The sequence below is a fragment of the Burkholderia sp. Se-20373 genome, from assembly GCF_017104705.1.
In the GTDB taxonomy this organism is placed as follows: Bacteria; Pseudomonadota; Gammaproteobacteria; order Burkholderiales; family Burkholderiaceae; genus Burkholderia.
The window spans coordinates 1-94,680 of record NZ_JAAGPH010000010.1 but is presented as its reverse complement, the minus strand read 5'-3'; the positions used below and the strand labels follow the sequence as shown (position 1 = coordinate 94,680).

The following is a 94,680-nucleotide window of genomic DNA, read 5'->3' as shown; positions in this document are numbered from 1 at the left end:
CGCGGCCATCATCCCGCAGCCGATGTCGACGCCGACCGCGGCCGGAATGATCGCGCCCTTCGTCGGGATCACGCTGCCGATCGTCGAGCCCTTGCCGAGGTGGACGTCCGGCATCACCGCGACGTGGCTGAAGATGAACGGCATCTGCGCGGTGTTGCGCAGTTGCGCGCGCGCTTCGTCTTCGACGGCCACGCCTTGCGTCCACATCTTCACCGGCTTGCCGTTCGCCAGTTCCATGACCTGGTAATCCAATTCACTCATGTTCATCACCTTGCTGCTTCGTTCAGGAGCCACGGCGCGCGTGCGCCGTGCCCGGTCATTCATGACGCGCCCTTGATGCTGACGAGTCCGTTCAGCACCTGGTCGAGACCGCCGAACACCGAGATGCGGTCGATCCGTTCCGCGACGCGCTCGAGCGTTTCCAGCTCCTTGAGCCGCAGCGCGGTGGGGTTTTCTTCCATCACCTTCGCGGTGTTCAACAGCGAACGCGTGGCCGCCGTTTCCTCGCGGCGGCGAATCACGTTTGCCTGCGCGGATTTCTCCGCCTCGACCACCTGCGCGAGGATCGTCTTCATGTCGCCCGGCAGCACGATATCCTTCACGCCGACGCTGCGCACGTCCACCCCCGAATGCTCGAGACGGGCACGCACCTGTGCGATCACGACGTCGTCGATCGACTGCTTGTCTTCCAGCAGTTCGTCGAGCGAGCGCGTGCCGACGGCCGATCGCAGCGCGAACTGCAGCTCGCGATACAGGTGCTCGACCGGCTTCTGCAGCTGGCCGAACGCATGCAGCACGTCCGCATAGCACCACGTCGCCGACAGGTTCAGCCGCAGCGCGACCTTGTCGCGCGTCAGGATTTCCTGTCCGCCGACTTCGATCGCCTGCAAACGCAGGTCGACGAGTTCGACCGCGACGTCGCGGTTGAAGCGCCAGAACGCCGCGACGCCCGCGTCCAGCAACCGCTCGATCTTGCCGTCGATCTTCAGCACCCCGACGTGGTACGCCGGCACCTGCGCCAGCAGCACGCCCGTCAGGCCCGCCACGCCGCGTGCACGCAGCGCCGGTTGCGCGATGCGCTTCACGAGCGCGGCCGGCAGCCGGCTGTCCTGCGCGAGATCGACGCGCTCGAGGCGGTGCGCGGTCAGGCCGCGCCAGTACAGCCGGCGCGTGCCCGGCGCCAGGATCTCGACGAGCACGTCGTCTTCGTAGCGCAGGCCCGCTTCATCGTCGGCGAGATCCATCGCGACGAAGTGCTGCGCGAGCACGTCCGGCGCGTCGTGACGCAGGTAATCGGCCAGTGCCGCGTCGGCGAGCGGCGCGTCGAGACGCGCGGTCTGCACCGACAGGCGCTTGAACGGATCGAAGGCCTTGAACACGCCCGGTTCAAGCACCTTCACGAAATCGCCCTCGTTCATCAGCAGCGCGCGTTCGTTCTTTTTCACAACATGTCGCATCCACATATTCTTGTCCTTTTCTTCATTGACCGCCGGGTGACACGCATCGTGCGGATCGCGGGGCGACGCAACCGGGCGGGCGGCGCGCCGGCCCGGCATCGAAGTGCACGGCGACGCATCCTGCATGGCGTCGTCGTGCGCGTTCGCGCGGGCCGTGCGGCCGTCCGGCCGATCGCGCGGAACCGCAACCGGTCCGACGCGCGGCGGGCCTTGCGGCCCGCACCGGCGGGTACTGCTTCCATCAAGAGACTGTCCTTGCGGACAGTGTTCGAGCGGGATTCGAACCCGCTACACACCGGCTTGCGCCGGCTGCTCTACCTATGAGCTTCCGAACGGAGGGCGCCCCGGGACTCGAACCCGGGCGAAGCGCCTTGCGCGCCCGTTTGCCTTCGTCTGTCCATGGCGACATGCGCTGCCGCGACGAACCAGGTTCGGCGGCGGCGCACCAGCAGGGCTTGGTGAACCCTGGCTCGTGGGCCAGCGGGACATCCGGCGCTTTCTATTTAGCGAGGAGCGTGCCAGCGGGTGGCTCGATGCTCGGGAAAAAACTCAAGCCGTTGAAGTAAAAGGGGAAATTGTTTTTTTTGGCAGGTCGGGCTTGAATATCCGCTGGTGGCTCGATCCGGAAGATTCGATACAATCGGATCGCTTCTTATCCGATGAGATAAACATGCGAAAGACTGTTGCGATCGGTTTTCTCGGTACCGTGCTCGACCAGGGCGGCGGCTCGCAGCGCCGCTGGCGCCGCTGGCGGCCGACGATTTCGCTGTGCGAGCAGCGCGACACGCCGATCGACCGGCTCGAACTGTTGCACGCGCCAAACCACGCGCGTCTCGCGGGCCGCGTGAAGCAGGATCTCGAACGCGTGTCGCCGCACACCGACGTGCGGCTCATCCCGATGGAGATTCGCGATCCGTGGGATTTCGAGGAGGTCTACGCCACGCTGCACGATTTCGCGCGCGCGTACCCGTTCGATCTCGACCGCGAGGACTACCTGATCCACATCACGACGGGCACGCACGTCGCGCAGATCTGCTGGTTCCTGCTGGCGGAGGCGCGCTACCTGCCCGCGCGTCTCGCGCAGACGGCGCCGCCGCAAAAGACCGACGAAGGACCGAGCGGGCCCGGCACGATGTCGGTGATCGATCTCGACCTGTCGCGCTACAACCGCATCGCCCAACGTTTCACGCGCGAACGCGACGAAACGCTGTCGTTCCTGAAGGCCGGCATTGCGACGCGCAACGCGCGCTTCAATGCGCTGATCGAGCAACTGGAGCGCGTGGCCGTGCGTTCGCGCGCGCCGATGCTGCTGGTCGGGCCGACGGGTGCCGGCAAGTCGTTTCTCGCGAAGCGCGTGTACGAACTGAAGCGCGGCCGTCATCGGCTCGCGGGGCCGTTCATCGAGATCAATTGCGCGACGCTGCGCGGCGACGCGGCGATGTCGACGCTGTTCGGTCATGTGAAGGGCGCGTTCACGGGCGCGCAGTCGGCGCGGGCCGGGCTGCTGCGCGCGGCGGACGGCGGCTTGCTGTTTCTCGACGAGATCGGCGAACTCGGGCTCGACGAGCAGGCGATGCTGCTGAAGGCGATCGAGGAGAAGCGTTTCCTGCCGGTCGGTGCGGACGTCGAGGCGACCAGCGATTTCGAGCTGATCGCGGGCACGCACCGCGACCTGCGGCAGATGGTGGCGGCCGGCACGTTCCGCGAAGATCTCTACGCGCGGATCAACCTGTGGACCTACGAACTGCCGGGGCTGGCCGAGCGGCGCGAGGACATCGAGCCGAACCTCGAATTCGAACTCGACCGTTTCGGCCGCGAGCAGGGCGAGCAGGTGCGGTTCAACGTCGAGGCGAAGCGGCGTTATCTCGCGTTCGCCGCGTCGCCACGCGCGGCGTGGGCCGGCAACTTCCGCGAGCTGTCCGCGTCGGTCACGCGGATGGCGACGCTGGCCGATGCGGGGCGGATTACCGAAGCGCTCGCCGAGCAGGAAGTCGAACGGCTGACGCGTACGTGGTCGTCACCGGGCGACGCGGGTGCGTCCGATGCATGTGTCGACGCGGTGTTCGGTGCGCGTGCGGCGGAACTCGATCTGTTCGACCGTGCGCAGCTCGAACGCGTGCTCGATGTTTGCCGAGTGTCGGCAAGCTTGTCGGAGGCGGGGCGCACGCTGTTCGCAGTGTCGCGGCAGAGCAAGAAGCAGCCGAACGATGCAGACCGGCTGCGCAAGTATCTCGCGCGGTTCGGGCTGGATTGGGACGGGGTGCGGCTGGTGCTCGACGGGGCATGACGAGTACGGTGTCGCGGGCGCCGCGTGCAGCCGGAGTGCGCGGTACGCGACCATTGATCGGGAAGGGTTACGCCGCCGCAGCCTCGTGAAACGGCGCCAGGAATGCCCATTCCGGCTGCGCAGCTGCCACATCCGCCAGCCCGCGCGCGAATGCGTGCGCCGGTAGCCACGGATAGCCGAACGCCGCATGCAGTGCATCGAGCTTCACCGACTCCGGATCGTCGATCGTATCCATCCGTTCGATATGAATATGCAGCGCGGCAATCCGCGCGGCGCCTTCGCTTTCGCCGTTGCCCGCGAACTGCCAGCGGTACGTGCCATGCCCGATCCGCAACGCGCCGTTGTCCTTCTGGCGCATCACGACGAGCCACGACATCCTGCTGGCACCCTGTGAGTCGACTTCGGGTGCCGCGCAGACGTAATAGGTCCGGCACCGTTCGAACCGCTCGCCGAATTCCTCGACCAGCGTGCGCGCAATCGCAGCCGCGCCCGTCACGCGCGGCGGAAAATCGATATCGTCGTTCGCGAGCGAAAAGCTCAGCTCGGCATCGGCCGCGAAGCAGTCGGCGATCAGTGCGGGCCGGTTCAGGTCCTTCGCACGCAGATAGCATTCGAGCAGCGCGCGAACCGATGCGGGATGAAGCGGAAAGGGCATGGGTGAAGCCTCCTGTGTCGGGAAATCGGGCGTTGCCGCGCGGCACCGATCACGGATGCGTAGAACGCGAAGTCCTGGTCGCCCGCGTTGAACAGGTCGTAGAGCGCGACGAGGCGCGGGTCGGTGTAGAGGGTTTCGCCGGCGGGCGCGGCGGCAGACGTCATGCGGCCGCGCGTGTCAGCGCTGCTGCACCGCCACGCGCAGCCCCAGCGCAATGAAGATCGAGCCGATGATCTTGCCCTGCCAGCGGGTGAGCCACGTGAGCCGCTTCACGATGCGGCCGAGCGGGCGGATCGAGCATGCGATCAGCGTCGTGTAGAGCGAGCTGAGCACGACGAAGATCAGCCCCAGCACCGCGAACTGCACGAACGTCGAGCCGCGTTCCGGATGCACGAACTGCGGCATGAACGCGAGGAAGAACAGCGCGGTCTTCGGATTCAGCACTTCGGCGGGAATCGCCTGCAGGTACGCCTTGAGCGGCGTGACCGGCGACACGCTCGGCAGCGACGGATCGGACGGCTTCTCGATCAGCGCGCGCACGCCGAGATAGATCAGGTACGCGGCGCCGACCACCTTCACGACGTTGAACGCGAGCGCCGACGTCATCAGCAGCGCCGACAGGCCGACGGCCGCGAACAGCGTGTGCACGAAGTCGCCGCTGGCGACGCCGAGGCCGGTCAGGATGCCGGTCCTGCGGCCGCCCTGTACGGTGCGGCTCAGCACGAGCAGCACGGCGGGGCCGGGAATCAGGAACAGGCCCAGGACGACGGCCGTGAAGGTGGTCAGCGTGGTCAGGTCGAACATGACGGCTCCGGCAGGTGGGCCCAGCGGCGGGGGATCGGGGCATTGTATTCGTTTCGCCGCCCGACTGCAGACGCGGCCCGGGCAACCGCACGGCCGCACCGGCGCCTTTCTGGTATAAGCACGAAAGGACGCGCGGGCAGCGCGTCCGGCTTCCTCCATCGTCCATCGTTTCATGCGCGAGCTTCCACCGACCACCGATCCCGCAGCGGATGACGAATTCTTCCACGTACCGCGTCCGCTCGTCGTGTTCGGCGGTTCGGTCGTCGAGCCCGAATGGCGACTGGAGCGGCACAGCCATCCGCAGGCGCAACTGCTCTATACGCTGAGCGGCGTCATCTACTGCGAGGTCGACGGCGGCGTGTGGAGCGCGCCGCCGCAATGCATGGTGTGGATTCCCGGCGACGTCCCGCATTCGGCGCGCGGCTCGGCCGGCGCGACGTTCTACGCGGTGCTGGTCGAACCCGACGCCGCGCTCGACCTGCCGGTGCGCTGCTGCACGCTGTCGGTGTCGCCGCTGCTGCGCGAGCTGCTGCTGAAGGCAGCGAGTTTCCCGAACCTGTACGACGTCGACGGGCCGCAGGGGCGATTGATCGCGACGCTGCTCGACGAACTCGTCGCGGCGCCGGTCGAGGATCTGTACCTGCCGATGCCGGCCGACCGGCGGCTGCGCAAGCTGATCGACCATCTGCTCGACGATCCGGCCGACAAGTCGCCGCTGCCCGAACTCGCGCGACGCGTGGGCATCAGCGAGCGCAGCCTGACGCGGCTCGCGGCGAAGGAGCTCGGGATGAGCCTCGGCGACTGGCGCCGGCGGCTGCACGTCGCGCTGTCGCTGCGGATGCTGACGACCGGCCGCCGCGTGCACCAGATCGCGATCGATCTCGGCTACGAGAGCGCGAGCAGTTTCGTGACGATGTTCCGCAAGGCGACCGGCAAGTCGCCGACGCAATTCCTGACCGACCGGCAACGCTGAACGATGAAGGCCGCACCGCACCGCACCGCCACGCGTGCGCGGTTGGCCGGATTGAACAAGCGGTTGGCCGGCACGATAAATGACGCCGCAGGCCTCGATCCATAAAATGAGAATCGTTCTCATCTGGAGGCCGACATGCAAATCGTCACGACTGAATTCCCGTTTGTCTGGTTGCGTTACACCGGTTCGACGTACACCGATCCCGCCCGCCTGATTGCCGAACTCGACGCGTTGCTGGCGCGTCGCGAACCGTTCGTTCTTCTGACCGACGACGCGCCGTCCGGCGACGATCGCGGCGCAGACGATCACGAACTGCGCAAGCAGCTCGCGAAGTGGAGCAAGGCCAACCGCGCGCTGTCGCGCGAATGGATCCCCGCGATGATCGCGATCGAACCCGACGCAGCGCGGCGTGTGGCGCTCAACGCATTCTCGGGTGCGTTCGAGAAGGTATGGGGCTATCCGCTGAACGCGGCAGCCACTCGCGACGACGCGCTCGCGCTGGCGCAGCAACTGCTCGACGAACCGGCGCGCGGCGCCGTGGCGGCGAACGGCTGAAGCCACGCTGCCGCGCCGGCGGCGCGGCGTTCTTCGATACGCGTGCACGGCACGCAAGCGCGCCGCGGCATGCGGCAAACATGCAGGGGTGTCCGGTGGACAATCCGATCCGCGCGATGCGCATCTTCACGCGCATCGTCGAAATGAACAGCTTTACGCGTGCGGCGCAGGCGCTCGGCATTTCGCGCGCCACCGCGACGCGGACCGTGCAGGAGCTCGAAACGGCGCTCGGCATACCGTTGCTGGTGCGTACGACGCGCGCGCTGCGGGCGACGCCGGAAGGCGACGCGTATTACCGGCGCTGCGCGCGCATCACGGCCGATGTCGACGAACTCGAAGCCAGCATCCGCGGCGCCGCGCTGCGTCCGAGCGGGCCGCTGCGCGTCGAGCTGCCGGCGGCGGTCGCGGACGCGATCGTGCTGCCGGCGCTCGGCGCGTTTCATGCGCGGCATCCCGATCTGGTGCTGACGTTGGGTGTCTCCGGCCGCGCGGCCGATCGCGTCGGCGATGCGATCGACTGCAGTGTCCGGCTCGGCGACCTGCCCGATTCGTCGCTCGTCGCGCGGCGGCTCGGGATGCTCGAGCGCGTGACGTGCGCGAGCCCTGCGTATCTCGACCGCCACGGCGTGCCGCGCACACTCGACGATCTGGGCTCGCATCGCGCGGTTGGCATGTCGTCCGTGCCGGGGCAGCGCACGGCCGAACTCGATTTCCTCGTCGATAGGGCGGTGCGCAAGGTGCGGATGGACGGGATCGTCAGCGTGGACGACGAGCCGGCGTATCTGGCGTGCGGCATGCACGGCCTCGGGCTGATCCAGCCGCCGCGCGTCGCCGCGCAGCCGCTGATCGACGCGGGGCGGTTGCGGGAAGTGCTGCCGCGCTGGCGGCCCGACGCAATCGCGGTGTCGGCCGTGTATGTGAAGCGGCCGCATGTGTCGCCCGGCGTGCGCGCGTTCGTCGACTGGATCGGCGAGCGTTTCGAGGCGGCGGTGAGCGGCCATGCGGGCATGATCACCGCACGGGTGTGGCGGCCGACGGCGGGCGCCGCGGACAGGGTTGATCAGGTGGACGCCCGGATGGCCGCGGCTTGATCGGCAAGTGTCGAGTCAGGCGCGCTCAACGGTTCGCAATTGTCGTGGGTGCGCGTGCTTGACCGACGAGATTGCGCAAGCGGATCGATGATCCCGCCGGGTTGCCGTGGCGAAGCGGCCGGCGGCGGCCGGGCGCGGCCGGCTCATATGACAGTGTCGATATCCTGGCGATTTTTTGACGAAGTAGCTGAAATAGTGGCGCTTTTGACCGAGCCGCACGTTGGTCTCTGCCGAATCGACGGACGTCGTTTCGTGCGTCCCGATCACTGCCCCAGCTCGTCCGCCAGAAAATCGACGAACGCCCGAATCCGCGTGGACATCTGGTGACGCTGCGCATACACCGCATAGATGTCGGCGCTCGGCGTCTCGTAGTCGGGCAGTACGACCACCAGGCGGCCGTCGGCGAGATAGTCGCGCAGATCCCATTCCGCACGCATCAGGATCCCGTGGCCGTCGAGCGCCCATTTCACGGCGATCTCGCCGTCGTTCGTCGTCAGGTTGCCGTTGATCCGCACGGCTTCCGTTTGGCGCGCCGTGCCGCGCCCGCTCGTCAAGCGCCAGATTCCGTAACCTTCGTCCCCCTGCCGGATGCCGATGCAGTTGTGCCGCGTCAGGTCGTGCGGCGTCGCCGGTGTGCCGTGCCGCGCGAGATACGCCGGCGCCGCACACAGCAGCCGGCGGTTCGGCGCGAGCCGCCGCGCGACGACCCGCGTATCGGGCGGCTCGCCGAAGCGGATACACACGTCGAATGCGTCGTCGGTGAGCGGCGGCGGCATGACCGACAACTGCAGTTGCACCGACACCTCCGGATAGCGCGCGACGAAGCGCGAGATCGCGGGGCCGACCTGGTTGCGTCCGAAGCCGAGCGTCGCGTTCACGCGCAGCAGCGCCCTTCGGGCGCTGTTTCGCGCTGCCGAGCAGTTCGCCGAGTTCGTCCATCTGGTCGAGGATCCGGCGCGCGTAATCGAGATACACGTCGCCCTCGGGCGTCAGCATCATCCGCCGCGTCGTGCGGTTCACGAGCGTCACGCCCGCGCGCCGCTCCATCTGCGTGAGCCGCTTGCTGACGGCCGCCGCGGTCAGCCCGAGTTCGCGCGCGGCCGCGCTCAGGCTGCCCGACGCGGCCAGCGTCGAGAAGAAGCCGAGATCGGCCGGCTGAACGGTATCCGCCATGACGGGATTCGTGAATTAAAGTTAAAGACGCTTTGAGTCTAGCACCGGTTCCCGCACTTCTGGTTCGGTAAAGTGCCTTCACGCTGACGATCAATCGAGGATGTGCGCATGAAGACCTACCGTATCGCAACGATTCCCGGCGACGGGATCGGCAAGGAAGTGGTGCCTGCGGGCAAGCAGGTGCTGGAAGCGCTGGCCCGCGGCAGCGACCGCTTTGCGTTCGAGTTCGAGGATTTCGACTGGGGCGCCGATTACTACCGCCGGCACGGCGCGATGATGCCGGCCGACGGCCTCGATGCACTGCGCGGCAAGGACGCGATCCTGTTCGGCTCGGCGGGGGACCCGGACGTGCCCGATCACGTGACGCTGTGGGGGTTGCGCCTGAAGATCTGCCAGGGCTTCGACCAGTACGCGAACGTGCGCCCGACGCGCATCCTGCCCGGCATCGACGCGCCGCTGAAGCGCTGCGGGCCCGACGACCTAAACTGGGTGATCGTCCGCGAGAACTCGGAAGGCGAATATGCGGGCGTCGGCGGCCGCGTGCACCAGGGCCATCCGATCGAGGCCGCGACTGACGTGTCGATCCTCACGCGTGCCGGCGTCGAACGCATCATGCGCTTCGCGTTCCGGCTCGCGCAGTCGCGCCCGCGCAAGCTGCTGACCGTGATCACGAAGAGCAACGCGCAGCGGCACGCGATGGTGATGTGGGACGAGATCGCGAAGCAGATCGCGCAGGAATTCCCCGACGTCACGTGGGACAAGGAGCTCGTCGATGCGGCGACCGCGCGCATGGTCAACCGGCCGGCGTCGCTCGACACGATCGTCGCGACCAACCTGCATGCGGACATCCTCAGCGATCTCGCCGCCGCGCTCGCGGGCAGCCTCGGCATCGCGCCGACCGGCAACATCGATCCCGAGCGCCGCTATCCGTCGATGTTCGAGCCGATCCACGGCTCCGCGTTCGACATCATGGGCAAGGGGCTCGCGAATCCGGTCGGCACGTTCTGGTCGGTCGTGATGCTGCTCGAGCACCTCGGCGAAACGGCCGCCGCCGCGCGGGTGATGCAGGCGATCGAGGCCGTGACGGCCGACCCGTCGCTGCATACGCGCGACCTCGGCGGCAACGCGACGACCGCGCAGGTGACGGCGGCTGTGTGCGAGCGCGTTGCGAACGCGGCGGTCGCCGCCTGACGACAAGCGCGGCGATGGGTGGGCGGGCCGCGACATAGCGGCCAGCGGCGGCGCGCGAGCGCAACCGGTTACCGGGCGTCGCCCGTTCATCGTCCCCGGATTTTCCTGCCCCGCGACTCGCGCGCCCGACGCGAGCCGGGCGCGCCGGCCCGCGCGCTTCGTCGCAGCGCCGGCGAGCATTCAATCACCGAGCACGACTCGGCGGCTCGACCTCGAAGGAGGAGACACATGCAAGCGGATCTGGAAACCCGCGTCGCGCGGAAACTGATGTGGCGCATCATTCCGTTCGTGATGCTGCTTTACTTCGTCAGCTTTCTCGATCGCGTCAACGTCGGCTTCGCCGCGATGACGATGAACAAGGCGATCGGCCTGTCGCCGACCGCGTTCGGGTTCGGCGGCGGCCTGTTCTTCATCGGCTACTTCCTGTTCGAGGTGCCGTCCAACCTGATTCTTCATCGCGTCGGCGCGCGCATCTGGATCGCGCGCGTGATGATCACGTGGGGGATCGTGTCGGCCGTGTCCGCGTTCGCGGCCGGGCCGACGAGCTTCTACGTGCTGCGCTTCCTGCTCGGCATGGCCGAAGCCGGGTTCTTCCCCGGCATCATCCTGTACCTGAGCCTGTGGTTTCCCGCGAAGCAGCGCGCGGTGGCCGCCGCGTGGTTCATGGCGGCCGCGCCGATCTCGACCGCGATCGGATCGCCGCTGTCGGGCGCGATCATGCAGATGCCGCCGATGTTCGGGCTCGCCGACTGGCAGATGCTGTACATCGTCGAAGCGCTGCCGGCGGTCGCGCTCGGCTTCGTCGTGCTCAGGTGCCTGACCGACTCGCCGTCGAAGGCCGCGTGGCTGCGCGCGGACGAGCGCGACTGGCTGGTCGCGAAGCTGAAGGTCGAAGCCGATGCGCGCCACACGCATGCCGGGCATACGGCCGGCGCGTGGCAGGCGCTGCGCGACCCACGCGTGCTGGCGCTCGCGCTGATCTACTTCGGCACGTCGGCGGGGCTGTACACGCTCGGCCTGTGGGCGCCGCTGATGGTCAAGCAGTTCGGCTTCACCGCGCTGCAGACGGGCCTGCTCACCGGGATCCCGAGCATCGCCGCCGTCGTCGCGATGATCGTGTGGGCGCGGCACTCGGATCGTACCGGCGAGCGCACGTGGCACGTCGTGATTCCGTGCGTGCTCGCATGCATCGGCTTCGTGTTCGCGGGGCAGGCGAGCACGGCGCTGCTGACCGTGCTCGCGCTGGTGGTCGTCAACATCGGGATCAGCGCCGCGAAGGCGCCGTTGTGGGCGATGCCGAGCGCGTTCCTGTCCGGCGCCGGCGCGGCGGCGGGCATCGCGATGATCAACTCGATCGGCAATCTCGGCGGGTTCGTCGGGCCGTTCGCGATCGGCTGGCTGAAGCACGCGACGGGCGGGTATGCGGCGGGGCTCTACGTGGTGGCGGGCACGCTCGCGGTGTCGGCGGTCGTCACGCTGATGTTGAGCCGCAAGGGTGCGAAGGAAGCCGTCGTGCCGGGGGTGCGGCATCACTCGTAGGCTCGACGCTTGCATCGAAACGCCGGACGGTTGCATATGACGTGCGCCCGTCCGGCTTCATGCATCGAGACGCGCGATCAGCTGTGCGTGAGCGTCAGCGCATAGAATTTCACGACGGTGCCGGGCGTCGTCAGCGGCGTGCCGGACACGGCTGTCTGGTCGTAGTCGCCCGCCTTGAAGTAGAAGCTCTCGCCGTCGAAGCTCGAATCCATCGTGAAGGTCTTGGTCGTGCCGTTCGCGGTGACGGTGATCGTCGTGCCGCTCAGGCTCAGCGCGTAGCTGAACTGCTTGCCGACGCCGACCGTGGTGATCGGCGTGGTGGTCGACTTGCCGCCCTGGTTGGTGCTTTCGAGCAGCAGCTGCACGACGCCGCCCGACGTGAACTGCAGCTCGCACAGCGGCTTGCTCGGGCCGGTGCCCTGGAAGATCTGGCCGATCGTCGTGTGGTCGGGCACCTGCGTGACGGCCACCGTCGCATTCAGCCGGTTGGTGCCGGACGTCGGCCAGATCGCGTTCTCGCGCAGTTCGGTGCGCGGATGCAGCGAGCCGGACGTCGTCCAGCCCTGCGTCGGGTCCATCATCACCATCGATCCGTCGCTGCCGTCCGTGTAGAAATACGTCGGGTTCACGTAGCCGCCCGCGAGCGACGAGCCGCTCACCGTGTCGACCTTGCCGGACGAGCCGGTCGGCAACTGCAGCGTGAACGGCGCGAGGTTGAAGTTCGAGCCGGGCGGGTTCGACGGGCTGAGCGCCATCGCGGTGGCCTGCTGGCGTGCGGCGGCGGCCGGCCCGGCAGGATCGTCGCCGCCGCATGCGGACAGGCACGCAATGGACAGAACGGCGACGACGCACGGGATGATCCTGTTCTTCATGGTGTCTCTCTCTGATGGTCCGTGGCTGGGCACCACGTTGTGGATAACGTTTTCCTTTTAAGGCGCGCGATCGTCGAAGCGAGATCGGTTGGCCGTAGAAAGCACTCCAAAATACAGAAAGCAGGTAAGGCTCGAAGACTGGAACGGTGATGCCGGGAATTGCGGGATTCTCAACGCTTGCAATCGGCTTTCCGTGAGTGCGCTCCAGCCGATCGAGGACGATGCTAGCAAGAAGCGCCGGAAGAGTAAACGTTTTCCTGTTCAGGCCGGAGAAGTTGCATTTCGCTGGCTGCCGCGAGGTCTCCGCGCGCCGGCGTGAAGGGTGCGGGCAGGTGTGCCGGTTACGACTCCGTCGCCGCGACGTGTTGCGCGATACGCGCCGCACAAGCATCGGGCGTCGCATCGGACGTATCGAGCACCATCTGGCTGAACGGCCGCGACGCATACCCTTCGCGATACATCTCGGCAATCCGGTTGCGCTCCCAGTCCGTCAGCGCACGCGAGCCGCGATTCGACGACGCGATCGCTTCGGGCGGCGCGAGCGTCACGATGAACAGCCGCGCATCGCGTGCGTCGCAGGCGGCGCGCAGCCGCTCGAATTCGGTTTCGCCGATCGGATAGGCGATGACCAGATGACGCTCACGCGCGTGCGTGATCTGCGTGACGAGACGTTCGAGCGCGATCGCCCACTGCACGTCGAACGGCGCGTCTTCGGGGGCATCGTGATCGTCGCCGTCGATGAAACGCGCGTCGGGCAGCGCGCGAGCGAGCGCAAGACCGATCGTCGTCTTGCCGCTGTTGATCGGGCCGTTCAGGTGGATGACGGTAAGGGCGGTCATGAGTCGGCGCTGGAATCGGAAGACTTGCAGCTTGCCATGACTGGCGCGGCGATGCGGTGCCGTTGGTACGTCACGCGGGGCGATGCGATTGCGGAGGGGAAAGCAGACAGGCAGGGGGAGGCGGAGGGAGTGGCAGGCCGAGTGCGCGAAGAGGATGCGCCCACCCAGCCTGCCCAACCGTACCGCATCCAGCGATGCGGCACGGCGTCGAGCGAAGCGACTTACTTGTCGTCGCCCTTGATCTGCGGCAGCGCCGACGCCTCACCCGGCGTCAGCAGCCCGACTTGCGAGTACACGCGCAGCTTGTCGCGCGTATCGGTGATGTCGAGGTTGCGCATCGTCAACTGGCCGATCCGGTCGCGCGGCGAGAACGTCGATGCCACCTTCTCCATCGACAGGCGTTCCGGCTGGTACGTGAGGTTCGGCGACTTCGTGCTCAGGATCGAGTAGTCGTTGCCGCGGCGCAGTTCGATCTTCACTTCGCCGGTGATCGCGCGTGCAACCCAGCGCTGCGCGGTTTCACGCAGCATGATCGCCTGCGGGTCGAACCAGCGGCCCTGGTACAGCAGGCGGCCGAGGCGGCGGCCGTTCTCGCGGTACTGCTCGATCGTGTCTTCGTTGTGGATGCCGGTGACGAGGCGCTCGTACGCGATGTACAGCAGCGCGAGGCCCGGGGCTTCATAGATGCCGCGGCTCTTCGCCTCGATGATGCGGTTCTCGATCTGGTCGCTCATGCCGAGGCCGTGGCGGCCGCCGATGCGGTTCGCTTCCAGCAGCAGCTCGACCGGGTCGGTGAACTCGACGCCGTTCAGCGCGACCGGCTGGCCGGCTTCGAAGCGCACCGTCACTTCTTCGGCGGCGATCTTCACGTCGTCGCGCCAGAACGCGACGCCCATGATCGGGTTCACGATCTTGATGCCGCTTTCGAGGCTTTCGAGATCCTTCGCTTCGTGCGTCGCGCCGAGCAGGTTCGAATCGGTCGAGTAGGCCTTCTCGGCCGACATCTTGTACGCGAAACCGGCCTGGTTCATGAATTCGGACATTTCGGCACGGCCGCCGAGCTCGTCGATGAACGTCTGGTCGAGCCACGGCTTGTAGATCTTCAGATCCGGGTTCACGAGCAGGCCGTAGCGGTAGAAGCGCTCGATGTCGTTGCCCTTGTACGTGCTGCCGTCGCCCCAGATGTTGACGCCGTCTTCCTTCATCGCGGCGACGAGCATCGTGCCCGTCACGGCGCGGCCGATCGGCGTGGTGTTGAAGTACGTGACGCCGGCCGTCGTGATGTGGAACGCGCCGCTTTGCAGCGCCGCGATGCCTTCGGCGACGAGCTGCGCGCGGCAGTCGATCAGGCGGGCGCCGGCTGCGCCGTATTCGATCGCGCGTTTCGGGATCGCGTCGTAATCGTCTTCGTCGGGCTGGCCGAGGTTCGCCGTGTATGCGTACGGGACGGCGCCCTTGAGTTTCATCCAGTGCAATGCAGCGCTGGTGTCCAGGCCGCCGGAGAAGGCGATACCGACCTTCTGGCCGGTCGGGAGGCTTTCGAGAATCGTGCTCATAGGAATTACCGTGGATTGAAGCCGGTGGGATCGTATTTCGCGGAATATGCGAGTATCGGCTGTCCGGGAAGTTGGGGCAAGGGCTGATTTTCGCGCGGAATCGTCGTCGGGCCTGTCGCGGCGGGCCTGGCGGGCGGTGAGCCGGGTGGAGAACACCCCGCCGGCCGGCACTGGATCGCAGTGAAAACAGGTGCCGATGCGCCCGGCCCCGGGCCGTGTTTCCGGGGCCGGATCGGCCGAACGGCGGGGCTGCCGCCGTCAGGATGCCGATGCGCGATGTCGAAAGGCATATGAAAGGCGAGCTGCGAAGCCCGCATTCCCGCCCGCGTCAGATATTCCACGACTGCGCGGTATCGAGCAGCTTCTCGCGCAACTGGTCGACTTCCCCGGCCAGCTTGGCCGTGATCGACACGTAGCCGGACAACTGCGGCGGCGGCGCGTCGTGCGGCGGGTCGACCGGCCGGCGGCGCGGGGCGAGCCGGCTCGGCGTGCCGAACTTGAGCGCGCGGCTCGCGCCGACCAGCGTGTCGCGGATGCGCCGGTTCACCGCCTTCATGTCGAGCCGCATGTATTCGCGGGCGGCCAGATCGTCGCGGGCCGGCAGCGCGCTCGACAGGATCTCCAGATAACCGATGCACAGGCGCAGGCTGCGCTGGATCGCCTCGAGCTGCATCATCGACGTCTCGCATTCCTTCGACACCGACGGCATCAGCGAGCGAAGCTGCACGAGCAGCGCGCTCAGCGCGGCCATTTCCTTCAGGTGCGCATCGTCGCTGACCTGGCGATCGCCCGCGAGCCGCGCATGCACGGCTGCGCACGCGCGCAGCGCATCGGCGAGCTTGTAGCGCCACGAATAGGTCGCGTAGAGCGGCAGCGCGAACGAGAACGCCAGCGCGATCGCGATGCCGACCAGCACGTTCACCGCGCGCCACAGGCCGTCGACGATCTCGTTGTCGCCGTGCCCGGCGACGATCACCATCGTGATCGCCGACAGCAGCGCGATGTAGCCGGCCTTGCCGATCGCGTGATACGCGCAGATACCGCACCCAATGGCCATCAGCAGGTAGATCGCGAACGGCGCGTGCAGGAACGAGTAGAGGAGGATCAGCCCGAGCCCCGCAAGCGCGCCGATCGACGTGCCGAGCGCGCGCTCGGCCGCCTTCTTGCGGATGTTGCCGTGGTGCTGCAGCCCGCCGACGACGATCAGCACGGTGATCGTCGACCACTCGCCGTGCGGCACGTTCAGGCCGGTGGACAGCGCGATCGACACGAGAATCGCGAGCGAGACGCGCGCCGCATGGATCAGCTTCGCGTGCCGGTAGCGGCGGTACGGCTCGAGCAGCGGGCGGAGCGCGTGGCGCAGGAACGGCGGCAGCCGGGTAGGGAGCGGGGTGGTCATGGCGGAGTTGGAGTGGCCGGAACGCGCACGGCGGCCTGCGCGGGCCGGCGCCGCGCCGCATGCGCAGCAGGTGTCACGCTAACCGAACGCGGGAGGGCTGTCCACGGCACGGTCATCCGGCCCGGCCGGCCGCCGCGCGACTTCACGCCACGTCACGGCGACGTCATGCGCCGGCGGCGCTCGGCTGCGCCTCCAGCACGCGGTTGCGGCCGCCGGACTTCGCGCGGTACAGCGCCTCGTCGGCCCGCTGCAGCAGCGTCGCGGCGTTCACGCGGCCGTCGGCGGCGGTCGCCGCGCCGATGCTCGCCGTGACGCGCCCGTACGGGCTTTTCACGTGCTCGATGTCGAGCGCCGCGATCGCGCGCCGGATGCCCTCGGCGACGGTCAACGCGCCTTGCGCATCGGTGTCGGGCAGCGTGACGACGAATTCCTCGCCGCCGTAGCGCGCGACGTGATCGCTGTCGCGGTGCAGGCAGCGCGACGCGGTTTGCGCGACGCGCCGGAGCACGTCGTCGCCGGCCGGATGGCCGTAATAGTCGTTGAATGCCTTGAAGTGATCGACGTCGACGAACAGCACCGACAGCGGGCGGCCGCTGCGCGACGCACGCTGGGCCTCCTTCGCGAGCACCGTGTCGAACGTGCCGCGGTTGTCGAGGCCCGTCAGCGCATCGGTGTGCGCGAGCCGGTACAGCTTCGATTCGGCGACCTGGCGGCGCTTCAGTTCGCGCGACAGCGCCAGCGACCCCCACGCGATGAACCCGGTGAACAGGCACATCAGCACGACGGTCCAGACCGCGCGGTGGTGCCACGACGCGTAGATGTCGACCTCGGCGGGCGCGACGTCGACGATCAGCGGCAGCGCGGCGAGATGCTTGTAAACATAGATGCGCCGGACGCCGTCGATCGTGCCGACCCCGGCCAGCGCGCCGTCGCGGGCGCGCTGCGATTCGATGAACAGCGGCGAGCTGTGCAGGTCGAGGCCGACCACGTGCGGGTCGTACGGCAGGCGCGACACGAGCGTGCCGTTGTCCTCGACGATCGCCGCGCTGCCGTGCTTGCCGACCGCCAGGCCGTCGAGCAGCGCGCGGAAGTAGTCGATGCTGAGCGTGCCGACGACGATGCCGGCGAACGCGCCGTCGGGCCGGTTGATCCGGCGGCTGAGGGCGATCGTCAAGGCGCCGCCGCGCAGCCGGGACGCATACGGCCGGCTGATGTAGAGGCCCTGGGCGAGCTGGTCGCGATGCACGGCGAAATAGTCGCGGTCGCCGAAATTGCCTTGCCGGGCGGGCGATGCGCTCGAATCGATCACGATATTGCCGTGCGCGTCCATCACGAAGATCGATCCGAGATACTCGCCGGTCGCCGCGCGGTCGAACAGCAGCCGGTGGCGCTGGTGCGGGGGCAGGGCCGCCAGTTCAGGATCGGTAACGCCGTCGACGACGTTCTGCAGCGACAAATCGTAGAGCTCGATATTGCGCGCAATATCGCGCTCGATCAGCAGCATCAGGTTGCGTGCATTTTCGACCGCATGGTCGTATGCATCGCGCCGCGCCTCGATTAAAAGCGACGTGGAAAGCCCCCAGCTGAACATCAGCAGCACGATCCCCGCCACGAGCACGCCGCGGGGCGACAGAATGCGTGCCACGATCGACGCGGTATGGCGACGCAGCGCGGCGGACAGCGTGAGTGACTTCATCCTCGATGGGTGGCGGGCGGCGGATTTTCGCGTCGTTGGCGATTCCGTACGCTGTTTATTTTGAATCGGGGCGCATTATCTCGCGAATTCCGGAGATTCGCGTGCGCATGCAAAACATGCATGCGGATCTGGCGATTCTAAATTGTTACGCATCATTACCGCTTTACACGCGCGTGATTTGATTTGAATCAATCGTCGATATCGATTGTATTGTCTGAATAATCCCGCGATTACCCGGTGATTATGCGTACTGGCGCGGTATCGGGCGGATTGCGACGGGGCAGTTGCGAAACATCGATGGGGTCGGAGAACAGGATAACCATCCATTGAGCAGGTTTTTTGAGTCGACCTGCGACGGGCGGCCCGGTTCGACACGGCCAACCCCTTGATTCTGCGAAGTCTCGGCACCGGCGGCGGGGGACGCCACGTGAGCTGTCCCCGTGACGAATCAGGTAGAATCCGCGCTTCGCCGCAGGCGCCCACCGCGCAACGCGTATCGGGGCCGCATCGAATGCATCGCAGGACGCGCACCGCGCTCCGATTCCGCATGCGCCGGCTACGGATGCCGGCCCGCTCAACGTTCGTCTCGTTTATGTCCGCAATTCCGAAATCCGATCCATCCGGTTCGTCAGCGAACCCACCCAAGCTTCATCGCGCGCTGAAGGCGCGCCACCTGACGATGATCGCCATCGGCGGCTCGATCGGCACGGGCCTGTTCGTCGCGTCCGGCGCGTCGATCTCGCAGGCCGGCCCCGGCGGCGCGATGGTCGCGTACATGGCGATCGGCCTGATGGTCTATTTCCTGATGACGAGCCTCGGCGAAATGGCCGCGTTCATGCCGGTGTCGGGTTCGTTCGCGACCTACGGCGCGAAATACGTGGACGAAGGCTTCGGCTTCGCGCTCGGCTGGAACTACTGGTACAACTGGGCCGTGACGATCGCGGTGGAGCTGGTCGCCGCGCAGCTCGTGATGCATTACTGGTTTCCCAACGTGCCGGGCGTGTGGTGGAGCGCGGCGTTCCTTGGCGTGATGTTCCTGCTCAACGCGCTGACCGTGCGCGGCTTCGGCGAAGCCGAATACTGGTTCGCGCTGATCAAGGTCGTCACCGTGGTCGCGTTCATCGGCGTCGGCCTGCTGATGATCTTCGGCATTCTGAAGGGCGCGCCGAGCAACGGCTGGGGCAACCTGACGATCGGCGACGCACCGTTCGCGGGCGGCCTGCCGGCGCTGATGGGTGTCGCGATGATCGCCGGCTTTTCGTTCCAGGGCACCGAGCTGATCGGCGTCGCGGCCGGCGAATCGGAAAACCCGCGCACGACGATCCCGCGCGCGGTGCGCCAGGTGTTCTGGCGGATCCTGCTGTTCTACGTGTTCGCGATCTTCGTGATCGGTGTGCTGATTCCCTATACCGACCCGAACCTGCTGAAGACGGACGTGACCGATATCGGCGTGAGCCCGTTCACGCTCGTGTTCCGCCACGCGGGCCTCGCGTTCGCGGCCGGCGTGATGAACGCGGTGATCCTGACGGCCGTGCTGTCGGCCGGCAACTCGGGCATGTACGCGTCGACGCGGATGCTCTACAACCTCGCGACCGAAGGCCGTGCGCCGAAGATCTTCGCGAAGCTGTCGCGTGGCGGCGTGCCGCGCAACGCGCTGTACGCGACGACGGCCGTCGGCGCGTTGTGCTTCTTCACGTCGCTGTACGGCGACAAGACCGTGTACCTGTGGCTGTTGAACACGTCGGGGATGACCGGCTTCATCGCGTGGCTCGGCATCGCGGTCAGCCACTACCGGTTCCGCAAGGGCTACGTGAAGCAGGGCTACGCGCTCGACCAGCTGCCGTACCAGTCAAAGTGGTTCCCGTTCGGCCCGCTGTTCGCGTTCGTGCTGTGCCTCGTGATCGCGCTCGGGCAGGACTATCAGGCGTTCCTCGCGAACCGGATCGACTGGGCCGGCGTGGCCGCGACCTACGTCGGCATTCCGCTGTTCCTGGTCGTGTGGCTCGGCTTCCGGTTCCTGAAGAAGAGCCGCTTCGTGCGCTACGAAGACATGGAAATTGCGCCGTGGATCGCCGCGAGCCGTGGCGCGCAGCGGCAGCCGGTGGCGAACCGCGAAACCGCGGGTTGACGCGGGCGCGGCACCTGGCCGCGTGACGTACGACGCAACGGGAAGCCTCGCGCTTCCCGTTTTTTTTGCCCGGCTTTTGCCTGCACGGGGTCAAAGCCGGTTATATTGCCCGACCCTACCGGGCCACGGCCCGGCCGGCGCGAGGCGCGCCGCGCGGATCGGCATCCGGCGCGCGCGACAGGCGGCGGCCGGCGCGATGCCCGGCGTTTTCATCGTTCCATTCGGGCCGATCCGGCCCGCGGAGCGCGCAACCCAGAGGAATCCATGAGCGCATCACCCGCCGAGCGGAAGGCCGGACCCGTTTCCATCGTGCGACTCGAAGCCGCGATCAACGCGTGGCGCGAAGTGTACCCGCCGGCGCCGGACGGCGAGGACGGCTACGCGCTCGACGCCGGCAGCAATTGCCTCGCGGAGCTGTACGGCACGATGATCTGCTACCAATTGCCGGACGTGCCGCTCGACTCGCTGAGCGACGCGCAGCGCGACGCGCTCTACGCGACCGAGGTGTGATGCTCGGCCTACACGGTGCCGCGGCGCGGTATCGGTGAACGAACGGGAAGCGTTGCGGCTTCCCGTTTTGCTTTGCGCGGCGCCCGCCGCCGCTGCGCGCGCCATGCGGCTCGCGCCGGGAGCGGTGCCGGCTGAGGTATCGTGACGGGATCGGGAAGCAGGCGACCGGCAGGGCTGGTGTGGACGGCCGGCGCCCGCGCCGTGCGCGGTGCCGAATCAACATCCGTCGCCTGCCCGGGAGGATTCGAACATGGAGTTGAGACACCTCCGTTACTTCGTCGCGGTCGCCGAAGAGCGGAATTTCACGCGGGCGGCCGAACGGCTGCATATCGCGCAGCCGCCGCTGAGCCGGCAGATCCAGCAGCTCGAGGAAGCGCTCGGCGTGCCGCTGTTCGAGCGCAACGCGCGGCCGCTGAAGCTGACCGACGCGGGCCGCTTCTTCTATTCGCACGCGGTGCAACTGCTCGCGCAGACGACCGAGCTCGAATCGATGACGAAGCGGGTCGGCAAGATCGAGCGCAGCATGTCGGTCGGCTTCGTCGGTTCGACGCTGTACGGGATGCTGCCGAAAATCATCCGGCGCTTTCGCAGCGAATACCCGGCCGTCGAGCTGAGCCTGCACGAGATGTCGACGATGGACCAGATCAAGGCGCTGAAGGAAGGGCGCATCGACGTCGGGTTCGGGCGCATCCGCCACGAGGATCCGAGCGTGCGGCGCGTCGTGCTGCGCGAGGAGCGGATGATCGTCGCGCTGCCGGTCGGCCATCCGCTCGACAGCGCGAAGCCGGTGCTGTCGCTGCACGATCTCGTGAACGACACGCTGATCATCTTTCCGAAGGCGCCGCGCCCGAGCTATGCGGACCAGGTGCTCGCGGCGTTTCACGATCGCGCGTTGCAGCCGCGCAAGATCTACGAGACGCGCGAACTGCAGATCGCGCTCGGCCTCGTCGCGATGGGCGAGGGCGTGTCGGTCGTGCCGCACAGCGTGTACGGGCTGAAGCGCGACGACATCAGCTACAAGCCGCTCGACGACCCGAACCTCGTGTCGCCGATCATCATGAGCATGCGGATGCTCGACGAATCGGAGGATCTCCGCGCGATGCAGGCGCTGATCTACCGGCTGTATGACGAGGCGCAGATGGAGTATCTGCCGCCGCATCCCGAATGAACGCGCGGACGGTGGGGGCTTGCTTGACGCTGTGCGCGGGCGCGGGCCACCATCGCAGGATCCGGTACGGCCGCCGAGGAGCGGCCGCTTTCATGCAGACGACACACACATGACCGATATCCCGATCGAGGAGACAAGCGTCGAGACGCCGCAAGGGCGTCTCTTTGCGAAGCGTTGGCGCGGTGGCTCGGCGCAACAGGCAGCGGGGGCGTCGAATGCAGACGCCCGTGAGCCGGCCGCGCCTACGCCGGCCGCACCTGAGCCGGCCGCACCGATCGTGCTGCTGCACGATTCGCTGGGCTGCGTCGACCTGTGGCGCGACTTCCCCGCGCAGCTCGCGCGCGCCACGCAGCGCGACGTGATCGCCTACGACCGCCTCGGCTTCGGCCGTTCCGATCGGCATCCGGGACAACTCGGCACGACGTTCGTGCGCGACGAGGCCGATCACGCGTTCGCGGCACTGCTCGAACAACTGGGCGTCGATGCGTTCGTCGCGCTCGGGCACAGCGTGGGCGGCGGGATGGCGGTCGGGTGTGCGGCCGCGTATCCGGATCGTTGCCGCGCGCTCGTGACGATCGCCGCGCAGGCGTTCGTCGAGGATCGCACGCTGGCCGGCATCCGCGACGCGGGGCAGCAGTTCGACGAACCGGGTCAGCTCGACCGGCTTGCGCGCTATCACGGCGACAAGGCCGAATGCGTGCTGCGCGCGTGGGTCGACACGTGGCTGTCGCCGGCGTTTCGCGACTGGAATCTCGACGACGACTTGCCGCGCGTGCAATGCGCGACGCTCGCGATTCACGGCGAAGACGACGAATATGGCTCCGACGTGCATCCGAAGCGGATCGCCGCACGCGTCGCGGGGCCGTCGTCGTATCTGTTGCTCGGCCGGTGCGGGCACATGCCGCATCGCGAGCGAACCAGCGACGTGCTGGCCGCCGTGACGACGTTCCTGCGCGACGCGCTCGCCTGAGCGCCGTTGCCACCGGCGGGCAGGTGCCCGCCGGCCATCAGAACGCGAGCTGGATCGCGAGGTCGACCGCGAGCACGGCGATCGAGCAGCCGATCCCCAGGATCACGTTCGGCAGCCGGTGCTCGAAGTCGCGATTGTCGCGACGCATCGCGGCGCCGAGCAGGAAGATCGCCTCGACGACGATCTGCAGCCCGACGAACAGCAGCATCAGCAGATACTCGTAACCCATCTGCTTGAACGCGGCGAATTGCATCCCGTGATCGCGGATCCATTGGCCGACGCGCAGCAGTTCGTATACGAACAGCAAGGCGGGAAACAGGTAGCTGATGAAATAGGTCGGCGCGGTGGCGTGCCGTAGTTCGAGGTGGAAATGCTGATGCGTGGTTGCCATCACGAATCCCTCCTTGCAACGCATGATTGCGGTCGCGACGGCGGCGCGACGACGTGCAAACGAAGGGATTACCCGAAGCGTCGCGCGCGGCCGTACGACATCAGCATACTGCTGCACGGGAAATTTGGCATGCGATGCGTGCGGCCGTCGTAAAAATGCCGCTGCGCCGCGCGATGCCTTCATCGCACCGTATTCGCCGGATGCGCGGCGCCGGCCGCCTCAGTGGCGCTCGCTCCTTGCGCCCGGCGAGCGCCCGACTGGCACCGGCCAACGCTGACCGGCGCCGCTCAGCCTTTCGCTTGAGCACCTTCGACGAACAGCTTCGCGACCGCCTGGAACTCCCGTTTCAGCGACAGCCCCGGCACGGTCAGCCAGCGCAGCATCGCCGCGAGATACAGGTGATGGAACCACGTCGCGAGCTGGTCGGCCCGCAGCGTGCCGTTCAGTTCGCCGGATTGCTGCCCGGCCGCGATCAGTTGCTGCCACACGAGCGCGATATCGCTGCCGTTCTCTCCACTACTTGCCGGTTCGACCGCGCCGATGCTCAGGAAGCGATGGCGCAAATACGCGAGCAGGTACGCGGGATGCTGCTCGCACCAGGCAGCCGACGCATCGAGCACGCAGCCGATGCGTGACGCGAAGGTCTTGCGCCGCGCGACGTCGCGCTGCAGATGCGCGAGATCGCGTGCGAGTTCACCCTCCAGCCAGTGCGCGAGCACGGCTTCCTTCGTTGCAAAGTGGTTGTACAGCGTGCGCTTCGCGACGTCGGCCTGCGCGGCGATCTGTTCCATCGTGACGGCTTCATAGCCGTGCGCGTCGAACAGGCGTGCACCGGTGGCGGCGAGATGCGCGAGCATCTGGATGCGCTTGCGTGCGCGGCGGCCCGGATCGTCGGTCGGAGTCGTCATGGCGGGGGATTGACTGAAAGTGCACGAGTTGCATTAGTATACGACGTGCACTTTTCTGAATCCACCCATTGCCGCCGCGCACGAGGAGTCACGCATGAAGCTCGTCATCGCCACCTACGGCACCGAAGGCGACACGCGCCCGCTCGCGGCGCTCGGCCGTGCGCTGATCGATGCCGGCCACGATGTCCGGCTGCTGGCCGATGCGGCGACGCTCGGGTCGGCCGCCGCGCTCGGCGTGCCGTCGGCGTCGTTGTCCGGCGATATCCGACGGGCGATTGCGCCGGATGGTGCGTTGGCCGATGCGGTGCGCGGGCGCGGCGGTTTCAACGACACGTCGAAGGCGCTCGCGGCGATTGCCAATGCGAACACGGCTGCGTGGATGCGCGAAATCGCGGATGCGTCGGAAGGCCGCGACGCGATCCTCGTGTCGGGGCTCGCATCGTTCGTCGGCTTGTCGGTCGCCGAGTATCGCGGCGTGCCGGCGATCGGCACCGGCATGATTCCGATCACGCCCACCGCGGCATTCGCGTCGCCGTTCCTGCCGCCGGGGAAGCTGCCGCGCTGGCTGAATCGCGCGAGCCACCGGTTCGTGAACGCGCTGTTGTGGCAGGCATTCAGGAAGGCGACGAATGCGGCGCGCTCGAGCGTGTGCGGGTTGCCGCCGCGCAAGCATGTGTGGACCGATCATCCGATGCTGTACGGCGTGTCGCCGGCGCTGCTGTCCGGGCCGGACGACTGGCCGTCGAATGTGCAGGCATGCGGCCAGTGGCGGATCGATGCGCATGCCTGGGCGCCATCGTCCGAACTCGCGGCATTTCTCGAAGCGGGCGATCGCCCCGTGTACATCGGTTTTGGCAGCATGGCCGGCTTCGATCGCACAGCGATGATCGAGGCACTGACGCGTGCGCTCGCCGGCCGGCGCGCGTTGTTCTATCCGGGGTGGAGCGGTATCGACGCGTCGATGCTGCCGAAGAACGTTCACGTGATCGGCGATACGCCGCATGACCGGCTGTTCCCGCAGGTATCGATGGCAATCCATCACGGCGGATCGGGCACCACGCATTCGGCGGCGCGGGCCGGCATTCCGTCGGTCGTCGTGCCGTTCGCGGGCGATCAGTTCTTCTGGGCGAACCGGCTGCAGCGACTCGGCGTCGCGGATGCGCCGGTCGCGGGGCGGCACATGGACGCTGCCGCACTGGCGCGGGCCATCGCATTCGCCGAACGGGACGAAACGAAAGCGCGGGCGATTGAACTCGGCGCGCGCGTCGCACAGGAGGAAGGCTTGAAGCGGGCCGTCGGTGCGATCGAGCGGTGGGGGCAGCCCGGTGCGCGGTAAGCCCGGGCATCCACCTCAGCTCAGAAATGCCCGGTGAACCGGTAACGGCTGCCCGGGTGCCACAGATTCGCGACCGACGCGACCATCCCCTGCGACCACGTGCGCCGATGCAGCAACAGGCACGGCTCGCGGTCGTCCATCGTCAGGTGGCGGCGCGTTTCGGTGTCCGGCATCGCGGCCTCGATCCGGTATTCGACGCGCTGCAGCGGCGCGACGCGTGTCAGGTACTGGTTCGGCGTCGTCGTCGTGAAGTCCTGCAGCGCATACTCGGGCGCGCAGGCCGGATTGACCCAGCGTTCCTCGAGCTGCACGGGCGTGTCGTTCTCGAAGTGCAGCACGCGCGAATGGAAGATCGGGCTGCCCGTGTCGATCTGCAGCTCGTCGGCGAGCTTCGCATCGGCGACGGCCGCGCCTACCTGCAGCACCTGCGCGCGATAGCCGTGGCCGCGCGCGGCGACTTCGTCCGAGATGCTGCGGATCGCGACGAGCGTCGATTCGTACTTCGGCGACGCGACGTACGTGCCGGAGCCGCGCGTGCGCGTGAGCACCTGTTCGGCCGTCAGCTCGCGCAGCGCGCGGTTGACGGTCATCCGCGCGACGTTGAATTCGCGCGCGAGCTCGTTCTCCGACGGCACCTGGTCGCCTTCCGCCCATTCGCCGGCATGAATGCGCGCGAGGATGAAGTCCTTGATTTCCTGATAGATCGGTGTGGTCATGGGATCACGATTCCAGAGTCGGCAGCGGGCCGCCGCCGAATGCCGATCCGGCGCGCGCCCGGCGCCGAGTGTACCGGTTTCGCAGGCGCGCGGGCCCGGATTCCCCGAATGATCCCTGTTCGGCCGGCCGGCGTCCATGCGGGATTGCACAGAGCGGCCGGCCGCTGGCGGCTGGCGTGCGGTCAGAACCGATGCCGGATGCCGACCGTCCCGACCACCTGCGTATTGTTCGACGAAGGCGCGAGCCCCGTGACGTTCGCGAACCCGAGCGTCGCGCCGGCCGGCACGCCGAACTGGTGCTGGTAGACGGTTTCCGCGTACACGTCGGTGCGCTTGCTCAGCGCGTAGTCGGCCATCAGCGCGACCTGATGCCATTTCGGCCGATGGCTGCCGGTTGCGTCGTCGTAGCGGCCGTTGGTGAACGTATAGGCGCCCGCGAACGAGACGGCCGGCGTCAGCGCATAGCGCGCGTTGACCTCGAAGTTGTCGAAGCGCAGCGCGTTCAGCGCGCCGGGCAGCGACGACGCGGCCGTTTCGTCGAACATCGAATGCGTCCACAGCGCGCCGACCGTCAGCCGGTCGAACGCGTAGCTGCCGCCCGCGCCCATCACGCGCTGGCGCACGGCCGGGAAGTTCGGCCCGTCGTTGGTCGACAGCGCACCGCCGGCCGTCAGCCCGCCGCGGTTGAGCTGCAGGTACGCGGCGCCGAGGCTGACCGGCCCGTTCGCATACGACACGCCCGCGCTGTACGCGCGGTTGTTCGCGAAGCCGCCGGCCGCGTTGCTGAACCCGTACAGGCCGCCGAACTGCCAGCCGGCGAGCGTCGGGCTCGTGTATTTCACCGCGTTGTCGATGTAGAACGAATCGTCGAGGTTGTCGTTGTCGAACGGATGCGACGCGAGGTTGTTGCCGTCGCCGTTGTTCGCCATCGCGAGCGGGCCGAGATAATCGACCACGGCATCGTATTGGCGGCCGAGCGTCAGCGCGCCGTACGGGTCGCTCTGCAGGCCGACGTACGCGCGGCGGCCGAACATCGTGTTCTTGTAGGACTGCGTGCCGTTGTTCAGGTTGAAGCCGTTTTCGAGGCGGAACAGCGCATGCAGGCCGCCGCCGAGATCCTCGTTGCCGCTCAGACCGAAGACCGTATTCGACAGCAGGCCGCTGCCTTGCTGCCACGCGCTTTTGCCTGACTGGTTGTTCGTATAGACGATACCCGCATCGAGCATCCCGTAGAGCGTGACGCTGTTTTGCGCATGCGCGGCGGCACTGAGGAATGCGAGGGAGAGGGTACCGGCGACTGCTTTTTTCATTGTGAGTGCTTCCTGGAAAGGCCCGTAGCGACGGGAACGACGATTCGGCGCGCATGCCGGCGGCGAGCGTGCGCGGCTCGTGAGGAAGACGAACCGCACGCGTTCGCGTCGGCAACGCGCGTTCGAATCGATGAAAGGGGAGCGGGCGCGTGACGCGTGTCACGCGCGGCCGCAATGGAGGCGGCTAGTGCTGCAGCAGGCGGATCGTGCCGAATTCAGCGGCCGGGAACAGGCGGAGAATCGACAGGATGGCGGGCGACGCCTGCGACCGCGCGACTTCGAGCTCGATGCACGCGCGCCCGGTGCGGTTGTCGATTGCGGCCGTGTAGACATTGAGCGCGGTGCCGACCGCCTGGTGCAGCAGACGCCGCACGACGGCGAGGTTGTCCGATTCGACGCGGATCGACAGCAGCACGAACTCGTCGGCAGAGCACCGGCGCCGCGAACGAACGGGCGGCAGGTCGCGTGAGGCGGCGGTTTCGGTTCTGGTCGGTTTCATGCTGGCATCCCCGGGTCGCATCGTGCTCCGCACCGCGGAGATCTCGTCTTGGACATGTCGCCCATTCTAGGAATCGCGGTGAAGATACGGTGTATAGACTCGTATCGGCCCTGAAAAGAACGCATAAAAACGCCATCACCGCCGGCTTTCGTCTTTACAGCTTTTTTACTCCGCGTAAAGAAATTGAACACCGCTTTGATACGCGGATTTCTACACTGTCGCATCCCATTCGCCAGATGAGCATGGGGGCGTCACACGGGCCTGCGCAGACACGGCAAGGCCCGATGCGCCGACGATCGCGTGGCGTTGCCGCGCATAGAAAAAAGGGGAAAGCCATGTTGTGGATCACCGGCGCGCTGTCGCTCGCGCTCTTTATCTATCTGTTTCATGCGTTGATCAAACCCGAGCGGTATTGATCGGCACGATTCAACAGGAATTCGAAAATATCGGTGAATGTCATGAGCGATCTGCTTTTCATCTTGTTCACGCTCGCGTTCTTTGCCTTGACGGCCGGTTTCATCACCGGCCTTGACCGGATCTGAGCGAGCGTCGACATGTTCAACAATCTCATTCAATTCGCGATCGTTCTCGCGATCATGCTGGCGCTGGTGCCCGTCGTCGGGAAATGGCTCGCGCACGCCTTTCTGAGCCCGCGCCACGCGTGGGTCGAACGCCGGACCTATGCGCTGCTCGGCGTGAATCCCGACGAAGCGATGTCGTGGCAGCGCTACGGGATGGTGCTGCTGCTCAGCAATGCCGGGATGATGCTGCTCGGCTACCTGCTGCTGCGCATCCAGGACACGCTGCCGTTCGACGCGCTGCAGCGCGCGTCGCAAAGCCCCGACCTCGCGTTCAACACCGCCGCGTCGTTCATCACGAACACGAACTGGCAGGCGTACGCAGGCGAAAGCAGCCTGTCGAACTTCTCGCAGATGGCCGTCATTACCTTCCTGATGGTGGTCAGCGCGGCGACCGGCGTCGCGGCCGCGGGCGGTTTCATCCGCGGGCTGAGCCGCAAGAGCGCGGCCGACCTCGGCAACTACTGGGTCGATTTCACGCGCGTGACCTATCGCGTGCTGCTGCCGCTCAGCTTTGTGATGGCGCTCGTGTACGTGTGGCAGGGCATGCCGCAGACGCTCGCGTCCGACGCATGGGCGACCACGCTCGAAGGCGCACGCCAGCAGATCCTGATGGGGCCCGTGGCCAGCCTCGAGTCGATCAAGCACATCGGCACGAACGGCGGCGGCTTCTTCAGCATGAACGCCGCGCATCCGTTCGAGAACCCGACGCCGCTCACCAACACACTGCACATGCTGTCGATGCTGCTGATTCCGTCCGCGCTGACCTACACGCTCGGCACGATGATCGGCCGGCGCCGCCAGGGCTGGGTGATTCTCGGTGCGTTCGTCGTGATGTTCGTCGGCTTCCTGGCCGTGATCTATTCGGCCGAGCAGCACGGCAACCCGCTCGTGACCGGCCTCGGCGTCGACCCGCAGCCGAGCGCCACGCAGCCGGGCGGCAACATGGAAGGCAAGGAGATGCGCTTCGGCATCGCGCAAACGAGCCTGTTCGCCACCGTCACGACGGCCGCGACCACCGGGTCGGTCGATGCGATGCATGACTCGCTGACGCCGCTCGGCGGGCTCGTGCCGATCGCGCAGATGATGCTGAACAACGTGTTCGGCGGCGACGGCGTCGGGCTGATCAACCTGTTCACGTTCGCGATCCTCACGGTGTTCCTGGTCGGGATGATGATCGGGCGCACGCCGGAATTCCTCGGCAAGAAGATCGAGGCGCGCGAGATGAAGCTCGTGATGCTCGCGGTGCTCGCGCATCCGTTCAGCATCCTCGGTTTCACCGCGGTGGCGGCGGTGCTGCACTCGACGCTGGACAGCCTCGCGAACCTCGGCCCGCACGGCTTCAGCGAAGTGTTGTACGCGTACACGTCGGGCACGGCCAACAACGGCTCCGCGTTCGCGGGCCTCAATGCGAACACGCCGTTCTTCAACACGACGATCGGCTTCGCGATGCTGATCGGCCGCTACCTGACGCTGCTGCCGATGCTCGCGGTCGCGGGCAGCCTCGCCGCGAAGAAGAGCGTGCCGGAAAGCGCGGGCACGCTGTCGACGTCGACGGGCCTGTTCGCCGGCCTACTGGTTTTCGTGATCCTGGTCGTCGGTGGCCTCACGTTCCTGCCGGCGCTCGCGCTCGGCCCGATCGTCGAGCACCTGATGATGTCGGGCGGCCAACTGTTCTGAGGAAAACATCATGATGCAAGGCAATCGCCAGGCAGCGGCCGCCGCCGCGCCGGCACCCGGTTCTTCGTTCGGCGCGGCGACGCGCGGCCTCGTGCGGCCCGTGATCGCGTCGTCGGCGCTGTTCATGCTCGTCACGGGCATCGCGTATCCGCTGCTCACCACGGGCGTCGCGAACGTGCTGTTCCCGTCGCAGGCACGCGGCAGTCTCGTGCGGCAGCACGGCACGACGGTCGGCTCGGCGGTGATCGGGCAGCAGTTCACGCGTGCCGGCTACTTCCACGGGCGGCCGAGTGCGACGGTCGGCACCGATCCGGCCGATCCGTCGAAGACGGTCGACCAGCCGTACAACGCGGCCGGCAGCGGTGCCAGCAACCAGGGCGCGACGAGCAAGAAGCTGCTCGCGGATATCGCACAGCGTGTGCGTGCTTACCGGCAGGAGAACGCACTCGCCGCCGGCACGCCGGTGCCGGCGGATGCGGTGACCGCATCGGCGTCGGGGCTCGATCCCGAGATCTCGGTCGCGAATGCGCGTCTGCAGGCGGCGCGGGTTGCGCAGGCGCGCGGCGTCGAAGCCGCGCAGGTCACGGCGCTGGTCGACCGGATCGCGTTGCCGCGCCAGCTCGGCGTGCTTGGCGAACCGCGCGTGCGCGTGCTCGACCTGAACCTCGCGCTGGACCGCGCATTCGGCCAGGCGGCCGGCGCGAAGCAATAGCAGGAACCACGGAGTCACTCATGTCCCATATCGAAACCCCGATCCATCCAGTGGCGATGCCGGCCGGCGGCGTGCCGCCGATGCGCTGGACGGCCGTGCTGCGCGAGGCGTTCCGCAAGCTCGCGCCGCGCGTGCAGTTGAAGAATCCCGTGATGTTCGTCGTGTATCTCGGCAGCATCGTCACGACCGTGCTGTGGCTGCAGGCGCTGGCCGGCACGGGCGACGCGCCGGCCGGCTTCATCCTCGCGGTCGCGTGCTGGCTGTGGTTCACCGTGCTGTTCGCGAACGCGGCCGAGGCGCTGGCCGAAGGGCGCGGCAAGGCGCAGGCCGATGCGCTGCGCGCGGCGCGCAAGCGCGTGTACGCGAAGGTGCTCGACGAGCCGAAGCAATTCGGCAGCACCAGCCATCGCGTGCCGAGCGACGAGCTCGCGGCCGGCAGCATCGTGCTCGTCGAAGCCGGCGACACGATTCCCGCCGACGGCGAAGTGATCGACGGCGTCGCGTCGGTCGACGAATCGGCGATCACCGGCGAATCCGCGCCGGTGATCCGCGAGTCGGGCGGCGATTTCTCGTCGGTGACGGGCGGCACGCGCGTGCTGTCCGACTGGATCATCGTGAAGATCACCGCGCAACCGGGCGAAGCGTTCCTCGACCGGATGATCGCGATGGTCGAAGGCGCGAAGCGCGGCAAGACGCCGAACGAGGTTGCACTGACGATCCTGCTCGTCGCGCTGACGATCATCTTCCTGCTCGTGTGCGTGACGCTGCTGCCATTCTCGCAGTTCAGCGTGCTGCTGAACGCGTCGGGCACGGCGGTGAGCCTGACCGTGCTGATCGCGCTGCTCGTGTGCCTGATCCCGACGACGATCGGCGCGCTGTTGTCGGCGATCGGCATCGCCGGGATGAGCCGCATGATGCGTGCGAACGTGCTCGCGACGTCGGGCCGTGCGATCGAGGCGGCTGGCGACGTCGACGTGCTGCTGCTCGACAAGACCGGCACGATCACGCTCGGCAACCGCGAGGCCGTGCAGTTCCGGCCGGCGCCGGGCGTGGACGAGCGTGCGCTGGCCGAGGCCGCGCAACTGTCGTCGCTCGCCGACGAGACGCCGGAAGGGCGCTCGATCGTCGCGCTCGCGAAGCAGCGTTTCTCGCTGGACGTGGCCGCGACCGCCGGCAGCATCACCGTGCCGTTCAGCGCACGCACGCGGATGAGCGGCCTCGACATCGGCGAGCGTCAGGTGCGCAAGGGCGCGGCGTCGGCGGTCCGCGCGCACGTCGATGCGCTCGGCGGTGTGTTTCCTCAAGCGGTCGAGACGGCCGTCAACGACATCGCGCGACGCGGCGGCACGCCGCTCGTCGTGGCCGACGGCTCGCGCGTGCTCGGTGCGATCGAGCTGAAGGACATCGTCAAGCACGGGATCGCCGCGCGCTTCGCCGAGCTGCGCAAGGTCGGTGTGAAGACCGTGATGATCACCGGCGACAACCGGCTCACCGCGGCCGCGATCGCGGCGGAGGCCGGCGTGGATGATTACCTCGCCGAGGCGACGCCCGAGGACAAGCTGCGGCTGATCCGCGAGCATCAGGCGAAGGGCCATCTCGTCGCGATGACGGGTGACGGCACCAACGACGCGCCCGCGCTCGCGCAGGCCGACGTGGCCGTCGCGATGCACAGCGGCACGCAGGCGGCGAAGGAAGCGGCCAACATGGTCGACCTCGACAGCAACCCGACCAAGCTGATGCAGGTGGTCGAGGTCGGCAAGCAGATGATCATGACGCGCGGCGCGCTGACCACGTTCAGCGTCGCCAACGATCTCGCGAAGTATTTCGCGATCATCCCGGCCGCGTTCGTCGCGACGTATCCGGCGCTCGGCGCGCTGAACGTGATGGCGCTGCACAGCCCGACGTCGGCAATCCTGTCGGCGGTGATCTTCAATGCGCTGATCATCGTCGCGTTGATCCCGCTCGCGCTGAGAGGCGTGAAGTATCGCGCGGAGCCGGCCGAGAAGTTGCTGGGGCGCAACCTGCTGATCTACGGCGTGGGCGGCATCATCGCGCCGTTCATCGGCATCAAGCTGATCGACATGTTGTTGACGCCGTTTATCTGACCGAACGCGCCGTCGCGGCCCCGCTCACGCCTTCATGGCGTGCGCGGGGCCGTTCGGCGTTTCAATTGCCGGAAGCGATCATGGATGTGAATGTGAACGTGAGCGAAGCGAATCGACGGGTAACGGGGCCGCGGGACACCGCCGCCCGCCGCAGTGGGAGCCGCGTGCGCCGCGACCGCTGGCGCGGCGTGCTGCGTGTAGGCGCGACGCTGGCCGACCGCATCGCGGGCGCCGGGCCCGACACGCAGCCGACGCTGGCCGTGCGCGAAGCGCGACCGCGCACGCACGTGTGGATGTCGCAGTACGCGGTGCCGCTGCTGCTCGCCACGCTCGTGTGCGCGCTGGTGACACTTGCAGCCAGCGCGCTGCTGCGCGTGTTCGACCTGTCGAACGTCGTGATGCTGTTCCTGATGGCCGTCGTGCTGATCGCGCTGCGGCTCGGCCGGCTCGCCGGCGCGTGGGCCGCGTTCGTGTGCGTCGGCTGCTTCGACTTCTTCTTCGTCGAGCCGAGGCTGTCGTTCGCGGTGTCCGATACGCAATACGTGTTCACGTTCGCGCTGATGCTGGCCGTCGCGCTCGCGATCGGCCAGCTCGCGGCGCGACTGCGTGCGGAGGCGCGCGCCGCACGCGCGAACGAGAAGCGCTCGGCGGCACTGGCTCGGGTCGCGCATGACCTGTCGGCGGCGATCGAGACCGAGCAGATCGCATCGATCTGCGCCGGCACGATCGCGCCGCTGCTCGGCGTGCGCGTCGCGCTCGTGCTGCCGGATGCGGATGATCACCTGATGCCGGCGCAGCACGCCCGGTTCGTCGAAGCACCGATCGCCAGTTGGGTCTACGAGCATGCGCGCGGCGCCGGGTGCGGGCTGCCGCCGTTCGAGCGCGCGGCCGCGCAGTACCTGCCGCTGAAGGCGCCGATGCGCGTGCGCGGCGTGCTCGTGCTGTTCGGCGACGCGCAGCCGGTGCCCACCGACCTCGACGATCGCCGCCTGATCGACGCATTGTGCTCGTCGATCGCGATGGCGCTCGAACGCGTGCACTACGTCGGTGTCGCGCAGCACACGCTGGTCCGCATCGAAGGCGAGCGGCTGCGCAACGCGCTGCTCGCCGCGGTATCGCACGACCTGAAGACGCCGCTGACCGCGATCCGCGGGCTCGCCGAGACGCTGGAGCGGCCCGAGCGGCTGGCCGACGGGCAGCCGGCCGCGCTCGCGCACGGCATCCGCAACCAGGCCGAGGCGCTGCACGGGCTCGTCGTGAACCTGCTCGATCTCGCGCGCATGCAGAGCGAGGGCGTGCGGCTGAATCGCGAATGGCACATGCTCGACGAGATCGTCGGCAGCGCGCTCGCGCATTCGGCCGGCGTGCTGGCCGGCCGCGACGTGAGCACCGACTTGCCGGCCGACCTGCCGCTGATCGACGTCGATGCGCTGCTGATCGAGCGCGTGCTGATGAACCTGCTCGACAACGCGGCGAAGTATGCGGGCACGGACGCGGCCGTGGCGGTGCGGGCGCGCGTGTTCGGCGAAACGCTGTACGTGTTCGTCGAGGACGACGGCCCCGGCTTCATCGCGCGCAACACCGAGCCGCTGTTCGAGCCGTTCGAGCGCGAACGCAAGGAATCGTCGATCAGCGGCGTGGGGCTCGGGCTCGCGCTGTGCCGCAGCATCGTCAACGCGCACGGCGGGTCGATCCGCGCGGTGCCGCTCGAGCCGCACGGCGCGCGATTCGAGATTCGCCTGCCACTGGGCGCGCCGCCCGATATCGAACACGAGAGCCGGACATGATCAGATCGCGCGTACTTATCGTCGAGGACGAAGCGGACATCCGCCGTTTCGTGCGGATGGCGCTGGAACAGGAAGGGCTCGACACCTGCGAGGCGTCGACGGCCCGCGAGGCGCGGATGTATGCGTCGAGCAGCAAGCCCGATCTCGTGATCGTCGACCTCGGGCTGCCGGACGACGACGGCAAGACCTTCATCCGCGAGTTGCGCGAATGGTCGACGGTGCCGGTGATCGTGCTGTCGGCGCGGCAGCAGGAAGTGGAGAAGGTCGCGGCGCTCGATGCGGGCGCGGACGATTACCTGCCGAAGCCGTTCGGCGTGCCCGAACTGCTCGCACGGGCACGCGCGCAGTTGCGGCGCGCGGCGTTCGTGTCGGCTGACGGGCAGTCGTCGTCGATCGTGCGGTTCGGCGACGTGACCGTCGATCTCGGCAAGCACGAAGTGGCGCGCGGTGGCGCGCCCGTGCACCTGACGCGCCTCGAATTCCGGCTGCTCGCCGCATTGATTCGTGCGCGCGGCGGTGTGATCGCCGCGCGGCAATTGCTGGCGGAGGTCTGGGGCATCCACGACGCGGACCGCGCGCACTACGTGCGCGTGTACATGACGAACCTGCGGCAGAAGCTCGAGCCGGTGCCGGCGCGCCCGCGGCATCTGCTGACGGAGCTGCAGTTCGGCTACCGGCTGGTCGGTCTGGAAACGGTCGGCATGGCGGACGGGCCGCGCAACGCGGCGCCGACAGGTCTAGACAACTGAAATCCCGCTCCCGGCCGTGCGCCAGCGCGCGGAGAAAGCGGTTGTTTAGCTCGATGTAATTCGCAATTAATTGAAATATAAGGAAATTTGCAACCCACGATCCTATTGAGCCGACAATTAGAGATAAACACGGATTGCTGGCGCACCTTCTGAAAAGGCAAAGTTGTATGTACAACTTGGGGTGTCGCCGAAAGGGGCGGCCTCCGGGTTGGAAGGGTTCACGGCGGCGCTGCCCGACGGAACCCGGCCCAGTTCGCCTCTGACAGGAACGCCATGAAGAAACTCGCGCTCAGTATTGCCCTTGCCTGCATCGCGGTCGGTGCCCACGCCAAGGATTGGTCGACGATCCGGTTCGGCGTCGACGCCAGCTATCCGCCGTTCGAATCGAAGGACGCAAGCGGCAAGGTCGTCGGCTTCGACGTCGATCTCGGCAACGAGATCTGCGCCCGCCTGAAGGCGAAATGCGTGTGGATCGAGAACGACTTCGACGGGATGATTCCCGCGCTGAAGGCGAAGAAGTTCGACGGCGTGCTGTCGTCGATGTCGATGACGCCGGCGCGTGCCGAGCAGATCGCGTTCTCCGACAAGCTGTTCAACACACCGACGCGCCTCGTCGCGAAGAAGGGCACGAACGTGCAGCCGACGGCCGAATCGCTGAAGGGCAAGTCGGTGGGCGTCGAGCAGGGCACCATCCAGGAAACCTACGCGAAGGCGTACTGGGCGCCGAAGGGCGTGCAGGTCGTGCCTTACCAGAACCAGGACGGCGTGTACCAGGACCTGATGTCGGGCCGCCTCGACGCGGCGCTGCAGGACGCGGTGCAGGCCGACATCGGCTTCCTGAAGACGCCGCGCGGCGCGAACTTCGCATTCGCGGGCAAGGACATCGACGATCCGAAGACGCTCGGCAACGGCGCCGGCATCGGGCTGCGCAAGGACGACGCCGACCTGAAGGCGAAGATCGACCACGCGATCGCCGACATCATCAAGGACGGCACGTACAAGAAGCTCGAGAAGAAGTACTTCGCGTTCGACGTCTACGGCGGCTGATCCGCCACGCGGCGCGCATCGGTTGCGGTGCGCGCCGCGTCTGTCGCGGGTGCAACCCGCTTCGCGCGATGCGTCCGACTTGATGAGCAGGTTGCATCAGGTAGTGCGCAGATATCGTTTGATGCCTGGGTAATGGCTATTGACAATCCAGCCACATCGTTCTGGATCCCTCCTATGATCTTCCAAGGATTTGGCCCGCTGTTGTGGGCCGGCACGGTGGAAACCGTGAAGCTCGCGGTGCTGTCGCTCGCGGCGTCGCTCGTGCTGGGCCTCATCGGCGCGAGCGCCAAACTGTCGACGAACCGCGTGCTCAAGTCGATCGGCACCTTCTACACGACGCTGATCCGCGCGGTGCCGGACCTCGTGCTGATGCTGCTGCTGTTCTACGGGATCCAGATCCTGCTGAACAACGTCACCGACATGCTCGGCTGGGACCAGATCGACATCGACCCGTTCGTGGCCGGCGTCATCACGCTCGGCTTCATCTACGGTGCGTATTTCACCGAGACGTTCCGCGGCGCGTTCCTCGCGGTGCCGCGCGGCCAGCTCGAAGCGGGCTTCGCGTACGGAATGAGCGGCTGGCGCGTGTTCCGCCGCATCCTGTTCCCGCAGATGATGCGCTTCGCGCTGCCCGGCATCGGCAACAACTGGCAGGTGCTCGTGAAGGCGACCGCGCTCGTGTCGATCATCGGCCTCGCCGATGTGGTGAAGGCCTCGCAGGACGCGGGCAAGAGCACGCTCGATTTCTTCTTCTTCACGCTGGCTGCAGGCGCGATCTACCTCGCGATCACGACGGTCTCCAACGTCGTGCTGCATCACCTCGAGAAGCGTTATTCCGTCGGTGTCCGGAGGCTCGCACTGTGATCGAACTCGTCAGCCAGTACTGGCAAAGCTATCTCTACTCCGACGGCTACCGCTTCAGCGGCCTAGCGATCACGCTGTGGCTGCTGGTGGTGTCGATCGCGCTGGGCTTCGCGCTCGCCGTGCCGCTCGCGATCGCGCGCGCGTCGTCGAACCGCTGGATCTCCGGCCCGGTGTGGCTCTATACGTACGTGTTCCGCGGCACGCCGCTCTACGTGCAGCTGCTGATGTGCTACACGGGTATCTACAGCCTGCAGGTCGTGCACAACCACGTGCTGCTCGATACGTTCTTCCGCAACGCGATGAACTGCACGCTGCTCGCGTTCGTGCTGAACGAATGCGCGTATGCCACCGAGATCTTCGCGGGCGCGATCAAGGCGACGTCGGCCGGCGAGATCGAGGCCGGCATGGCCTACGGGATGTCGCGCTTCAAGCTCTACACGCGGATCATCCTGCCTTCCGCGCTGCGCCGCTCGCTGCCGAGCTACAGCAACGAGGTGATCCTGATGCTGCACGCGACGACCCTCGCGTTCACCGCGACCGTGCCCGACATCCTGAAGGTCACGCGCGACGTCAATTCGGCGACCTACATGTCGTTCCAGGCCTACGGCATCGCGGCCGTGCTGTATGCCGCCGTCGTGTTCACGCTCATCTGGGCGTTCCGCAAGCTCGAGACGCGCTGGCTCGCGTACCTCTCGCCGCGCGGCCATTAACGCATTCGCAAGATTCGCAAGGAAGGACCCAGCATGTACAAGCTTACCGTTGACAACCTGCACAAGAAGTTCGGCGACAACGAGGTGTTGAAGGGCGTGTCGATGAAGGCGAAGGCCGGCGACGTGATCAGCATCATCGGCTCGAGCGGCTCCGGCAAGAGCACGTTCCTGCGCTGCATCAACTTCCTCGAGCAGCCGTGCTCGGGGCAGATCACGATCGGCAGCGAGCCGATCCAGACCACCCGCGACCGCAACGGCTCGCTGCGCGTGGCCGACCAGAAGCAGCTGCAGCGGATGCGCACGAAGCTGTCGATGGTGTTCCAGCACTTCAACCTGTGGGCCCACATGACGGTGCTCGAGAACATCATCGAAGCGCCGATGGCCGTGCTCGGGGTCGGCAAGGACGAAGCGATCGCGCGGGCGCGCAAGTACCTGGAGAAGGTCGGCCTCGCGCCGCGCGTCGAGGGCATGTATCCGTCGCACCTGTCGGGCGGCCAGCAGCAGCGCGTGGCGATTGCGCGCGCGCTTGCGATGGAGCCGGAAGTGATGCTGTTCGACGAGCCGACGTCGGCGCTCGACCCGGAGCTTGTCGGCGAAGTGCTGAAGGTGATGCAGAAGCTCGCGGAGGAAGGCCGCACGATGGTCGTCGTCACGCACGAGATGGGTTTCGCGCGCAACGTGTCGAATCACGTGATCTTCCTGCATCAGGGAAAGATCGAGGAGGAAGGGGATCCGCAGGAGATTCTCGTGAATCCGAAGAGCGAACGGCTCGGGCAGTTTCTGTCGGGGCGGTTGAAGTAAGTGGGCGGGCGACGTCGCGCATCATCCGCGACGTCGCATACTGGAACGCTAAATGCTTGTCACGCGGGATCCTTTCAATGAAGGAGCACCGCGATGAGCACACCGATCACCACCGCCTTTTCCCATGTGAAGCCGCAGGACACCGCGTATCGCGGCGAAGGCCTGCGCGACTTCTTCCTGTATCGCGATCTCGGCATCGCGGCTGCGACGAACGGCAAGGTCGTCGCGCAACTCGTCAGGGCGAATCATGCACCGGAGGCGGGCACCGGCTGGCACCGTCACGAGGCCGAGTTCCATATCGTGATCATGCTGAAGGGCTGGGCGCGCTTCATGTACGGCGACCAGGAAACGCTGGTGGCGGCCGGCGACTGCGTGCACCAGGCGCCGGGGATCGTTCACTACCTGTTCGACTACTCGCCGGACATGGAGTACCTGGAGATCGTCGGGCCCGCCGATTTCACGTCGATCGATGTCGAGGGGCCATGCGCGGTACCGTCGCCGACGCCGTGGGGCGAGGCGGGGGCGTAGCTGCCGCCGTGCTTTCGCGTGCGTCGTCCGTACGCCTGTTTGTGACAAACCGCCTTCGTGGCGGTTTTTTCTTGCGCGTTCCACCGAGGTTTCCGTGCGATCCGCGTTTCCCGATTCACATTCTTTCGAATTCCGAAAGGTCGCGAAGCTGAAGATCCGGAAAGAAAAGAAAGACATTCGTCAGCTTCGATGCGTTGACGGCGCCGCGATGTCAAAGATCGTCAATTGCGCGTGCACGCGGTGCACGGCGAGTCGACGTCCGGCGTTAAGGAGGTACCAGCCGGATCACCGGTTGAGTTACCCGGGAGAGTTTCATGAAGCGCATCGCGAAGATCCTGACGGCCACCGCAGTGGCATGTGCCGTTCTTGCTCCGGCACTGGCCGAAGCGCATTCGCACCGTGTGTGTCATGTCGATCATCACCACCATCGCGTGTGCCGCTGGGTGCGGTAACCGCGACTTTCCCGGGACTACCGGGAACGCAGGCTTCATTCAGGCAAATCAGGAGAGGACTATGAAAAAGACGATGTTGATCGCCGCGCTGGTCGCCGGCATGGGGTTGTCGATCGGTGCATTCGCGCAGGTTCCGGCCAGCGCGCCGGCCGGCACGACCGGTCTGTGCAAGGACGGCTCGTTCTACTCGGGCGCATCGAAGAAGGGTGCGTGCGCCGGCCACAAGGGGGTGAAGACCTGGTACGGCGCATCGTCGGCGGCAGCCGCGAGCGCACCGGCCGCGGCGCCGGCCATGGCAGCCTCCGCAGCAGCTCCTGCATCGGGCACCGCGCCGGCGAAGAGCGCGGCAGCAACGACCGCGGCGGCAGCGCCGGGCGGCGGCGCGGGCAAGGTGTGGGCGAACGACAGCACGAAGGTCTACCACTGCTCGACCGACAAGTACTACGGCAAGACGAAGCACGGCAGCTACATGTCGGAAGCCGACGCGAAGGCGAAGGGTTACCACGCGTCGCACGGCAAGGCCTGTTCGTAACGCGGGCTGACGCGCGAGCCGCTCCCTCGCGCGTCGTCGGCACGCTGCCGCACCTCACGCCCCGCCACCCCCGGCGGGGCGTTTCATTTTCAGCGCCGTCCGGCTTCAGTGGGCGAGCTGAGATTGCGTGCCGGTCGCTGCATCGTGCGCGGCCGTGCGGGCGTCGAGCAGCGCGCGCAACGTCACGTAGTGCGTGCCGTCCGGGTTACCGTCTGCATCGGCCGTGCGATCGTATGGCTCGTTGTCGTGGATCGTCGCGCGCACGATCGGATAGATCTGCGTTTCCCAGCGGCTGCCGTTGAACACGCCGTAATGGCCTGCGCCCGTCTGTACGTGGTGCGTTTTCAGGTACGGCGGCAACCCCGAGCACAGCTCCTGCGCGGCCACCGTCTGGCCGACCGCGCAGATATCGTCCTTCTCGCCTTCGATCGTCAACAGCGCGGTGCGATGAATCGCCGCCGGTTCGACGAGCCGGTCGCCGACCGTCAGCTCGCCGCGCGCGAGTGCGTATTGCTGGAACACCTTCTCGACCGTTTCCAGATAGAACTCCGCGGTGAGATCGGCGGTCGCGAAGTATTCGTCGTAGAAGTGCCGCAGCGTGTCGGCTTTTGCCGGGTCGCCCTTCGCGCGTTCGTAATACAGATCGGCGAACGACGCCGCATGGCGATCGGGATTCATCGACATGAACGCGCCGACCTGCACGAAGCCCGGATACACGCAGCGCTGCGCCCCGACGAAGCCCGCCGGCACGACGCTGATCAGGTTGCGCGCGAACCATTCGATCGGCTGGCTCGTCGCGAGCGCGTTGACCTTCGTCGGATTCACGCGGCAATCGATCGGGCCCGCCATCAGCGTCAGGCTCGCGGGCTGCGCCGGATCGCCGCCGGCAGCCATCAACGCGACTGCCGCGAGCGCGGCGACGGTCGGCTGGCAGATCGCGAGTACGTGCGCATCCGGGCCGATCTGGTGGATGAAGTCGATCACGTGCGCGACGTATTCGTCGAAGCCGAACCGTCCGGCCGTCAGCGGGATGTCGCGCGGGTTGTGCCAATCGGTGATGTACACATCGTGGTCGGCGAGCATCGTCTGCACGGTGCCGCGCAGCAGCGTCGCGAAATGCCCGGACATGGGAGCTACGATCAGCACACGCGGCTGGCGCGCCACCGGCCGCGCCTTGCGGAAATGCAGCAGCGTGCCGAACGGCGTGCCCGCGGCGGCTTCCTCGACGATCGGCACCGTTTCACCGTCGACGACGATCGACGCGATGCCGAACGGCGGACGCCGATGCGAGAACGCGCAGCATTCGAGCAGTTCGCACAGCGCGTCGAGCATGCGGCCGGTCGGCGTCGCGGTGGCGGGCGGCCACAGCGACATCGTCGCGCGTGCGGCGGCGGCCCAGGCGCGCGCTGGGCGCGTGCATTCCGCAGACCATTGATAGAACGGATAGGCAAGCAGATTCATGGCTGTCGCTCGTTGTGCCGCGTTGCATGGAACGAGGCAAGCGATGTGCCAGCCTGCGGCTGGCACGCGCGTTGCACGCGGTTCGGGAACGCGGCGACGCAGGCGGCACGCGACACACGGCAGCCGCACGCGATGCGTTGCCCGGCCGGCCTGTCGTGCGGCACGTGACGCGACAGGGTGCGGCGCTGCGCCAGTCCGGCGAATGCGCGGCACCGGCATGGTGCGGGTGACGCCACGCGGCGTCCGTTTTCGGTGCAGGGGCACGAACGGTCTTGAACAGGGGAGCGACATGGAAGTCACCGGAGGACAGACGACGCTGACCATCAGCAGCCGCAATTACTCGTCGTGGTCGATGCGCGGCTGGCTGCTCGCGAAGCTGAGCGGGCTCGTGTTCGAGACGGTCAGCGTGCCGATCGACGCGGCGTCGCGCGCGGAGCTGCTGTTGCTGTCGCCGTCGATTCTCGTGCCGTGCCTCACCCACGACGGCAACACGGTGTGGGACACGCTCGCGATCGCCGAATACCTGAACGAAATCCGGCCGCAGGCGCGGCTGCTGCCTGAAGACCGCCGAGCCCGCGCGCATTGCCGGTCGATCTGCGGCGAGATGCATTCCGGCTTCAGCGCGTTGCGCTCCGCGTTGCCGATGAACCTGCGCGCGCATTTCCCCGGCTTCCGCATCTGGTCGCGGGCGCAGCACGACATCGAGCGGATCGTGACGATCTGGCGCGAGTGCCTGGCCGCGTACGGCGGCCCCTGGCTGTTCGGCGCGGAGATCGGCATTGCCGACGCGATGTATGCGCCGGTCGTCACGCGCTTCCTGACCTACGACGTGAAGCTCGAGCCCGATATCGCCGAGTACTGCATGCAGGTGCTCGCGCATCCGTTCGTCGCGGAGTGGATCGATGCGGCGAAGGCGGAGCACGAAGACATCGACGAACTCGACATGGAGTTCTGACGCGCGGAATCGCTCGGCGCTTTCAATTGCACTACACGCGCAGGCATCGAAATGAACTTTCCGCTGTGGCTGCGCGACTCGCAAACGTTTTACCTTGATTTCGGTTCGAAACGAGGACGAATTCCCTAAAGGATGTTGAGCACGCTGACGTAAACGAGTCACGGGGATGACTCGCGATCACATGCTTTCGACGTGCGACGCGCAGTCCGAAAAAATCAGCGCAGCAGGGGAATCGACGTGAATCGTCAGCAATCGTGGACGCGTACAGCGGCGCCCGGGGAAATCATTTACTCCGAGGGCTTTGCGGGTGAGCCCGTCATCTTCTTGATCACCGACGGCAAGGTCGAGCTGTCCACGCGATGCGACGACAAGCGCGTCGTCGTCGCGACACTCGGCCGCGGCGAGTTCTTCGGTGAATCGGCGCTGCTCGCAGCCGAGCCGCGTGCGCATACCGCGAAGGCGCTTTCATTCTGTCAGCTGACGGTCGTGCCGGCCGGCATGCTCGACGACGAAATCGAGCGCGTGTCGGCGCTGCTGCGTCACATCGTGCGAACGATGATCCGCCGCGTGAAGCGCAAGGACGACCAGCTCGCCACCTACACCCATGCCGACTTCATGCCGGGCGTGCTGTCGTATGCGCATGTGCTGTCGTTGATGGCGGGCGCCGAAGCGCGCGATGGCGGCGATACCTGGGCGCGCCGGCCGATGCAGGCTCACGCGGCCGAAACCTCGGTGCCGCTCGCCGACGTGATTCGCAAATGCCGCGCGATTGCCGGCCACTCGCGGCCGCACGTGCTCGCGATGCTGCGACGCATGGAGAAGCTCAATCTCGTCACGATCGAAGCGGCGCAGGCGGACCATGCGGGCGGGGCGGTCGACTATGCGGCGTCGTCGGATGCGCGCCAGGTCGTCACGTTCGACGCCGCGCGCGTGATCGATCGCGCGCAGCAGGTCGCCGATCACGATCTCGACCTGTCGATCAACAGCGAACTCGAGCTCATCGAGCTGGCCGACCTCGAAGCGCTGATCGGTGTCGAGAAGACGATGCTGCTCAACAAGCTGTCGAACGGCGAGATTGCTGACGAGTTGTTCGCGTTCCGTAAATCCAAGGTGCTCAGTTACGTCGAACAGAAGGGCGTGACGTACTTCTCGCGACGCAACGCGCGTCGCGGAGAGGTGCGTGCGCTGGAGGATCTTGTGTCGATCGACCAGCGCACGCTGTTCGACGTCATCAGCGCGTTCGATACATACGATCTCGCGAAGCTGATCGCGAATCTCGACGATCGCGCGGTGGCGGACAAGCTGTTCTCCGTGATGACCGAGGCGCGGCGCAACGAGGTGTCGTGGGTGATGCGTCGCGAGCTCAAGCTCGATCCGGTCGAGATCGAGGATATCGAGCAACGCGTGCTGGATGCCGTGCGCGCGGCGAAGGCGCCGGCGGTGGGCACGGCGCCTGTCGCATCGGCATCGGACGCATGACGAGGAGACGCGCATGGACCTGTTGACCCTGGCCGGTGTGCTGTTGGGCGGTGCGGCGATCGTGTTCGGTTTCGCGCTGGAGGGCGGGCATTTCTCGATGCTGTTCCAGTTCGAGGCGCTCGTGATCGTGCTCGGCGGCACGCTCGGCGCGGTGATGATCCAGAACACGTGGGCGCGCTTCTTCGACGCGGTGAAGCAACTGCGGCTCGCGTTCGTGCGGGCACGCGAAGTCGATCGCAAGAACCTGTCCGATCTGCTCGAATGGGGCGACCGCGCGAAGCTCGACGGGCTGCTCGCGTTCGAATCGATGGACGTGAGCGGCATCCATCCGTTCGCGCGCCGCGGGCTCGAACTGCTGGCGAACGGTGTATCGACCGCCGTGCTCGAGGACGCGTTGCAGCGCGAACTCGATGCCTACGAACGCAGCCGCCTCGCTGCTGCGCGCGTGTGGCAGCAGGCGGGCGGCTATGCGCCGACGTTCGGCATTCTCGGCTCGGTGCTCGGCCTCGTGCAGGTGACGAGCCACATTCTCGAACCGGCACAGCTCGGGCCGGGCATCGCGGTCGCGTTCATTGCGACGCTGTACGGGCTGGCATTCGCGAACCTCGTGTTCCTGCCGCTTTACGGCAAGCTGCGCGCGCAGATCGACAGCGAGCTGCGGTTTCGCAAGCTGTATCTCGACGGCTTGCTGGCGATTTCGCGCAAGGAATCGCCGCATACGATCGAGACGCGCCTGACCGGTGACGTGCGCGGGCGCGCGGCCGAATCGCTCGCGTGATGCGCGTGTGTCATACGACGAACCCGGAATGCCAATCGCATGACTGCTCGAACTGACGGTGCCTCCGCCGCCGATCGCGACGACGACGAACTCGAAGGCGCGCAATCCGGCCGCTGGCTGATTTCGTACGCGGATCTCATCACGACGCTGATGGTGCTGTTTCTCGCGTTGTACGTGCTCCAGCTCGCGAAATACAACGCGCTCGATGCGCGGTACCAGACGCTTGCGCGGCATGCGGAAAGCGCGGTGAGTGCATCCGCTGCTGCTACCGTTACCGTGACGCCAGAGCACGCACCGCCGTGGCTTGCGTTGCTCGATTCGTTGAAGTCGAACGGCCGGATCTCGCTCGTGAAAGCGCCGCATGGTGTCGAGATCGGCATCGACGCGAAGATCCTGTTCAACGTCGGCGATGCGCGGCTGCTGCCCGATTCGTCGCCGGTGCTGAACCAGATCGCGCAGGCACTCAGCGATCACGCGACCGGCGAGATTCTCGTCGAAGGGCATACCGACAGCGTGCCGATCGCGAACGCGAAATACGAATCGAACTGGGAGCTGTCGTCGGCGCGCGCGGGGAGCGTCGTGCGCTACCTGACGGAGCGCGGCGTCGCCCCGCACCGGCTCGCGGCGATCGGGCGGGCCGACACGCAGCCGCTCGTCGCGGGGGACGATGCGGCCGCGCGAGCGCGCAACCGGCGTGTCACGATCTTCGTTGCATACTGATTGCCGCTGAATTTTCGTTGTTCGCGCATCTATAAGCGGGCGCATATGCCCGCCTGACAACGACATAACGAATCTCGCATGATGAGCATGTGAGATCAGCGATGCGGTTCTGCGCGTGCATGCCGATAACCCAATCTGGCTCAGACCGAGCGGTTATCGAGGGTTCCCCATGCATTTCTGGCGCAAGCTTTCCATACAGAACAAGCTGATTCTCAGCATGACGAGTTGCCTGCTCGTGTTCGTCGCGATTTCGAGCGGACTCAGCCTCCGTCTGATCGGCAACGCGGTGCGCGATCGCGTCGTGCGCGAAGAGCTGCCGACGGCCGTCAACGGCATCCGCGCCGACGTGCAGCGGCAGATGGCCGGGCCGATTGCCGCGTCGCGGATTCTCGCGCGCGATGCGTTCCTGCTGCAATGGGAAGCCGACGGCGAACCCGACGCCGGCACGCGCAACTGGATCCAGCTCGCGAAGAACGTGAAGGACGAGCAGAAGGCGGCGTCGGTGCAGTGGGTGTCCGTGAAGAGCGGCAACTACTACAACGAATCCGGCCTGCAGCGGAAAGTGACCGACAAGGATCAGTGGCTGACCGGCTTCCTGTCGTCCGGAAAGGCGTTCGACGTGAACATGGACCGCGAGGTGACGGTCGGCGGTTACATGATGTTCATCAACAGCCGTGTCGAGCTTGATGGTGTGCCGATTGGTGCGGCCAGCATGAGCTTGTCCGTCGATGCGCTCGCGAAGGGCATTGCAGCGTACCGGATTGGTGAGACGGGGTTCGCGTATCTCGTGCGTCCTGACGGCGCGATCATGATGCATCGCGATTCGTCGCTGATTGATGGCAAGCATTTCATGAAGGATCAGCAGGGGTTGCCGGGGGATGCGTCGGCGACGCTGTTGGCTGGGCAGCCGTATGCGTACCTGAGCTACAACGGTGATGGCGGCGCGCGTTTCATCGCGACGTCGTTTATTCCGGAGTTGAATGCGTATGTGGTTGTCGAGGTGCCGCAGGCTGAGCTGCTCGGGCCGGTGACGCGTGCGATTCGTAGCGCGGCGCTGGTTGCGGCGGTGGTGGGGCTGGGTGTCGCGCTGCTCGTGATCTGGCTGGTGGGCCGTGCGATTGCCGCGCCGATCCGCCGCGCGGCGACGCTGCTGTCGGAAATCGCCAGCGGTCAGGGTGACCTCACCCGCCGGATGACGGTCGAGAGCCAGGACGAGATCGGGCAGTTGTCGGATGCGTTCAACCGGTTCGTGTCGTCGCTGTCGACGCTGGTGCACAGCATTCGCGCGGCTTCCTCGTCGATTGCGACCGGGTCGGCGCAGATTGCTACCGGGAATGCGGACCTCAGTGAACGCACCGAAGGGCAGTCGAGCAACCTGGAGCGCACGGCTTCGTCGATGGAAGAGATCACGGCCGTGGTGCGGAACAACACCGAGACGGCGACAACGGCCGCGAAGATGATCAACGGTGCTGCCGATACGGCGGCGCGCGGCGGGCAGGTGGTGGGTGAAGTCGTGACCACGATGCAGGAGATCAGCGACGCGTCGCAGCGGATCTCCGAGATTATCGTAATGATCGACAGTATCTCGTTTCAGACGAATATTCTGGCGTTGAATGCGGCCGTGGAAGCGGCGCGGGCCGGGGAGCAGGGGCGTGGGTTTGCGGTGGTGGCTTCTGAGGTGCGGAATCTGGCGCAACGCAGCGCGCAGGCGGCGAAGGAGATCAAGACGCTGATCGAGCATAGCGCGGGGACGGTGAATACCGGGTCGCGGCTGGTGAGTGAGGCCGGGAAGGTGATGCGCGACGTTGTCTCGCAGGTTCAAGGCGTAAGCGCGATGATGAGCGAGATCGCCGAGGCGAGCCTGGAGCAGAGTGCCGGTATCGATCAGATTGGCGATGCGGTGCAGTCGCTCGATCAGATGACGCAGCAGAATGCGGCGCTGGTGGAAGAAAGCGCGGCGGCCGCGGCGAGCTTGAGGCAGCAGGCGGCGGAATTGACCCGACTGGTGTCGGCTTTCAAGGTGGATGAGTAAAGTCTGATTCGCGATTTAGAATAAGGCGTTTCTGAGGGACGGCTGCCGTGGGGTTACGGCAGCCGTTTTTGCATGTTTGCGCGGGATTCAGTGACGTCTATAAAAATGAAACGCATTTCCAAGTGGAAGATCGGGGTGGGGGCGGCGGTGCTCGTCGCGGTGGCGGCTGCGGTGGGGGCGAAGGTGATTGCGTCGCCTACTGATTCTTATCTCGCCTTTCGGAAGAAAGCCGTCGACACGATTACAGCGGCGCGGATGGAAGATCAGGCGGATCTGGACAAGAAATACACGGCCGAGGTGAATGCGCGGCTGGTTAAGCTTGTCGGGGCGGTCAGGGCGAGAGGCTTTTCCGCGAAGGCGGGGAGTACCGTGGAGACCCTCTACATCGACAACGGGATGACGCCCGGGCCGGATGGACTGCTCTTGAAGTCGAATGACGGGAAGGTGAATCTCGTTGCGACGACGGTTCCGCTTTTGAAGGCTTGGGTGGCGACGGCAGATGCGGGGATCAAGTCGGCAGATGATGTCGCCGCGATTTTCGATAACGAGACGTTTTACACCGACGTGCTCGGCGGCGACGCTGCAGAGTTTCGGTTTGCCGAAGTGCCGGTGAAGCGGAAACCGGCTGATGCGGTGGTGAAGGCGTTGCTGTTGGGTGACAGCCAGGACGGGATGCCGGACGGGCCGAATACGTTGATGGTGTCGGTCAGGCAGGGGGCGCGGGTTTATCTTCTGTGGCGGGATGCGACGTTGCCGACGGTTGTCGCTTGCAGTGCGGGGCACTTGGCGGAGGAACAGCGGCCAGCTTGTTACGCGCAGCAATTGCCCAAACAGAGGCGCTATTCACGGTTTGTGTCCGAAGCGCAAGCGATGGTCGACGCGGTTGTTCAATAGGATGCAATTGTCTTGATGGCCGTAGAGTCGGGCGATATCACGAGGTGATCGGATTTGCCCGCATTTTTGAGAGGTTCGACAGTACCGGAAGCATCGCTGACAATCGGAGGCTAAAGACCCGAGCGTCATCGATGTCGAGTGCTGCTACTTCGCCGGGTACTTCAATTTCCCTTTTTGCATAGCTTTGTCTGCCATGACTATCGCTTTCGAGCCTCCCGATCAACCCGACGTGATCGCCCTCATCGCCGATCTGGATGCGTACCAGGACACCCTGTACCCACCTGAGAGCCGGCACGCTCTGGATATCGCGTTACTGAATCAATCCAATGTGCTGTTCGCCGTTGCGCGGGACAGCGAGGGTAAGGCAATCGGGTGCGGGGCGATCGTCCTCAACCCCGAATTCGGCGAATTGAAGCGCATGTATATCAGCCCGCGAGGCCGCGGGAAGGGAGTCGCGAGGAAGCTGATGACTATGCTTGAGTCACGGGCAATCGACTCGGGTTGCAAGGTGATCAGGCTTGAGACTGGCCCCCATCAACATGACGCGCTGGCTTTGTATGCATCTGCCGGATATCAGCGGCGGGGACCGTTTGGTGACTACACGGACGATCCGTTAAGCGTTTTCATGCAGAAGCACATCGCGTCCTGAAGGACAGGTTCATGCAGGCTCGAAATGGCATCTAATGATGTTCAGGTGGTCGTCTGGTTTCGAGGCGTCAATGGGTATTGGCGGGTCGCCCGTGTCCCGCACACAGTGGCATCCTTAGATTGCGTAGGAGGTATCGACCGGGCCGTCCGTCCTGATTCATGAGAGCTACCGGAGCGCTGGCCGAATGGCGCGACTAAGCGCTACTTGCGAAAGACTGAGGCACGGTGAACGGGTCTCCGCAGCAGACGTCCATTGTCTAACGGAAGCTGCCAGGCAAATCCACCGTGCCCACAGACGAATAAAGGTGTTGGCGTAAAGCCCTTCGATGAAGACCTATTTTCGTTCTAGCCTGATAGATATTCGAGCAATTCGGCGGCAACCGCATTCTTTATTACTCGGGCACGTGCAGGACCCACTCCATAGATACTCTCAATGAGATCGGCTTCCGTTTTTCTATACAAATCCTCCACGGAATGGATTTTTGCTTGCTGCAATTTTTCTATCTGCCATCTGCTCAGCATGGACAAGACGGAAATCGGACGATGCATCATCGCTTGGACTGAGGTAACGAATTTTTCATCGTCCTCAATGGCCGACGATAGCTCTGATATCGACGAGTAAGCCGAGTGACTCTTTCCGAATTCGACATATTTCTTAACCGATAATGTCTGGTAGAAATCCTTTGACTCACTATGTGGATTGGCAAAGAGCGACAGTAGGCATCCGTATTTTACTTCATACCGCGCACCTAATTCTGAACGAGTCGCACGAATGCTTGCGTCTGTTTTTCGAATGACCCCAGTGTACGTCAATAGGCGCAAGGCCTCCTTTACCGTTTCGGGGGCATCCTTGTGAATCCAGAAATAGATGCTGGACTCTTCGCTACGCTTTTGTTTGCGCGTATCGTTGTACGATTGAAGTGTCGGAATAACCGTCCGTTCCAGAAAATCCCGTCCCCAGTCGATAAGACTTTTGTGGCCTTTATATTTTTCCCCTAACGCAGTATGTTCCGACCATATTTTCGTTCGATAGAAATCCTTTAGCATCTGATCCACGTTCGAACTATTGAATTTTGGCAAATCCTGAATTGTTTTTAATATCATTCGAGGATTTCCGCCACCGGAAAAGGCTAGTGTTGAGAAAAGATCGGAATTGTTGGTGATGGCATCGCGCACGGCTGTGTCAGCTTGCTTCAAAGCCATTTCTTTGAAATATTGAATATATCCGGGATCGCGAATGTCGCGCTCAATAACTTTGTACAAACAATCGTGTATCGGCTCAAATGAGTCGCCAAAATACGTTACCCCAGGGTATATGGCCGCATTGCATGTAATATAGGGGGATCGTAGGTCCTTGAATAAGCTGAAAAATTGCCGCTGCTGCTCCGGGCGAAAGACGTGAGCGGCTTCGTCGAAGAAAAAATAAACTCGACTAATATCATTGTCGAGACAGATTTCTTGAATTGCCTCTTTAACTTCTTCGATATCTGGTAGTGCGTCAATATTCACCGAGGCGCCGCTCTTGTAGGATGCCTCAAATTCCTTTACGAGTTTCTCAAGATTTCTCTCGATAGTCTCCCCGTCGTCCATCTCATCTCTGCTCAGGAGTCCCGCGCTAAATGTTGAAACTGCGAAGCCCTTTTTTTTCAAGGCATTCAACAAGGCCCTAAGCGATTTCGCTAGCATCCAGTGATAGAATTGATGTGCGTCGTCTGTATTTATTAATGAGCTGACATTGAATGACAGAAAAACCGGGACGCAATTTTTTTCACTTGCATCAATTTCTTGTTGTGCGATTCGCATCAAGAATGATTTTCCGGTACCTCGGGAGCCCTCTAAAATACACGGCTCTGGTGAACGAAGTGCTTTGATGATATTGAGATCTTCTTTGCTGGCCACAAATAGATCAAAAATCTCGTCCGCTTTAATGCTTTCTGTTCTGAGATAGAATTCGTTCATTTGCTATCCTTCGGGCCGCCGAAAATAGTTCGAATGGGTTCTATGTGCGCGAATGTTGGTATTAAAATCGGCTCAATTTCCTCGAGTTGAGTGGGGGGGAGCTCACCCAGAAAGCGGCAACAAATGCCAAAATTGATAATTTCGCTAACCTCATTTAGGTGCGCAAGGAACGAGTCGTGCAGTATCGAATTGTATGAAAGTGCAAGGCCTGTTGCCTTCCATGTGGCGTTATTTCCGTGCACGTATTCAGATAACCTCCGATAAACTTGTGCGGCACGTCTCCTGTAATCTCCCGTGTGCTCGCTCAATGCGGGGAAAAAGGCCGAAGCAAATCGCTGTGAAAATACCCCGGAATCTTCACTATTAATTGTTGACCATTTTATGTCGGCCTCCGTGAGTCCATTGCGCCATTCACGATATGCTAGTTTGTTGGTTGAGAAATGCAGTGCGCTCAATCCAAATTCGAGTGCTAGCCGAAGTGATGTAAACGCGGATCTGTACAACCCGTATGTTAGGGTTAAGCAACTCGTTTCAAATTGGGTACATACAACGTCGAGCATCGAAGCTTCGTCGCCGTCGATACAGGATCTCAAGCGATATAAGTCAAGCGCGGCGCTGTGTCCCTTGGCAAGTACCTCAGGCCGCTCAAGCGTCGCAGTAAAAATAGTCTGCGATTTCTTGTTAAGTCTCTGATAATATTGGTCAATTTTCATTCTTGGTTTTTTTGAGGATGTCCGTTTTACACGACTGGATCTGTTCACTTGCAGGCAATCGATTCTAATATAATACATTCAGGATTTGTTCGTACGATCCTGCCAAAACGTGTTGCTCCGTAGCTTAGCGCTGTGATGGTTAGTGTGGGTCGTCGGTATCGGACCATAGAGGGCGATAGCCTTAATTGGATCGATGGAAAGACTGATGGAACTACGAGAAGTACATGACGCTCAGCTTTGCTGAGGGCGAGCCGGCGGCGCTGATGCGGTACAAGCGGCCGTTGCGCTCGTGCCCAGTTTAGAGGTTGTAGCGGTCGGTAACGGAGTATCTCGAAAAGGATGGGCGTAGGTCCTGCATAGCTTTGTGCACTGCGCCTTGTCAGATAACGCGCAGGTATGGCTTGGCGTTGGCAGGTGCTGTGGTGGGTTGCGTGCTCACGTGACCTAAAAAGGTTGCATTGGCAGCCCAAGTTTACCGACGACCCAAACGGGACTGTTCGAAGTCCACCATCCAGTCAATTGTCGGCGGTGGCGAGCGATAGCTCCCGGCAGAGAACTGACGTTGACTAAAAGCTGTGGAATGTCTGCTTTCCGGCAGCACGTGTGAGGAAACCGATTGTATCGCTCCGTGAATCGCCCCTTGCAGAAAATTCCGTGTATGGTCTGCTGCGTTGCAAGTGGTCCGGTTGCTATGTCAACACTCATAGCCCACGTGCATCGCGCTATTATTTCCTGTCGTCGAGGCGTTGCAGCGTACTTGATTGGGGCCAAAATCAAATCGAGAAGGATATGACACGAGAGAATTTTTCTGCAAGTGTTCGGAGAAAAATCGAGCAACGGGCGGGGCATGTATGCAGCTTTCCGGGATGCAACCGGAGAACAGCTGGCCCGGGACCAAGGTCTGAAACCACATCGCAAACTGGATATGCTGCCCACATATACTCCGCCTCTGCACTGGGGCCTCGAGGGCAAGGTGGTTTGTCAACATCAGAACTCAGTAGCGAAAGCAATGGGATATGGTTATGTGGTGTTCATGCCAAAGCTGTCGACAACAATGGCGGTGCTGCGTATTCGCCAGAAACCTTACTTAGCTATAAGGCGCTACACGAGGCTCGTGTATCGCTAGAACACGAAGGATTATATCCGCCGATTGGATGGTTGCATGAACTGGAAGTTGTTCGTGGGCCGCTATTTGCCTCGCCGCAAACAGTGCAACTAGCGAAGTTGAACCTTGTGTACGGACCAAACGTGACAGGTAAGACGGCACTTGCGGAGTGGATTGCCGGCTTCTTCGACCGAAATAGCCTTGCTCGCTGGGAAGACTATTCTCACGAGCCCCTTGAGGTGCGGCTTTCGCTCCTTAATCCCAAGCTTCAAAAGCTACAATTTGTATGCGACGAGAATGGTACAAAATATTCCATTGATGGAAAATCTGCCGCTTTCGTGCCGATAGGGTTCAATGTATTCAGGCCATTGTGTCCTGATTTCTCAATCGGTGATGATTTGGAGATGCTTGCTCGGGCGTTGAAAATTAAAAAGAAAACTGTCCGATCGCTTCTCAATGAAGTAAATGGGTTTGAGCACGCGGAAATTTCAAATCTTCGCTTTGAATCGAATGAGGATGGCTCTAATACTTTCAGATGTGACCTTAACGGGACGGCGCCAGGGCTCGAACTTCGCTCGCTTAGTCGTCGAGAAGTTGAGCGAGTCATCATCGAGTTAGCTACTGCCGCAGCTAGGCTCTCAGGAAAATACTGTCCGACACTGCTTATTCTTGATGAAGTTCCCAGTTTGATATTCGATGGATTTTTTGAATTCTACTCTCGACACTTTCTTGCCCCGGAAAATCAGTTCCAAACGGTGATGTGCTTGCCGACGCAAAGCTTGAATCTCGACGCCGTCGTGTGGAACGGATGGCAGGTAATTCGAACCGAAGGAAGAGTGCCTAGCGTTAAAATTAATCAAAGAGTGCGGCGAGCAACAGATTGAGTCGTTGCCGGGGAGAGGTTTCATCAATGCGTTGCATCGACGGGTTGAATCCGCAAGCGATTGCTGACATTGATATTGGCGGTAACCGCGCACGATTGGCTTCCAGCTCAGTCCTTAAGGGTATGGCAGCAAAGCTGCCGTTCGTCATCCACGCGTCGAGCGTTAGCGATCGTGTGCGTATAGTTTAAGAAAAGTCGCGGTCGCGGTATTGCCCGCAATTGAAATGGTTCGGGATCGATCAGCCTTAGCGATCCGCCGGATACAAGTCCCCCAAATCACAGACCTAGAGCATCTGGCAGAGGCACGCACCTCCCTATACCTAACGGCCAATCCCCCTCAATCTCCCATTTCTGAGATGCCAGCCCGACTACACTGGTCTTGAAGCCTTGCTTCTCGCCATCGGGAGTAGAGCGCAGTCCCCTTCGCACCGATGGTCGAACGAAAGTCGTCTTGCCCAACAAGACGTAGCGAAGGGGGAGAAAGAAGGGGAAACCCAAGGCATCAAAGAAGCGCGGGCCGCATGGGCGGCAACCCATACGACCCGCTGACCACCACCAACTCGAACCAGGAGTCGGAAATGGCTGACGCCAATACTAAGCCACGTCGTAGAAAGAACAAACCGGTCAACATGCAAAAGACGTTTGAGCTGGTCCTGCGCAACTACCCGGACCTTCCCAAGCGAGGCTGGCCGTATCTGCCGTGGATGGAGGCGATCGACATTGATTTCAAGATCTTCGGATTCAAGCCTGGCGACCGCGTATACGTGGACGCCAACTACGCGACCCGGCAGATCACGATCACGCCGGATTACAGCCAGTTGGCGTTGCGAGAGCAGCCGTACCACGATCTTGACCGTGGACCGTCGACGCTATAACGCCTGCTAGGGCCGCTTGATGCGGCCCTGGCGAGTGGAATGCAGGCGTTTCCCGAATGCGACTGACTGCCGGGGCGACACCGCCCCGGCCATTGCCGCAAACGCCGCGACTCACACCCCCAGCCACCTTCAACAACTGTCACGACCGCAAGGCCCGTGAGGCGACACGTCGCCTGCCGAAACAGCCGAATGGCGTCAAATCATCAAATCAACGCCCACCGGCTTGCCGCTTCACAAGCGCCCCCCGCTGCAACACATACTCGACCCGCGCGCCTTCATCGGCTACGACTCCGATATCCTCAAGCGGATTCCCATCCAGCACGACGAGGTCGGCGATCGCCCCCACGGCAACCACCCCAAGCTGCCCCTGCATGTTGACGATCTCCGCCGCCACCGTCGTCGCCGACCTGAGCGCTTCCAGATTCCCCAACACCTCGGCCCGGATCCGGAACTCTCCGCACTGGAATTCGTGCATTTCCCCAAGCAGATCCGACCCGAACCCCATCTTCACGCCGGCGTTCGCATAGATTTCAAGCGATTCGCGTCCTTTCTGCTGAACGGAAGCCACCTTTGCCACCGAATCCGGCGGCATCCCGAATTCCGCACCGTGTTTGGCAAGCGCGTCATAAGTGACAAGCGTGGGCACCACAAACGCGCCATGCTCGTGCATCAGCTTCGCCGCCGCCTCATCCACAAGATTCCCATGCTCGATCGTCCTAACCCCACATCGCACCGCCCGAGCAATCGCCCGCCCCGTATACGCATGCGCCATCACATAAGTATTCGCGGCCTCTGCCTCATCCACGATTGCCCGAATCTCATCCTCCGAATACTGCGTGTTCGCAATCGGATCGGTCGGCGAAGCCACGCCACCAGACGCCATGATCTTGATCTGCGTCGCGCCTTTCTGAATTTCTTCACGCACGGCAAGCCGCACACCTTCGACCCCGTCCACCACCCGAGCAATCGCCCCCGTCCTGAAACAGCACGAGCAGGGCTCCAGCAAATCCCCACGCGGCCGAAAGTCCCCATGGCCGCCGGTCTGCGACAACGCCTTTCCCGACGGAAAAATCCGCGGCCCCGACACCAGCCCGGTTTCGACCGCCTGCATCAAGCTCCAGTCCGCGCCCCCAGCATCCCGCACGCTGGTGAACCCACGCGACAACATCGCATCGAGAATCGGCAACGACCGAATCGCGGCAAGAATATTCGGCTGCGTCGCGTTCGCGCCGAGGTTCGCATTCGAAGCCAGCACGTGCACATGGCAATCGATGAACCCCGGCATCACGGTCTTGCCGCGCACGTCGATCACATGCGCATTCGGAAAATCCACCGGCCGATCGGTGACTTCGACGATCCGGTCGCCGTCGATCACGACATGATGATGGTCGAGCAGCACGCCCCGTTCGAGATCGAGTACGTTGCCGCCTTGCAGCACGGTAATGGTCATGGAGAGAGATCCTTATCGATTGACGGAAGCGCCACGCTTGGCGTCCTTCACGAAGCGCGTGCCGACGAAGCTGACGGCCGCCGCGAGCGTCACGTAGAAGGCAGGCGCCATGTTGCTGCCGGTGCGGGCGATGAGCCACGTGATCAGGAACGGCGCGAAGCCGCCGAAGATCGTGACCGCGAAGTTGTAGGCGACGGACAGCCCGGTCGACAGCACCTTGGTCGGGAACAGTTCGGCGAACGCCGCGAGGATCGGCCCCGTGTAGGTCGCGATCAGCACGCCGAACACGGCCTGGAACACGATCAGCGACATGAACCCGGGCGCATGGTTGATCCACGCGAACATCGGCCAAGCGAGCAAGAAGATGGCCAGCGCCGATCCGGACAGGAACACGCGTCGTCCGTACACGTCAGCGAGCCGGCCGACGATCGGCGAGCAGCACATGATCATCAGCCCGCCGACCATGCCGGCCGCGAAACCGGTCGATTGCGGCAGATGCAGCGTGCGCACGGAATACGTCGGCATGTAGAACAGCAGCACGTAGGTGCAGACGGTCCACAGAATGACCATCGAAAAGCTCGCGAACGTTTCGCGCGGGTAGGTGGACAGCACTTCCTTCAGCGGCGAGCTTTCTTTCGCCTGCGCTTCGACGGCACTGAACGCGGGCGTCTCGTCGATATGGCTGCGGATGTAGTAGCCGACGGGCCCGACGATGATCCCGAGCAGGAACGGCAGCCGCCAGCCCCAGCTATGCAGCGCCTGCGTGTCGAGCGACGTCGTGACGAAGGTGCCGGTCGCCGCGCCGAGCAGCACCGCGAAGCCGATGCTCGACTGGATCCAGCTCGAGTAGTACGCGCGCTTCTCCGGCGGTGCGTATTCGGTGAGGAATGCGGTGGCGCCGCCCATCTCGCCGCCGGCCGAGAAACCTTGCAGCAGCCGCGCGACGACGATCAGCAGCGGCGCGGCGATACCGGCCTGTTCGTAGGTCGGCGCGAGCCCGATGAGCGCGGTGCCGGCGGCCATCATGAGGATGGTGAGCGACAGCGCGGCCTTGCGCCCGACCTTGTCCGCGTAGATGCCGAGCACGATGCCGCCGACGGGCCGCATGAAGAAGCCGACGCCGAACGTCGCGACGGTCAGCAGCACGGATGTCAGTTCGTTGCCGGTCGGAAAGAACAGTTTCGCGATGATGACCGCGAAGAAGCTGTAGACGGTGAAATCGAACCATTCGAGACCGTTGCCGATCACGGTCGCGACGATGGCGCGGCGGCGCTGCTGCACTGCCGCATCGACGGCAGGCGCGGCGCGCGGGGAAAGCGTTCCTTGCATGGTCTCTTCCTCTATCGGAATCAGAAGACGGGACGGCTGCCCCGCGTGAACCCATGCTAAGGACAGCGCGATTTTTTTCTGAAACGAAAGATTTGCATGCACGCATGCGCTGGGCGCATGCGTTGCGTTCCGGATGGGTCAGGGCGCCATCTGCTTCTCCGCCTGTTCGAACAGCCAGCGAGTGAACAGGCGTGCGGCGTGGTTCTGCGCGCGGTCGTTGGGCGAGATCACGTAGTAGCCGCCACCGTGGCTCGCGGACGCTTCCGTCACGCGCACGAGCAGACCGGCCTCGATGCATGCGTCGATCATGTAGCGCCAGCCGAGCGATACGCCCTGGCCGAGAATGGTCATCTGCACGATCTGAGGATACGAATTGATCGTGATGTCCTGGGGCCGTGCCTTCTGCCGGTCGATGTCGTTCTGGTCGAACCATTCGGACCACGACATCCATTGGCGCTGGCCATCCTCGAGACGCAGTAGCGTCTCGTTCGCAAGATCGGCTGCGTCGAGCGTGCGGCCGGCCAGATAGCCGGGCGCGCAGACGGGAAACACTTCCTCGTCGAACAGGCGGCGCGCGGTGTATTCGGCCGGCGCCTGCTGACGCACGTAGTAGACGCCCACGTCGAACTCCGCCGGCGACATCGACGCGAGCCCGTCGCGCACGATCAGCCGCAGCTTGATGTCCGGATAGGCGGCGCGAAACGCGGGCAGGCGCGGCGTGAGCCACAGCAGCGCGACACCTGACGAGCATGCGATCGTCAGTTCGAGATCGCCATAGGGCTTCATCACATCATGCGTGGCTTCCGCGCATTGCGTGAGGAGATGGTGCACCTGCGCGGCGTATTGCTCGCCGGCGATCGTCAGCCGCAGTGAACGATGTTCGCGCACGAACAGCGAGCGGCCGAGGAATTCCTCGAGTTGCTGGATCTGCCGGCTGATCGCGCTTTGGGTCAGATGCAGCTCGGCGGCCGCGCGCGTGAAGCTCGCATGCCGCACGGCGGCTTCGAACGCGATGAGGCACTGAAGGGGCGGCAGGGGCGTGATGCGCATGGCAGTTTGGGAGGTCGGGGAGGCTGCCGATATGATACGAGCGGATCGAAAGGAAATCACAAGGAAGCAGGGTGCCGCCAGTCGCCGTATTCGTGCGAAGATTGCCCGCACAACACACTCGCCCGAGAACGACGTGACCCTATTCAACCCTGAGAGCAAACCGGACGCGGCGCATCCGCCATGGATGCCCGTCGCGATGGCCGAACTTGGCATCCGCCGCCATCCGCCCGGCAGCATCAACCCGCGCATCGTCGAATACAACAACCACACGAACCTGGTCGGCTATGACGACAAGATTTCCTGGTGTTCGTCCTTCGTCAACTGGTGCATGACGCACGCCGGCATTCGCGGCACGGGCTCGGCGCTCGCGCGTTCGTGGCTTGAATGGGGGAGGCCGTTGGAACGCCCGGTCTATGGCTGCATTGCAATCCTGACCCGCGACGACCCGGCGAGCTGGAAAGGGCATGTCGGTTTCTACCTGCGTCACGACGACGAACAGGTGTATCTCTTCGGCGGCAACCAACTGGAAGAAGTCCGCGAACTCGCGTACCCGTTGAACGAGGTGATCGGCTACCGCTGGCCCGACGCCGCATGATCACGGCACCGCGGCACACACAAAATCACAAACATCCAGTAACCGGCCGCTGTTAACCTGTCACACAACCAGCATCGACCCACCCGGAGGCCGTCGGCGCATCAACGAGCCGCCACCGACCTCCGCACCCCCAAGGAGCCAGCAGTGCAAACCGGTCATCTCCGCCTCTACGCGGATACGCAATACACGAGCCCATACGCGATGTCGGTCTTCGTCGCCCTCGAGGAAAAGGCGCTGCCGTACGAACTGGTGACCGTCGATCTCGGCAACCGCGCACATTTCGCGCCCGACTACGCGGCGACGTCGCTGACGCAACGCGTGCCGACGCTCGTGCACGATGATTTCGCGCTGTCGGAATCGTCGGCGATTACCGAGTATCTCGACGAGACTTTCCCGGGCACGCGGCTCTATCCGGTCGAGCCGCGCCAGCGCGCACGGGCGCGGCAGGTGCAGGCGTGGCTGCGCAGTGACCTGATGCCGGTTCGGACGGAGCGGTCGACCGAAGTGCTGTTCTACGGGCCGTCGAGCGAGCCTCTGTCGAGCTTGGCGCAGGCTGCCGCGCAAAAGCTGTTCGTGGCCGCCGACAAGCTGCTCGCGCCGGGCGCGTCGAACCTGTTCGGCGAGTGGAGCATCGCCGATGTCGATTTGGCCGTGATGCTGAACCGTCTGGTGCTGAATGACGATCCGGTGCCGCAGCGCCTCGCCGACTATGCGCGTACGCAGTGGGAGCGGCCGTCGGTGCAGCGCTGGGTGAAGCTGAAGCGGCCGCCGCTGTAATTTGCAATGAACGTGCTCGGCCCGATCCTCATCGTGCTCGTGCTGGTTGCTGGAGTGTTCGCTGCGATCCGGTTCTGGCACAAACCCGTCACGCGTATCGTCACCGTTATCGCAGGGCTGGGGATTGCGTGGGCGTCGGTTTACCTGATCGCGTTGTCATCGGTCAAATGCCTGGGATCGTGCGGCTGACGAGCGGGGCGCCGGCAAGCGTGGAAGCCGGCGCCGTACCGTGATCCCGCTCAGTTCTTCGCCACCGCTTCCACCTCCGGCCCACCCGCCGCGTCATTCCTGCTCCACCCACCCCCAAGCGACCGATAAAGCGCCACCGCCGCCAACGCATGTTCGCGCTTGACCTGATTCAGCGAATCCGAATCCCGCAGATACACCTCCTGCGCGGACAGCACATCCAGAAAATCCGTCGCGCCGCCTTTATAGAGCTGATTCGCCAACCCAAGTGCCTTGTCCGACGCCGCCAGCGCACTACCCAGCCTGCGCGTCGCCTCATCGGAGCTGACGAGATTCGCCCGCGCGTCCTCGACTTCCCGCAACGCCTGCAGCATCGTCTGCCGTAACCCGAGTTCCGACTCGCGCATCCGGCTTTCGCTCTGCGAGATATCGGCGGTGATCCGCCCCGCATTGAAGATCGGGCTCGTCGCGCTCAACGCCGCGCTGAACAGGTTATCGGTCAACGTCGGCAACCCGAGGTAAGAGGCGGCGAGAATCCCGTCCGTCAGGTTCAACGAAAACTTCGGATACCGTTCAGCCTTCGCCACACCGACTTGTGCCGCACGCCGCTCGACCTGCGCATACGCCGTCAGCACATCCGGCCGCCGCAGCAATGCCTGCGACGGCAGCGTCCCCGGCGAGCCAACCGGCGGCGCGGGAATTTCCCCAGCCTGTGCCAGCAAGAGCCGATCGACCGATTCCGGCGTCCTCCCCGAATACACGGCAATCAGATTGAGCTGATGTGCAATCTGCGCCTGCGTCGGCGGAATCCGCGCTTCGAGTGCATCGAGCTGGTTCTGCGCACGCGTGACGTCAAGCTCGGTCGACAGCCCGAACGCCTGCCGCTTGCGCGTGAGTTCGAGCGCATGCTGCCGGATCTTCGCGTTGTCCTGCAGGATCTTCAGTTCCTGCTGCGCCCAGCGCAGATCGACATACGCGGAAGCCGCATCGGCCGCGAGCGCGAGCCGCATCGCATCCTCCGCATGCTTCTGCCCGACGAGTTCCGCTTGCGCGGCAAGCAGATCGAGCCGTTCACCGCCAAACACATCCGGCGACCAGCTCAGCGCGAGCCCCGCGCCGGCCTGCCGCACATAGCCGAGCGGCGGCGGCGTGTTTTGCCGTGCATCGGCCGCATGCGCGGTCGCGTCGAGTTCGGGCAGCAGCACCGCGCGCTTCTGCACGGTCAGCGCCTGCGCCTGCTTCACGCGTTCGGCGGCGGCCTGCAGATCGAGGTTCCCGTCGAGCACGGTGGCGATCAGCCGGTCGAGCGCGGGATCGTGGAACTGCGCCCACCACGCGGCGGCGTCGATGTCTGCGCGCGGCACATCGGTGTCCCATGCGTCCGGCGCGAGCGTCCGAACCGAATCCTGAAGCGCCGGATGCTGCGCGGGCTGCACCGCACATCCTGCGGCGAGTACGCTGACGGCGAGGGCGACGAGAAGTTTTTTCATGATGGTGATGACCTCAACCTCAGTGCGCGTCCGGCGGCGGCGCGTTCAGGGAAATGGGTTTGGAGAAGACGACCGCGAGCAGCGCGACGACGAAGCACAGCGACAGCGCGTAGTACGCATCCGCATAGGTGAGCGTCAGCGCCTCGCGATAGATCAGGTGATGCAGGTTTGCGAGCCCGGCTTGCGCGGTGTCCAGCGTGTTGCCGGCCACCGACGTCCAGTACGCGGCCTGCCGATCGAGCAGCGACGCGATCTGCGGCTGGCCGGCGCTCACGTGCTCGTTGAGACGCAGGTAATGAAAGTTCAGCCGGTCGTTGAGCATCGTCGCACTCACCGCGATGCCGATTGCCCCGCCGAGATTGCGCATCAGGTTGAACAGGCCGCTCGCCGATTTCAGGCGCGACTGCGGCAGCGAGCCGAGCGCCATCGTCACGATCGGCGGTACGCTGAACTGCTGGCCGATGCCGCGCAGCGCCTGCGGTAGCAGCAGCTCGCGCCAGCCCCAGTCGTGCGTGATCGGCGTGTACAGGTAGCAGCCGAGCCCGAAGCAGATCAGCCCGAACACGAGCAGCGCGCGCAGGCTGAAGTAGCGCGCGGCGAACGCATACGCACAGAGCGCAATCAGCTGGAACGCGCCGACCGACAGCAGCGCCATGCCGATCTGCAGCGAGCTGAACGCGCGCACCTGCGCCAGAAACAGCGGCGTCAGGAACACGGTCACGAAGATCCCGATGCCCGTCACGAACGACAGCAGGCTGCCGATCCCGAAGTTGCGCACGACGAGCGCGCGCAGGTCGACGATCGGATCCTTCGCGGTCAGCGCATGCACGATGAACAGGAAGCCGCAGATGCCGGAGATCCACGCGCAGATCACGATCGCGTCGTCGCCGAACCAGTTCTTGCGCGGGCCTTCCTCCAGCACGTATTCGAGGCAGCCGAGGAAACCGGACATCAGCACGATGCCGAGATAGTCGCCGCGCTTGATGAGGCTGAGGTCGGGTTCGTCGATGTGCACGTAGCGCGGCACGAGTGCGGCCACCGCGATGCCCGGCACGAGGTTCAGGTAGAACAGCCAGTGCCACGACCATTGATCGGTGATCCAGCCGCCGATCACGGGGCCGATCGCCGGGGCGAGCGACGCAAGCGCGCCGATGGTCGTCGACGCAATCAGCCGCTGCTTGCCGGGGAACAGCACGAACGCGGTGGTGAACACGGTCGGGATCATCGCGGCGCCGAGCGCACCTTGCAGCCCGCGAAACAGGATCATCGAGTTGATGTCCCACGCGACGCCGCACAGCATGCTGGTGATCGTGAAGCCGACCGCCGATGCGGCGAACAGCCAGCGCGTCGACATCACCTTCGACAGCCAGCCCGACATCGGGATCACGATGATCTCGGCGATCAGGTAGGCGGTTTGCACCCACGACAGTTCGTCCTGGCTGGCGGACAGGCCGCCGCCGATGTCGCGCAGCGACGACGCGACGATCTGGATGTCGAGCGTCGCCATGAAGAAGCCGATGCACATCAGCGCGAACGCGAACACGCGCTGCTTCGTGGGTTGCGACGCGGGGTCGCCGGAAAACGCGGTGGTCATCGTCGTCTCCCGCTCAGTTCGCGTGGTCGGTATGCACGGTCACGACCGCGGACAGGCCGGGGCGCAGCACGTGGTCGAGGCCCGGCTGCGGATCGAGATGCACGCGCACCGGCACGCGCTGGACGATCTTCGTGAAGTTGCCGGTCGCGTTCTCGGGCGGCAGCACGCTGAAGGTCGCACCGGTGGCGGGCGCGAGGCTGTCGACGCGGCCGTGCAGTGTCGTGTTCGATGCATCGAGCGATACGTCGACGCGATCGCCGGCGTGCATCTTGCGCAGCTGGTCTTCCTTGAAGTTCGCGTCGATCCACAGCCCGGATGCCGGCACGACCGTCAGCAACGGCACGCCGACGTTCGCGAGCATCCCGACGCGGCCCGTGCGGTTGCCGACGTAGCCGTCGACCGGCGAGCGGATCGTCGTGTATTCGACGTTGAGCGCGGCGACGCGCTGCGCGGCAAGCGCGGTGTTCACGCGGGCCCGCGCATCGGCGAGCTGCGCACCGAGCACGTCGAGTTGCCGCTTCGATGCGAGCAGCGCGGCGTCGCTGCGGTCGACGGCGGCGCCGGCCTTCGAATAGTCGGCGTCCGCGCGTTCGACGATCTGGTTCGATACGGCGTCGGATTTCACGAGCTCGCGATAGCGCACGCGGTCCGACGCGGCACGCGTCAGCTCGGCCGACGACGCGTTCTTCTCGGCCGCCTGCTGGCCGATCACCGCGAATTGCAGTTGCTGCTTCGCCTCGAGTTCGGTCACGGCGGAGCGGGCGCTGTCGACTTCGGCGCTGGCCTGCGCGAGCTTCGCGTCGTAGTCGCGCGCATCGAGCTGCACGAGTACGTCGCCGGCCTTCACGCGCTGGTTGTCGGTCACGAGGATCTTGTCGACGAAACCGTTGACCTTCGGCGCGAGCACCGTCACGTCGCCGCCGACATACGCATCGTCGGTGCTTTCCTGAAAGCGCAGCACGAACAGCCAGTCGAGCGCGGCGGCGGCGACGACGATGACGACGGCACCCACCGCGATGCGCATCCACGGCACGCGGCGCTGTTGCTTCGCGGGCTGGTCGAGTGTGGCTGCTTCACGGGATGAGGCAGCGGCTTGGGTCGTATCCATCGATTCACCTATGTATATGCACTTATCAAGTCGATCGACGGCATGTCGTCGATCGGGGAAGGGGCTAGCGTTCCGGCAGGTTGTGCGTGATCCGGAACAATTCGTCTCTCAGGCGGGCTGCCTGCGTCGACCCGAACCGCTGCTCGAACGCTTCCTGCGCGGCGAGCCAGTGCACCTGCGCGTCGGCGATCTTCGTTTCGCCGTGCGCGGTCAGCGCGAACGTCTGGCGGCGGCATCGCGGCTCGATCCGTCCGGCCACCAGCGCCGCGCCGACGAGCGGCTTGAGCGCGCGCAGCAGCGCGGTGCGTTCGATCACCAGCACGGTCGACAGCGTCGCCATCGTCAAGCCGGGCCGGTCGCGCAGCAGCGCGAGAATGCTGTACTGCGACGGCGTCACGCCCGCCCGCGACAGATAACGCTCGTAGAACTGCGAGATCCGGCGGGCGGCTTGCCGGACCGCGAAGCAATCGTCATCGGTGAGCGTCATCTTGTGCATGTACACATGTTAGGAGGCAATGCGGCCCGAAGCGAGCGGCGGGGCGCGATCAGATTGTTGTCACGGCTGTACCAATCGGCGTCAGGCGGCAGCCGGAACGATCCAGCCTTCGCGGTCGCAATAGGCGGTCGTGTAGTCGATGAACGCCTTGACCTTCGCGGGCAGCAGCGCGCGGTTCGCGTAAGCCAGTTTGATCTCGACGAACTTGTCGACGAGATCGGCATCCGCGAGCAGTTGCACGAGCGCGCCCGACGCGAGTTCGGCCCGGACGAGCGTTTTCGGCACGACGCCGATGCCGAAGTCGTGCATCACCATTTCGCGATTGAAGACGGGGCTGTTCGACGAGATGTCGAAGCGGAACGGCACGGTCAGCAGGTCGCCGTCGACGCGGAACGACAGCGCGGGCCGGCGCAGCGACGGCGACATCGGCACGAACGGATGGTCGGCAAGATCGGCCGGCGTGACCGGGCGCGAATGAGCGCGCAGATACGCAGGTGTCGCGACGATCACGAGCGGAATCCGCTCGATCAGCCGCACGACGGTCGATTCGTTCGTCAGCATGTACGGGACGACGATACCGATGTCGTAGCCTTCGCCGACGAGATCGATGGGGCGCTCGGTCAGCGTCACGTCGAGGCGCACTTTCGGGTGCGCGGCCTTGAAGCCGGCGATCAGCGGCACCAGCCGGTTCAGCGTGGCCGTCGTGTGCGCGACGAGCCGCAGCAGGCCTTCGGGCTCGCGCGTCGGCGCCTGCGCTTCCGCTTCGAGCGAGTCGAGTTCGTCGAGCACGGCCGCGCAGCGCTCGTAGATGCGCTCGGCCGTTTCGGTCAGCGACACCTGGCGCGTGGTCCGGTGCAGCAGCCGGCTGCCGAAACGTGCCTCCAGATCCGCGACCGCGCGCGATACGACCGGTCGTGCGAGGCCGTGCATGTCGGCGGCGCGCGTGAAGCTGCGCATCTCCACCACCGACCGGAAAATCCGCAGCTTGTCTATGTAGTCCATGTCCGTCTCCTTGACGCGAGGCCGGCCACCGGCCTGGTTACGGCGGAGTGTACATTGACTTTATGCATATGCACATATAAATTGCGAAGCATGAACGACACCTCGATTGCCCAGGCGTGCAACTGTCTCGCGCTGCGTCAGGCGGCGCGCTTCGTCACGCAACTGTACGAGCGCCATCTGGCCCCGGTTGGCGTCACGCCCGCCCAGTTCTCGATCATGGCGAACCTGACGCGCCAGCCCGGCCTGCTGATGAGCGAACTCGCCGATGCGCTCGTGATGGATCGCACGACGCTGCTGCGCGCACTGAAGCCGCTGCAGCGCGACGGCTTCGTCGCGACGGCCGCGTCCGAGCACGACACGCGCGCGCATGCGCTGAGCCTCACGAAGCTGGGTGAGCGCACGTTCGCTGAAGCGAAAGTCGCCTGGCAGGCCGCACAGGACGAATTCGAGACGCAGTTCGGCCGCGACCGCGCGAAGGCGCTGCGCGACGAACTGTTCAGTGTGACCGCGGAACGCTAGACGGCGGGCTGGCGGCAAACTGGAGCGGAACTCGAGCCATTGGTTGCTTCATTGGCGTTCGAGAGTGGAAATTGGTTTTTAAATTGTCCGGATTGATCGTGATCTGGACAGTTTTTGTTCCCAGTTGTAGAGTCCCCTGACGGATTTCACGGGCCGGCGCCGCCGGCACGCGTCAGAGGAGCAACCGATGCTGCAGTTGAGTGACCGCGACAGCGCGATGCTGCGCGGGGATTTCGGCGAGGGCGTCGCGCGCGCGATGCGGATCGTCGCGCGCACGGCGCACGTGATGTCCGCGCCGCACCTGATCGACATTACGTCTGCCCATATCGACGGCTGCCTGTACCACGGCCAGACCAGCCTCGACTTCGTCGAGTATTTCGTCGACACCGGCGCGAAGGTCGCGGTGCCGACCACGTTGAACGTCGGGTCGCTCGACCTGATCCATCCCGAGCTGTACCACGGCGATCGCACGATCCAGCGCGACGCGCAGCGCCTGATGGATGCGCATCTGCAGCTCGGCTGCGAATCGAGCTTCACGTGCGCGCCCTATCAGCTGAAGAACCGTCCCGCGAAAGGCGAGCAGATCGCCTGGGCCGAATCGAACGCGATCGTGTTCGCGAACTCGGTGCTCGGCGCGCGGACGAGCCGGTACGGCGATTTTCTCGACCTGGCCGCGGCGATCACCGGGCGTGCGCCGTATGCGGGGCTGCATGTCGAAGCGAATCGCGCCGCGCGAATCGTGTTCAACGCACCGGATTTCCGTCGCCTGGCCTCGCGCGACATCTATTTCGCCGCGCTCGGGCTGCTGATCGGCAGGATCGCGGGCGCGGTCGTGCCGGCGATCGTCGGGCTGCCGGCGGACACCACGGAAGACGAACTCAAGGCGTTGGGCGCGGCTGCCGCGTCGAGCGGGGCCGTTGCGCTGTTCCATGCGGTCGGTGTGACACCGGAAGCACCCACGCTCGACGCCGCACTGCACGGACAAGCGGCGCAACGCACGGTCGATGTCGCGATGGCCGACCTCGACGAGATTCGCCGCACGCTGAACCACGGCGCGGCTGGCGATGCGCTCGTCGCGGTGGCGCTCGGCACGCCGCATTTCTCGCTGGCCGAATTCCGCACGCTCGATGCGTTGCTCGATGCATTCGACGGCAAGCCGGCCTGCGATTTCTACGTGAACACGAGCCGGTTCATCTTGTGGGAACTGGAGGAGGCCGGCCTCGCGGAGAAATTCGCTGCGCGCGGCATCCAGATCGTCGTCGATACCTGCACGTACATCACGCCGGTGATGAAGCAACTGTCGGGGCTCGTGATGACCAATTCGGGGAAATGGGCGTCGTATGCGCCCGCGAACATCGGCGTGACGGTTGCGTACGGCAGCATGCGCGAATGCGTGCGTTCGGCGTACGAAGGAAAGGTGCGATTCGATGACTGACGCGACGGGCAAGGTGTTGACGGGCGATACGCTCGTGCCGGGCAGCGCATGCGCGTGCCGGGCAGCGCATGCGCGTGCCCGTTCGTGCTCGACAAGCCGCTCAGCTTCTGGGGCGGCTACGACTCGGGCGCGGGAAGGATCGTCGATCGCGGGCACCCTCAGGCCGGCGCGAGTCTGGCCGGCAAGGTGATGGTGATGCCGCACGCGAAGGGCTCGAGTTCGAGCAGCAGCGTGCTGGCGGAAGCCGTGCGCAACGGCACGGGGCCGGTCGCGATCGTGCTGAAGGAGCGCGACCTGATCATCTCGATCGGCGCGATCGTGGCGGCCGAGCTGTATGCGATCGCGGTGCCGGTGGTGTGCGTGACCGATGACGTGTACGACGCGATCGTCGCCGCGACGGGGGAGGTGCGGATCGAAGCGGAAGAGGGGGATGGCGGCGCGTCGATCTATCTCGACGACGCCGGTTCGTCCAATCCTCCCGCTGCCTCCCGGTAAGCACTCGGCGTCTGCCCGGCCCAGCGCCGGAACGCGCGCGTGAAATTCGCCGGGTCGGTGAATTGCAGCCGCTCGGCGATCGTCTTCAGGTCGAGATCCGACGCGGCGAGCAACTGCTTCGCGTCGCGAAACCGCGCTTCGTCGAGCAATTGCCGATAGCTCGAACCGGCTTCCTCGAGCCGGCGCCGCAGCGTGCGTGTGGATACGAGCAGTGCGTCGGCGAGCGTCTCCGGCCCCGGATATTCGCCAGCCCCGCGTGCCAGCTCCGCGCGCACGCGTTCGACCAGATCGCCTTCCTCCTGGCGCACCTGCGCATACTCGCGCTCCACCTGCACGAGCGCCTGCCGGTGCGCGACTTCGTCGGCGAGCGGCAGCGGCCAGTCGAGCACGTCGCGCGCGATCCACAGCGCGTTGGCGGCGCAGCCGAATTCGACCGGCGGCAATTGATCGCGATAACGCGCGAAATAGGGCGGCTCCGGCCACGCGAACTGCAGCTTGATCGGCGGCGACGTGCGCCCGGCCCATTGAGAGATGTTCTGCGCGAGCCCGGTCAGCACGAATTCGAACATCACGTGATGCTGCAGCACGGGGCTGGCCTGCACGCCGTGCAGTTCGAGCGCCGCGCCGCGTTCGTTTTCTGCATAGGTCAGGCGATATTGGCGATTGCGCATCCGGAAGTAGCGCTGCGTGACGGCGAGCGCTTCCCGGATGTCCCGCGCGGTCAGCGTCGCATAGCCGAGAAAGCCGTGCACGGTCGGCTTCAGCAGCAGCCCGAACGCGAGCCCGATGCCCGGATCGCCGCCGATCTCGATCGCATTGAGCACGAGCCGCCCCCACTGCGACGGCGCGACGCGCGCGTCCGGTTCGGCCAATACCGCATCGCGCAGGCCCGTGCCGGCGCGCACGGCGGCCAGATCGACCCCGCGTGCGGCCAGCGCCTGCAGCAGCAGGCGCGTATAGGCGACCGGAATCGTCGGCCGGCGCAGCCCGAGGCGGTCCTTGGCGAGAGGGGAAGTCATGTCGTCTTGGCCGGAAATGACAAGCATTATGGCTGTTTGCCCCCTCACGTTCAAGGCGGCGCGCGCCTACGATGTCACGCATCGCTTACTGGCACGAATCGGCACGCTCATCATGACCACGACCTTCCCCCACTTGCTCGCCCCGCTCGATCTCGGCTTCACGACGCTGAAGAACCGCGTGCTGATGGGCTCGATGCACACGGGCCTCGAGGACAGCCGCAAGACGTTGCCGCGGCTCGCCGAATATTTCGCCGAACGCGCCCGCGGCGGCGTCGGCCTGATCGTGACGGGCGGCTTCGCGCCGAACGTGGCCGGCTGGACCAAGCCGTTCGGCGGCACGCTGATGACGTCGGCCGCCGCGCGGCGGCATCGCGAGATCACGGAGGCCGTGCATGCGGAGGACGGCAAGATCGCGCTGCAGATCCTGCATACGGGACGCTACGGCTATCACCCGTTCGCGGTCGCGCCGTCGAAGATCAAGTCGCCGATCTCGCCGTTCGCGCCGCACGAACTGAGCGCGCGCGGCGTCGAGCGGCAGATTCGCGCGTTCGTCCGCTGCGCGAAGCTCGCGCGGGAAGCCGGGTATGACGGCGTCGAGATCATGGGCTCCGAAGGCTACCTGATCAACCAGTTCATCTCGATGCATACGAACAAGCGCACCGACCAGTGGGGCGGTTCGTACGAGAACCGCATCCGGCTGCCGATCGAGATCATCGAGCGCACGCGCGAGGCGGTCGGCCGCGATTTCATCCTGATCTACCGGCTGTCGATGCTCGACCTGATTCCGGACGGCAGCGACTGGAGCGAAACCGTGCAGCTCGCGAAGGCCGTCGAGCGCGCGGGCGCGACCATCATCAACACGGGGATCGGCTGGCACGAGGCGCGGGTGCCGACGATCGCGACATCGGTGCCGCGCGGCGCGTTCGCGTGGGTGACGAAGAAGATGAAGGGCGAGGTCGGCATTCCGCTCGTGACGACCAACCGCATCAACCGTCCCGAAGTGGCCGAGCAGATCCTCGCGGACGGCTGCGCGGACATGGTGTCGATGGCGCGCCCGCTGCTCGCGGATGCGGAGTTCGTCGTCAAGGCCGCGCAGGGCCGTGCCGACGAGATCAATACGTGCATCGGCTGCAACCAGGCATGCCTCGATCACGCGTTCAAGAACAAGATCGCGTCGTGCCTGCTGAACCCGCGCGCGTGCCACGAGACGGAGTTGAAATACACGCCCGCCGCGCAGCCGAAGCGTATCGCGGTGGTCGGCGCGGGGCCGGCCGGGCTCGCATGCTCGACCGTGCTGGCGCAGCGCGGCCATCAGGTCGACCTGTTCGACGGCGCGGCCGAGATCGGCGGCCAGTTCAACATGGCGAAGCGGATTCCCGGTAAGGAAGAGTTTCACGAAGCGCTGAGCTACTTCGGCCGCCAGGTCGAGCTGACCGGCGTGAACCTGCGCCTGAACCGTCGCGTCGACGCAAGCGACCTGATCGCGGGCGGCTACGACGAGATCGTGCTCGCGACCGGCGTCGCGCCGCGCGACCCAAAGATCCCGGGGCAGGACGGGCCGAACGTGCTCAGCTACATCGACGTGCTCGCGGGCCGGCAGCCGGTCGGCCGGCGTGTCGCGGTGGTGGGGGCGGGCGGGATCGGCTTCGATGTCGCCGAGTACCTGGTGCAGGAGGGCGAATCGCCGGCGCTCGACCTGGAAGAGTGGAAGGCGGAGTGGGGCGTGACCGACCCGGCCGCGACGCGCGGCGGCGTGACGCGAGCACAGGTGACGGCACCGGCGCGCGAAGTGACGCTGCTGCAGCGCAAGGCCGCGCCGCTCGGCAAGGGGCTCGGCAAGACGACCGGCTGGATTCACCGCGCGACGCTGAAGATGAAGCAGGTGAAAATGATCGGCGGCGTGAACTATGAACTGATCGATGCGCGTGGGCTGCACGTGTCGTACGGCGAGCAGCGCACCGATCACGAAGTGATCGAAGCCGACACGATCGTGCTCTGCACGGGGCAGGAGCCGCAGCGCGCGTTGCTCGCGCCGCTGCAGGCGGCCGGGCGCTCGGTGCACCTGATCGGCGGCGCGGAACTGGCCGCCGAACTCGACGCGAAGCGCGCGATCGATCAGGGCTCACGGCTCGCCGCGCGGCTGTAACGGGCGGTCGCTGCGACGGCCCCTTGAAGGCAAGCCGCGTGGCGGTGATCCGCCAGCGCGGCGATGCGTGGCTCGCCGTCTGCCGCCCCGATTCGCTGGCGCAGGACTGACATGAGCCGCAACGCCGGCCGCGTCGCCACGTGACGTGGCGGCGCTACCCCGACAGACCGTGATGGCGATTGGCCATCACACGGCTCAGGCCGCTTCGGCCCGTTCTTCCTCTTCCGCTTCCAGCATCGCCTTGACGATCAGGTAGATGGCGGGCAGGTCGTCATCGTCGCGGCGCCAGTCGACCGGCTCCTCGACATCCGCGGCGACCAGGCGGCTGTCGCGCAGCCGGATGAACGCGTCGACGACGGCCGGATCGTTGCGGCTCAGGAAGCCGGCATTCGAGAATGCCAGCTCTTCGACGTTCAGCAGCGCCTGCCAGCTCATCGTGCGGACGGCCGCGGGATGGGTGCGGCGCCGCAGGCCGAGCGCCCGCTGCGCGGGGCCGCCCGCGACACGCTGCAGATCGACGACCGCCCGCTGCGCGGCGCGCTCGAAGTGGACGGGGTTGAAGCCGGGTTGCTCGGGATCGAATGCGGATGCCTGGAACATGGTCGCCTCACAAAAGTCCGTTCGTCTGTGAATGACGGAATTCGGGTCAAATGGTGCAAAAGCACTGTAAATATATACAGTGTTTGGCGCGGTTTCAAGCCCCGGATGAAGGATTTCGTGCGATGGCGATCGAAGCGGGCGTCCACTCCGGGTACGCGACCGATCTACACCGCTGCCGCGATCGTCTCCCGCAACCACCGATGCGCCGGATCGCGATGCACGCGTTCGTGCCACAGCATCGACATTTCGTAGCCGGGCACGTCGACGGGCGCTGCCACGACACGCAGCGCGGGCACGTCGCGCACCAGCCGCTCGGGCACCATTGCGACGAGATCGGTGCTGGCCACGGCCGACAGCACGAACAGGAAATGCGGCACCGACAGCACGACGCGCCGCGTGGCGCCCACCTTCGCGAGCGCTTCGTCCGTCACGCCGAAGAAGCCGCCGCCGTCGGGCGACACGATCACGTGCTCGAGCGTGCCGAACTGCGCGAGCGTCGGGCGCCGCTTCAGCTTCGGGTGCCCGGCGCGGCCGATGAGTACGTAACGCTCGGCGAACAGCGGCAAGCGTCGCATGCCGGGCGGCGACGCTTCGGTCATATGAAAGACGAGGTCGATGCCGTTTCGTTCGGTATCCTGCTCGATGCGCGGCGGTACCAGCTCGACCACGGCGAGGCGCGTGGCGGGCGCGGCCGAACGCAGCGCGTTCAGCGCGGGCAGCACGATCGTCGATTCGCCGTAGTCGGTCGCGGCCACACGCCACGTGTTCGTCGCGGTCGCGGGATCGAACGGCGTGGCCGGAACCACCGCGCGCTCGACCGCTTCGAGCGCATCGCGCAACGGTTCGCGCAGCGCTTCCGCGCGCGCGGTCGGCCGCATTCCACGCGGCCCCGGCAACAGCAGCGGATCGCCGAACACGTCGCGCAGCTTCTGTAACTGCACGCTCACCGACGGCTGCGACATGTTCAGTTTTTCGGCCGCCCGCGTGACGTTGTGCTCGGCGAGCAGCACGTCCAGCGTGACCAGCAGATTGAGATCGAGTCGTCTGAGATTGTTCATGGCTATACCTGGAATATCAGGAATTCATTTCAAATATACCGTTGGTGGCGGCATCCTGCAGTCATTCAATCAACGGAGTACCGAACATGAATGTGCTGATCGTCTATGCCCATCCCGAACCGCGTTCGCTGAACGGCGCATTGCGCGACTTTGCCGTCGCGCATCTCGAAGCGGCCGGCCACACGGTACAGGTGACCGACCTGTATGCGATGAACTGGAAGGCGGCATTCGACGCGGACGACGTGACGGATCGTGCGCCCGACGCACGGTTCGATCCGTCGCTCGATTCGAAGCGCGCGTTCGCGGCCGGCACGCAAAGCGAAGACATCGCGCGTGAGCAGGAGAAGCTGAAGTGGGCCGACGCGGTGATCCTGCAGTTCCCGCTGTGGTGGTTCTCGATGCCGGCGATCATGAAGGGCTGGTTCGAGCGTGTGTATGCATACGGTTTTGCGTACGGCGTCGGTGAGCATTCCGATACGCACTGGGGCGATCGTTACGGCGAAGGATCGTTTGCCGGCAAGCGCGCGATGGTGCTCGTCACGACGGGCGGGTGGGAGTCGCATTACAGCCCGCGCGGCATCAACGGGCCGATCGACGACGTGCTGTTCCCGATCCATCACGGCGTGCTGTATTACCCGGGGTTCGATGTGCTGCCGCCGTTCGTGATCTACCGGACGGGGAAGATGAACGCAGCACGCTTTGACGAGACGCGTGCGGCGCTCGGCAAGCGTCTGGATGAACTCTGGACCACGCAACCGATTCCGTTCCGTCGGCAGAACGCGGGCGATTACGCGATTCCGGCGTTGACGCTGAAGGACGAGATCGTGCCGGGGAAGGTGGGGTTTGCGGTGCATCTGGCGGAGTGACGGTTGCCGCGTATCCCGATGCGGCGCGACCGAGCCGTGGCCGAATGCAAAACGGCACGGGCATGCCCGTGCCGTCCATTGCGCGGCCGTCGTCAACGGCCGCGATTCGCGTTCACTTACCGATCATCCTCCCGCACCGAAGAAGGATGCCGGCACAGCGCCCGCACTTCCATCTCCATATACGGGAACAGCGGCAGCTGGCTCAGCAGGTCATGCAGCTGCTGCACGCTTTCGACGTCGAAGATGCTGACGTTCGCATACTGCCCGGCGATCCGCCACAGATGCCGCCAGGTCCCTTCGTTCATCAGCCGCTGGCACATCGCCTTTTCTTCCGCCTTCAGCGTGGCCGCCTTGACCGGATCCATGTCCGTCGGCAGACGGACGGTCATTTCCACATGAAACAGCATCCTGCACTCCTTGCGTTATCGGTTCGTCGAATCGGAAGGCGACTCACGCCTGCGCGCGGGCCCGCTCGACTTCGCTGCCCGGCACGTCCTGCTTGTCCTTGAGCAGCGAGAAATCGAAGTCGATCAGCGCGAACTGCCCGTCGACGCCATACGGCTTGCCTTCGGCGCCTTCGGCCTGCTTCACCGGCGGGATCAACCCGTCGCGCGTCGCGAACGCGAAGTCGTCCCACAGATGCGGATCGCCATCGATGTTGATCTGCGTCGTCAGCTTACGATAACCGTCCGCCGAAACGAAGAAGTGAATGTGCGCCGGACGATGGCCGTGGCGGCCGAGCTGGTCGAGCAGTTGCTCGGTCTTGCTGCCCGGCGGCACGCTGTAGCCGACCGGCAGCACGCTGCGGAAGCTGTAGCGGCCTTCGGCATCGGTGCGGATCGAACGGCGCAGGTTGAACGCGGGCTGCGACTGATCGAAGTACGAGTAGTTGCCGAGATGGTTCGCGTGCCACACCTCGACCAGTGCGTTCGCGATCGGCGCGCCGTCCTGGCCGAGCACCTGGCCGCGCATGATGAGCGTCTGGCCCGGATCGGTGCCGTCGTCGAGACGCGCATGGCCGACCGATTCCGGCGCACCGGCGACATACAGCGGCCCTTCGATCGTGCGCGGCGTGCCGCCCTGGATGCCGGCCTTTTCCTCGGCTTCGTCCATGCGCACGTCGAGAAAGCGCTCGAGGCCGAGGCCCGCGGCGATCAGCCCGAATTCGCGGCCGGCTTCGTTCAGGTAGTTCAGCGCCGTCCAGAATTCGCTCGGCTGCACGTCGAAGTCCTCGATCGTGTAGCAGATGTCCTTCACGATCCGGTTGACGATCGCGCGCACGCGCGGGTTGCCCGGCTTCTCGGCGGCGTCGTCGAAGGTCTTCAGCAGTGCGTCGATGGCTTGCTTGTTCATCTGTGTCTCCGGTTTCGGTTGTCGTGTGGGGATCAGCGGGCGTCGCGTCGCATCCGTTCGATGCGGGCCCAGTCGAAGGTGATGCCGAGGCCGGGCGCTGCCGGCAGGTGCAGCTTGAAATCCGCGTAGCGCAGCGGCTCGACGAGGATCTCCTCGGTGAGCAGCAGCGGGCCGAACAGTTCGGTGCCCCATTTCAGCGAGTCGAACGTGCTGAACAGTTGCGCGGACGCCATCGTGCCGGCCGCGCCCTCGAGCATCGTGCCGCCGTACAGTTCGATGCCGGCCGCCGCCGCGATCGACGCGACGCTCGCCGCACCCTGCAGGCCGCCCGATTGCGCGATCTTCACCGCGAACACGTCGGCTGCGCGATCCTGTGCGAGCGCGAATGCATCGACGGGGCCGTGCAATGCCTCGTCGGCCATGATCGGCACCTGCGCCAGTTGCGTGAGGCGTTTCAGCCCCGCGCGGTTGGTTGCCGCGATCGGCTGCTCGACCAGGCTCACGCCAGCTTCCGCCAGGCGCGCGCCGGCCCAGATCGCGTCGGTTTCACTCCATGCCTGGTTCACGTCGACGCGCACGTCGCCGCGTTCGCCGAGCGCGCGCTTGATCGCGATCACGTGTGCGACGTCGTCGGCCACCGCGTTCGAGCCGATCTTCAGCTTGAACGTACGGTGGCGGCGCGCGTCGAGCATCGCCTCGGCTTCCGCGATGTCGCGCTGCGTGTCGCCGCTCGCGAGCGTCCAGGCAACATCGACCGCATCGGTCCGACGGCCGCCGAACAGCTCGGACAGCGGCACGCCGAGGCGGCGCGCCTGCGCGTCGAACAGCGCGGTCTCGATCGCGCATTTCGCGAAGCGGTTGCCCTGGAACAGCTTGCGGGCGCGCGCCAGCGCAGCGCCCGGGCGGGTTGCGTCCATGCCCTGCAGCAGCGGCGCGAAGTAGGTGTCGATGTTGACCTTGATGCTTTCGGGGCTCTCCTCGCCGTACGCGAGACCGCCGATCGTGGTCGCCTCGCCGACGCCTTCGATACCGTCCGTGCATCGAACACGGACCAGCACGAGGGTCTGGCAGTTCATCGTCGCGACCGACAATTTGTGGGGCCGGATCGTCGGCACGTCGACGAGCAGCGTCTCGATGCGTTCGATGGTGGCGGCAGTTGCTATCATGCGATTCCTCCTGTTGGTGCACATGGTAGGAATTCCCGCCCCGCGTCGTCCAACACTCTTTCCGACTACTTCCATACCTTTGAGGCATGAAATGGAATTGCGTCAGCTCCGCTACTTCATCGCCGTCGCCGAGGAAATGAACATCACGCGGGCGGCCGAGCGGCTGCACATGACGCAGCCGCCGCTCAGCCGCCAGCTCCAGGCGATCGAGGACGAGATCGGGCTGCCGCTGTTCGAGCGCGGCGCGCGGCCGCTGAAACTGACGGATGCGGGGCGGGTGTTCTATGCGCAGGCGAAGCGCCTCGTTGACCAGGCCGACGAGCTCGGCCCGCTGACGCGGCGGCTCGCGCAACTGTCGGAGCGGATCGTGATCGGCTTCGTGCCGTCGACGTTGTACGGCGCGCTGCCGGACGTGATCCGCGCGTTTCGCGAGGCGCAGCCGGACGTCGAGTTGTCGCTGATCGAAATGTTCACGCTCGAGCAGCTCGGCGCGCTGAAGGGCGGGCGGATCGACGTGGGCTTCGGCCGGCTGCGCTTCGACGACGACCAGCTGGTGCGCGAGGCGCTGATCGAGGAAAAGCTGATCGCGGCGCTGCCGGTCGGGCATCGGCTCGCCGATCCGGCCCGGCCGCTGACGCTCGCGGATATCGCGAACGAGACGCTGATCGTCTATCCGAGCACGCCGCGGCCGAGCTTCGCCGATCAGCAGGTCTCGGCGCTGCGCGACGGCGCGCTGGTGCCGGCGGCCGTTCACGAGGTGCGCGAGCTGCAGACGGCGCTCGGGCTCGTGGCCGCGCAGGTTGGCGTGTCGCTGGTGCCGGAGAGCGTCGAGGGCGTGCGCGTGAAGGGCGTGGTCTACCGGCGGTTGCCGGAGCCGGCCGCGACGTCGCCGATCATCATGAGCCGCCGGCTGCACGGCGCAAGCGCGGCGACGGCCGCATTTTGCGCGATTGCGCGGGAGATGATCGTGCCGGTGGGGTGACGATCGTCATTGCCCCCTAAATCGCAACTAACGGTCGGTTTCGGCGAGCGCTGGCAAACGCCGGGAGGGCATCGCGATCTCATGCCGTTTCGTTCAACGTCGCGGGCCAGCCGTGCAAGCATGCCGGGCGCGCGAGCGTACGCGCCGTCACCGCTTCCCGTCGAGCGTTTCCGACGGCGATTCCCCGAACTTCTCCCGATACGCGATCGCGAAGCGCCCCAGGTGCGTAAACCCGCAGTCGAGCGCGACATCGGCGATCCGCCGGTCGGACACCGCGCCGCGCAGCAGCTCGCGCGCATGGTCGAGCCGCGTCGCGCGCAGGTATTGCATCGGGCTCATTCCGCGGAACTGCAGGAATGCGTCGCGCAGCGTCCGTTCCGGCACGTTGGCGGCCTGGACGATATCGGCGAGCTGCAGCGGCTGCGCGTAGTGCGCGTTCACGAACTCCTGCGCGCGCCGGACGAAGCCCGGCGCCGGGTCGCGGTGCGACGCCTGCAGCACGGACGGCGGATGGCCTTCGATCAGCAGGTCGATCAGCAGGTGCTCGAGCTGGGAGGCAACGCGCGGGTTCGCGTTCGCGCGTTCGAGCAGTTCGGGCGAGCGGGCGACGAGCATCAGTTGCTGGCGCCACGCGGCGAGCGCGGCGTCGCTGACGTGCAGCACGGGATCGAGCGTCGCGCGCGGGTCGCCGGTCAGCGAGCCGACGGTCGCCGCGTCGATGCGCAGCACGAACTGCTCGCAATCGGCCGACAGTACCGCGTCGAAGCGTTCGCCGGGCGCACACAGCACGCCGGTCTGGCCGTCGACGCCGAGCTGCCGCCCCATCGCGCGCACCTCGGCCTGGCCGGACAGGCAGAACATCAGCAGGTAGTAGCCGTCGACCGCGTCGACCTGCACGCGCATCGCGTCGCCGAACGCGATCGTGCCGATCCCGAGCCCGCCGAGCCTGACGAAATCCATGTGCGACGCACCCCGCGTGCGGCCGCTCGGCAGCAGCGCATGCGGCTGCATCACGCGCGAGATCCGCTCGCGTGTCTCGTCGAGATCGCGGGATTCGAACAGCCGGTGCGCGCGCAGCGCGAGCGGCTCGAACGACGTTGGGGACATGGGCATCAGCCTTGGTGTGGACGGCGTGCGCTTCGATCCGATCAATGGGTCGCGATCGTGCGCCGGGTCGTGTGTGCCGTCATGCTAGCGCAGAAATCCGCCGAAAGTGGATATTGCACCGCCGCAATCGCACTTTCCGGATAGACGGCGAATATTAGCTTTTCAAAAATCGGCTCCATGCATTCAACGCAACGGATCGACAAGGAGTCCGACATGGAGCAGACAGAATCGCCCGTCGTTTTCGCCGCGCGCGACGACGCGTCCGACGTGAGCTTTCCGCACGACGACGGCTCGCGCGTGCCGTACAAGGTGTTCAGCTCGCGCGCGGTCTACGATCGCGAGCAGGAGCGCATCTTCCGCGGCCCGACGTGGAACTTCGTCGCGCTGGAAGCGGAAATCCCGAACGCCGGCGATTTCAAGAGCACGTTCGTCGGCGACACGCCGGTGGTCGTCACGCGCACCGAGGACGGCACGCTGTCCGCGTGGGTGAACCGTTGCGCGCACCGCGGCGCGCAGGTGTGCCGCAAGTCGCGCGGCAACGCGAGCTCGCACACGTGTGTCTATCACCAGTGGAGCTTCGACAATTCGGGCAACCTGCTCGGCGTGCCGTTCCGGCGCGGCCAGAAGGGGATGTCCGGGATGCCGGCCGACTTCGACCCGAAGCAGCACGGGCTGCGCAAGCTGCGCGTCGACAGCTACCGCGGGCTCGTGTTCGCCACCTTCAGCGACGACGTGATGCCGCTGCCCGACTATCTCGGCGAGCAGATGCGCCCGTGGATCGACCGGATCTTCCACAAGCCGATCGAGTATCTCGGCTGTACGCGCCAGTATTCGAAGTCGAACTGGAAGCTGTACATGGAGAACGTGAAGGACCCGTATCACGCGAGCATGCTGCACCTGTTCCATACGACCTTCAACATCTTCCGCGTCGGGATGAAGGCGCGCTCGATCCCGGATGCGAACCACGGGCTGCACAGCATCATCACGGTGACGAAGACGGGCGACGACACGTCGGCCGCCTACAAGCAGCAGAACATCCGCTCGTTCGACGAAGGCTTTCATCTGGAAGACGAATCGATTCTCGACCTCGTGTCGGAATACGACGAGGACTGCACGAACCATATCCAGCCGATCTTCCCGCAGCTCGTGATCCAGCAGATCCACAACACGCTGGTCGCGCGGCAGATCCTGCCGAAAGGCCCGGACAACTTCGAACTGATCTTCCACTTCTTCGGCTACGCGGACGATACGCCGGAGCTGCGCGCGCTGCGCATCAAGCAGGCGAACCTCGTCGGGCCTGCCGGCTACATCTCGATGGAGGACACGGAGGCGACCGAGCTCGTGCAGCGCGGCACGGTGCGCGACGGCGACGCGACGTCGGTGATCGAGATGTCGCGCGGCAATCCGGACCAGCAGGACACGGTGATCACCGAAAGCCTGATCCGCAAGTTCTGGGTCGGCTACCAGAAGCTGATGGGCTATTGAAGCGGGAGCGCGGAACGATGGAAAACCTGACGGAAGACATGAAGACGTGGTTCGAGATTTACATGCTCCAGAACCGCTATATCGGGCACCTCGACAACAACCGGCTCGAAGCATGGCCGACGATGTTCACCGAGGACTGCACGTACGAAATCGTGCCGAAGGAGAACGCCGACCTCGGGCTGCCGGTCGGGATCGTCCACTGCACGAACCAGCGGATGCTGCGCGACCGCGTGGTGTCGCTGCGGCACGCGAACATCTTTGAGGAGCACACGTACCGGCACATGACGTCGGGCCTCACGATCGTCGCGGAACGCGACGGCGAGATCGATACCGAGAGCAACTACGTCGTCGTGCAGACGCGCAGCAACGGCGAGTCGAACGTGTACCAGGCCGGCAAGTACTACGACACGGTCGTGCGCACGCCGGACGGGCTGCGCTACAAGACCAAGCGGGTGATCTACGACACGTCGCGCGTGCAGACGCTGCTCGCCACCCCGATCTGATACGGAAGCAAGGAACAGACATGACCGAAGCAACGCTCGCCGAGTGGCATCCGCTCGGCGCTTTCGACGAATTCTCCGAAGACGAACCGGCGGCGCGCGTCGCCGGCCAGAAGCCGATCGCCGTGTTCCGGATCGGCGACGAACTGTTCGCGATGCACGACCTCTGCACGCACGGCCATGCGCGGCTGTCCGAAGGCTATGTGGAGGACGGCTGCGTCGAATGCCCGCTGCATCAGGGGCTGATCGACATCCGCACCGGCGCGCCGAAATGCGCGCCGATCACGGAGCCGGTCCGGACCTATCCGATCCGGATCGTCGACGGGCAGGTGGAAGTCAATGTCGGCTGATCCGTTCGTGATCGTCGGCGCCGGGCATGCCGCGCGGCGCACGGCCGAAGCGCTGCGCGAGCGCGATGCGGCGGCGCGCATCGTGATGATCGGCGCGGAGCGCGAGCTGCCGTACGACCGGCCCGCGCTGTCGAAGGATGCGCTGCTGAACGACGGCGGCGAGCAGCGCGCGTTCGTGCGCGATGCGGCGTGGTACGACGCGCAGCGCATCGAGCTGCGGCTCGGTACGCGTGTCGATGCGATCGAGCGCGATGCGCAGCGCGTGCGGCTCGACGACGGCACGACGCTGGCTTATGTGCGGCTCGTGCTCGCGACGGGTTCGCGGGTGCGCATGTTCGGTGGTGAGATCGACGCGGGCGTCACGCCGCATTACGTCCGCACGGTCGACGATGCACGTGCGTTGCGCGCGCAGCTTGCGCCGGGCCGCCGCGTGGCGGTGCTCGGCGGCGGGTTCATCGGGCTGGAGGTCGCGGCGGCGGCGCGCCAGCTCGGCTGCGACGTGACGGTGATCGATCCGGCGCCGCGCCTGCTGCAGCGCGCGTTGCCGGAAGTGGTCGGCGCGTATGCGCATCAGTTGCACGATGCGCGCGGCGTGGTGTTTCAGATGGCGACGCTGCCGCGCGCGATCCGTCGTGCACCGGGCGGCGGCGCGATCGTCGAGACCGATCACGGCGACGTGCCGGCCGACCTCGTCGTGGTCGGCATCGGTGTGGTGCCGAATGTCGAGGTCGCGCAAGCAGCGGGGCTCGAGGTCGACAACGGGATTCGCGTCGACGCGGGCTGCCGCACGGCCGATCCGGCGATCTTCGCGGCGGGCGAGGTGACGATGCACTTCAATCCCCTGCTCGGGCGTCACGTGCGGATCGAATCGTGGCAGGTGGCCGAAAACCAGCCGGCGGTCGCGGCCGCGAACCTGCTCGGCGCCGACGAGCGCTATGCCGAGCTGCCGTGGCTGTGGTCCGATCAGTACGACTGCAACCTGCAGATGCTCGGGCTGTTCGGCAGCGAGCGCACGATCGTCGTGCGCGGCGATCCGGCGAGCGGGCCGTTCACGGTGTTCGGGCTGGGGGATGACGGCAGGATCGTCGCGGTGGCGGCGGCGAACCTGGGGCGTGACATCGGCGCATCGCGCCGGTTGATCGCGGCGGGGGCGGTGCCGGACCCGGTGAAGCTCGCGGATCCGGCGGTGAACCTGAAGACGTTCATGTAACGGGCGCCCGGTCGTCCGGGGCGGCATACGGCAGCGATGCCGGCCGGCGCCGTGCGCGCTCCGTCGGTCGGCTCCGGCGGGGCGCTGCCCGCGCGCAGGGGGCCGCAATGTTTGTCGGCAGCCCCGCAACCGGTGCATATTAGCGGCATCGTTCGCCCGACCGGTTGCCCATGACGCCAGACAAAGCCCTCGAACTCAAACGCAGCAAGCGCCGCGCGCTGTGGCTGCTGCTGGCCGCCGTCGCGGTGTTCGTCACGACGATCCTGCTGCCGCGCGGCCCGTGGGTCGACGGCGTCAAGGCCGTGGTCGAAGCCGCGATGGTCGGCGCGCTCGCCGACTGGTTCGCGGTCGTCGCGCTGTTCCGCCGCGTGCCGATCCCGTTCGTGTCGCGCCACACCGAGATCATTCCGAAGAACAAGGACAAGATCGCCGACAACCTCGCGGTGTTCGTGCGCGAGAAATTCCTCGGCCCCGACGCACTTGCCGCGCAGATCCGCCAGCACGATCCCGCGCAGAAACTCGGCGCGTGGCTCGGCGAGCCGGCGAACACCGAGGCGCTCGGCGGCTATGTGACGAAGCTGATGAGTTTCGCGCTCGACATGACCGACGACGCGCGGATCCAGTCGTTCGTGCACGACGCGTTTCGCGCGGTGATCGACCGCATCGACCTGTCGCAATCGGCCGGCGCGATCCTCGACACGCTGACGAAGGACGGCCGCCACCAGGTGCTGCTCGACGATGCGATCGAACAGGTGGTCGACGTGCTCGACAAGGAGGAGAACCGCGAGGTGATCGCGGGTTTCATCGTCGAATGGCTGAAGACGCAGTACCCGAAGGTCGAGAAGATCATGCCGACGCAGTGGTTCGGCGAGAACGGCGCACGGATGCTCGCGAGCGCGGTGAGCCGTGTGCTGGAAGGCGTGGCGGCCGATCCCGAGCACGAACTGCGGCAACGTTTCGACCGGACGGTCCTGCGCTTGACCGAGCGGTTGAAGCACGATCCCGCGTTCATCGAGAAGGGCGAGGAGATCAAGCGCTATGTCCGAGACGGCGCTGCGTTCAACGACTATGTGCGCGACCTGTGGGACCAGTTGCGCGCGTGGCTGAAGGCCGATCTCGCGCGCCCCGATTCGGCGCTGCACCGGCAGGCCGCGATGCTCGGCGGCTGGCTCGGTGCGCGGCTCGCGGAGAGCCCGGCATTGCGTGCGTCGCTGAACGAGCACGTGGAGAAGGCCGTGCACGAGATGGCGCCGGATTTCGCGGATTTCCTGATGCGTCACATCCGCGACACGGTGCGCAACTGGGATGCACGCGAGATGTCGCGGCAGATCGAGCTGAACATCGGCAAGGATCTGCAATACATCCGCATCAACGGCACGCTGGTCGGCGGGCTGATCGGGCTCGGGTTGTATCTGGTGTCGCTGGTGCCGCGCTGGGCGGCCGGCTGGCTGCACTGACACGGCCACGGGTATCGCGCGGCGCGCGAGACCGGCCGCGCCCGCGCATCATGCGTGCGCTTTCGAGCCGTGCAGCTGCAGGCCGAGCGCCTTGATGACCTTCAGGATCGTGCCGAAGCTCGGGTTGCCGTCGTGCGACAGCGCCTTGTACAGCCCCTCGCGCGACAGGCCCGCATCGCGCGCGACCTGCGACATGCCGCGTGCCCGTGCGATCACGCCGAGCGCATGCGCGATGAAGGCCGGATCGTCGCCGGCTTCCTGCAGGCACGCTTCGAAGTAGTCGGCCATGTCGTCTTCGGTTTTCAGATGATCGGCCGAATCCCACGGCCGGGTGCTGATCTTGTCCATCGGTTACTCCATGTCGAGATGCGCGAGCATCGCGTGCGCGGCGCGGATGTAGGCCTGTTGCGTCGATTTATCGCCGCCGCAGAGCAGGATGACCCAGATCGTTCCGCGCCGGACGTAGTAGACGCGATAGCCCGGGCCGTGGTCGATCCGCATCTCGACGACCGGCGAGCCGGCGGACTTCCAGTCGCCCGGATTGCCCATCGAGAGGCGGTCGATGCGTGCCTGGATGCGGCGCTTCGCGACGCGATCCTGCAGGCCGGCAAACCAGGCGTCGAAGACGTCGGTGGTTCGGATGCTGAATGTAGGCGCACTGTAGGGCATGGATTGCAGTGTGTCAACCATGGTTCACATGTTTGATGCGTTGAATTTCGATGCCGCCACAGTAGGGCGACGCGCTGCGCCTGTGTGCCAAATGGCCGTTCGGCCGAAGTCGGGATCTTCCGAATCCGTCTACAATCAAAAACGTCCTTGCCGCCCGTGCGTGTTCGCCACGCGCGGGCGGATCCGTTTGTCCTCCGGTATCCGGAGGCGCCGCCGTGCAGCACGTGCCGCGCGGCGGGCAGTGCCGTGGTTTGTGTCCAGTAGGTAAAGCGTCCGCGTGCCGTAGGCCGGCGCGCGTTCTGAACGCTGCGTGTCCGTAGGCCGGGCAGGCGGCATCAACCGAGAGTCCCCCATGAAAGCATCGGATCTGTTCGTGAAGGCGCTGGAAGCCGAAGGCGTCGAGTACGTGTTCGGCATTCCCGGCGAGGAAAATCTCGATCTGCTCGAATCGCTGCGGCGATCGAAGATCAAGCTCGTGCTGACCCGGCACGAGCAGGCGGCCGGGTTCATGGCCGCCACCTACGGCCGCCTGACGGGCCGCACCGGCGTGTGTATCGCCACGCTCGGGCCCGGCGCGACGAACTTCGTCACGGCGGCCGCCTATGCGCAGCTCGGCGGCATGCCGATGCTGATGATCACCGGGCAGAAGCCGATCAAGTCCAGCAAGCAGGGCCACTTCCAGATCGTCGACGTGGTCGACATGATGCAGCCGCTCACGAAGTTCACGCGGCAGATCGTCTCGATCGGCAACATCCCGTCGGCCGTGCGCGAGGCGTTCCGCCGCGCGGAGGAAGAGCGCCCTGGCGCCGCGCACCTCGAGCTGCCGGAAGACATCGCGCACGAGGAGGGCGACGGCAAGCCGATCCCGCGCAGCTACAGCCGGCGGCCGGTGGCCGAGGAGAAGGCGGTCGCGCATGCGGTCGACGCGATCCAGGCCGCGCGGCATCCGCTGCTGATGATCGGCGCGGGCGGCAACCGCAAGACCACCTGCAAGATGCTGCTCGAATTCGTCGACAAGACGGGGATCCCGTTCTTCACGACGCAGATGGGCAAGGGCGTGATCGACGAGACGCATCCGCTGTGGCTCGGCAACGCGACGCTGTCCGACGGCGATTTCGTGCACCGTGCGATCGAGCATGCGGACTGCATCATCAACGTCGGCCACGACGTGATCGAGAAGCCGCCGTTCTTCATGCGTACCGACGACAAGACCGTGATCCACGTGAACTTCCTCGGCGCGCAGGTCGACCCCGTCTACTTCCCGCAGATCGAGGTGGTCGGCGACATCGCGAACGCGGTGTGGCAGATGAAGGAAGCGCTTGCGCCGCAATCGCACTGGGATTTCGAGCGCTTCCGGATGATCAAGGCGCATTTCGACGCGCATCTGCAGAAAGGCCAGCACGACTCTCGCTTCCCGATGTACCCGGTGCGGATCGTCAACGATCTGTACAACGCGATGCCGGTCGACGGCATCGTCTGTCTCGACAACGGGATGTACAAGATCTGGTTCGCGCGCTACTGGCGCGCGCACGAGCCGAATTCGCTGCTGCTCGACAACGCGCTCGCGTCGATGGGCGCGGGCCTGCCGTCGGCGATCGCGACGAAGATCGTGCATCCGCAGCGCAAGGTGATCGCCGTGTGCGGCGACGGCGGGTTCATGATGAATTCGCAGGAGCTCGAAACCGCGGTGCGGCTGAAGCTCGACCTCGTCGTGATGATCCTGCGCGACGACGCGTTCGGGATGATCCGCTGGAAGCAGGAGAACATGAATTTCCCCGATTTCGCGATGACGCTGCAGAACCCCGATTTCGTCGCGTATGCGCAAAGCTACGGTGCGCACGGGCATCGCGTCGAATCGGCCGACGATCTCGAGCCGCTGCTGCGCGAGTGTTTCTCGTCGCCGGGCGTGCACGTGATCGACGTGCCGATCGACTACTCGGACAACGAGCGCGTGCTGAACCGCGAGATCAAGCGCCTGTCGGCGCAACTCTGAATGCCACGTTCACAGGAAGGAGTCGTTCCATGTTGAAGGAAACCTACCCGTACTACCTCGCCAACGAGGCCGTCTACGCGAACACCGATCTGGAGGTGACGGACAAGTTCAGCGGCAAGGTCGCGACACGCGTCGCGCTGGCCGATGCGAAGGCCATCGACGCGGCGATCGGCGCGGCGGTCGATGCCGCGAAGCCGATGCGCGAGCTGCCGCCCTACAAGCGGCAGGCCGTGCTCGATCATTGCGTCGCGCGCTTTCGCGAGCGCTTCGACGAGCTGGCCGAGGCGCTGTGCATCGAGGCCGGCAAGCCGATCAACGATTCGAAGGGCGAAGTGACGCGGCTGATCGACACGTTCCGCGTGGCGTCCGAGGAATCGGTGCGGATCGACGGCGAGATCATCAACCTCGAGATCTCCGCGCGTGCGCAGGGCTACACGGGCTACACGAAGCGCGTGCCGGTCGGCCCGTGCTCGTTCATCTCGCCGTTCAACTTCCCGCTGAATCTCGCCGCGCACAAGGTCGCGCCCGCGCTCGCGGCCGGCTGTCCGTTCGTGCTGAAGCCGGCGAGCCGCACGCCGATCGGCGCGCTGATCATCGGCGAGGTGCTCGCGGAAACCGACTTGCCGAAGGGCGCATTCTCGGTGCTGCCCGCGCATCGCGACGGCGCCGACCTGTTCACGACCGACGAGCGGTTCAAGCTGCTGTCGTTCACGGGTTCGCCGGCCGTCGGCTGGGCGCTGAAGGAGAAGGCCGGCAAGAAGAAAGTCGTGCTGGAGCTTGGCGGCAACGCGGCCGCGATCGTCGATGCGGACCAGCGCGACCAGCTCGACTACGTGGTCGAGCGCCTTGCGTTCGGCGCGTATTACCAGTCGGGCCAGAGCTGCATCGGCGTGCAGCGGATCCTCGTGCATGCCGACCTGTACGACGCGTTGCGCGAGAAACTGATCGCGAAGACGCGTTCGCTGAAGATGGGCGACCCGAAGGATCCGTCGACGTTCGTCGGCCCGATGATCTCGGAATCCGAGTCGCGCCGGCTGTCGGGCTGGATGGACGCGGCGGTCGCGGCGGGCGCGAAGATCGTCGCGGGCGGCAAGGTCGATGGCGCGATGTTCGAGGCGACGCTGCTGGAAAACGTCGGGCACGAGCAGGATCTGTACCGGAAGGAGGCATTCGGCCCCGTTGCGATCCTCGAGAAGTTCGACCGGTTCGACGATGCGCTCGCGCGCGTGAACGACAGCGACTTCGGGCTGCAGGCCGGCGTGTTCACCGATTCGCTCACGCATGCGCAGCGCGCGTGGGACGAGCTGGAGGTCGGCGGCGTCGTGATCAACGACGTGCCGTCGTTCCGCGTCGACAACATGCCGTACGGCGGCGTGAAGGATTCGGGGCTCGGCCGCGAAGGGATCCGCTACGCGATCGAGGACATGACCGAGCCGCGGCTGATGGTCGTGCGGCGCCGGTAACGCGCGGGCAGGCGGCGCGGTGCCGCGACGGCACGCGGGCGGGTGATCGGGCCGGCCCGCGTGCCGTTTTTCATGGCGCCGCGCGCAATGGGCCGGCGCCGGACCCGCACCGTGACCGCCTCGCGCGGCGGGCGGCCCGAGCACACTCGACTGGGGGCCTCGCCTCGTGATGTAATCGCGCGAAACTGCCGACCGGGGTACGACACCGGAAAGCGCGAATTCATTCTTCACGAGGTCGATTCATGTCCCCCGTCTCGGCATTCAAGCTGGTTTTGTTGTCATTTCTCGCGATCGTCGCGCTCGAATGCATCGCCAAGCGGCTGCGGTTGCCGCCCGCGGCCGCGCTGCTGATCGGCGGCATCGGTATCGCGTTCATTCCCGGCCTGCCGCCGATCAATCTCGATCCGGAACTGGTGCTGCTGGTGTTCCTGCCGCCGCTGCTGATGGACGGCGCGTACTTCTCGGTGTGGGAGGAGTTCAAGCGCAACGTCGGCGGCATCCTGCTGCTCGCGATCGGCGCGGTCGTGTTCACGACGTTCGCGGTCGGCTTCGCCGTGCACTGGGTGGCGCCGTCGCTGCCGTGGGCCGCGTGCTTCGCACTCGGGGCGATCGTGTCGCCGCCCGACGCCGTGGCAGCGAAGGCCGTGCTCGAGCGCGTCGCGCTGCCGCGCCGGCTGATGGTGCTGCTCGAAGGCGAAAGCCTGCTGAACGATGCGGCCGGCCTCGTGCTGTTCCGCTTCGCGGTCGTAGCGGCGCTGTCGGGCACCTTCAGCCTCGGCCACGCGGTCGTGGGTTTCGCGGAGCTCGGGCTCGGCGGCGTGGTGGTCGGCTTCGTGGTCGGCAAGCTCGTCGTGTGGTTCCTGAAGCTGCTCGACGACGACTATCTCGTGATCACCGTCGCGGTGATCGCCGGCTGGATCGCGTATATCGCCGGGGAAATGGTCGAAGTGTCCGGCGTGATCGCCACCGTCACGGCCGGCATGATCGTCGGCTGGCATCAGCACGAGGTGTTCTCGGCGGCGGTGCGCACGCGCGGCACCGCGTTCTGGCAGGTCATCGTGTTCCTGCTCGAAGCGATGGTGTTCGTGCTGATCGGGCTGTCGCTGCGCGGCGCGATCCACCGGCTCGGCGGTTTCGAGCAGGTGCTCGCCACGATGGTGCCGCCGATGCTCGCGGTGCTGGCGGCGGTGATCGTGTCGCGCTTCGTGTGGATCTACGCGGTCGAGGCGCTGAAGTGGCCGGTGCGCGGGATCGCGCGGCGCGGCGAAGCGCCCGACTGGAAGGCCGCGACGATCATGAGCTGGGCCGGGATGCGCGGCGTCGTCACGCTGGCGATCGCGCTGTCGCTGCCCGAGGCGATGCCCGGCCGCGACGTGATCCTGGTCGCGTCGTTCGCGGTGATCCTCGTCACCGTGCTGCTGCAGGGCACGACGATCGGGCCGCTGATCCGGCTGCTGCGCCTGCCGCAGCGTGAAGAACGCGCGTCGCACCACCTGACCGAGCCGCAGACGTGGGCGTATGTCGAGGCGGCGCAGCTCGCGGCGATCCAGCCGCTCGTGCGCGACGAGAACGGGGTCGTGATCCATCCGCGCCTGCTCGAGCAGTACACGTATCGCGCGGAATTGACGGAAAGGACGAAGAACGAGCCGACGTATCCGGCTGAAGTGCGTGCCGCGCACTACGACGTCGTGCTGGCCGCGATCCGGGCCGGGCGCGCGGAACTGTTGCGCCTGCACCGTTCGGGGCGCATCCACGACGAGATGCTGCACGCGCTCGAACGCGACCTCGACCTGCAGGAAGTGTCCGCGCAGCACGCGCGCGGGTAAGGCCGCGCACCTCCGTCACATCGCCATCGAGCGGCCGGCGTCGGCCGGCCCGAAGCGCGCCCGGGCCGATCGTTGCCCGGCGCGCTTCTTTCTTTCGCGCGCCCGCCGATTCGACGGATATTCATCCGGCCCTCAAATGCGGCGGCAGCCAGCCTTGCAGCGCATGCAAGCCTTATCGCACGGGTCTCGCAAACGTTATCGTCTTTCGAATCCTGAAATGATCCGATTAAACGGTTTCCCTCTCTTTCTGCATATTTGGCAAAACTAAACCGGATTGAGATAGATGCTGTGTTCTAATTTCATTTAGAATCAGCCGGTTATGTTTATTGAGAGAAAGGATGCGGAGGTAATACGGTCGCCAACGGGGAGAAATCGGCGTCCAAAACCCTGCAAGGCGGTGCCGACAGGCCAATTCGGCGGAATCAGGCGGGGTTTTCAACCGCTGAAATAAGATAGCGTCCAAGTCTGATAAACAACTCCTATGAAAGAATCGATTGGAGAATCGGCGTTTGAAACTGTATTTATGAAAGAATCGAGCGGTGATAATGCCTCGGATTGTCTTGAATCGGGGTTATCGGTCCTTCTCGTCGACGATCAACCGTTCGTCGGCGAGGTGATCCGCCGCGCGCTGCGCAGCGAACATGACATCGACCTGCATGTGTGCACCGACGCGCACCGGGCGATGGCGGTCGCGCGCGACGTGAAGCCGACGGTCATCCTGCAGGATCTCGTGATGCCGGAGATCGACGGCCTCGATCTGGTCCGCGCGTGGCGTGCGGACGCCGGCACCGCTCGCGTGCCGATCATCGTGCTGTCCGCGAAGGAGGAGCCGATCGTCAAGCGCGAGGCGTTCATCGCCGGCGCGAACGACTATCTGGTGAAGCTCCCCGACGCGATGGAGCTGGCTGCCCGGATCCGCTATCACTCGAATTCTTACCTGATGTCCCGGCAGCGCGACGAGGCGCTCGATTTCCTGTCGCACGACATGCGTTCGCCGCAGACGTCGATCCTCGCGCTGCTCGACGTCTACCGGGCCGAGCACGGCGAGATGCCGGCGATCATGGAGCGCATTGCCGGCCATGCGCGGCGCGCGCTCGCGCTGGCCGACGGCTTCATCCACCTGACCCGCGCGCAGTCCGAGCGCCGCGCGCACGAGGTCGTGAGTCTCAACGAGATCGTGCTCGACGCCGTCGACCAGCTGTGGGAGAAGGCGGCCGGGCTCGGCAGCCGGGTCGCCGCGCACGTGCCCGATACCGAATGCGTAACGATGGGCGATCGCATGATGCTGACGCGCGCGGTCGCGAACCTGATCGACAACGGGCTGAAGTACGGCCCGGCCGGCACGGACGTGCACTGCACGCTGGGCAGCGAGGACGGCGCCTGGCTGATCGGTGTCGAGGACACCGGCGCGGGAATCGCGCCGGAGCAGCGCACGGCCGCGACCGAGTCGTTCGTGCAGCTCGAATCCGCGCATGGCGCGGCGCGCGGCGGTTTCGGCCTCGGGCTCGCGTTCGTCCGCGCGACGGCGGCGCGGCATCGCGGCCAGATCCTGATGCGCAATACCGCGCGCGGCTTCATGGTCGCGCTTCGGCTGCCGGCGCAAGCGGAGCGGTGATGTCGCGGCGCGGCCTGCCGGCGCCGCGCTGCCCGAGAGACCCTGATGTGCTCGCGGCGCGCCGTCCGGCGCGCCGGCGGGCGTGGATTTTTTCAACGCTGATTTTATAAAGCCCATAACGAACATGGCCACCGTGACGCCCCGCGCGACCAATGAAAGCCTGCATCCGACGATCGGCGCTGCCCGGCTGACGCTCGGCAATCGCATCCTGCTCAGCTTCGGCGTGCTGTTCGTGCTGATGCTGGTGACAGCCGGCGTCTCTTACGAGCGACTGCGCGCGATCAACAGCGAAGCCGTCAGCATCGAGCGCGACTCGCTGCCGGGCGTCTACCTTGCGTCGTCGCTGCGCGGTTCGGTCAACGAATCGTTCATGCTGTTGCAGCAGGCGACGTTCGTCGAAACCGACCCCGACAGCGTGCATCGCGATCTCGCGAAAATCGCCGATGCGCTGAAGGAGGTCGAGGCGTTGTCGGTCGACTATCAGAGCACGACGTTCCGCGACGACGACCGGCAGCGCTTCGCGGCGTTCCGCGGCGCGTTCGACCACTACGTGCCGCTGCTGAACGACGCCGTGCAGAAGAGCCGCGTGTCGCGCGAGGAGGCCGTCGCCGCGTACGCGAAAGCGCTGCCCGCGTGGACCGAGGTCGTGCGCAACGCGAACGTGCTGGTGCAGGAAAACCGCAAGTTCGCCGAGCAGTCCGCGAAGCTGATCCGCGAATCCGTGCAGGACACCGAGGTCGTGCTCGTCGGCGCGCTGACGATCATGCTGCTGTCCGCGCTCGGGCTCGGCTACCTGCTGTACCGCTCGGTCACCGTCCCGATGGCGCGGCTCGTCGAGGTGCACGACGTGATGCGCACCGGCAACCTGACGCGCCGCCTCGACCTGCGCCGCCGCGACGAATTCGGCACGCTCGAGACGGGCTTCAACCGGATGGCCGACGAGCTGACCGAGCTCGTCGCCCGCGCGCAGCAATCGTCGCTGCAGGTGACGACGTCGGTGGCCGAGATCGCGGCGACGTCGCGCGAGCAGCAGGCGACCGCGAACGAAACCGCGGCGACGACGACCGAGATCGGCGCGACCTCGCGCGAGATCTTCGCGACGTCGCGCGACCTGCTGCGCACGATGAACGAGGTGGCCGGCGTGGCCGAGCAGTCGGCGACGCTCGCGGGCGTGAGCCAGAGCGGGCTCACGCGGATGGGCGAGACGATGCGCAGCGTGATGGACGCGGCCGGTTCGGTGAACGCGAAGCTCGCGATCCTCAACGAGAAGGCGCTGAACATCAACCAGGTGGTCGCGACGATCACCAAGGTGGCCGACCAGACCAACCTGCTGTCGCTGAACGCGGCGATCGAGGCCGAGAAGGCCGGCGAATACGGCCGCGGCTTCGCGGTCGTCGCGACCGAGATCCGCCGCCTCGCCGACCAGACGGCGGTGGCGACCTACGACATCGAGCAGACGGTGAAGGAAATCCAGTCGGCGGTGTCGGCGGGCGTGATGGGGATGGACAAGTTCTCCGAGGAAGTGCGCCGCGGGATGCTCGACGTGCAGCAGGTCGGCGGGCAGCTGTCGCAGATCATCGCCGAGGTGCAGACGCTCGCGCCGCGCTTCCAGATGGTCAACGAAGGGATGCAGACGCAGGCGAACGGCGCCGAGCAGATCACGCAGGCGCTGTCGCAGCTGTCGGAGGCCGCGCAGCAGACGGCCGAGTCGCTGCGCCAGTCGTCGCAGGCGATCGACGACCTGACGCTCGTCGCGAACCAGTTGCGCACCAGCGTGTCGCGCTTCAAGGTCGACGCGTGACGCGCGCCGACCCGCAGAACGGCGCCCACGCGCTGTTCCTGATGTTCGAGCTCGATGGCGGGCGCTATGCGCTCGACGCAGCCGGCATCGACGAGGTGCTGCCGCTCGCGGTCACGAAGGCCGTGCCGGGCGCACCGGACTGGATCGCCGGGCTGCTGATGCGCGGCGGCCAGCCGGTGCCGGTGATCGACGTGCCGATGCTGGCGCTCGGGCGCCGCGCGCATGCGCTGCGCTCGACGCGGCTCGTGATGGTCCGCTACCGCGCGGACGACGCGGGCGGCGAGCGCACGATCGGGCTGATCGTCGAGCGTGCGACGCAGACGATGCGGATCGACCGCGCGGCGTTCCGCTCGAGCGGCATCTCGACCGCACGCACGCGCTGGCTCGGGCCTGTCGCGAATACGCCCGATGGCGTCGTGCAGCAGGTATCGGTATCCGACCTGGTCGACGACGTCGCGCGCCTGTATCTGTTCGACGGCCTGCCGGGCCACGGGGGAGAGTCCGCATGAAAGAGTCCGAATCGCGATTTCGCGGCTGGCTGCTGCGCGAGACCGGCATCGACCCCGATTCGCTCGGCAACGATTTCCTGACCCGCGCGCTGACGGAACGCGTGCACGCGCTGCAGGCGGACGGCGAGCGCCTGCCGTCGGCGGCGCGGCCGCCCGTCACGCAGGACGCGCTCGACACGTACTGGCAGCAGCTCAACGCGTCGGCCGACGAGCGGCGTGCGCTGATCGAGCTGTTCGTCGTGCCCGAGACCTGGTTCTTCCGCGACCGCGAGGCCTTCGCGACGCTCGCGCGGCTCGCGACGGAGCGGCTCGCCGCGCTGCCCGGCCGGGTGATCCGCGTGCTGAGCGCGCCGTGCTCGACGGGCGAGGAGCCGTATTCGGCGGCGATGGCGCTGCTCGACGCGGGGCTCGACCCGGCCAGCTTCACGATCGACGCGATCGACCTCAGCACGCGCGCGATCGAGCAGGCGCGGCTCGGCTGCTACGGGCGCAATGCATTCCGCGGCACCGCGACGGAGTTTCGCGCGCGGCACTTCACGCCGACCCGCGACGGCTGGCTGCTCGACGAGCGCGTGCGCGCGTGCGTGCAGTTCAGTCAGTCGAACCTCGTCGAACCGGCCGTGGATACCGGCATTCGCTACGATTTCGTGTTCTGCCGCAACGTGCTGATCTACTTCGATCGCGACGCGCAGGATCGCGTGATCCGCTCGCTCGACGCGCGTCTGGCCGACGACGGCATGCTGTTCGTCGGTCCCGCCGAAACGGGCGTCGCGATGCGGCACGGGATGCGCTCGGCGCGCGTGCCGCTGGCGTTTGCGTTTCATCGCGAGCCTGCCGGTGCGGCGGCCGACGTATTCGCGGCTCGGCCGGCGGCGCCGCTGGCGGCGGCCGCGCCGTATCGGCGCGCGA

The 94,680-nt window shown here is 65.6% G+C and carries 88 protein-coding genes, 1 tRNA gene and 3 pseudogenes; 55 read left to right on the top strand and 37 right to left on the bottom strand.

Annotation, left to right across the window (positions count from 1 at the left end; genetic code table 11):
* The 3 genes from G3N96_RS06205 to G3N96_RS06195 form a co-directional block, all read right to left on the bottom strand.
* Positions 1 to 261, bottom strand: a 261-nt coding sequence (locus tag G3N96_RS06205; RefSeq protein WP_277399430.1) for an RtcB family protein, incomplete at its 3' end; no start/stop codon positions are given.
* A gap of 59 nt (positions 262 to 320) precedes the next feature.
* Entirely contained in the window at positions 321 to 1,463 is a 1,143-nt protein-coding gene (locus G3N96_RS06200; RefSeq protein WP_206136659.1) for a slipin family protein, read from the bottom strand.
* 258 nt (positions 1,464 to 1,721) lie between these two features.
* A tRNA-Cys gene (locus tag G3N96_RS06195) sits at positions 1,722 to 1,792 on the bottom strand.
* 335 nt (positions 1,793 to 2,127) lie between these two features.
* Between G3N96_RS06195 and rtcR the strand changes: the two genes are divergently transcribed.
* Complete coding sequence (rtcR, locus tag G3N96_RS06190) at positions 2,128 to 3,744, top strand: RNA repair transcriptional activator RtcR (RefSeq protein ID WP_206136658.1); 1,617 nt, start codon at positions 2,128 to 2,130, stop codon at positions 3,742 to 3,744.
* 67 nt (positions 3,745 to 3,811) lie between these two features.
* Here the strand turns inward: rtcR and G3N96_RS06185 are convergent, their stop codons facing one another.
* The 3 genes and pseudogenes from G3N96_RS06185 to G3N96_RS06175 all read right to left on the bottom strand — a co-directional run bounded on the left by G3N96_RS06185 (position 3,812) and on the right by G3N96_RS06175 (position 5,203).
* Complete coding sequence (locus G3N96_RS06185; RefSeq protein WP_206136657.1) at positions 3,812 to 4,399, bottom strand: nuclear transport factor 2 family protein; 588 nt, start codon at positions 4,397 to 4,399, stop codon at positions 3,812 to 3,814.
* Positions 4,400 to 4,428: 29 nt separating this feature from the next.
* Positions 4,429 to 4,563, bottom strand: a pseudogene (locus G3N96_RS06180) (class I SAM-dependent methyltransferase); the annotation flags it as partial.
* 13 nt (positions 4,564 to 4,576) lie between these two features.
* Positions 4,577 to 5,203 (bottom strand): LysE family translocator, encoded by a 627-nt coding sequence (locus G3N96_RS06175; protein ID WP_047851713.1) that lies wholly within the window; start codon positions 5,201 to 5,203, stop codon positions 4,577 to 4,579.
* 172 nt (positions 5,204 to 5,375) lie between these two features.
* Between G3N96_RS06175 and G3N96_RS06170 the strand changes: the two genes are divergently transcribed.
* The 3 genes from G3N96_RS06170 (at position 5,376) to G3N96_RS06160 (ending at position 7,822) form a co-directional block, all read left to right on the top strand.
* Complete coding sequence (locus G3N96_RS06170) at positions 5,376 to 6,176, top strand: helix-turn-helix transcriptional regulator (RefSeq protein WP_124576179.1); 801 nt, start codon at positions 5,376 to 5,378, stop codon at positions 6,174 to 6,176.
* A gap of 135 nt (positions 6,177 to 6,311) precedes the next feature.
* Complete coding sequence (locus G3N96_RS06165; protein ID WP_206136656.1) at positions 6,312 to 6,731, top strand: ATP--cob(I)alamin adenosyltransferase; 420 nt, start codon at positions 6,312 to 6,314, stop codon at positions 6,729 to 6,731.
* A gap of 95 nt (positions 6,732 to 6,826) precedes the next feature.
* Positions 6,827 to 7,822 carry a LysR family transcriptional regulator gene (locus G3N96_RS06160; protein ID WP_346778879.1) on the top strand — a complete coding sequence of 332 codons (996 nt, stop codon included), beginning with the start codon at positions 6,827 to 6,829 and terminating at the stop codon, positions 7,820 to 7,822.
* A gap of 263 nt (positions 7,823 to 8,085) precedes the next feature.
* Here the strand turns inward: G3N96_RS06160 and G3N96_RS06155 are convergent.
* Positions 8,086 to 8,995 (bottom strand): annotated as a pseudogene (locus G3N96_RS06155) (LysR substrate-binding domain-containing protein).
* A gap of 108 nt (positions 8,996 to 9,103) precedes the next feature.
* Here G3N96_RS06155 and G3N96_RS06150 point away from each other — a divergent pair.
* Both G3N96_RS06150 and G3N96_RS06145 read left to right on the top strand, forming a co-directional pair.
* Positions 9,104 to 10,186 (top strand): tartrate dehydrogenase, encoded by a 1,083-nt coding sequence (locus G3N96_RS06150; protein ID WP_089474327.1) that lies wholly within the window; start codon positions 9,104 to 9,106, stop codon positions 10,184 to 10,186.
* 228 nt (positions 10,187 to 10,414) lie between these two features.
* Positions 10,415 to 11,725: an MFS transporter gene (locus G3N96_RS06145; protein WP_206136655.1), complete on the top strand. Its 1,311-nt coding sequence runs from the start codon at positions 10,415 to 10,417 to the stop codon at positions 11,723 to 11,725.
* A gap of 77 nt (positions 11,726 to 11,802) precedes the next feature.
* On the opposite strand, the gene G3N96_RS06140 is transcribed toward G3N96_RS06145, so the two are convergent.
* The 5 genes from G3N96_RS06140 to G3N96_RS06120 form a co-directional block, all read right to left on the bottom strand.
* Entirely contained in the window at positions 11,803 to 12,597 is a 795-nt protein-coding gene (locus G3N96_RS06140) for a polysaccharide lyase family 7 protein (RefSeq protein WP_206136654.1), read from the bottom strand.
* Between the two features lie 341 nt (positions 12,598 to 12,938).
* Entirely contained in the window at positions 12,939 to 13,436 is a 498-nt protein-coding gene (locus G3N96_RS06135; RefSeq protein WP_206136653.1) for a shikimate kinase, read from the bottom strand.
* Positions 13,437 to 13,657: 221 nt separating this feature from the next.
* Positions 13,658 to 14,992 (bottom strand): argininosuccinate synthase, encoded by a 1,335-nt coding sequence (gene argG / locus G3N96_RS06130; protein WP_021157353.1) that lies wholly within the window; start codon positions 14,990 to 14,992, stop codon positions 13,658 to 13,660.
* Between the two features lie 328 nt (positions 14,993 to 15,320).
* Complete coding sequence (locus tag G3N96_RS06125) at positions 15,321 to 16,391, bottom strand: FUSC family protein (protein WP_206136652.1); 1,071 nt, start codon at positions 16,389 to 16,391, stop codon at positions 15,321 to 15,323.
* 163 nt (positions 16,392 to 16,554) lie between these two features.
* Complete coding sequence (locus G3N96_RS06120; protein WP_206136651.1) at positions 16,555 to 18,087, bottom strand: sensor domain-containing diguanylate cyclase; 1,533 nt, start codon at positions 18,085 to 18,087, stop codon at positions 16,555 to 16,557.
* Here G3N96_RS06120 and G3N96_RS06115 point away from each other — a divergent pair.
* The 5 genes from G3N96_RS06115 (at position 18,078) to G3N96_RS06095 (ending at position 22,863) form a co-directional block, all read left to right on the top strand.
* Positions 18,078 to 18,269, top strand: coding sequence for a hypothetical protein (locus G3N96_RS06115; protein WP_206136650.1), 192 nt, complete (start codon positions 18,078 to 18,080; stop codon positions 18,267 to 18,269). The genes G3N96_RS06120 and G3N96_RS06115 overlap by 10 nt on opposite strands.
* Before the next feature lie 410 nt (positions 18,270 to 18,679).
* Positions 18,680 to 20,215 carry an amino acid permease gene (locus G3N96_RS06110; RefSeq protein ID WP_206136649.1) on the top strand — a complete coding sequence of 512 codons (1,536 nt, stop codon included), beginning with the start codon at positions 18,680 to 18,682 and terminating at the stop codon, positions 20,213 to 20,215.
* Positions 20,216 to 20,479: 264 nt separating this feature from the next.
* On the top strand, positions 20,480 to 20,725 hold the full coding sequence (locus tag G3N96_RS06105; RefSeq protein WP_043178075.1) for a DUF3717 domain-containing protein: 246 nt from the start codon (positions 20,480 to 20,482) through the stop codon (positions 20,723 to 20,725).
* Between the two features lie 250 nt (positions 20,726 to 20,975).
* The gene (locus tag G3N96_RS06100) at positions 20,976 to 21,893 is read left to right on the top strand and encodes a LysR family transcriptional regulator (protein WP_206136648.1); all 918 of its coding nucleotides are present in this window, start codon (positions 20,976 to 20,978) and stop codon (positions 21,891 to 21,893) included.
* A 109-nt stretch (positions 21,894 to 22,002) separates the two neighbouring features.
* Complete coding sequence (locus tag G3N96_RS06095; RefSeq protein ID WP_206136647.1) at positions 22,003 to 22,863, top strand: alpha/beta hydrolase; 861 nt, start codon at positions 22,003 to 22,005, stop codon at positions 22,861 to 22,863.
* Positions 22,864 to 22,900: 37 nt separating this feature from the next.
* Here the strand turns inward: G3N96_RS06095 and G3N96_RS06090 are convergent, their stop codons facing one another.
* Together G3N96_RS06090 and G3N96_RS06085 are read right to left on the bottom strand one after the other, a co-directional pair.
* Positions 22,901 to 23,254, bottom strand: coding sequence for a hypothetical protein (locus G3N96_RS06090; RefSeq protein ID WP_124576190.1), 354 nt, complete (start codon positions 23,252 to 23,254; stop codon positions 22,901 to 22,903).
* Positions 23,255 to 23,541: 287 nt separating this feature from the next.
* A complete protein-coding gene (locus G3N96_RS06085; protein ID WP_206136646.1) occupies positions 23,542 to 24,162 on the bottom strand; it encodes a TetR/AcrR family transcriptional regulator in 621 nt (206 codons plus the stop codon).
* 94 nt (positions 24,163 to 24,256) lie between these two features.
* On the opposite strand from G3N96_RS06085, the gene G3N96_RS06080 reads away from it, so the two are divergent.
* Positions 24,257 to 25,498 (top strand): glycosyltransferase, encoded by a 1,242-nt coding sequence (locus G3N96_RS06080; RefSeq protein WP_206136645.1) that lies wholly within the window; start codon positions 24,257 to 24,259, stop codon positions 25,496 to 25,498.
* Between the two features lie 20 nt (positions 25,499 to 25,518).
* On the opposite strand, the gene hutC is transcribed toward G3N96_RS06080, so the two are convergent.
* The 3 genes from hutC to G3N96_RS06065 form a co-directional block, all read right to left on the bottom strand.
* Positions 25,519 to 26,214 carry a histidine utilization repressor gene (hutC, locus tag G3N96_RS06075; protein ID WP_039349239.1) on the bottom strand — a complete coding sequence of 232 codons (696 nt, stop codon included), beginning with the start codon at positions 26,212 to 26,214 and terminating at the stop codon, positions 25,519 to 25,521.
* Between the two features lie 182 nt (positions 26,215 to 26,396).
* Entirely contained in the window at positions 26,397 to 27,524 is a 1,128-nt protein-coding gene (locus G3N96_RS06070) for a porin (protein ID WP_206136644.1), read from the bottom strand.
* Positions 27,525 to 27,708: 184 nt separating this feature from the next.
* Positions 27,709 to 28,023, bottom strand: a complete 315-nt coding sequence (locus G3N96_RS06065; protein ID WP_241022505.1) for a hypothetical protein — start codon at positions 28,021 to 28,023, stop codon at positions 27,709 to 27,711.
* Between the two features lie 89 nt (positions 28,024 to 28,112).
* Here G3N96_RS06065 and kdpF point away from each other — a divergent pair, with 89 nt between their 5' ends.
* The 13 genes from kdpF to G3N96_RS06000 all read left to right on the top strand — a co-directional run bounded on the left by kdpF (position 28,113) and on the right by G3N96_RS06000 (position 40,568).
* Positions 28,113 to 28,439, top strand: a complete 327-nt coding sequence (gene kdpF, locus G3N96_RS39835; protein WP_206136643.1) for a K(+)-transporting ATPase subunit F — start codon at positions 28,113 to 28,115, stop codon at positions 28,437 to 28,439.
* A gap of 138 nt (positions 28,440 to 28,577) precedes the next feature.
* Entirely contained in the window at positions 28,578 to 30,281 is a 1,704-nt protein-coding gene (kdpA, locus tag G3N96_RS06055) for a potassium-transporting ATPase subunit KdpA (RefSeq protein WP_206136642.1), read from the top strand.
* Positions 30,282 to 30,291: 10 nt separating this feature from the next.
* Positions 30,292 to 30,993, top strand: coding sequence for a potassium-transporting ATPase subunit KdpC (kdpC, locus tag G3N96_RS06050; RefSeq protein WP_206136641.1), 702 nt, complete (start codon positions 30,292 to 30,294; stop codon positions 30,991 to 30,993).
* Positions 30,994 to 31,073: 80 nt separating this feature from the next.
* On the top strand, positions 31,074 to 33,098 hold the full coding sequence (kdpB, locus tag G3N96_RS06045; protein ID WP_206136661.1) for a potassium-transporting ATPase subunit KdpB: 2,025 nt from the start codon (positions 31,074 to 31,076) through the stop codon (positions 33,096 to 33,098).
* A gap of 80 nt (positions 33,099 to 33,178) precedes the next feature.
* A complete protein-coding gene (locus G3N96_RS06040) occupies positions 33,179 to 34,885 on the top strand; it encodes a DUF4118 domain-containing protein (RefSeq protein ID WP_206136640.1) in 1,707 nt (568 codons plus the stop codon).
* Positions 34,882 to 35,634, top strand: coding sequence for a response regulator (locus G3N96_RS06035; RefSeq protein ID WP_206136639.1), 753 nt, complete (start codon positions 34,882 to 34,884; stop codon positions 35,632 to 35,634). The genes G3N96_RS06040 and G3N96_RS06035 overlap by 4 nt, the downstream gene beginning before the upstream one ends.
* Before the next feature lie 273 nt (positions 35,635 to 35,907).
* A complete protein-coding gene (locus G3N96_RS06030) occupies positions 35,908 to 36,681 on the top strand; it encodes an ABC transporter substrate-binding protein (RefSeq protein WP_206136638.1) in 774 nt (257 codons plus the stop codon).
* A 174-nt stretch (positions 36,682 to 36,855) separates the two neighbouring features.
* Positions 36,856 to 37,545 carry an ABC transporter permease gene (locus G3N96_RS06025; RefSeq protein WP_124576199.1) on the top strand — a complete coding sequence of 230 codons (690 nt, stop codon included), beginning with the start codon at positions 36,856 to 36,858 and terminating at the stop codon, positions 37,543 to 37,545.
* Complete coding sequence (locus tag G3N96_RS06020; protein WP_124576200.1) at positions 37,542 to 38,255, top strand: ABC transporter permease; 714 nt, start codon at positions 37,542 to 37,544, stop codon at positions 38,253 to 38,255. The genes G3N96_RS06025 and G3N96_RS06020 overlap by 4 nt, the downstream gene beginning before the upstream one ends.
* Positions 38,256 to 38,288: 33 nt before the next feature.
* Entirely contained in the window at positions 38,289 to 39,056 is a 768-nt protein-coding gene (locus tag G3N96_RS06015) for an ATP-binding cassette domain-containing protein (RefSeq protein WP_089447253.1), read from the top strand.
* A 93-nt stretch (positions 39,057 to 39,149) separates the two neighbouring features.
* A complete protein-coding gene (locus G3N96_RS06010) occupies positions 39,150 to 39,584 on the top strand; it encodes a cupin domain-containing protein (RefSeq protein ID WP_206136637.1) in 435 nt (144 codons plus the stop codon).
* A gap of 314 nt (positions 39,585 to 39,898) precedes the next feature.
* Positions 39,899 to 40,036 (top strand): HHHH-motif protein, encoded by a 138-nt coding sequence (locus G3N96_RS06005; RefSeq protein ID WP_167316040.1) that lies wholly within the window; start codon positions 39,899 to 39,901, stop codon positions 40,034 to 40,036.
* Positions 40,037 to 40,097: 61 nt separating this feature from the next.
* Positions 40,098 to 40,568 carry a DUF3761 domain-containing protein gene (locus tag G3N96_RS06000; RefSeq protein WP_124576201.1) on the top strand — a complete coding sequence of 157 codons (471 nt, stop codon included), beginning with the start codon at positions 40,098 to 40,100 and terminating at the stop codon, positions 40,566 to 40,568.
* A gap of 105 nt (positions 40,569 to 40,673) precedes the next feature.
* On the opposite strand, the gene phaZ is transcribed toward G3N96_RS06000, so the two are convergent.
* Positions 40,674 to 42,029: a polyhydroxyalkanoate depolymerase gene (gene phaZ, locus G3N96_RS05995; protein WP_206136636.1), complete on the bottom strand. Its 1,356-nt coding sequence runs from the start codon at positions 42,027 to 42,029 to the stop codon at positions 40,674 to 40,676.
* Positions 42,030 to 42,318: 289 nt separating this feature from the next.
* Here phaZ and G3N96_RS05990 point away from each other — a divergent pair, with 289 nt between their 5' ends.
* The 7 genes from G3N96_RS05990 (at position 42,319) to G3N96_RS05960 (ending at position 49,536) form a co-directional block, all read left to right on the top strand.
* Positions 42,319 to 42,984, top strand: coding sequence for a glutathione S-transferase family protein (locus tag G3N96_RS05990; RefSeq protein ID WP_089497507.1), 666 nt, complete (start codon positions 42,319 to 42,321; stop codon positions 42,982 to 42,984).
* Between the two features lie 237 nt (positions 42,985 to 43,221).
* A complete protein-coding gene (locus G3N96_RS05985) occupies positions 43,222 to 44,463 on the top strand; it encodes a cyclic nucleotide-binding domain-containing protein (protein ID WP_124576203.1) in 1,242 nt (413 codons plus the stop codon).
* A 13-nt stretch (positions 44,464 to 44,476) separates the two neighbouring features.
* Positions 44,477 to 45,241, top strand: a complete 765-nt coding sequence (locus G3N96_RS05980) for a flagellar motor protein (RefSeq protein WP_206136635.1) — start codon at positions 44,477 to 44,479, stop codon at positions 45,239 to 45,241.
* A 39-nt stretch (positions 45,242 to 45,280) separates the two neighbouring features.
* Positions 45,281 to 45,961, top strand: a complete 681-nt coding sequence (locus G3N96_RS05975; protein WP_206136634.1) for an OmpA family protein — start codon at positions 45,281 to 45,283, stop codon at positions 45,959 to 45,961.
* Positions 45,962 to 46,130: 169 nt separating this feature from the next.
* A complete protein-coding gene (locus G3N96_RS05970) occupies positions 46,131 to 47,993 on the top strand; it encodes a methyl-accepting chemotaxis protein (RefSeq protein WP_206136633.1) in 1,863 nt (620 codons plus the stop codon).
* 105 nt (positions 47,994 to 48,098) lie between these two features.
* Positions 48,099 to 48,887, top strand: coding sequence for a hypothetical protein (locus G3N96_RS05965; protein WP_206136632.1), 789 nt, complete (start codon positions 48,099 to 48,101; stop codon positions 48,885 to 48,887).
* Positions 48,888 to 49,080: 193 nt separating this feature from the next.
* Entirely contained in the window at positions 49,081 to 49,536 is a 456-nt protein-coding gene (locus tag G3N96_RS05960; protein WP_206136631.1) for a GNAT family N-acetyltransferase, read from the top strand.
* A 344-nt stretch (positions 49,537 to 49,880) separates the two neighbouring features.
* Here the strand turns inward: G3N96_RS05960 and G3N96_RS05955 are convergent, their stop codons facing one another.
* Together G3N96_RS05955 and G3N96_RS05950 are read right to left on the bottom strand one after the other, a co-directional pair.
* Positions 49,881 to 51,494 carry a hypothetical protein gene (locus tag G3N96_RS05955; RefSeq protein WP_206136630.1) on the bottom strand — a complete coding sequence of 538 codons (1,614 nt, stop codon included), beginning with the start codon at positions 51,492 to 51,494 and terminating at the stop codon, positions 49,881 to 49,883.
* The gene (locus G3N96_RS05950; protein ID WP_206136629.1) at positions 51,491 to 52,207 is read right to left on the bottom strand and encodes a hypothetical protein; all 717 of its coding nucleotides are present in this window, start codon (positions 52,205 to 52,207) and stop codon (positions 51,491 to 51,493) included. The genes G3N96_RS05955 and G3N96_RS05950 overlap by 4 nt, the downstream gene beginning before the upstream one ends.
* Before the next feature lie 978 nt (positions 52,208 to 53,185).
* On the opposite strand from G3N96_RS05950, the gene G3N96_RS05945 reads away from it, so the two are divergent.
* The gene (locus G3N96_RS05945) at positions 53,186 to 54,196 is read left to right on the top strand and encodes a hypothetical protein (protein ID WP_206136628.1); all 1,011 of its coding nucleotides are present in this window, start codon (positions 53,186 to 53,188) and stop codon (positions 54,194 to 54,196) included.
* Between the two features lie 520 nt (positions 54,197 to 54,716).
* Entirely contained in the window at positions 54,717 to 55,070 is a 354-nt protein-coding gene (locus G3N96_RS05940; RefSeq protein ID WP_241022504.1) for a hypothetical protein, read from the top strand.
* A gap of 208 nt (positions 55,071 to 55,278) precedes the next feature.
* Here G3N96_RS05940 and G3N96_RS05935 read toward each other — a convergent pair whose 3' ends face one another.
* The 3 genes from G3N96_RS05935 to G3N96_RS05925 all read right to left on the bottom strand — a co-directional run bounded on the left by G3N96_RS05935 (position 55,279) and on the right by G3N96_RS05925 (position 58,899).
* Positions 55,279 to 56,520: an amidohydrolase family protein gene (locus tag G3N96_RS05935; protein WP_206136627.1), complete on the bottom strand. Its 1,242-nt coding sequence runs from the start codon at positions 56,518 to 56,520 to the stop codon at positions 55,279 to 55,281.
* Between the two features lie 12 nt (positions 56,521 to 56,532).
* Positions 56,533 to 57,849, bottom strand: coding sequence for an MFS transporter (locus tag G3N96_RS05930; protein ID WP_206136626.1), 1,317 nt, complete (start codon positions 57,847 to 57,849; stop codon positions 56,533 to 56,535).
* A 138-nt stretch (positions 57,850 to 57,987) separates the two neighbouring features.
* Complete coding sequence (locus tag G3N96_RS05925; RefSeq protein WP_206136625.1) at positions 57,988 to 58,899, bottom strand: LysR substrate-binding domain-containing protein; 912 nt, start codon at positions 58,897 to 58,899, stop codon at positions 57,988 to 57,990.
* Positions 58,900 to 59,083: 184 nt separating this feature from the next.
* On the opposite strand from G3N96_RS05925, the gene G3N96_RS05920 reads away from it, so the two are divergent.
* The 3 genes from G3N96_RS05920 (at position 59,084) to G3N96_RS05910 (ending at position 60,460) form a co-directional block, all read left to right on the top strand.
* Positions 59,084 to 59,494, top strand: coding sequence for a TIGR02594 family protein (locus G3N96_RS05920; protein ID WP_124576428.1), 411 nt, complete (start codon positions 59,084 to 59,086; stop codon positions 59,492 to 59,494).
* Positions 59,495 to 59,638: 144 nt separating this feature from the next.
* Entirely contained in the window at positions 59,639 to 60,271 is a 633-nt protein-coding gene (yfcF, locus tag G3N96_RS05915; protein WP_206136624.1) for a glutathione transferase, read from the top strand.
* Between the two features lie 6 nt (positions 60,272 to 60,277).
* The gene (locus tag G3N96_RS05910) at positions 60,278 to 60,460 is read left to right on the top strand and encodes a hypothetical protein (protein ID WP_206136623.1); all 183 of its coding nucleotides are present in this window, start codon (positions 60,278 to 60,280) and stop codon (positions 60,458 to 60,460) included.
* 50 nt (positions 60,461 to 60,510) lie between these two features.
* On the opposite strand, the gene G3N96_RS05905 is transcribed toward G3N96_RS05910, so the two are convergent.
* The 5 genes from G3N96_RS05905 to G3N96_RS05885 all read right to left on the bottom strand — a co-directional run bounded on the left by G3N96_RS05905 (position 60,511) and on the right by G3N96_RS05885 (position 66,147).
* Positions 60,511 to 61,947, bottom strand: coding sequence for an efflux transporter outer membrane subunit (locus G3N96_RS05905; protein ID WP_206136622.1), 1,437 nt, complete (start codon positions 61,945 to 61,947; stop codon positions 60,511 to 60,513).
* A 19-nt stretch (positions 61,948 to 61,966) separates the two neighbouring features.
* Complete coding sequence (locus G3N96_RS05900) at positions 61,967 to 63,541, bottom strand: DHA2 family efflux MFS transporter permease subunit (protein WP_089474360.1); 1,575 nt, start codon at positions 63,539 to 63,541, stop codon at positions 61,967 to 61,969.
* 13 nt (positions 63,542 to 63,554) lie between these two features.
* Positions 63,555 to 64,649 carry an HlyD family secretion protein gene (locus G3N96_RS05895; RefSeq protein ID WP_124576215.1) on the bottom strand — a complete coding sequence of 365 codons (1,095 nt, stop codon included), beginning with the start codon at positions 64,647 to 64,649 and terminating at the stop codon, positions 63,555 to 63,557.
* A 64-nt stretch (positions 64,650 to 64,713) separates the two neighbouring features.
* On the bottom strand, positions 64,714 to 65,145 hold the full coding sequence (locus G3N96_RS05890) for a MarR family transcriptional regulator (protein ID WP_166886432.1): 432 nt from the start codon (positions 65,143 to 65,145) through the stop codon (positions 64,714 to 64,716).
* Between the two features lie 81 nt (positions 65,146 to 65,226).
* Positions 65,227 to 66,147 carry a LysR family transcriptional regulator gene (locus tag G3N96_RS05885; protein WP_206136621.1) on the bottom strand — a complete coding sequence of 307 codons (921 nt, stop codon included), beginning with the start codon at positions 66,145 to 66,147 and terminating at the stop codon, positions 65,227 to 65,229.
* A 90-nt stretch (positions 66,148 to 66,237) separates the two neighbouring features.
* Here G3N96_RS05885 and G3N96_RS05880 point away from each other — a divergent pair, with 90 nt between their 5' ends.
* The 3 genes and pseudogenes from G3N96_RS05880 to G3N96_RS05870 all read left to right on the top strand — a co-directional run bounded on the left by G3N96_RS05880 (position 66,238) and on the right by G3N96_RS05870 (position 68,596).
* Positions 66,238 to 66,666, top strand: coding sequence for a MarR family winged helix-turn-helix transcriptional regulator (locus tag G3N96_RS05880; protein WP_206136620.1), 429 nt, complete (start codon positions 66,238 to 66,240; stop codon positions 66,664 to 66,666).
* A gap of 187 nt (positions 66,667 to 66,853) precedes the next feature.
* Positions 66,854 to 68,101 (top strand): aconitase X, encoded by a 1,248-nt coding sequence (locus tag G3N96_RS05875; RefSeq protein ID WP_206136619.1) that lies wholly within the window; start codon positions 66,854 to 66,856, stop codon positions 68,099 to 68,101.
* A pseudogene (locus G3N96_RS05870) lies at positions 68,094 to 68,596 on the top strand (DUF126 domain-containing protein). Before G3N96_RS05875 ends, G3N96_RS05870 begins: the two are co-directional and overlap by 8 nt.
* On the opposite strand, the gene G3N96_RS05865 reads toward G3N96_RS05870, so the two are convergent.
* The gene (locus G3N96_RS05865) at positions 68,548 to 69,642 is read right to left on the bottom strand and encodes an AraC family transcriptional regulator (protein WP_206136617.1); all 1,095 of its coding nucleotides are present in this window, start codon (positions 69,640 to 69,642) and stop codon (positions 68,548 to 68,550) included. The pseudogene G3N96_RS05870 and the gene G3N96_RS05865 sit on opposite strands and share 49 nt — an antisense overlap.
* 85 nt (positions 69,643 to 69,727) lie before the next feature.
* Between G3N96_RS05865 and G3N96_RS05860 the strand changes: the two genes are divergently transcribed.
* Positions 69,728 to 71,761: an NADPH-dependent 2,4-dienoyl-CoA reductase gene (locus G3N96_RS05860; protein ID WP_206136616.1), complete on the top strand. Its 2,034-nt coding sequence runs from the start codon at positions 69,728 to 69,730 to the stop codon at positions 71,759 to 71,761.
* 195 nt (positions 71,762 to 71,956) lie between these two features.
* Here G3N96_RS05860 and G3N96_RS05855 read toward each other — a convergent pair whose 3' ends face one another.
* Complete coding sequence (locus G3N96_RS05855) at positions 71,957 to 72,361, bottom strand: DUF2471 family protein (protein ID WP_039344831.1); 405 nt, start codon at positions 72,359 to 72,361, stop codon at positions 71,957 to 71,959.
* A 164-nt stretch (positions 72,362 to 72,525) separates the two neighbouring features.
* Positions 72,526 to 73,419, bottom strand: coding sequence for a LysR family transcriptional regulator (locus tag G3N96_RS05850; protein ID WP_206136615.1), 894 nt, complete (start codon positions 73,417 to 73,419; stop codon positions 72,526 to 72,528).
* Between the two features lie 86 nt (positions 73,420 to 73,505).
* On the opposite strand from G3N96_RS05850, the gene G3N96_RS05845 reads away from it, so the two are divergent.
* A complete protein-coding gene (locus tag G3N96_RS05845) occupies positions 73,506 to 74,285 on the top strand; it encodes an NAD(P)H-dependent oxidoreductase (protein WP_206136614.1) in 780 nt (259 codons plus the stop codon).
* Between the two features lie 116 nt (positions 74,286 to 74,401).
* On the opposite strand, the gene catC is transcribed toward G3N96_RS05845, so the two are convergent.
* The 3 genes from catC to G3N96_RS05830 are packed head-to-tail and all read right to left on the bottom strand — an operon-like array spanning position 74,402 to position 76,804.
* Entirely contained in the window at positions 74,402 to 74,692 is a 291-nt protein-coding gene (catC, locus tag G3N96_RS05840; protein ID WP_011355923.1) for a muconolactone Delta-isomerase, read from the bottom strand.
* 43 nt (positions 74,693 to 74,735) lie between these two features.
* Complete coding sequence (gene catA / locus G3N96_RS05835; protein WP_089428087.1) at positions 74,736 to 75,638, bottom strand: catechol 1,2-dioxygenase; 903 nt, start codon at positions 75,636 to 75,638, stop codon at positions 74,736 to 74,738.
* Positions 75,639 to 75,670: 32 nt separating this feature from the next.
* Positions 75,671 to 76,804, bottom strand: a complete 1,134-nt coding sequence (locus G3N96_RS05830; RefSeq protein WP_206136613.1) for a muconate/chloromuconate family cycloisomerase — start codon at positions 76,802 to 76,804, stop codon at positions 75,671 to 75,673.
* 91 nt (positions 76,805 to 76,895) lie between these two features.
* Between G3N96_RS05830 and G3N96_RS05825 the strand changes: the two genes are divergently transcribed.
* The gene (locus G3N96_RS05825) at positions 76,896 to 77,786 is read left to right on the top strand and encodes a LysR family transcriptional regulator (RefSeq protein WP_206136612.1); all 891 of its coding nucleotides are present in this window, start codon (positions 76,896 to 76,898) and stop codon (positions 77,784 to 77,786) included.
* Between the two features lie 147 nt (positions 77,787 to 77,933).
* On the opposite strand, the gene andR is transcribed toward G3N96_RS05825, so the two are convergent.
* Positions 77,934 to 78,893 (bottom strand): anthranilate 1,2-dioxygenase regulatory protein AndR, encoded by a 960-nt coding sequence (gene andR / locus G3N96_RS05820; protein ID WP_124576240.1) that lies wholly within the window; start codon positions 78,891 to 78,893, stop codon positions 77,934 to 77,936.
* A gap of 213 nt (positions 78,894 to 79,106) precedes the next feature.
* Here andR and andAc point away from each other — a divergent pair, with 213 nt between their 5' ends.
* The 5 genes from andAc to G3N96_RS05795 all read left to right on the top strand — a co-directional run bounded on the left by andAc (position 79,107) and on the right by G3N96_RS05795 (position 83,895).
* Positions 79,107 to 80,378: an anthranilate 1,2-dioxygenase large subunit AndAc gene (gene andAc / locus G3N96_RS05815; RefSeq protein ID WP_089443061.1), complete on the top strand. Its 1,272-nt coding sequence runs from the start codon at positions 79,107 to 79,109 to the stop codon at positions 80,376 to 80,378.
* Positions 80,379 to 80,395: 17 nt separating this feature from the next.
* A complete protein-coding gene (gene andAd / locus G3N96_RS05810) occupies positions 80,396 to 80,881 on the top strand; it encodes an anthranilate 1,2-dioxygenase small subunit AndAd (protein ID WP_206136611.1) in 486 nt (161 codons plus the stop codon).
* Positions 80,882 to 80,901: 20 nt separating this feature from the next.
* Positions 80,902 to 81,228 (top strand): anthranilate 1,2-dioxygenase ferredoxin subunit AndAb, encoded by a 327-nt coding sequence (gene andAb, locus G3N96_RS05805; RefSeq protein ID WP_006479527.1) that lies wholly within the window; start codon positions 80,902 to 80,904, stop codon positions 81,226 to 81,228.
* The gene (andAa, locus tag G3N96_RS05800; protein WP_206136610.1) at positions 81,218 to 82,438 is read left to right on the top strand and encodes an anthranilate 1,2-dioxygenase system ferredoxin--NAD(+) reductase; all 1,221 of its coding nucleotides are present in this window, start codon (positions 81,218 to 81,220) and stop codon (positions 82,436 to 82,438) included. The genes andAb and andAa overlap by 11 nt, the downstream gene beginning before the upstream one ends.
* A gap of 170 nt (positions 82,439 to 82,608) precedes the next feature.
* Positions 82,609 to 83,895 (top strand): DUF445 domain-containing protein, encoded by a 1,287-nt coding sequence (locus G3N96_RS05795; protein WP_206136609.1) that lies wholly within the window; start codon positions 82,609 to 82,611, stop codon positions 83,893 to 83,895.
* 48 nt (positions 83,896 to 83,943) lie between these two features.
* Here the strand turns inward: G3N96_RS05795 and G3N96_RS05790 are convergent, their stop codons facing one another.
* A complete protein-coding gene (locus tag G3N96_RS05790) occupies positions 83,944 to 84,243 on the bottom strand; it encodes an addiction module antidote protein (RefSeq protein ID WP_039344756.1) in 300 nt (99 codons plus the stop codon).
* Between the two features lie 3 nt (positions 84,244 to 84,246).
* Positions 84,247 to 84,564 (bottom strand): type II toxin-antitoxin system RelE/ParE family toxin, encoded by a 318-nt coding sequence (locus G3N96_RS05785; protein ID WP_346778880.1) that lies wholly within the window; start codon positions 84,562 to 84,564, stop codon positions 84,247 to 84,249.
* Between the two features lie 352 nt (positions 84,565 to 84,916).
* On the opposite strand from G3N96_RS05785, the gene G3N96_RS05780 reads away from it, so the two are divergent.
* The 7 genes from G3N96_RS05780 to G3N96_RS05750 form a co-directional block, all read left to right on the top strand.
* On the top strand, positions 84,917 to 86,557 hold the full coding sequence (locus G3N96_RS05780; RefSeq protein ID WP_206136607.1) for an acetolactate synthase large subunit: 1,641 nt from the start codon (positions 84,917 to 84,919) through the stop codon (positions 86,555 to 86,557).
* Positions 86,558 to 86,586: 29 nt separating this feature from the next.
* The gene (locus tag G3N96_RS05775; protein ID WP_206136606.1) at positions 86,587 to 88,020 is read left to right on the top strand and encodes an aldehyde dehydrogenase family protein; all 1,434 of its coding nucleotides are present in this window, start codon (positions 86,587 to 86,589) and stop codon (positions 88,018 to 88,020) included.
* Between the two features lie 242 nt (positions 88,021 to 88,262).
* Positions 88,263 to 89,846, top strand: coding sequence for a Na+/H+ antiporter (locus tag G3N96_RS05770; protein WP_124576247.1), 1,584 nt, complete (start codon positions 88,263 to 88,265; stop codon positions 89,844 to 89,846).
* Between the two features lie 481 nt (positions 89,847 to 90,327).
* Positions 90,328 to 91,461 (top strand): hybrid sensor histidine kinase/response regulator, encoded by a 1,134-nt coding sequence (locus G3N96_RS05765; RefSeq protein WP_206136605.1) that lies wholly within the window; start codon positions 90,328 to 90,330, stop codon positions 91,459 to 91,461.
* Positions 91,462 to 91,585: 124 nt separating this feature from the next.
* A complete protein-coding gene (locus G3N96_RS05760) occupies positions 91,586 to 93,262 on the top strand; it encodes a methyl-accepting chemotaxis protein (RefSeq protein ID WP_124576250.1) in 1,677 nt (558 codons plus the stop codon).
* A complete protein-coding gene (locus tag G3N96_RS05755) occupies positions 93,259 to 93,771 on the top strand; it encodes a chemotaxis protein CheW (RefSeq protein WP_124576251.1) in 513 nt (170 codons plus the stop codon). Before G3N96_RS05760 ends, G3N96_RS05755 begins: the two co-directional genes overlap by 4 nt.
* A partial coding sequence (locus G3N96_RS05750; RefSeq protein ID WP_206136604.1) for a protein-glutamate O-methyltransferase CheR occupies positions 93,768 to 94,680 on the top strand: 913 nt, incomplete at its 3' end. The genes G3N96_RS05755 and G3N96_RS05750, both read left to right, overlap by 4 nt.

What these genes read in the sequence shown, in the direction of transcription:
- G3N96_RS06010 (WP_206136637.1), top strand. Translation starts at nt 39,150, where the DNA reads ATGAGCACACCGATCACCACCGCCTTTTCCCATGTGAAGCCGCAGGAC.
- G3N96_RS05990 (WP_089497507.1), top strand. Translation starts at nt 42,319, where the DNA reads ATGGAAGTCACCGGAGGACAGACGACGCTGACCATCAGCAGCCGCAAT.
- G3N96_RS06170 (WP_124576179.1), top strand. Translation starts at nt 5,376, where the DNA reads ATGCGCGAGCTTCCACCGACCACCGATCCCGCAGCGGATGACGAATTC.
- G3N96_RS05860 (WP_206136616.1), top strand. Translation starts at nt 69,728, where the DNA reads ATGACCACGACCTTCCCCCACTTGCTCGCCCCGCTCGATCTCGGCTTC.
- G3N96_RS05845 (WP_206136614.1), top strand. Translation starts at nt 73,506, where the DNA reads ATGAATGTGCTGATCGTCTATGCCCATCCCGAACCGCGTTCGCTGAAC.
- G3N96_RS05850 (WP_206136615.1), bottom strand. Translation starts at nt 73,419, where the DNA reads ATGAACAATCTCAGACGACTCGATCTCAATCTGCTGGTCACGCTGGAC.
- G3N96_RS05900 (WP_089474360.1), bottom strand. Translation starts at nt 63,541, where the DNA reads ATGACCACCGCGTTTTCCGGCGACCCCGCGTCGCAACCCACGAAGCAG.
- G3N96_RS06120 (WP_206136651.1), bottom strand. Translation starts at nt 18,087, where the DNA reads ATGAAGTCACTCACGCTGTCCGCCGCGCTGCGTCGCCATACCGCGTCG.
- G3N96_RS05930 (WP_206136626.1), bottom strand. Translation starts at nt 57,849, where the DNA reads ATGCAAGGAACGCTTTCCCCGCGCGCCGCGCCTGCCGTCGATGCGGCA.
- G3N96_RS06095 (WP_206136647.1), top strand. Translation starts at nt 22,003, where the DNA reads ATGACCGATATCCCGATCGAGGAGACAAGCGTCGAGACGCCGCAAGGG.
- G3N96_RS06140 (WP_206136654.1), bottom strand. Translation starts at nt 12,597, where the DNA reads ATGAAGAACAGGATCATCCCGTGCGTCGTCGCCGTTCTGTCCATTGCG.
- G3N96_RS06000 (WP_124576201.1), top strand. Translation starts at nt 40,098, where the DNA reads ATGAAAAAGACGATGTTGATCGCCGCGCTGGTCGCCGGCATGGGGTTG.
- G3N96_RS06165 (WP_206136656.1), top strand. Translation starts at nt 6,312, where the DNA reads ATGCAAATCGTCACGACTGAATTCCCGTTTGTCTGGTTGCGTTACACC.
- G3N96_RS05865 (WP_206136617.1), bottom strand. Translation starts at nt 69,642, where the DNA reads ATGCTTGTCATTTCCGGCCAAGACGACATGACTTCCCCTCTCGCCAAG.
- G3N96_RS06200 (WP_206136659.1), bottom strand. Translation starts at nt 1,463, where the DNA reads ATGTGGATGCGACATGTTGTGAAAAAGAACGAACGCGCGCTGCTGATG.
- G3N96_RS05780 (WP_206136607.1), top strand. Translation starts at nt 84,917, where the DNA reads ATGAAAGCATCGGATCTGTTCGTGAAGGCGCTGGAAGCCGAAGGCGTC.
- G3N96_RS06150 (WP_089474327.1), top strand. Translation starts at nt 9,104, where the DNA reads ATGAAGACCTACCGTATCGCAACGATTCCCGGCGACGGGATCGGCAAG.
- G3N96_RS06065 (WP_241022505.1), bottom strand. Translation starts at nt 28,023, where the DNA reads ATGAAACCGACCAGAACCGAAACCGCCGCCTCACGCGACCTGCCGCCC.
- G3N96_RS06110 (WP_206136649.1), top strand. Translation starts at nt 18,680, where the DNA reads ATGTCCGCAATTCCGAAATCCGATCCATCCGGTTCGTCAGCGAACCCA.
- G3N96_RS05855 (WP_039344831.1), bottom strand. Translation starts at nt 72,361, where the DNA reads ATGTTCCAGGCATCCGCATTCGATCCCGAGCAACCCGGCTTCAACCCC.
- G3N96_RS05765 (WP_206136605.1), top strand. Translation starts at nt 90,328, where the DNA reads ATGAAAGAATCGATTGGAGAATCGGCGTTTGAAACTGTATTTATGAAA.
- kdpB (WP_206136661.1), top strand. Translation starts at nt 31,074, where the DNA reads ATGCGCTGGACGGCCGTGCTGCGCGAGGCGTTCCGCAAGCTCGCGCCG.
- kdpA (WP_206136642.1), top strand. Translation starts at nt 28,578, where the DNA reads ATGTTCAACAATCTCATTCAATTCGCGATCGTTCTCGCGATCATGCTG.
- G3N96_RS05905 (WP_206136622.1), bottom strand. Translation starts at nt 61,947, where the DNA reads ATGAAAAAACTTCTCGTCGCCCTCGCCGTCAGCGTACTCGCCGCAGGA.
- G3N96_RS05885 (WP_206136621.1), bottom strand. Translation starts at nt 66,147, where the DNA reads ATGGACTACATAGACAAGCTGCGGATTTTCCGGTCGGTGGTGGAGATG.
- G3N96_RS05760 (WP_124576250.1), top strand. Translation starts at nt 91,586, where the DNA reads ATGGCCACCGTGACGCCCCGCGCGACCAATGAAAGCCTGCATCCGACG.
- G3N96_RS05925 (WP_206136625.1), bottom strand. Translation starts at nt 58,899, where the DNA reads ATGCGCATCACGCCCCTGCCGCCCCTTCAGTGCCTCATCGCGTTCGAA.
- G3N96_RS05785 (WP_346778880.1), bottom strand. Translation starts at nt 84,564, where the DNA reads ATGCCCTACAGTGCGCCTACATTCAGCATCCGAACCACCGACGTCTTC.
- G3N96_RS06135 (WP_206136653.1), bottom strand. Translation starts at nt 13,436, where the DNA reads ATGACCGCCCTTACCGTCATCCACCTGAACGGCCCGATCAACAGCGGC.
- G3N96_RS06185 (WP_206136657.1), bottom strand. Translation starts at nt 4,399, where the DNA reads ATGCCCTTTCCGCTTCATCCCGCATCGGTTCGCGCGCTGCTCGAATGC.
- G3N96_RS06040 (WP_206136640.1), top strand. Translation starts at nt 33,179, where the DNA reads ATGGATGTGAATGTGAACGTGAGCGAAGCGAATCGACGGGTAACGGGG.
- G3N96_RS05880 (WP_206136620.1), top strand. Translation starts at nt 66,238, where the DNA reads ATGAACGACACCTCGATTGCCCAGGCGTGCAACTGTCTCGCGCTGCGT.
- phaZ (WP_206136636.1), bottom strand. Translation starts at nt 42,029, where the DNA reads ATGAATCTGCTTGCCTATCCGTTCTATCAATGGTCTGCGGAATGCACG.
- G3N96_RS05875 (WP_206136619.1), top strand. Translation starts at nt 66,854, where the DNA reads ATGCTGCAGTTGAGTGACCGCGACAGCGCGATGCTGCGCGGGGATTTC.
- rtcR (WP_206136658.1), top strand. Translation starts at nt 2,128, where the DNA reads ATGCGAAAGACTGTTGCGATCGGTTTTCTCGGTACCGTGCTCGACCAG.
- G3N96_RS06015 (WP_089447253.1), top strand. Translation starts at nt 38,289, where the DNA reads ATGTACAAGCTTACCGTTGACAACCTGCACAAGAAGTTCGGCGACAAC.
- G3N96_RS05935 (WP_206136627.1), bottom strand. Translation starts at nt 56,520, where the DNA reads ATGACCATTACCGTGCTGCAAGGCGGCAACGTACTCGATCTCGAACGG.
- G3N96_RS05955 (WP_206136630.1), bottom strand. Translation starts at nt 51,494, where the DNA reads ATGAACGAATTCTATCTCAGAACAGAAAGCATTAAAGCGGACGAGATT.
- G3N96_RS05825 (WP_206136612.1), top strand. Translation starts at nt 76,896, where the DNA reads ATGGAATTGCGTCAGCTCCGCTACTTCATCGCCGTCGCCGAGGAAATG.
- andAd (WP_206136611.1), top strand. Translation starts at nt 80,396, where the DNA reads ATGGAAAACCTGACGGAAGACATGAAGACGTGGTTCGAGATTTACATG.
- catA (WP_089428087.1), bottom strand. Translation starts at nt 75,638, where the DNA reads ATGAACAAGCAAGCCATCGACGCACTGCTGAAGACCTTCGACGACGCC.
- G3N96_RS05775 (WP_206136606.1), top strand. Translation starts at nt 86,587, where the DNA reads ATGTTGAAGGAAACCTACCCGTACTACCTCGCCAACGAGGCCGTCTAC.
- G3N96_RS05910 (WP_206136623.1), top strand. Translation starts at nt 60,278, where the DNA reads ATGAACGTGCTCGGCCCGATCCTCATCGTGCTCGTGCTGGTTGCTGGA.
- G3N96_RS06175 (WP_047851713.1), bottom strand. Translation starts at nt 5,203, where the DNA reads ATGTTCGACCTGACCACGCTGACCACCTTCACGGCCGTCGTCCTGGGC.
- G3N96_RS06030 (WP_206136638.1), top strand. Translation starts at nt 35,908, where the DNA reads ATGAAGAAACTCGCGCTCAGTATTGCCCTTGCCTGCATCGCGGTCGGT.
- hutC (WP_039349239.1), bottom strand. Translation starts at nt 26,214, where the DNA reads ATGACCACACCGATCTATCAGGAAATCAAGGACTTCATCCTCGCGCGC.
- G3N96_RS06100 (WP_206136648.1), top strand. Translation starts at nt 20,976, where the DNA reads ATGGAGTTGAGACACCTCCGTTACTTCGTCGCGGTCGCCGAAGAGCGG.
- G3N96_RS06070 (WP_206136644.1), bottom strand. Translation starts at nt 27,524, where the DNA reads ATGAAAAAAGCAGTCGCCGGTACCCTCTCCCTCGCATTCCTCAGTGCC.
- andR (WP_124576240.1), bottom strand. Translation starts at nt 78,893, where the DNA reads ATGTCCCCAACGTCGTTCGAGCCGCTCGCGCTGCGCGCGCACCGGCTG.
- G3N96_RS05790 (WP_039344756.1), bottom strand. Translation starts at nt 84,243, where the DNA reads ATGGACAAGATCAGCACCCGGCCGTGGGATTCGGCCGATCATCTGAAA.
- G3N96_RS05960 (WP_206136631.1), top strand. Translation starts at nt 49,081, where the DNA reads ATGACTATCGCTTTCGAGCCTCCCGATCAACCCGACGTGATCGCCCTC.
- G3N96_RS05890 (WP_166886432.1), bottom strand. Translation starts at nt 65,145, where the DNA reads ATGCACAAGATGACGCTCACCGATGACGATTGCTTCGCGGTCCGGCAA.
- G3N96_RS06145 (WP_206136655.1), top strand. Translation starts at nt 10,415, where the DNA reads ATGCAAGCGGATCTGGAAACCCGCGTCGCGCGGAAACTGATGTGGCGC.
- G3N96_RS06005 (WP_167316040.1), top strand. Translation starts at nt 39,899, where the DNA reads ATGAAGCGCATCGCGAAGATCCTGACGGCCACCGCAGTGGCATGTGCC.
- G3N96_RS06025 (WP_124576199.1), top strand. Translation starts at nt 36,856, where the DNA reads ATGATCTTCCAAGGATTTGGCCCGCTGTTGTGGGCCGGCACGGTGGAA.
- G3N96_RS05965 (WP_206136632.1), top strand. Translation starts at nt 48,099, where the DNA reads ATGAAACGCATTTCCAAGTGGAAGATCGGGGTGGGGGCGGCGGTGCTC.
- andAc (WP_089443061.1), top strand. Translation starts at nt 79,107, where the DNA reads ATGGAGCAGACAGAATCGCCCGTCGTTTTCGCCGCGCGCGACGACGCG.
- G3N96_RS06035 (WP_206136639.1), top strand. Translation starts at nt 34,882, where the DNA reads ATGATCAGATCGCGCGTACTTATCGTCGAGGACGAAGCGGACATCCGC.
- G3N96_RS06085 (WP_206136646.1), bottom strand. Translation starts at nt 24,162, where the DNA reads ATGACGACTCCGACCGACGATCCGGGCCGCCGCGCACGCAAGCGCATC.
- G3N96_RS05980 (WP_206136635.1), top strand. Translation starts at nt 44,477, where the DNA reads ATGGACCTGTTGACCCTGGCCGGTGTGCTGTTGGGCGGTGCGGCGATC.
- G3N96_RS05830 (WP_206136613.1), bottom strand. Translation starts at nt 76,804, where the DNA reads ATGATAGCAACTGCCGCCACCATCGAACGCATCGAGACGCTGCTCGTC.
- G3N96_RS05970 (WP_206136633.1), top strand. Translation starts at nt 46,131, where the DNA reads ATGCATTTCTGGCGCAAGCTTTCCATACAGAACAAGCTGATTCTCAGC.
- G3N96_RS06080 (WP_206136645.1), top strand. Translation starts at nt 24,257, where the DNA reads ATGAAGCTCGTCATCGCCACCTACGGCACCGAAGGCGACACGCGCCCG.
- G3N96_RS06105 (WP_043178075.1), top strand. Translation starts at nt 20,480, where the DNA reads ATGAGCGCATCACCCGCCGAGCGGAAGGCCGGACCCGTTTCCATCGTG.
- G3N96_RS05770 (WP_124576247.1), top strand. Translation starts at nt 88,263, where the DNA reads ATGTCCCCCGTCTCGGCATTCAAGCTGGTTTTGTTGTCATTTCTCGCG.
- G3N96_RS06125 (WP_206136652.1), bottom strand. Translation starts at nt 16,391, where the DNA reads ATGACCACCCCGCTCCCTACCCGGCTGCCGCCGTTCCTGCGCCACGCG.
- andAa (WP_206136610.1), top strand. Translation starts at nt 81,218, where the DNA reads ATGTCGGCTGATCCGTTCGTGATCGTCGGCGCCGGGCATGCCGCGCGG.
- G3N96_RS05920 (WP_124576428.1), top strand. Translation starts at nt 59,084, where the DNA reads ATGCCCGTCGCGATGGCCGAACTTGGCATCCGCCGCCATCCGCCCGGC.
- G3N96_RS05975 (WP_206136634.1), top strand. Translation starts at nt 45,281, where the DNA reads ATGACTGCTCGAACTGACGGTGCCTCCGCCGCCGATCGCGACGACGAC.
- G3N96_RS05895 (WP_124576215.1), bottom strand. Translation starts at nt 64,649, where the DNA reads ATGGATACGACCCAAGCCGCTGCCTCATCCCGTGAAGCAGCCACACTC.
- andAb (WP_006479527.1), top strand. Translation starts at nt 80,902, where the DNA reads ATGACCGAAGCAACGCTCGCCGAGTGGCATCCGCTCGGCGCTTTCGAC.
- G3N96_RS06090 (WP_124576190.1), bottom strand. Translation starts at nt 23,254, where the DNA reads ATGGCAACCACGCATCAGCATTTCCACCTCGAACTACGGCACGCCACC.
- argG (WP_021157353.1), bottom strand. Translation starts at nt 14,992, where the DNA reads ATGAGCACGATTCTCGAAAGCCTCCCGACCGGCCAGAAGGTCGGTATC.
- kdpC (WP_206136641.1), top strand. Translation starts at nt 30,292, where the DNA reads ATGATGCAAGGCAATCGCCAGGCAGCGGCCGCCGCCGCGCCGGCACCC.
- catC (WP_011355923.1), bottom strand. Translation starts at nt 74,692, where the DNA reads ATGCTGTTTCATGTGGAAATGACCGTCCGTCTGCCGACGGACATGGAT.
- G3N96_RS05940 (WP_241022504.1), top strand. Translation starts at nt 54,717, where the DNA reads ATGGGCGGCAACCCATACGACCCGCTGACCACCACCAACTCGAACCAG.
- G3N96_RS05795 (WP_206136609.1), top strand. Translation starts at nt 82,609, where the DNA reads ATGACGCCAGACAAAGCCCTCGAACTCAAACGCAGCAAGCGCCGCGCG.
- G3N96_RS05950 (WP_206136629.1), bottom strand. Translation starts at nt 52,207, where the DNA reads ATGAAAATTGACCAATATTATCAGAGACTTAACAAGAAATCGCAGACT.